Below are 115,343 nucleotides of genomic sequence, written 5' to 3' on the forward strand. Positions count from 1 at the left end.
GTCAGGTGTACAGTTCACCATACCCAATACTTTGATCACACGTTTTACTTTGTCCAGGCTACCCAGGTTAGCTACAATGGTAGACAACATCGTGAGGCCCACCTGTCTTGCAGCCAGCTTACCCTGATCCATATCGAAATCAACACCAATACGGCCAATGATCAGGCTCTTATCATCCTGTACAGGACCATGACCGGACAGATACAGGTATTTGCCATCTACGAGGCAAGGTTTGTATACGCCCAATGGCGCCGGTGCTGGTGGTAATGATAATCCTAATGCTTCAAAATTTTCTGTTGGTGTCATAGATCACTGTTTTGCTTATAAGTTAGATAAAGAGGTTTAAGATCAGACACCCGATCAGTCCTACAACAGAAACGATCGTTTCCATGATTGACCAGGTTTTGAAAGTATCTTTCACTGACAAATTAAAATATTCCTTGAACATCCAAAAACCACCGTCATTCACATGAGAGAACATGAGGCTTCCTGCTCCGGTGGCCAGTACCATCAGGCTTGGGTGTACTGTTGTGCCCACTACTAATGGCGCTACAATACCTGCCGCCGTTAATCCCGCTACAGTAGCTGATCCTACGCTTACACGGATCAGTGCGGCAATGGTCCACGCCAGTATCAGCGGATTCATATGCATGCTGCCTAATCCCTCTTTTATCACATCACTTACCTTACTGTCCAGCAGCATCTGCGTCAGTGCACCGGAACCTCCAATGATAAGGATAATGACAGATACATCGCGGATAGCATCTTCCATAGTGCCCATCACCTTTTTGATTGGCCATCCCCTGCGGATACCGAGTACATATGCGCCATTGAGCACTGCCAGTAACATCACGATCACAGGGTCTCCCAACCAGCTGGCAATATTAAAGGCAACACTGTCAGGCGCGGCCTTCAGCTTCAGCAGTGAAGTAGCGGCCAGTAGCAATACGGGCAGCAATGCCGCCAGAATACTTGTAGCCATACCCGGTAACTGGTCATCCGGCAAGGCAGCTGTGGTGAACAGCTGCGCGGGTTCCTGTGTATATTTTTTGAGGAAACGGCTGAAGACAGGACCTGCCAGAACAATGGCCGGAACAGCCACCAGGAGGCCATATAACAGCGTTATTCCCATATTGGCATGGAAGGCTCCAACTAAAGCTGTAGGCGAAGGATGCGGTGGTAAATAGCCATGTGTGACCGACAATGAGGCCAGCATCGGAATACCCAGGTATACTGCTGGCAATTTAGTGCGCGCTGCCACTGTGAAGATCAGCGGCACCATCAGTACGAAACCGATATTATAAAACAAAGGGATGCCGACAATAAAACCCGTCAGCATCAGTGACCACTGTACATATTTACGTCCGAACACCTGCATCAATCCATTGGCAATCCTTTGTGCAGCACCGCTTTCAGCTACCAGTTTACCCAGCATACTGCCAAACACGATAATGATAACGAGTGAGCCCAGGGTTTTGCCGATCCCTGTCTGGATAGATTGGGTAATATCAGCAATAGACATTCTCTGTGCAGGTTCCCTGACGACGTTCAGCGCCAGGCCCATAAACAGGCATACGATCAGGAATGCAATGAATGTATTTAACCGGAAATAAGCTACCAGAAGTACCAGCAGCAGGATGGAAGCAAATACTACACCTAATAAAGCCATGAATTAGTTGGATGTTGGCAATAGCCTGTTAATTATTCGTAACGTAGTGCAACTATCGGATCCAGACGCGAAGCCTTAATGGCAGGATAAATACCTGATACAAGCCCCACAGCCGCACAGATCACTATCCCTGTCGTTATCCATAACCACGGAATGATAAAATCGGTTTTCAATAACAATGATACAATGTTTCCTACCAGCATTCCTAATATCACACCCAGCAAACCACCCAACAGACTGATGATAACAGCCTCGTACAGGAACTGCTGCCATATCACTTTCCTGGTGGCGCCCAGCGCCTTGATAACACCTATTTCACGGGTACGCTCTGCAACGGACACCAGCATGATGTTTGTCAGACCGATAGCAGAACCAAACAATGTGATCGCACCGATCAGAACGGCAGCAAATACTACCACACCTAACAGGTTAAACAGCATCTCTGCAACACTGTCACTTTTATTGATATAAAAATTCTCTTCTTCCTTGAGCGTGAGATGACGAATGACCCTGAAGAGGCCAGTAGCCTCGCCTATGGCAGCTTCCATTTTGGTGATATCTTTTACAGAAACACCCAGATTGTATGTCACATTCGGACGGTCAAATATTCTGCGTGTATTATTCACCGTTGTAATAACCACATTGTCGGCACTCATAAAACCGCTGTTACCTTTCGGCTGTAATACACCTACAACGCGGTAACGCACATTTCCTACACGGATGCTGCTGTTAACTACATTCCGCAGGTTATCGCCGAACAGCTTCTTCGCTACATCCATACCCAGCAAGGCCACATTCCTGCCAGACTCCACATCCAGCAGGTTCAGGTTACGGCCGTCACGCAGCGTATAATTGGACAAAAGCAGATAGTTCTCATCCCCTCCTATCACGCGTACGTTGGGGTTGGTCTTTTTGTCGTCTTTATACACAGTGGCATTCCCTGTAGCATTGGTTGACAAGCTTACCACAGCAGGGAAGGCATACTGTTGTTTAAAGTCCATAGCTTCCTTGTAAGTAATGGGAATATTACTATTGGACGTTTTTACTTTGGATTTTTTGTCGCCTTTTGTTGCTCCTCCGCCACCACCAATGCGTATCCTCAATGCCCTGCTCTGAATATTGAAGCTGTTGGCTCCCATATTGGCAAAGCTGCTATAGATACTGTTTTTCATACTGTCTATGGCGGTAAAAATGCCTACCAGGGCCATAATACCAAAACCAATGATGGCTACAGTGAGCCCTGCGCGCAAACGATTGCCACTAACAGAGCGAAAGGCGAGGGAAAATGTGTCACGGAACTGCATGATTTAAAGTTAATAAAAAGTTTTTTTCCGCTACTTTTATTATACAAATGGCCCGATGCCTAATCTTCCCACCATAAAAGAAATTGCCAAAAGGCTGAACCTGGCTGCTTCGACCGTTTCCAGAGCCCTGCACAATCATCCGCGTATCGGGTTGAGAACCAGGATGAAAGTACAGGAGCTGGCCCGGGAACTGCAATATGAGCCCAACCAGACCGCCATTTTCTTCCAGCAGAAAAAAACTTTTACGCTTGGTATTGTATTGCCCGAATTGTCGGAAGCCTTCTTCTCTGCCGCCATCAGCGGTATAGAAGATACGGCCAATAAGAGCAATTATATGGTGCTGCTGGGGCAATCCCATGATGATACAACGCGGGAGCAGAAGATCGTGGAAATAATGAAGAATCACCGGGTGGATGGCTTGCTGGTTTCCCTGGCCAAGAATACAGTGAATTACGCACATTTTGAGATGCTGCGGAAGTATAATATACCTGTCGTATTCTTCGACCGTATTCCCAATATGCCCAGCATTCACTATGTGGCCTCAAACATGGAATCGGGTACTATACAGGCCGTCTCACTTTTATTGCAACGGGGACACCGCGTCATTGGGATGATCAACGGTCCGGAAAAACTGACTGCCAGCCAGCAACGTACTACAGGCTATCAGAAAGCCATGCAGTTACAGCGGTTAAAATACGACGCCAGTCTCAATGTGAACGCTGATCTCACCAAAGAAAGCACCCGCAACGCAATGCAGCAACTGCTGGCACATAAAAGAAAGGTTACCGCTATCGTAGCCTTTAATGACTACGTATCACAGGATGCCGTGCAGTATGCACTTGAACAAGGCCTGGAGATCAATAAGGACCTTACCTTCGTCAGTTACGCCAATCTGCCCCTGAGTAGCTATATGGCTTTTCCACCGCTGGCTTCCGTAGAACAGTATCCCTACCTCCAGGGACAAAGAGCCACAGAGATCCTGCTGGATCTCCTGTCAGGAAAATTGCCCCTGGACCAATATCAACAGATTGTGATCGATTCCCGGCTGGTGATCGCCCCAGGCAGATAAATTTGCGCAACCGTTTGTCCAGCTATTCTCTCAATTCTTATCATTATGTTTGAAGCATCGCAATTTTATCAACCAGCAATGCAGGATATATTAACAGCTTATGGATTAGTGATGGAAGAATGCCGCATACAGGCATTCGGCAGTGGGCTTATCAATGCCACCTGGAAAGTATCTAATGGCGATAAAACCTACATCCTGCAACGCATCAATCACCAGGTGTTTAAAAAACCTGCGCTGATTGCACAGAACATCAGCGCGATAGGACATTACCTGGATAAACATCATCCTGATTATTTCTTTGTGCAGCCGGTATTGACTACAGACAAGCAGGATATGGTCATTACGCCGGAAGGAGAATATTTCCGCCTGCAGCCATTTGTGGCCAACTCACACAGTTATGATGTGGTGAACAATGAGCAGCTGGCATATGAAGCAGCCAGGCAGTTCGGACGTTTTACCAGGTTATTGTCAGGTATTGATACCAACGAGATACAGGTTACTCTGCCGGACTTTCATAACCTTACTTTACGTTATGCCCAGTTCGAGCAGGCTGTGAAACAAGGCAATCCTGCCCGTATTGCGGAAGCGGGGAACGACATCAATACTATCCGCAGATATAAATATCTGACAGAAATATTCACGTCTATTCAGCATAGCCCTTACTTTAAAATAAGAGTGATGCACCATGATACGAAGATCAGTAATGTGCTGTTCGATGCTGATAACAAAGGCATCTGTGTGATAGATCTGGATACCGTAATGCCGGGTTATTTTATCAGTGATTTCGGAGATATGATGCGTACCTACCTCTCTCCTGCCAGTGAAGAAGAAACGGATCTCAGTAAGGTGAAGGTGAGAAAGGAATATTATACAGCGATCGTGAATGGATACCTCAGTGAAATGAAAGATGAACTGAGTGTTACAGAACAGGCGCACCTTGTGTATGCAGGGCAGTTTATGGTCTATATGCAGGCTATCCGTTTTCTGACGGATTACTTCAACAATGATATCTACTATGGAGCAAAATATGAGCAACATAACCTGTTGCGGGCGAGGAACCAGCTTACTTTACTGGAAAGTATCACTCAACAGGAGCAAACTCTCTCTTCTGTGGCGGCACACTAACGCCACTTCGTTTGAAAAGCAGCACCAATAAAAAAACCGGCCAGGTGGCCGGTTTTTCCATTTTATCTTAATCTTAAATAAGCTGTAATAATAGTCCGGGGAAAATACCCAACAGTATCACGATGGCTGCTGTGATGATGAGCATCACCTTGAAGCCGCCGGTGATAGGCACTGTTGCCGGTTCACCCTGTTTGAAGTACATCGCAATGATGACACGGAAATAATAGTAAGCACTGATGGCAGCACAGATCACGGCTACAATGACCAGCCATAAGAGGTTACCCTGCTGTATAGCGGCTGTCAGCACAAAGTATTTAGCGAAGAAACCAGCTGTAAGCGGGATACCTGCCAGTGAGCATACAAAGATGGTGGTGGTAATAGCCAGCACAGGTTGTGTACGCGCAAGACCATTGAAACCATCGAAGGTGTAATCTTTCAGTTTGATCATCACAGCGAAGATACCGATGGTAGCAACGCTGTAAGCAGCTGCATACAACACGATACCCTGTGTAGCATATGTGTTCATGGACACTACCGCCAGCAGCATGAAACCTGCCTGAGCGATACTGGAGTAAGCCAACATACGCTTTACGCTCTGCTGGAATACTGCTGTGAAGTTACCGATGATCAGGGTAGCGGCTGTGATGATAGCCAGCAGCAACTGCCAGTCGGCAGTGATGCGCTCACCGATGAACGCGCCATGGAAGATCCTGATGAAAGCGATGAAACCACCTGCCTTTACCACGGTTGCCATGAAAGAGGTGAATACGGTTGGTGAACCGTCATATACGTCAGGCGTCCAGAAGTGGAACGGCGCTGCAGATACTTTGAATGATAATGCAAAAGCCACCAGAATGATACCGCACAGGGCCAGTGTATTCACTTTGCCGGCGCCCAGTCCCAGGTCAGCTACATTAAAAGTACCGGTAGCTCCATAGATGAGCGTGATACCCATCAGCAGGATGCCGGTAGAGAAAGAGCCCATCAGGAAATATTTCAGGGAAGCCTCACTGCTTTTTGGCGTCTTTTTATCGCTGCCTGCCAGTATATACTGTGGAATAGAAATGATCTCTATTGCCAGGAAAAGCATTAATAAACTGCTGAAAGTAGAAGCTAAAGTGATACCTGAAAGGATGAAAAAGATCAGCGCGAAATAATCCGCCACGTGCTCTCCTACATTCTCAAATGCGCTGCCCGAAAGCAGGAAGTAGATCAGTGTAGCGCCCAATGCAATGGCATTGAACAGAATGCTGAAACGGCTGATAGTGATCATGCCGTATAGTGTACGGTCACCTGCTTCAATGGTGGATAACTCAGCCAGGTTGGCTACCAGACAAGCCAGCAGAACAACAATGGCTATAAACTTAATGCGCTGCTTATTACTTACAAATAAACCCGCAAACATCATTACAACGCCCGATAAAGCAGTAGATATTAATGCATTCATATTCCTGTGTTACGAAAGAACAACTTTTTAATAAACCTTGTTAACCAATTCAGTAGTGCTGCTTACCAGTTCCAGCATAGGCTTTGGATATACACCCAGTACCAGAATGATCACTACGATGATGCTCAGTACCAGCAGCTCATTTGCTTTCAGGTCTGTAGTGGTCTCTGTCAAAGCATTGCTCTGACCAAAGATCGCTTTCTGCACCATATTCAGCGTGTAAACCGCTCCCAGGATAATACCCAGTCCGGCAACCGCCATAAACCATACATTATATTGGAACAGACCGCTGAGCATCAGGAACTCCCCGATAAATCCGTTGGTCAGTGGTAATGCGATATTGGCCAGGCTGATGGTCACGAGGAAGATAGCGATACCCGGAGCATACTGGGCAATACCACCCATCTCGTTCAGGTTCTTGATCTTCAGACGCTGCTGGATGATCTCCACGATGATCCAGAGACCGATGATGTTGATACCATGATTGAACAGCTGCACCATCATACCCTGTAAGCTCTGCTCATTGTTGGTGAAGATAGCAGCGCTCATCAGGCCGATGTGGGCGATAGAAGAATAAGCGATCAGGCGTTTGATGTCCGACTGTACGATAGCGATGCAGGATGCATAGATGATACCGATGATGGACAATACGATTGCCACATCAGACCACATGTAAGCACCTTTCGGCAGTACAGGCAGTAACCAGCGCACTACGCCAAATAACCCCATCTTCACCATGATACCGGAAAGCACCATTGTAACAGGTGTTGGAGACTGTTCGTAAGTATCCGGCTGCCAGGTATGGAAAGGGAAAACCGGCATCTTGATAGCAAAGGCTACGAAGAAAAGCCAGAACAACCATGACTGGTCCTGCGGTGCTATGCTGCCATTGGTAAAGCTGGCGTAGCTGAAGGAATGGTCAGGTGATTGCAGGTAAATGTAGATCAGGCCTATCAGCATGAGCAATGAACCTGCAAAGGTGTATACGAAGAATTTGAATGTAACAGGAATACGTTTTTCGCCACCCCAGAGTGAGCAGAGGAAGTACACCGGAATCAGCGCCAGCTCCCAGAAAACGTAGAACAACAGTGCGTCATAAGCAGTGAAAACACCTACCAGTCCCGCCTGTGAAAGCAGCATCAGACCGTAAAAGCTGTTCGCACGCTCGTACTCCCTGTTGAAAATAACAATAAAGATCAGCAGGAAAGAGATGGCTGTCAGTAAACAAAGCATCAGGCCCATTCCATCCAGCCCCACACTAAACTGAGCGCCCAGCTGAGGTATCCAGTTTGCACTGAACTGCAGACTGGCCGGAGTAGTCCGGAACTGGAACAAGGCACCAAGCGTTACTGCCAGCGAAGCCAGGGATGCTATCAAACCCAGCACTTTCGGTCCAGACCCCTTCAGACCAAACGTAATCAGGCCCGCAACTAAAGGAATCAATATGAGTAATACTGTCAACATAATTTATCTAAACTTGTCCTTTTTTAATGATGATGCAGGTTTCTACTATTTCAGCAGAAAGCCTATCACAAATAAAACTACCATTCCTATTACCATGGCAAAGATGTAGAAGCCTACCTGTCCGTTCTGCAGCAGTCTTGCCTGCTGGCTGCCCCAGTGTACGCCACGGCCTACGCCATTTACCAACCTGTCAATACCTGATTTCTCGATCGCTTCTTCAAAGAAACGGCTTAGCATCATCAGGGGTTTCACTATGATAGCATCGTATAACTCATCCACATACCATTTGTTTTCCAGTACTTTGGCAATACCGGTACGTGGTTCTCCATTGTCTTCATAATTGCGGTACCAGCTGCGTGCAAAGAAGATGGTGATGATCACCAGCACAGAACTTAATCCCATCAGCAGCCATTCGGTGTTATGCGCCAGATGCTCATGTTCATGTACGAATGGCACTGAACCTGCAAATACAGGCGCCAGGTATTCTTTCAGCATACTGTGGGTACCGAATACTTCCGGCAGGCCAACATAACCACCTATTACTGACAGGATAGCCAGTATGATCAGCGGGATGGTGATAGCCACCGGACTTTCGTGCAGGTGATGTTCCTGCTCGTGCGTACCGCGGAACCTGCCACAGAAAGTGATGTAGTATAAACGGAACATGTAGAAGGCAGTCATCATTGCTGTGATAAGGGCTACTCCATACATGATCTTATTGGATACGAAAGTTTCAGCGAGGATCTCATCTTTGGAGAAGAAACCTGACAGACCAGGTATACCAGCGATAGCCAGGCAGCCGATCAGGAAAGTAATATGCGTAACCGGCATATATTTTTTCAGTCCTCCCATCTTATTGATATTCTGCTCGCCGCCCATAGCGTGGATCACAGAACCGGAACCTAGGAACAAGAGGGCTTTGAAGAATGCGTGTGTCATTACGTGGAACACCGCAGTGGTATAAGCGCCTACACCCAGTGCGAGGAACATATATCCCAGCTGGCTCACGGTAGAGTAAGCCAGTACTTTCTTGATATCATCCTGTTTCAGGGCGATGGTAGCCGCCAGCACCGCTGTAGCCAGACCTATTATTGCAACAACGGTCTGAATGCATGGAGCCAGGGTGTATAACACATTGCTTCGTGCAATCATGTAGATACCTGCTGTCACCATCGTAGCGGCGTGGATCAGGGCAGATACCGGAGTAGGACCCGCCATCGCATCTGGCAGCCAGGTATATAAAGGCAGCTGGGCAGATTTACCTGCCGCACCTACGAAGAGCAGGATGGCAATAACAGGTATTACCTTGTCGCCATGACCAATTGCTGCTGCTTTTTCAAATACTTCAGGGAAAGTAACACTGCCAAATTTCACTATCATAGCAAAGATGCCCAGCAGAAAGCCGAGGTCACCGATACGGTTCATGATGAATGCTTTCTTGGCAGCATTGTTATACGCGGTGTTCTTGAACCAGAAGCCGATGAGCAGGTAAGAGCAGAGCCCTACGCCTTCCCATCCGATGAACATCATCACATAGTTGGCGCCCAGTACAAGTATCAGCATGGAGAAAACGAACAGGTTCAGGTAAGCGAAATAACGCGCAAACCCTTCACTGGTTTCTTCATGCATGTAAGAAGTGGAGTAAATATGGATCAGTGAACCAACACCAGTGATGATCAGCAAAAATAAAGCGCTCAGCTGGTCCACCTGGAATGCGAATGGAATATGCAGGCTGCCTGCAGAAATAAAGTCAAACAACGAAACTGTCTGTGCCTGAAATCCGGGGGCTTTCACTTCCAGGAAGATCAGTAAGCTAATTACAAAGCCTGCTAATACAGTTCCGCTTCCTACTATACCCGCCAGTGATTTGGAGAGGTATCTTCTTCCCAATCCATTCACCAGGAAACCTAATAATGGTAAAAATGGTACCAGCCAAACTAGATGTATCATCTATTCAAATACTAATTACGATTTACAATTACGATTCAAGCTGTTAGTTCTTCAGCCTGTTCATGATATTAATATCCACCGACTGTGAATTCCTGTATACCATTACGATAATGGCCAGGCCTACGGCAACTTCCGCCGCGGCTACCACCATGATAAAGAATACAAAGATCTGCGCCCCGCCGGCGTCTACACGGCCAGCGTCTGCCCACATTTTAGAGAAGGCCACCAGCAGCAGGTTTACGGCATTCAGCATCAGCTCCACGCACATGAAAATAATAATGGCATTTCTGCGCATCAGCACGCCCATCACCCCAATGCAAAAGAGTGCTATGCTTAAGAAAATGTAATATTGAACAGGCATCTTAAAAGAATTACAAATTGATCAATGACGATTTACAGATGTTGTGGTTATGCTTCCCTTTTCCCGATTACAACCGCACCTACCATAGCGCTCAGGAAGAGGATGCTGGAGACTTCAAAAGGAACTACGTATTGATTGAATAAAGTTTTACCAAGGTTGGAGATCAGACCTATATCTGTCGCTCCGGGTTGAATTGGAGTTACATCGGCTTCACGGAGTGCGCCCAGTAATACCAGGAACAGGGCGCCGCCACTGATGGCGCCGGCATATTTCAGCCAGCTACGCTTCTGTGGCTCTATTTCTGCATTCAGGTTCATTAACATGATCACAAAGAGGAACAATACCATGATAGCTCCTGCATATACTATAATATGCACCACAGCCAGGAACTGCGCGTTGAGCATAATGTAATGCCCTGCTATGGTGAAAAAGGTTACTATCAGGCAAAGGACACTGGTAACGGGGTTCTTGCTCAATATCACGCCCAGGGCGGATATAATAGAGATGATTGAAAGTACCCCGAAAACGATTTGTTGTAAACTCATTCCCATTGCTATAATGACTATTATGTTTTTTAGCTAAGACTGTCTTTTATTATGCTTTTTTCTTTTCACCAGGTGCTGGGATCAGCAGATCCTGTTTTCCATAAATGAAACCTTCGCGTTTGTAGTTAGCAGGTGCAAATGTTTCTGTCAGATAGATAGCATCTTTCGGACAAGCCTCTTCACAAAAACCACAGAAAATGCAACGCAGCATATTGATCTCATAACGGGCAGCATATTTCTCTTCACGGTACAGGTGCTCTTCACCTGGTTTCCTTTCTGCTGCTTCCATTGTGATCGCTTCTGCCGGACAGGCTACTGCACATAAACCACAGGCAGTACAGTTCTCACGTCCTTCAGCATCCCGGTTCAATATATGCAGACCACGGAATACAGGGCTAAACGGACGCTTCTGCTCCGGATAACGTACTGTTTCCTTCCTCTTCCAGATATGCTTAAAGGTGATGATCATCCCCTTTATAATATTCCACAAATAGATCTTCTCGATGAACGTCATCGGCCTGCGGTCTACCTGTCTTGCCCTACTTGTTAAAGCTTGCATATTATGCTATTAAAATAAGTCGTTAATTAATGTGTACTGCGATACAGTACGATCGCTCCTGTTATCAACATATTCGCCAGTGCCAGCGGGATCATAATATTCCATCCAAGACGCATCAGCTGATCGTAACGGAACCTCGGGATTGTCCAGCGTACCCACATAAAGAAGAACAGGAAGCAGATAATCTTGATGAACAAAGCTGCTGTTCCCAGGATTGTCACCAGGTTAGGCGCCAGTCCCAGGCTGTCCATATACGGGAAGGAATAACCACCGAAGTACAGGCTGGACATCAGCGCAGAGCTGATGAACATATTGATGTACTCTGCGAACAGGTAGAAGCCCAGTTTCATGGAAGAGTACTCCAGATGATAACCACCATTCAGCTCACTCTCAGCTTCTGACAGGTCAAACGGTGTACGGTTACACTCTGCAAAAGAACATACCAGGAATATCAGGAAGCCCAGTGGCTGGTACAATACATTCCAACCGCCATGACGCTGCTGTTCTACAATTTCCTTGATGCTTAAAGAACCTGTCATCATTAACAGTGCGATCAGGGACAGCCCCATTGCCAGCTCATAAGAGATGATCTGGGAAGCTGCACGCACGGATGCCAGCAGGGAGTATTTATTGTTGGAAGCCCATCCGCCCAGCATAATGCCATATACACCTAAACTCACTACTCCGAAAATGTATAAGATACCGATGTTAATATCTGCGATCTGCAGGGATACAGTATGACCTGCAATGGTCAGTGTATCGCCCCAGGGAATCACCGCGCTTGTCATACAAGCTACGATCATTGCCAGGGAAGGACCGAGAATGAAGAGGAAACGGTTGGAATTGCCGGGGATGATCTCTTCCTTGAAGAAGAGTTTACCACCATCAGCCAGCGGCTGCAGTAATCCCATAAAACCAGCCCTGTTAGGACCAATCCTGTCCTGGATAATACTTGCTACTTTTCTTTCACCCCATGTAGAATACATAGCGACTACCAGTGATATCACCAGTACGCCTGATATCAGCACGATCTTTTCGAGGATAAAGAACCAGTCTATGTTCATCAAATACGAATTATATCAATTACGAATAAAGAGTGAATTATTGCTTGTTAAAGTCATCTGAATGCGCCGGTCCGTCTATCTGAGACAGATCGATATCCGGTCTGTTCACCTGGCTGATTGAGTGAATATCCAGCAGCAGTTTAGGCTGACGGCCATCCAGTACCTCTACGAGCGTATCTTTCGGTTTGTGAACTCCCACATAGTGACCCTGAGAAATAACGCTATGACGATCTATATTGCGCGGACCTTCTATCACCCAGTCTTTCACATCTTTCTTATCAAAGCGGCAGGTATCGCAGATCCAGTCTTCCACTTCACCATATTTATCCTTACGGGCAGTTACGCGGAATACCTCATCACCACGCATCCAGAGAACCGTCTTGCCACAGCATTTCGGATCTTCACACTGGCGGTGCGCATCTACCGCTTTCAGGAACCATACACGGTTCTTAAAGCGGAAGGTTTTATCTGTCAGTGCACCTACAGGACAAACATCTATCACATTACCGATAAAGTTGTTGTCCAGGGACTGTTGAATATAAGTACCGATCTCCGCAGCTTCTCCACGTCCCAGTACGCCATGCTCACGCTTTTCAGTCAGCTGATCAGCGGTGAACACACAACGGTAGCAAAGGATGCAACGGGTCATGTGTAACTGTATCTTATCGCCGATATCGATCCTGTCGAAGGTACGGCGTTTGAATTCGTAGCGTGTGGTCTCTGCACCGTGCTCATAGCTAAGGTCCTGCAGATGACATTCACCAGCCTGGTCGCATACCGGGCAATCCAGCGGGTGGTTCAGCAACAGGAATTCCACTACCCCCTTACGTGCTTCCTGCACTTCAGGAGAGGTGATATTGGCCACTTCCATACCATCCATTACGTTGGTACGGCAGCTGGCCACCAGTTTAGGCATAGGGCGGGGATCAGCTTCTGATCCTTTGGTTACTTTCACCAGGCAGGTACGGCATTTACCACCGCTACCCTGCAGTTTGGAGTAGTAACACATTGCAGGCGGCACGATATCTCCACCAATTTTACGGGCAGCATTCAGGATAGAAGTACCCGGCTCCACTTCCACGGAGATATTATCGATCTTAACCTTAAAGAGTTTCTTTTCTTCAGCCATTTTGCATCGCTTAAATTGATTCTTATACAGCAGCAGGAGCAGCTATTTCCAGTGGATCTGCGTAATGTGCCAATCCGTAGTTACGTTTGGTAGCCTCGTCAGGATGCAGCACATGCCATTCAAACTCATCACGGAAGTGACGGATGGCAGCAGCTACCGGCCAGGCAGCAGCATCGCCCAGCGGGCAGATAGTGTTACCTTCTATTTTACGCTGGATATCCCACAGCAGATCTATATCACTCATTTTGCCTTTACCATTCTCGATATTCTGCAGTACACGCTTCATCCAGCCGGTACCTTCACGACATGGGCTGCACTGTCCGCAGCTCTCATGGTGATAGAAACGGGCGAATGTCAGGGTGTTCTTCACAATACACTGGTCTTCGTCCAATACGATGAAACCACCGGAACCCAGCATAGTACCTGTAGCGAAACCACCGTCTGCAAGACTTTCGTACGTCATCATACGCTGCTCACCTTTTGCTGTTTTCAGCAGCAGGTTAGCCGGCAGGATAGGTACGGAAGAACCACCGGGGATACATGCTTTCAGGCGTTTGCCATTGGCAATACCACCACAGTATTCGTCAGAGTAGATAAACTCTTCTACAGAGATATTCATCTCGATCTCATACACTCCGGGTTTGTTGATATTACCACAGGCAGAGATCAGTTTGGTACCGGTAGATTTACCAAGACCATATTTTGAATATTCATCACCACCGATGCGCAGGATAGGCACTACCGCAGCCAGTGTTTCCACGTTGTTTACCACGGTCGGGCAATCCCACAGACCTTTTACAGCCGGGAATGGCGGTTTGATACGTGGGTTACCACGTTTACCTTCCAGGGATTCTATCAGGGCAGTTTCCTCACCACAGATATAAGCTCCGGCGCCACGTTGTACATATATTTCGAGATCGAAGCCGGTACCCTGGATATTCTTACCCAGCCAGCCATTTTTCTTTGCTTCTGCAATAGCCTGTTCCAGGATGTCCGGGATCCAGGCATACTCACCACGGATATAGATATAGCAGCTGTTACAACCCAACGTATAGCTGGAGATGAGCAGGCCTTCTATGAGCAGGTGAGGAATAAATTCCATCAGGTAACGGTCTTTGAATGTACCTGGTTCAGATTCATCCGCATTGCACACCAGGTAGCGGGGTACACCCTCTGGTTTTGCGATGAAGCTCCATTTCATACCGGTAGGGAAACCGGCGCCACCACGACCTCTCAGACCGCTCTTCTTTACTTCGTCCAGCACCTGGTCAGGTGTCATGCTTTTAAGCGCTTTTTCTGCCGATCCATAACCTCCGTTGGCCCGGTATACATCGTAGTACCGGATGCCTTCTATGTGCGCTTTGTCAAAAAGTAGTTTGCGTCCCATCTTACTTTTTATGATTGTAGACCGTATTCCGGTCATTCAAAGTTTTAATTTGCTTTAACCCTGCATTCCTCAATGATAGCATCTACCTTTTCAGGGGTGAGGTGCTCACGGTAGTGTTTGCCCAGCTGCATCATCGGAGCGTATCCGCAGGCGCCGAGGCATTCTACTGTTTTGAGGGTGAACAGTCCATCTTTGGTGGTTTCACCCACACCGATGTCCAGTTTCTTTTTGATATAGTCAATGATGTTGTCTGAGCCAAGCAGCATGCAAGGGCCTGTCTGGCATACTTCAAATACGTATTTACCTACAGGCTTCAGGTTAAACATCGAGTAAAAGGTAGCCACCTCGTACACTTCGATCGGTTTGATCTGCAGCAGGGAAGCCACGTAATCCATGGTCTCCGCGCTCAGCCATCCGCCAAACTCTTCCTGTGCCAGATGTAGCACCGGAATCAGGGCGCTCTTCTGTTTCCCGGCCGGGTAACGGGCGATGATCTCTTTTACCTTATTCAGTTTCTCTTCAGAAAACATAACTATGAAAGAAAAAATTAATAATTAAGCATCCAGTTCACCTGCTATCAGATTCAGGCTACTCATACAGATAACGGCATCACTCAGCATTGCGCCTTTGATCAGTTCTGCATAAGCCTGGTAATATATGAAACATGGGCGGCGGAAGTGCAGCCTGTAAGGGCTACGGCCTCCATCGCTGATGAGATAGAATCCCAGTTCGCCATTGCCACCTTCTACAGGATTGTACAATTCGCCAGGCAGGATATCAGATTCCCCCATGATGATCTTGAAGTGGTAGATAAGTGCTTCCATTTTGGTGTATACCGCGCTCTTTTCAGGCAGGTAGTACGCCGGTATATCTGCGTGGTATACATCTGAAGGCAGGTCTTTCAGCTTATCCATCGCCTGACGGATAATGCTCAGGCTTTCCCACATTTCAGCATTACGCACCAGGAAACGGTCGTAACAGTCGCCGGTAGTACCTACTGGTATTGTAAAGTCGAAATCTTCGTAAGAGGAATATGGCTGGGCCACACGTACATCGTAATCCACACCTGCAGCACGCAGGTTAGGACCGGTAAAGCCGTAGTTCATGGCTCTTTCCGCGCTGATAGGGCCTACACCCTGCGTCCTTTCCATGAAGATACGGTTACGGTTCATCAGGGTTTCGAACTCCTTGAGGGCCGCCGGATATTCTTTCAGGAAACGTTCTATTTTCTCAAAAGCCGCCGGGGTAAAGTTTCTTTCAAAACCACCCACACGGCCAATATTGGTTGTCAGACGGGAACCGCATATTTCCTCATAGATTTCATATGCCAGCTCACGGTATTTCATGAGATAGAGGAAGCCGGAGAAGGCGCCGCTATCCACACCTACCACACCGTTACAGATCAGGTGATCGGTAATACGGGCCAGTTCCATAATGATCACACGGAGGTAGTCAACACGCTTGGGGGTTTGAATACCCAGCAGTTTCTCTACGGTCAAGTGCCATCCCATATTATTGATAGGAGATGAACAATAGTTCAGACGGTCTGTTAAAGGAGTGATCTGGTAGTAAGGACGTCTTTCTGCGATCTTCTCAAATGCACGGTGAATATACCCCACCGTAGATTCCGAACTCACGATACGCTCACCGTCTATTTCCAGGATATTCTGGAATACCCCGTGCGTAGCGGGGTGGGTAGGTCCCAGGTTAAGGGTTTGTGTTTGCCTTTCTATGGAGCCTTCCGGCAATGTGATATGTTGCTGCTCTGACATGTTCAAACGAATAATTTATTAAATGCCAATATGCCCGCCGCGGCCGAACATTTCATCATCTTTATCGGTACGGGTCTGATCTTCCAGCGGAAATTCCTTACGCATGGGGAAATAAGTCATTTCGTCCACGTTCAGGATACGTTTCAGGTTCGGGTGTCCTACGAAGTTCACGCCGAAGAAGTCGTATGTTTCCCTTTCCATCCAGTTGGCTGATTCAAACAGCCTGGTAGCTGTGAATACGCGTGTATCCTCAATGCTGGTGTATACTTTGAAGCGCAGTCTCACCCTTTCCTTGAAATTGTACAGGTGATATACTACTGCAAGCTCCTCCCCTGTTCTGTTGGGATAGTGTACGGCAGTGAGGTCCGTTAAAAAACGAAATTGCAGTTCCTCATCATCGTACAGGAACTGCATTACTTTCAGGTTCAGGTCTTTCGGGGCTGCAAATGATAACATCCCAAAGGATTCTTCCACCTGGCTGATTGATTCCCCAAACTTTTCTGCTAACCTTTGCTTTATATAGTCGCTTGTCAAAGACATTACGATTTCAATTTTCTATTTCAGATTGACTTTTCGGATATGATTCTTCTTTCCTCTGGTAGACTACTCTATACCGTAAGAGTTCAATAATTCCTTGTATTTATCACTGTTACGGCGGCGCAGACTTTCCTGTCCCACCAGGTCCTGTACACGCATAAAACCGTCTATGATCGCTTCAGGGCGTGGAGGGCAACCGGGAACATATACATCCACCGGAATAACCTGGTCTATACCCTGCAATACGGAGTAAGTATCAAATACACCACCGCTGCACGCACAGGCGCCTACAGCCACTACCCAGCGGGGTTCAGCCATTTGCAGGTATACCTGGCGTAATACCGGGCCCATTTTCTTGGAAATTGTACCCATTACCATCAATAGGTCACACTGGCGGGGAGTGAAGGCCATCCTTTCAGAACCGAAACGGGCCATATCATAGGTAGAGGCCATGGTTGCCATAAATTCGATACCACAACAGGAGGTAGCGAAAGGTAAAGGCCAGATGGAGTTCTTACGTGCCAGACCAATTACCTGGTCAAATGTTGTAGCAAAAAAACCTTCCCCTGCATACCCTTCGGGTACTTCCACACTCTTCACTTTTTCATTATACTGGACCGGACGTGCCATACCATGTCAGATTTAAAAATTTTCACAATCAGATTTGACCTAAACGCACACGGGATTGCCAGCCACCGGCAACCCTTCTGCTAATATTCTATATTTGTATCAGTCTTCCCATTTCAGCGCTCCCTTCTTCAGGATGTAGAAGAAGCCGCCCATAAAGAACGCCACAAACAGTAACATGGCCATAAAGCCATCCCAGCCTAATTCTCTGAAATTCACCGCATAAGGATAAAAGAAGATCACTTCTACGTCAAAAAGCACGAACAATATGGCGGTTAGGAAGTACTTAATGGCTACTGGCTGGCGTGCATTACCTTTTTGTTCAATACCACTTTCAAAGGTAGCAAGTTTGTCGCTGGTTTTACGTTTTGGCCCCAAAAAATGCGTGGCGAGCATGGTAATACCAACGAAGCCCAATGCCGCTACTAGCTGCAAAACAATGGGAAAATAGCTGAAAGGAGTAGTTGCTGACAATAATTCTGTGTCTGTAAACATAAGCTTCCCTGTATAAATCGTTCTCCGAATGAGCAAAAATAGGCTAACTAATGTAAAAATCAAATCTTATGAAGGATTAAAATATTATCTTTTTTCACCAACCGGCAATAAAAAAGCCTCCTGTCAGGCGACAGGAGGCTTTCCTATAATTTTAAACCGATTATCTTTTGTTACCCTGAGCTGGTTTAACAGCTGCCGCTTTGGTCTTGTTTTCCTGGTTTTCCTGGATCGCTTTTACCGTAGCGTTGTTTGGATCGATAGCCAGTACTTTATCCATCCAGATCTTCATATTTGCCTGATCGTCCTTATTATAGTAGTAGATCATCATATACTGATAAGGGAACATCAGCTGAGATGGTTTGTTCATCTTCTCGTCACCCTTGATCTCAAAGAATTTCTGGAAGTATGGAATTGCCGCACCCAGTTTGGCTTCTGGGTCTTTTGCCATGTTGGCACGGCCTCTCCAGTAGATACCTAAAGCTTCGTTGTTTGGATATTTAGCTGCGAAAGCGCCCCAGGTTGAATCTGCCGCATCATATTCACGTGCGTAGATTTCCATGGTACCTTTGAAGAACATATCCTGTACTTTACCGGTGTTCTGCTCATCGGTAAATTCACTCACCAGTTTACCATACCATTGTGCTGAACGTTTAAAGTCGTGCATTGCTTTAAAGTTGTCTGCTACGGCTCTGTATTTTTCAACATCTTTTGCGGTATCGGCCAGTGCATATTTCTCCAGGTACAGACCTGCCAGTGAATCGTTCACCGCTTCCTGTGCAGAATCCTTTACATGCTGCTGGTAGATAGCGCTCAGCAGTTTGTAGTCGTTAGCCTGCAGTTTAGCATCTCCAACGGATTTGGCGTACTCTTCGATCACTTGTTTACCGGTAGTGGTATCACCTTTCTGCAGATAAGCATCTGTCAGCAGGCGCACGAATTTACCTTTATTACCTTCAGTTGTCTGCGGTAATACAGCTTTAGCTTTATTGATAGCGGCATCATAGTCTTTCCTATAGAAAGAGATAGCTGCCAGGTTGTATTCGTTTTCCAGTTTACCGGCACCTGAACCGATTACTTCCATATATTTCTCCAGGTATTTAGCTGCATTTTCGAGTGACAGCTGAGCTTTGGTTGGAGTGATATAGAACTGGTACAGTTCATAGTAAGCCGGTGCGTAGTTAGGATCCAGATTGGTAGCTTTTGTCCAATCGTTCACGGCATCCTGCAACAGTTTAGCGTTGTAGTTTACCAGACCCTGTTTCATTACAGCTTCAGCGTTGTTAGGTTCCATTTCCAGCGCCTTGTCGTAAGAAGTGATGGCTTTACCACCATTCTCACCACCCAGGAGGCGGTAAGCGTCACCTAATTCTATATAATCTGCAGCTTTCGCAGTATATACTTCTTTCTTTTTACGGCCTTCATTGTTCAGCAATTTTTCCATTACTGACAGTGCATAACCGCGGTCACCACCTTTTATTTCAGTGTTGGCATCTGCAATAGCGCGTGCAACATCGCCATTACGTCCTTCAGCAGCAGTGCTGGCTGCTTCAAATTTCTGTTTTGCGGCAGCAGCGTCACCTTTCAGCAGATCGATACGGCCAAGGCCTGCCTGCAATAAAGGTGAAGTAGGTACAGCCTGTAATCCTTTCTGAAAAGTTGCAGCGGCACCGGCGTCATCGTGCAGGCCCAGCTGCGCGATACCCAGGTAGTAATAACCTCTGTCATCAGTTGGCTTGGCAGCTATTGCTTTTTCCAGGTTTCCTTTGGCTGTTTCATACTTGCCATAATACAGGTCTTTCAATCCATCTTCTACAGATTGGGCCATCGCGCCGTTCGCGACGCACAGCAATGCAACAATTAAACTTTTCCGTCTGTTCATGAGCAATCCGGTTTTTAATTTTAGTTGTGTTAGTTTTTCTACTTAATGTTCGCTTCCCTGAATACTACATTCAATCTCGCAGGGAACAGTCTGAATTTCGCAATAATCATCTGTCCTTCATAACTCCCCAGGAAAGTGGCGAACCCTGATCCCAATCCTGAATATGGTTCCTTCAAGCAATAGAACAAACCACGTTTAAGCTGGTAGGAACCAAGAGCGATGTATGCCTGATATGGTTTTACAAATTCCGAACCATAATCTGCCCTCACCTTGACCACTTGCACTTTATTTGTAAATTCTATAGAAGCTGAGTCGTTCGGATCTGAGATCCAGCTCACTCCTATTACGCCAATCGCATTCTTCATTTTAGCCACATAATCAACCACTTCGGGATTGGTTTTTGCAGCCATTACGTTCTGCGGCAACGGTTTCCCTTTGTTGATTGAATCGCGGACATATCTTACCGTACTTGAATTCTGATTATCAAAAACTATCTGGTGTTTCTGCGCGGAATCAGACCCGTCCATAATTTCCCGCACCTGGTCCATTGTGAGGATGCTGTCGGGATTACTACGGTTAGTAATCAGCGCTACCCCATCCCAGGCAAGGAGCAGGCTTTGCGGCTTTATTTTCAACTCCTTGAAGTATGCCTGTTCTTCTTTGCTGAAATCTCTTGTTACAAAGATCAGCCTTGAACTGTCAGCCAACAGATCTTTAAAACACTCTGCTTCAGGCTTGTAGTCAGCAATGATATGCGCGTTCTTATATAAGGATTCAAAAACCTTAATTTCGGCTTCCATCAGTGGGCGATAGGTTTCATCCACACTTATTCTGATGGTCCCTGCAGTTGGCGTATCTTGCTCTTCCGCGGACTTGTTGGCTCGTCCGCAGGATGCCAGTAGAGCTGCTACAGCTAACAAGATAACAGCGATCTGGCTTCGCCTGATTATTCTGGTCATCATATGTTCGTCTCTTATTTAATCCTTTTGATAAAACAGGTATCTCGTTCCTCTATATACACGGAAAAGGCCATACGCAATTAGTACGACGCCAAAAATATTTAGTACAGTCTGAGATACCTGAAACTGGCCCAGGTTATATTTCTGCGCAAAGATTGCATATAGGCCCAAGAGCAGAAAAAATACACCCCTTATTAATTCCCCGAGCGAACGATAATTTACCTTAGTCCGCGTGTTTCCAGATCTTTCTTGTTGCATTAGCATTGTTAGCGAATTACAAGTATACAAAAAAATATTTCCAAATAAATACCTGTTCTTTTAGAGGATTGTTAAAAAAAAGCGGTTCCGGCCCTATCCCCTTCACCCTAAACCAGCCACTACGGCAGGTTTTAATAATCGTCCGGCATACACACATTTTTTCATATTCAATCTACATCTAATTAAATAAGAACTTGTTAAAACCATGTTAAATACTGGTACTTTCAATGCTATGTCGTACATAATCACCAAAATACATACTCATTAAAAAGAAAGTATAGTATTAATCATTCTTACCATATAGATGCGGAGAAATCAGGATTCCATAACGACCGGTTGTCCCATTTTGCAGCCAGTACGGCTAATATGCACGAGCTGAGGATTTTAGCAGGAGCATAAAATAATGTTAAAATCTTGTAGGTTTGCGGAAATTATGAAAATACTGATGGTATGCCTCGGGAACATCTGCCGTTCCCCCCTGGCAGAAGGAATATTAAGGCATCTTGCACTGCAGCAGGGACTGGACTGGGAAGTAGATTCTGCCGGCACAGGCAACTGGCATGTAGGCGATCCTCCTGACCGCCGGTCAGTGAAAGTAGCCCAACGTTACGGCATTGACATTTCCGGCCTGCGGGGCAGGCAGTTCCAGGTTGCAGATTTTGACCGGTTTGACCGCATTTTTGCCATGGACCTGGATAACTACAGGGATATACTTCTTAAAGCGAGAACTGACGAAGATAAAGCTAAATTGCAACTGCTGCTGGATGATCAGCAACCAGTGCCCGATCCGTGGTATGATGACGCCTTATTTGAACCGGTGTATAAAATGATCTACGAGGCTTGTGAAAAGATCGTGGCAGGAAAAAAATAAATTACTTCATAAAGCATAACTGAACAATAATGATAAAACCCAGTATACCAAAAGGTACCCGGGATTTCGGACCGGTAGTGGTAAGAAAACGGCAATACATTTTCCAGACCATCCGTGAAACGTTTGAACTGTTTGGCTTCCAGCCATTGGAAACCCCTACAATGGAGAACCTGGACACACTTACTGGTAAATATGGTGAAGAAGGTGATAAGCTGATATTCAAGATCCTGGACAATGGTGATATCCTGGGACGCGCCCAACAGGCAAAGGATAGCCGGGAACTAAGCATTTTATTATGTGAAAAGGCCCTGCGTTATGACCTCACCATTCCTTTTGCAAGATATGTGGTAATGAACCAGAATGAACTGGCTCTTCCCTTCAAACGCTATCAGATGCAGCCGGTATGGCGTGCTGACAGACCCCAAAAAGGCCGTTATCGTGAATTTTATCAATGTGATGCGGATGTTGTAGGTAGTAACTCTCTGTTAAATGAAATTGAACTGCTCCTCATATATGATACTGTTTTTACCCGGCTGAAATTAGATGGGTATGAAGTTCGTATCAATAATCGTAAGATATTGAGTGCACTGGCTGAGATAATTGGTCAACCAGCCTTGCTGACAGATATTACTGTGGCTATTGACAAATTAGATAAGATCGGCATCGAGAAAGTTAAAGAGGAATTAGAGGAACGAGGACTTGCTCTAGGTGAAATTGCCATCATTGAAAACTTCCTGAATATCGAGGGCAACAATGAGGAAAAGTTGCAACAGTTAAGCACTCTCTTCAGGAACTCTCCTACCGGTCTGAAAGGCGTTGAGGAATTATCCTATGTACTGCACACCCAACCGGATGCCTTCAAAACCACTCCTATCCTGGACGTAACACTGGCCCGTGGCCTGAACTATTATACAGGTATGATCGTGGAAGTAAAAGCACCTGCTTCCGTAAAAATGGGTAGCATAGGTGGCGGTGGCCGTTATGATGACCTTACCGGCCTGTTTGGCCTGCCAGGTCTTTCCGGCGTAGGTATTTCTTTCGGAGTAGACCGTATCTATGATGTACTGGAAGAACTGCAGCTATTCCCTGCTGCAGCGCAACAGGGTACACAAGTACTCTTCTTCAACCTCGATGCGCAAACGACTGGCGTTGCCTTCAAACTGCTGATGCAATTGCGTAACAAGGGTATTTCTTCCGAATTATTCCACGAGGCATCCAAGATGGATAAGCAGATGAAATATGCGAATAAACGGAATATCCCCTATGTGATCATTATGGGTGAGAGTGAGGTACAGGAACAAGTGGTGAGTGTTAAGAATATGGTGACGGGCACACAGGAGAAAGTGGCAATGGCAGATTTAGTGAATTATAATTTCTGAGGAAATTGAAAATACAGTAAAGGCCCGCCTAATTGCGGGCCTTTGTTATTTAAGTCCTTCAAGGAATTTCTGAACTCTTCGCTCTTCCTTGTAGAAGAACTGATCTTCTACTCCCAGGCTATTGCAATAATCCTCTTCCATACGTTCCTCTAAAGTCTTGTGAATACCTTTTTTTTCTTCATCAAGTATCTTCTGCCAAATCTTCGCAATCCTATCCATCCTTTCCCTTCTCCACTTTTCTCTGAGTTGCTCTTCTTTCTTTTTCTCTTCTTCTTCATCTACAAAAATGATCATAATTATAAATTTTGACGTTAACTAATATGGCTTTAAAATATTGTGCCCGGTTATATACCTGAATCCCTGTTTATCTATCACTGCTATTTTTATCAACCCGCCTACAGTTGGAACTTTCTCCATATATGTCTGAAAAGTCATTTCCATTTTCAAAAAAAGATAAGCCATATTAACGGCCTGCTGCAGGCTTAGTTTTGATAAAGACTCCTGCATTATCGAATCTACTTTCTTATGTTTCAGTCTCAAATCAATTTTGTCAGCAAGTTGCTGAACATAATCCACAGGGATAGATTTCAGAGATAAATTGAAATCCTTTCCCATTTCCTTTATTATGTGAGGAACAACTTCCAGGGAAGAATAGCTCTTTTCTCCTAAAATTCTTCTACTTATAAGATTTTGTCCTTCGCTTACTACGTAACGGTCCTCGGGTATTTTTTCATAACTCACATATTTCCATTCATCTCCCTCCAGGCTTTCCCCCATTGACTCATCTATCACTATTCTATATATGATTGTCTTTTCAGTTATTAGCTCGTAGTGGGTAACCAGCAATATACTTTTACCTATATCCCCCTTTGCTGCAATACATGCCCTCACCTTTCCTTCAACAAACCTGCAAAAATCCTTCACCCTGGTTGCGATCGTTTTACTATAATAATTTTCGTCTTCCCCATTAATGGCGACAAATTCATGTATCAGGGATTCGATCGTCTTATCTCCTATCTGTGAAGCTCCCGCCAATGTTATTGCAGTATACTTGTCAAACGGGAAAAGCTTTTCTGCGTAGTCTCTAGTATGAGATGGTCTTTTCTTAAACAAATGCGTTATCTCATTCCTGCTAATCCTAATCTCATCTGCGTTCGCATTTCCCCTATCTTTTAAATAATCTATGAAGCGCTTATAAGTCACTACATTCTCACTAAACGTGGCCAAAGAATCGGCGATCACTGCTACGCCCTTCTTCGCAATTACAGATGCAATAAAAGTCATTGGTTTTTGATTGGGTGAAACAATGGTTTCTACAAGAGCACGAATCGCGAATTTATATACACCTCACAAACCATCCAAATTATTTTCCACACAACAAACTGATAGGCATATGGTTAACACGATATTGTAAATAGCATGTAACAAAAAACATCTACAGTTGTACACAATGGATTAAATGATAGTTCCCGCAAACAAAAACGGCTGTCCACCTATAGCGGACAGCCGTTCCTTTCAGTATTATATCTGTTACTTTCCCTTCTTAAATGCTTCCAGACCACACTTCAACCAGCTGGCATATTCACTCGCACGGGGAGTGTATCCAACAGGCTTCGTCAACAGCTTCTCATCAGGGCTGATCAGCACATAATAAGGCTGTGAGTTATTCACAAAATTCTCCGTCTGCATCGTAGCATATTTATCACCGATCGTTTTGATCTCCTTTTTACGACCTGTGTTGGTAGTAAAGAGGAACTGCTGATCTTCCGGTAATAATTTCCTGTCATCCACATACAGCGATACCAGGATATAATCTTCTTCTATCAATGCCTTCACTGTCTTATCCGGCCATACATTCTCTTCCATTTTACGACAGTTCACACAAGCCCATCCCGTGAAGTCTATCAGGATCGGTTTGTTCTGTTCTTTCGCCAGTTTCAGCGCTGCATCATAGTCATTCACCACATTCGCTTCAACTCCTTTAGCAGCCTCTTTATAAAGGCTATAGCTCAATGGTGGCGGGAAACCGCTGATCAATCTGCGGTTGGCATATTTGGTATTCGTTACTCCCGGTAGCAGGTACAAAGTCATTGCAAGGAAGATCAAGGCCAGCACCCAACGGGTAGGACTGATCTTCTTCAGCGGTGAATCGTGTGGGAAACGGATCTTGCCCAACAGATACAGTACAATGAGGAAACCACAGATAATCCACACAGCAAAGAAGACCTCACGTTTTACCAATCCCCAGTGTGTTACCAGGTCGGCATTGGAAAGGAACTTAATTGCCATAGCTACTTCAATGAAACCTAATACTACTTTCACAGAAGTCAGCCAGCCGCCAGATTTAGGCAGTGATTTCAGCAGGTTCGGGAACATGGCGAACAAAGCAAAAGGCAATGCCAGCGCAAATCCGAAACCAGCCATACCCACTGTCAGCTGCATAGCGCCACCATCGGTTGACAGTGAACCTGCCAGCAGCGAACCCAGAATTGGGCCAGTACAGGAGAATGATACCAGTGCCAGTGTTAATGCCATGAAGAAAATACCAATAATGCCACCTACGCTTGTTTTTGCATCCACTTTGCTGGCAAGCCCACTTGGCAGGGTAATTTCAAAATAACCAAAGAACGAAATGGCAAACACAATAAAGATCACAAAGAAGATCAGGTTTAACCATACGTTGGTAGAGATATTGTTCAGGATCTCAGGATCCAGTGAATCCAGGAAATGGAAAGGAAGACTTAACAATACATAGATCAGGAAAATGAAGAAGCCATAGAGGCTCGCATTCAACACACCTGTCTTTTTATCCTGCGACTTTTTAGTGAAGAAAGACACTGTCAGCGGGATCATTGGGAATACACAAGGCGTCAGCAAAGCAATAAAACCACCGATCACGCCCAGGATAAACAATCCCCAGAGACTTTTCCTGGCAGGTCCCTCTTCCCCACCGCAGTTATTCACAGGATGGTCTTTGTCGATGGTGGCTCGCTTCAAGGTTTGTCCGCCGGCGGCTGATTCCTGCAAGCCAGCAGCTACATTCACCAGGTTACCGTTTGCATCTACATTGAAGCGGAATTTCACTTCTTCCGGTCCTACCACTTCGTCACCTTTCAGCGCCATATAGTTGACAGCACCTTCCAGTTTCGTAACAGAACCATTCAGCTTTACGGCCACCAGGAGAGATACCTGGTTTTCGAAGTATTTGATCTCTGTATTATCGAACAGCGGCTCAGGTGCTTTTTTCAGTTCTCCTTCTTCCGTGATGCCGGTAACTGTAGCTACGCTGTCAACCACTATACGGGTATTAGGTTCATCATCTTTCATGGTAGTGGAAAACAGCTTCCAAGCTTTCTCTACAGTACCTTTCAGATGTAATATATATTCATGTTCACCCTTTTTCTCCGCTGTGTACTCCCATTTTGCAACCGCTGTGGGGGCAGGATTCTCCTGGGCCCTGACAGCAAATACTGCGGTGATAAGGATAATGAACGTAAGCAACTGCTTCATATAAATAATAGGCTTTAAAGACTTATTACCATTCTAAATAGTAAACGAGTTCCCGGGGAACTCGTTTACCAAATTTTATTTACCTGTTGGATGAACGCTCATCCGTAGTAATGATTTATTTTCCTCCTACGCTGATAGCGAATTCCACTTCTTTCGGCGGCAGGCACTGGTGATCATCGCACACCATAAATTCTACGCTACCTTTTACTTTGGTAGCAGCCTTTCCTTTAACGGTTACTTTCTGCACGAAATTCACCTGGTTTTCGTAGTATTTCAGTTCGGAATCAAAGTTCTTATCGAATGCTTTATGCAGTTTACCTACTTCACGGATCTTACCTACCGGTACCACCAACGGATTTTTGGTCAGTTTGAAGGTAGTAGGTACCGGACCTTCACCTGCTTCCTGTGCGTACAAGTGCCATTTGCTATCTATGGTAGCTGTCATGTGCAGTTCATAGGTAGAAGCGTCGATCTTCTTAGCGGTAAAATCCCATTTCACCGGGTTTTCTATCTGCGCACTTGCCAGTATCGGCAACGCAAATAGCAAAACTGCTGTAAATAATTTTTTCATACTAGATTTTTTAACTGGTTGGTTGGCTCGATTTTTAAATATTGGTGGTTTATGCCACCAGAGAATCAATTGTTGTTGATAAGGCTCTGAAAAATAAGCTGGCCATCAGTATTACCCAATACTGAGCTGGTAGCTCTCTCAGGGTGAGGCATCATACCGAATACATTACGCTCTTTATTACAGATGCCGGCGATGTTACGCAGTGCGCCATTTGGATTGGCGTTATCTACCACATTGCCGAACTCGTCGCAGTAACGGAAAAGTACCTGGTTGTTGGCAAACAGGCCTTCCAGTGTAGCATCATCTGCATAATAGCGGCCTTCACCATGTGCCACCGGAATCTTCAATGCGCGTCCGGTTACATCTTTGGTCAGGGATGCGGATGTATTTTCACTTTTCAGGTATACATTCTTACATACAAACTGCTGATGACTGTTCTGCAGCAAAGCGCCTGGTAACAGACCAGCTTCACACAGGATCTGGAAACCATTACATACCCCAATTACACGGCCACCTTTATTGGCAAACTCTATCACACTTTGCATCATGGGACTAAAGCGGGCAATAGCGCCGCAACGCAGGTAATCTCCATAAGAAAAGCCACCCGGCAGTACAATACAGTCTTCTTTAGTGAACTTGCTCAGGTCAGAGTCTTTATGCCATAGCTCTATTACCTCCTGTCCAAGATCGTTACGCAGTGAATCGATCATGTCATGATCGCAATTAGAGCCTGGAAAGGTGACAACGCCAAATTTCATGTTTAATTTGTTGAATGTTACGGTCTAAAATATTATTCAAGCTTTTATCCGGCAGATAACAGCCATTGGACCATTAATCGAAATTACCGGAAAAGGCACAAAATTACTACGCCGCCCGCACATTTCCATAGCCGTTCGTCCGGTTTTAACAATTACCCGCGAAACCGGCTAATTTTTGCTGAAATACTGCATTATAATGACATAGGCTAATGTCAGGATGTGGATAACATTCGCTACCGTATTGTTAACAATAGACCAATATGCATTGGCTACAAACAGGGAAAGCGGTAAAATAGCGAGAACCCAGTAGGCAGGGGAAAAATGTACATTGAAAAAAGGTACCATCATGGCTATAAACACGTATACTATCAATACGCTCCAGATTTTACGGCCCTGTATCAACATCTTTTTGAGGGTACGCTGCAGTAATAACCAGCCCAGTATAAAGAAGAACACGCTTATCGCCAGGGCTCCCCATACCTTGTAATGGCTAATAAAAGGCATTTCAAGCCCTATTCTGGGAATTTTTGCAAACAGTATCCACTGGTCTGTCAGGAAAAGATAGGTTCCCAGCAGGTATATCGGACAGATCAGGCCCAGCAAAGCAATAATCCACTCCGCCAGACGGAACGGACGCATAATAAGCAGGCTTAACCATAACAAAAGACAGAATATAGTAGCCGGGAAGTAAAATAATCCACATACCCCCAGGGCAAAACCAATATTAAATACAACATCCCTGGCAGAGGTACGGGTATACAGCAGCGTAATGCTGGAAAACACCCACAACATCACCAGGTTAACCAGCAAAGCGGGAGAAAATATGTTCCAGCCCTCGTACAGGGAGGTAAAGAGCATATAGCTCATGGCCGGGAGGTAAGTAGGCTTGGCGAACAAGCGTTGATGGTTCACGATCTTTGTTACCAGCAGCGCCTGCAATAATAACAGTAAAACCGCCAGCGAAGTAAACAGGAACGGGCTCTTGCCAAATGCCATTTCCATCCATTTCACAAACAGGCCGTATAACAAACCTTCGTTGCCGTCTACCAGGAAGGAAGACGGATGGATCAGGTAATAGAATTTTACCAGGAGCGTATATATCAACAGCAACAGTACCGTTAGCGGGTTGCCTGAGCGGAAAAACTTTACCACAATATGATTTCTCTTTTCAACTTTTGAAAGCGTTCCAAAGGTATTTTAAAGCGGGAGAAAATCAAAATATTATGAAAACCATGAATAATTAATGTGTTTTTGCGGCTTTTACCTGACCCCTACCTCCTCCGTCTGCCCCTCCGGCGTCACCACATCGATCTTATCTATCAGTAACCGGTCCCCCTGGATCACAAAATCGATCCGGAGCGTATAAACAATAGTCACATCTATAGACGCCCCATTCTCAGTTTCAGTATAATTCCCAAAGGTGGCCTGGCTGAAATTGGAGATATCCTCCTCATACTCCTGGCTCAGCAGGATGAGATCAGCATCAAACCCATAGGGCGTAGCCGTTCGTACACTATCCTGCCGGATCCTGGCTGCACAAAGCTGGAAATAGGCGTTCTTATCCTCTATATAGTCCCGGGTAAATATGCCTGCATTAGCTAAAATATGGAGATAAGCCGCCGTGCTGTCAAAATTAACTGCATAACGACCAGTGTCCTCCACTCCGGAATTATCCACCAACTGAATATCCACCAGGGAATCTACCCGGGTGGTATACCAGTCAAAGAACTCACGCACCTTTTCTTCCAGTACCGGCTGACTGAGCGCCGGACTGACCGTACCTTTAAAGTATGCTCTGGCTGAAGGGGTTTCCTGATCTCTGTGAAAACCGAAAAGACCACATGCGCTGATGGTCATGGTAATCCCAAGCAGGAAGAGGTTTCGTTCTCTTTTCATCATCAGATATGGTATAAATAGCTATTATTTCCCTCGTGTCCCTCCGGATGCAGCTTAACGATACCCTTTGAATAACTCCGGCGCCGTCATTTTGCTGCTTTCTTTACCACGTCTTGCAGGATAATCTGTGCTCGTACGAAGGCATTTGCTTCCGTGACCTTTATCCTGTTCTCCTTAAACCATTTCATAAAGCTGTCCCATTGCTGTTCGTGTTCGCTCCTCCACTCTCCAAACACCTTTTCATCTCCCTGTCCCAATATCCAGTAGTTATAAGCCTCCAGGTATCCAGCCTCCTTCACACTCCGTTGGAAATCGAAAAGCACTACAGGATAACTCGTATCACGTCTCTCCTTTGTATATATGTCCAGAAATTTTGTCCTTATACGGTTCAAAGATGCCAGGTTGATCATCTTCTCTCCTATTATTGATTTGACCAGGGTCATTTCGTATGCTCCGTTTGCAAAAGAATTGCCCATCGACGCCATCAGCTGCTCGGCCAGGGCATTAGCCAGAGAACTAGCCTGGGCTTTTTTACGCTGGTTGGCATCCAGCAGGATGGTATTATTCTGTTTTGCGAAACTTACTGATGCACTGGTATCAGACTCAAATTTAATCTCTCCTTTGTAAGTATAATATAAAAGTTTGCTGATCTCTTCCGTACGTTTAGATCCACGTTCTATGTTCATGAATATTTCCCCATAGATCATTCCCCATACTTCCTGGTCTGAATCCAGGAATATCTTTGCCGCGCGATAGTAGTTGGACGGATACATAGGCGCTGCCTGTATTCCTTTCTCAAAGAATCCCAGGGCCGCATTATGATCATTTCTCCTCAACTCCATCACGCCCCGCTCCAGATACAGATTACCTTCTTCCGGGAATTTTTTTATGCCTTCATCATAAGTGTCAATGGCTTTTTCCGGTTTTCCCATTTCGTCGAGCGCATTGCCCATCATAGCATACACTCTGCCGCTAGCCTGTTTCCTCTTCACCAGGTCTTTCAATAACTTCATGGCCTCATCAAAGTTCTTTTGCTGATATCTGGCCAGTGCCATTTCATAAACTATTTCGGGTTCGGCCGGATCCAGTTTACGGGCTTCTTCGAGTAATGTGATCGACTCTGCCAGTTTACCATCATCCATCAGTTCAATGGCTTCATTCTTTTTGGCGAGGGCCTTTTCCTTGTCAGTTGTCTGGGCATTTGCTGCAGATACAGAAAAGCAAATGATTACCATCAGGGGTAGTAGTATTCGCATAAAACAGGTATTGAGATTGTCCCTTATAATGTAATAAAGATAAATATTTATTATTTGAAGGTGCGTTGTCCTGAAAAAGGATTAGGAATACTTTAACGTGGGTTATTTTGTGATGGCTTTCCGCTTACATATTTATTGCCGCGTATAATAAAACGGTAAGGCAATAAAGCATCTGCCCCCGCATAGTCCACACCTATCCGGGGAGTAGCGACAATATCCTCTGCCAGAGGCGTAAATCCATCCGAAACAAGACAAAACTCATCTTCCAGCAGCGATTCACCTGTATGACCTATAGTGATCCCCAATGCCTTTGATACATTTCCCGGCCCCTTTGTCAACGTGAAATCTGCCACCTTCTTTCCTGTACGCTGCAGCATAACAGGCACACCTGTTACCGGCTCCGCTCCTCTGATGAGGATCGCATGCGGAATATCCACACCATCGGTCACAATATTGAATAACTGATGGATACCATAAATCAAATAAACATATGCTACCCCTCCCTCACGGTACATGATCTCCGTACGGGCAGTACGCCTGCCGCCATAGGCGTGGGAAGCCTTGTCTACAACACCGGCATAGGCCTCTGTTTCCACGATACGCGCAGATGTCAGCTCACCGTTGAATTTTGTCACGATGATCTTCCCCAGTAATTCACGGGCAATCTTTAAAACGTCAGGACGGTTGTAAAAACCGGATGATAATTTCTGATAAGCGATGGTCTCCAAAATATTAGTATAACGGCATCCGTTAGACAATCTTTAAACGGGGCTCCAGCAGTGTATAGATCTTATTCAGCACAGGAACAAGACTTTCAAAATCAAAATCTTCTCTGAAGGAATCCGTATCTGACGACCACAGGAAAAGATCGGCACAGATCTCTACATATTCGTTTACGATATCGCTGTTCAGGAGGGACAGTAATTCCGCTACATTTTCCTGCAGTGCATAGTCCTTCACAACACCCAGCGCACCATAAATCTCGTACAGTAAGGGATCATCATCCGCTTCCAGTAATTCCGCTTTCAGGGAAGAAAAATCAAAGCCTGTATAAGCGGTATCGGTTTCGTTGATCTCTTTTCCCCATGCCTGCAGATTGGGCGTGTCAAAGGTAATAACGCCTTCTTCGATGCCTTTCCTTAAAGAAGGAAGGTCAGCATATAAACAGATCTTACCGTCCTTATCTGTCAGCAATCTATCAGTATCATTATCTGACATGTCTACGCCAGAAACGGTATAATAAGTCTCGTCATTATAAACTACCTGCAATAAATACTTCTTGTATTTTTCGGAGGCAGCATCATAAAATTCTTCCATATTAACATTGGTTATTCTTCTAAGGTACTAAAATAAAAAAACCGCCCCATATAACATGAGGCGGTCTTTTTTTCGTGCCATTTATCCGCTACTTAATTCCATATAAACCATTGAACAATAGCTTAAAAGTGCCGTGCGACTGTGCCCTGAAAGTAATTTCGGGGCCAAAGGCATATAACTTACCCTTGCCCACCGGCGCCTCAAATGCCGCCACCCCATCCTTAAGATAGGATTGTCCCCAAGCCCAGCCACTGCGTAAAGGCTTGTCCGTGGCAAACCAGGCTACGGGACGTACACCTTTCGCTTCGGCATCGCTGTCCAGCTTAAAGACAGGGCTGTTATCGAAATTGACATCTCCAAAGGAGGGCATCCCCCAGGCTGCCGTCCGGGTACTGTCAAAAGCCACCCGCAGGATGCTTCCGGGCACGAAGTATTTGGTACCGGGCAGTGACTGCTCTTTGCCGTCTTTCCCCTTTTCCACCAGGGCGTTATGGACAGGAAGTCCCAGGTGATAAGCCAGATTAGTACTGGTACCAATGGTGATAACGGTACCGCCTGCTTCCAGGAATTCCTTCAATTTAGGAACGGAAGTATCTTTCGTGATCCTGCCCAATGTATTACGATACTGTTCGGGAATCTCATCCGGGTTAGGCGGTGTCTGCCTGAAACCATAACGGTTACTTTCCTCCCCTGCTACAGGAGGGATAGCCTTGGTCACAAACACGATTACATCATATTGTTTCTTCAGGTCGCCGGCATCAATATCTTTCGGATACACCAGTTTGAAAGGGAAATGATATTGTTCCATCATCCAGCGGATCCAGCCCGAAGGCATGGAACCGCCATAGGTATCCCACAGGGCAATGCGCAGAGGTGTTGTTTCGACCGCCCCTTTAGGACGCTTACCTACAGTTTTTGTTACCACGCCCAGTTGAGTGGCGGCTGTCTTTAATATGCTATTTGCCTGGGCTCCCGCAGGCACAAAGAAAGTGCCTGCCGCTTCACCGGCAACACCCTCCGGCAGCCGGTATACCTTCACCCCTGCTTTCATCAGGTCATTTACCGTAATGAACGCATTATTCACATAAGGGCTCAGCAGGTAACCTCCGCCCGCTGCAGGCGTAAATGGTTCAGCCATCGGAGACTGCAGTTCGCCATAAGGTATCTTCTGAAAAGGTCCGCTGAAATCGTCCAGAACACGGTCAAACTTTACACCCATCTGGAAAGCCAGTGTCCATCCTGCCGCATCATAAGGACGGACAGGAGGACCACCGGGATATTGGAAGTCATTAGGATGATCCTGTGGTTCAAACATGTCCAGCACATGCGGACGGAAAGCCTGGTTCGTGCGTACAATGTAAGAATTGGCCGGATACGGCTTCCCTCCTACCGTAAATGGCGCTGTCGCCTTCTGTACAGAAATACCTGCCTTGATCAGTGCATTGATAAATTTCACCGCCGTAGCAAAATCCGCCTGATCTGCCGGCAGGATATATCCACGGGGATCCCTTTCCGTTGGATTCTTATATATCGCATCATAATACTGCATGGAGATGTTACTACCCCTTCTCATCCATCCGTAAGGATCGCTGCCATCATCTTTGGTAGTATCATTCTTGTCTTTTTTATAGGCTGCCGTAATCGCTTCTGCACGTTTGGGTGATAAAGTCCAGGAATCCGCATTTCCCTTATCTATCGCATTCTTACCCATCTTATAAATGTTGTACAGGACTTCATCCCGCTGACGGGCTGCATAGTCGAGCACCGCATAGTTCAGTGACACAGAGTAATCAATAGATTTTCTGAAGCGCCAGTCTCCGGTAGGCTTTACTGGATTGGGCGTGGCGCCGTTCGGGATCAGGCGCTGCGGCACTACAGGTATCTTTTCAGGAGTAGGATTACCGATGATCTCTGTAAGTAATCCTATCATGTTATGATACTGTGTTGTAGTACGCAGGCCACCGTTATACCAGGTAGAAAAACTGGAGCCATTGAGACGCGTATAACCGGGTTTATCTTCCGCATTCAGCCTGTTGTACATGGCTGCACCCAGTGCATCAATACCGGTGATCATCAACGGGTCGAAGAAGTAGTTGAAGGGATCGCGGTACGGAGGTCCTGCCAATACAGAACCTTCCGGACCACGTTGGTGATGATTGTACATGATCTGCGGCATCCATTCCAGGAACAGTTGCTTTCCCATATTGGCGCTTTCCTTCATGTTCATGATATAGAAGTCACGATTATTGTCGTGTCCTATATATTTCTGGTACAGCACCGGCAATTGTTCTGTTGAACGTTTCAAAGTGTCTGCATTACGCATGTACCAGTTACTGGTGAGTTCCTGTCCATCGGGATTAGCATGTGTCATCAGTACGATCACATTATCCAGTATCCGCATCGTCTCCGCATCATTGCGACTGATGAGCTGCCAGGCGGTTTCTATCAGCTGATGTGCTCCCACTACTTCCGTGGCATGCAATCCACCGTCTATCCACACCACCGCTTTTCCTTTATCAGCCATGTCATGCGCCTGCTGTGGCGTAATACCTTCAGCCCTTGCCAGCTGCCGGGAGATCTGCTTGTAATAATCCAGTTGTTTGAGGTTGGCGGGTGAAGAGATGATCAGCATATACTGATGACGCCCTTCTTCTGTCAGGCCGATATCCACCAGTTTTGCCTTGTCGGAAGTGGCGGCCAGCTTTTCAAAATAGGCGGCGGTTTGTGTGTAGGTTGCCAGTTTATAATCATCTCCGATATTAAATCCGAAGTGTTCTTTAGGTGATGGCACAGTCTGGGCCCGTAACTGTGATGCGCAGCAAATACCTGCCATCAGCAGCCAGCCCGATAAGGTATGTCTCATAAGCATTTATTTTTTTCGGTAGTCCAGTGCCGGGGCACGGTTACCCAGCATGGCCTCATATTTGAAAGTGGGTCCCTGACGTTTTTTGAGTTCAGTTTTTGCAGTTTCTAAAGCAGCAGGATCATTGAACAGGTCATAGGCAGTGAGTGCAATCGTCTTCGCTGCTACCATCATTCCTTTAGCGCCAATACTGCTACCTGCAGCAGCTACGTTCTGCCAGCTATGGCCGGAAGAACCAGGTACAAAGGTAGCGGTAGAGATGCCAGCCGTTGGTGTTACCCAACTCACATCCGCTACATCAGAAGAACCAATGGCATCATGTTTATCTGATATGAAAGGCCGTATAGTAGCACTCGAAGTATCGAGGTCGGGCAGCTTTGATTTATCGATCAGTGTAGACTGGATCTTTTTTGCAAATTCTCTTTCTGCGGATGTATAGGTAAAACCACCTACCTGCCGCAGATTGCTATCCATTATCTTCGACAATGTCTCATTAGGCAACATATTATATACACCTCCTATCACTTCATAATCCATTCTTGTACCTGTTCCCATCGCAGCGCCTTCTGCTGCCTTTACCAGTCTTTCCCATACATCTTTTACCACCTGCATATCCGGATGGCGTACGTAATAATACACTTCCGCAAAGGCAGGCACTACATTGGGTGCATCGCCCCCTTTAGTGATGACATAATGAATACGTGTCTCCTGGGGAATATGCTCACGCATCATGTTCACCATATAGTCCATGGCTTCCACCCCGTCCAGTGCAGAACGTCCTTTTTCAGGCGCACCGGCAGCATGTGAGGCTGCGCCATAAAAGCGGAACTTTGCATTCTTGTTGGATAACCAGGGAAAGATCGTAGCAGAGTTGTCGTTGCCGGGATGCCAGTGCAACACCGCATTCACATCACCAAACAAACCTTCTCTTACCATATACACTTTACCTGAGCCACCTTCTTCTGCCGGACATCCATATACACGGATAGTGCCTTTACCGTTATGCTCTTTCAACCAGTTCTTCACACTAATAGCAGCAGCTACGGAGGCAGTGCCGAACAGATTATGACCACAGCCATGCCCTGCCCCTCCTTCCTGTATGGCCTTCTGCTGTGGTTCTGCTATCTGCGATAACCCCGGCAGTGCGTCATACTCCGCCAGAATACCGATAACCGGCTGCCCGCTGCCATAACTGGCAACGAAGGCCGTAGGAATACCCGCTATGCCAGCTTTCACGGTAAAGCCCTCCTGCTGCAATGTAGATTGTAACAGGGCAGAGCTTTTTTCTTCCTGGTAGCCTACTTCTGCATATCCCCATATCTTCTTTGCAATATCTGCATATGCCGGCGTCTGCTGATCGAGGTAAGCCACAATTGCCTTCTTATCCTTGTTTTGTGCAATAGCCAATGCTGGCAGGCAACAAAGGAATGATATAATCAGTTTTCTCATTTGTACAATTGGTTGAATAATAATTTAAAAGTGCTATGCGATTGACCACGGAAAGTGATCTCAGGTCCGAAAGCATATAACTTGCCTGCCCCAACCGGCGCTACAAATGCTGCTACGCCATCTTTCAGGTATTTCTGTCCCCAGGCCCAGCCACTATGCAATGGCGTTGCCGTGGAGAACCAGATCAGTTTCTTCAGACCCGCGCTCTCTGCGCCAGCGGTGAATTTAAATACAGGGCTTCTATCGAAATATACATCATTCCTTGCAGGCATTCCCCAGTTTTCTTGCGCTGTAGTATCCAGGTCTGCAGTCAGCAAACTACCAGGAATGTAATATTTTGTACCGGGTATTGGTTTCATTTCACCCTTTGCATTCTTTTCTACTAATGCATTTTCTACCGGTAAATTCAGATGATATGCCAGGTTGGTACTTGTGCCGATAGTAACAATTTTACCACCTGCTTCCAAAAACTTCTTCAGCTGTGGAACAGAAGTATCTTTAGTAATGCGTCCCAGCCAGGGTTTAAATTCATCAGGCAGTTCTTCCGGTTTAGGCGGTTTGTTGTAACTGTTCTCACCACTTCTTTTAGGTTTGCCAGTATCAGGGATAGCACCTGATACAAAGATGAGCATATCATACTTTTTACGCAGATCACCTGCATCCACTTCCTGTGAATAAAGCATCTTATAATCGTAATGATATTGTTCCATCAGCCAGCTTATCCACCCGGCAGGAATAGCGCCTCCATAAGTATTCCAGATACCTATACGTAATGGTGCGATCGCTTTCAACTGTGCAGGAGTATTATCCGCAGCTGTAACATGAACGCCCAGTTCAATTGTTGCCCTGGTGAGTATGCTCTGCGCTTTTGTTCCCGCAGGTACATAGAATGCACCATTAGCAGTACGGGATACTTTTACGCCCGCCTTCAGCAAATCATTCGCAGCAATGAACGCATTGTTGGATGCCTCATCTATCAGGTAGCCTTTTTTTGCAGTGGGTAACGTAGTTATTAAAGGTGATTCGATCTGACCATAAGGCAGCTGTGTGAATGGTCCGTCAAATACATCCATGATACGGTCAAACTGCACACCCATCTGGTAGGCCAGTGTCCATCCTGCCGCATCATAAGGACGGATAGGAGGTCCTCCGGCATATTGAAAATCATTCGGATGATCCTGTGGTTCAAACATATCAATCACATGCGGACGAAAGGCCTGCGCCGTCTTTACGATATAGGAACCTGCCGGATATTGTTTCCCTGCTACAGTGAAAGCAGCTGTTGCTTTATGAATGGTAACACCTGAACGGCTTAATGCATTGATGAATTTTACGGCCGTAGGAAAGTCTGCCTGATCCGCAGGAATGATATAACCGCGTGCATCTCTGTAGTCAGGATTCTTTAACACCCCTGCATAATATTTTGAAGCGATCGTATCTTCCCTGCCAAAAGCAAACTCACCACCTGTCTCACCTTCAGTGGTAGTATCTCTCTTCCTTTCTACTTTATAAGCTACACGGATAGAGTCTATATATCGCGGATAAAATGTCCAGTGATCGCTGCTACCACGGTCTATCGCATTCTTGCCCATCTTGTAAATATTAAACAGCAACTCACTTCTGTAGCGGGCAGCATAATCCAGTACCGCATAATTCAGCGAAACAGAGTAATCTATAGACTGGCGGAAATGCCATTCCTGTGGTGCTACCGGATTGGGAGTAGCTCCATTGGGAACCAGCCTGTCAGGCACCAGCGGTACAGTTTCAGGTGTCGGCCCGCCGATGATCTCCGTGAGCAATCCTACCATATTGTGGAAGTAAGGTGTAGTACGCAACCCACCATTCCACCAGGTAGAAAATGTGGAACCGTTACGCTGTGTATAACCAGGTTTGTTTTCAACATTCAGCCTGTTATTCATCGCTGCACCTACGGCATCAATGCTGGTCACAATTAACGGATCATAAATATGATTGAAAGGATCACGGTAAGGAGGACCAGCCAGTACAGAACCTGCAGGTCCGCGTTGATGGTGATTGTACATGATCTGAGGGATCCATTCTACAAACAGCTGACGACTGATGTTCTGGCTTTCCTTCATGTTCATCATATAGAAATCCCTGTTGTTGTCATGCCCTACATATTTCTCATACAAACGGGGAATATTTAATGCCCGTTTCTTCGGATCAGCCATGCGCATGTACCAGTCAGATACCAGCTCCTGCCCGTCAGGGTTGGCATGTGCCAGCAGGATGATATCATTCTGTAAGATGTTCATTGTTTCAGCGTCAGTACGTGTTACCAGCTGATACATCGTTTCTATGAGCTGATGCGCGCCCACAGTTTCAGTTGCGTGCAGTCCTCCATCTATCCATACTACGGCCTTGCCTTCTGCTGCCAGCTTACGCGCACTTTCATCTGTCAGTCCTGCTGCATGCCCTAACTGCTGCGATATTTCTTTATAGCGGCTCAATGCCTTCAGGTTTTCCGGAGAAGACACGATCAGCATATACTGATGCCTTCCTTCTTCCGTCATGCCGATGTCTACCAGCTCCGCACGATCAGAAGCCGCCAGCTTTTTAAAGTAGGCTGCTGTCTGGGTGTAGGTGGCCAGCTGATAATCATCACCGATATTAAAACCAAAATGTTCTTTTGGAGAGGGGATTGTCTGTCCCCATGCTGTCGCAGCATATAAAAGCAACGACAGCATACCGTAGAATTTTCTTGCCATAAGTAGGGTTTTATTTTGCTATGCCGGCTTCCGCCAATAAGATAAGTAACGCGTTCTGGATGCCCTGATATCCCTTATCGTTGAGCCACCATTCCTGCAGGGCATGGGCATTACCACCCTCTCCACCGGAGCCGATGGTAATGGCGGGTACCTGTTTGGAAATAGGAATATTCGAGTTAGTAGAACCAACACGCAATGAGGCGGTTGATCCAAAGGATTGCACCGTGGCCATGGCCCGCTGGATCAATGGCAATGTCGTATCCAATGCGCCGGATGGACGGTCGCCAATCAGTTTTACATCTACTGTCAGATCAGCACCCCGCTGTTTCATTTTATTCTCTTCTGCCAATGCCTGTTGTACCGCCTGTTGCAGCAACTGATCAATACCACTCACTCTTTCCGGACTCTCAGAGCGCATATCCACTTCCATCCATGACTCAAAAGGAATTGAGTTCACAGAGGTTCCCCCTCCTATTACGCCGACGTTGTAAGTCACACGTAAGCCGGGTGCACGGCTGAAAGAGTCTGCCGCTACCGCCCAATAATGAATGGCACGGCCTAAAGCATTATGCGGATTAGCTAATCCGAACGCACCGGAAGAATGACCACCGGGGCCCTTAAACGTGATCTTATAGCGATGTGAACCTAATGCACGGTGAGTGATCGACTCCCGGTTCCAGCCATCTATCGCGATATAACTGTCTATTTTTCCCGGACCTTTTTCTGTAAACAGGTTCTTTACACCACGCAGATCACCTTGTCCTTCTTCACCCACTGTACCAATAAACAGCACATCTGCATCGGTTTCAATACCTGTTTTCTCCAATGTCTTCACAATGGCCAGCACAACTGACAATGCTCTTGTATCATCGGCAATGCCAGGTGCATACAGCGTATCTCCTTTATGCACTACTTTCGTATCAGTACCTTCCGGGAATACTGTATCCATATGTCCTTCCAATACCACCGTTTTTTTACCGCCACCACGGCCTTTACGTTTTGATATCACGTTGCCTGCGTTATCTATCCACACGGTATCCACGCCGGCAGCTTTGAGCATCTCTGCATATTTCTTCGCCCTTTCCATTTCCTTATAAGGCGGTGCAGGGATCTCTGTAAGCAGAATATGATCGCTCAGGGTTTGTGGCTCCAACTCTATAATAGTCTGGAAAGCTTTCTTAACAACAGGCTTGTCAGTAATTGATCTGATCTCCGTCTGATACTTCTTATCCGCAGGTCCGGCTGACCTGTCCTGGGCCCGGAGGCCCAGGGTCGCAGTCAGCAGAGCGAATGATAGTGTTGTGTTTCTGATTGTGCTCATTTATAGCTTGTTTACGACAGTAACTACAGTTTTTTAAATCTCACGCCAACTCTGCAATCGCCGGGTTCACCGCGTGACTCATCACAAATATTATTGAAGAAGGTTACAATCCTGCGGCCATCGCCAAGGTTCAGAATAAACTTGAAGAGAAAATAGTCATTTACTGCTACAGATCCAAGCGATACATTATTCATGGCCGCTAATTCAGTAGCAGTGAACGAATATGCTTTAGGAAAAGTAGTCACTGTTTCATACAATTTGTCCCGTGAGCCGATAATACTGGGCAGCGGGAACTGTGCAATATTTGTGTACTGGTTTCCCGGAGAAGAGATCACCAATGGATAAGCCGGCACGCTGGATTCAGCTTTGTTATAACTCGCATAAACTTCTATGGAAGTCACAGTTACTTTATCAAAGCCTTCCCAGTCCAGGGTGAAGGCAAACTCCTGGTCAGCCAGGTTGGGATCATTCAGATTAAAGAATGCCACCTTACCCGCCTGCCTGGTAGGTAACGCTGTTTTTGTCGTATCGACGGTCACAATAGGTACAGCAGTGTATTCATATTGTTCCCATTCATAGTTTGCTTTTTTGCAGGAAAGGAATCCGGTGTAGATGATCAGTATCGCTATTATCAGATATCTCATGCGTTAATTTTTGTGTGATGATTATTTATCCCAGAATACCGGTGTGGTCTGCTGTGCTATCTGTAATGCGCTGGTATTCTCACCCAGGCTGGTGTTTGCAGATAGTTCCGTCTGGGAATAATAGAGCCTCAAAGGAAATGAGTTCAATGGCGACAAAGGTGCACGTAATACAGGCAATGCAGTTCTCCTGTAGTCATTGTACGCCTCCATACCATTACCATAACAGGCAATGTATTTCTGTGTCATCACCATATTCATCTTACCGGCAGCATCTGCAGCATCGTAGGCTGTCAGGAGTTTATTCACAAAACCACTGACAGTAGCAGGCGATAAAGCCACTCCGCCATTTGCAGCGCCATAAGTGCTCACACTGTTCAGGTGTGCAGTTACACCATCGGCAAAATTCTGTCTTGCATCATCTCCTGTGTTCAGTGCCAGCGCAGCTTCTGCGCGGATCAGCTTTACCATGGCGTTTGTCAGCAGAGGGATAACGCCTGCACCAGTACCATCAGAAGTAGCCACTACTTTCAGGCTTGAAGTAGCGCCTGCATTTGTCAGGTAGCTGTATGTATCAGGGATGTTGTTGATAGGTGCATTGTCATATAAACCTCCTGCAGGATATACACCAAAGGTGGAACGCCTGTTCAGGTCAGCCGGTGCTGCAGTACCATCACCGGGATTACGACCATAATAACCATTGCTGTTGGTAGAGTTGTTCAGACCCGCAGTCGCATTCTGACGATAGATGAAATACCGTAAACGGGGATCGTCATTATTAAACAGCAGATCTACAAATGACTGGCACATGTAAAAGTTCTTGCTGGACTGATATTCAGAACGATGCCATGGATGGCGGTTGTTCGGGTTTTGTGCAGATCCGAACCTGAACGTATAGTCCGTTGAATTGGTATTGGTCGTTCCGCCTATCAGTGTGGCAGGATTACTGATCAATGCCTGTATTGCTGTGGTGGACCGGGCAGGATCTACCAGCCGGAGCTGGTTATAAAGTTTTAGCTTCAGCGAATTGGCTAGTGCTATCCAGGAGTTCTTTGAACCACTGTAGATCATATCAGCGCTGGAGGGCACCAATCCCGAAGCACTCACTTTTCCCACATCCTGCTGTGCATCTTCAATCATGGCCAGTACACTTTCATAGATTTCCGCTCCCTTCTCCAGCTGAGGACTAACCGTTTGCTGTCCTTTCTCTGCCTCAGAATACGGAATGTCTCCCCACATATCTACCATCAGGCTTACCAGGTAAGCTTTCTCAATTTTCGCAATGGCTACATACCCCCATTCCTCTTGTGCGGTGCCGCTGCTGATGATGGATTCCAGATCATTCAATGTCTGACTGTAAAACCCATCCCAGGGTTCGTCAAAACTGGTTCCCTGCTGCTGATAACGACTCAGATCACCGGACGATACCATGTGTTGCATAAAAGTGGAGGTACCACTGTTCAGTTCATACATGTTAGCAGCCATAGATACTTCCGTAGAAGGCAGTAATAACGACAACTGTGCGGTGGTCGGATTATTGGGATCGGTATTAATATCGACAAACTTATTACAGGCGCCGGCCATGAAAGCCATACCGGTTACCATGAGTGTATATGTACTATATTTCAATTTCATAATTCATGACAGGTTGAGTGATCAATATCCCACATCAGAAGGAACACCTTAAGTTGACGCCAAATCTTTTGGTAGTAGGTACTGACAGGTTATCATATCCCTGTGAGTTACCCACGCCCAGTGAGCTCACTTCCGGATCGAAGTTGGTATACTTTGGGAAGTTAGGCGCATTGTACCAGAGGTTCCTTCCTGACAGTGAGATGGTGGCAGAGCCAAACGGTGAATTACCCAGTAAGCTCTTCGGAAAATCATATGCCAGGGAGATCTCACGCAATCTGAACACAGTTGCATCGAATATGGAACCTTCATTCACACCGCCAGGACCCATACCGCCGTTGAAGAAATGATCTTCATAAGACATCGCCACGTTATTCGGGATCTTCTGTCCACGTTCATCCAACAGTGCTTTCAGCGTATTTATGTCGCCCATTACACCGGGAGAAACAATTTGGAACTCACGTTTCTCCGTATCCCTGGTCACGCCGCGGGACATCATCTGCCCCACAGTATTGGAGTACATCTGTCCACCCTGTTTCCAATCAAAGAGTATATTTAGTGTCACGCTTCTGTACTTAAAGGTATTGGTGATGCCCAGTATGAAATCAGGATTAGGATTACCGATCGCCTTGAGTGAGCCGGATACCAATGGCTTACCGGAAGCAGGATCTATCAGGATATTACCTTCCTCATCACGTGCATAGGCAGTACCCTGGATCAATCCGTATGGCTGGCCAACGATATGCACACTGCTGGTTCCGTTGGTACCACCGTAGCTGAAACGTTCATAACCACCGAGGTCTTTGATCATGTTTCTGTTGCGGGTAAAGTTGGCGTTGATATCCCAGTTGAAACCATTGGCTGTACGGATAGGAGCAGCCGTAAAACCGATCTCTATTCCCTTGTTGGTGGCCTCTCCCAGGTTCAGGATCTGTGTGGTATAACCGGAAGAAGGTGCTGCTGTTACCTCAAAGATCTGTGAAGTACTGCGTTTATTGTAGTAAGTCAGATCAATACCGATACGGTTATCCAGGAACTGTAACTCTCCTCCCAATTCCAGTTCTGTAATGAACTCAGGTTTCAGGTTGGCATTTGTCAGCAGGTTGGATTGCGTAACGATATTATACACAGCACCATTCTGTGGCGTGAAGGGCAGGCCCACATTGGATGGGGTTGTACTACCACCAAGAATAGCATTGATCTGGTAAAAATTGGCTGTCTGATAAGGAGACGCCTCATTACCTACTCTCGTATAACCAGCTCTTACCTTACCGAAATTCAGTACTTCTTTTGGCAGATGGAAGGCTTCTGTAAATACCAGTGATCCATTCACACCACCATAAAAATAACTGCGGTTATTGGCAGGCAGCGTAGACGATACATCATTACGTCCTACGAAGTTCAGGGAAGCAAAGTTCTTATAGTCAAAGGTGATATCTGTAAAGAACGCATAATAACGCTGCTTCAGCAGGTTCCTGTTATTGGTGAGCTGTACACCGGTTACAGAACTGGTATTGTTCATATCATGCAGATCCGCCACGATGATGTTATCTCCGTAAAATGCCTTCCTGTCTGTAAATCGCTGGTTCACGTTATTTCCCAAGATAGCGCGGACAGATATGTTTGGTGTGATAGCATGTGTTGCGGTCAACAACAAGGTATTATCCAGTTCCTGGCGGTAGATATTATCGCTTGTGATACTACCGTTGGCATAAGAAGAAGATCCTTTCCCTCTTACACTTAATCGCCTGTCTGTGTATGCATTAAAGCCGATCGTATTCTGAACATTCAGCCATGAGAAAGGATCAAAACCTACAATGAGATTACCATAGTAACGGTCCACGTCACTTTTGTTCGGACTATGTTTTACTGCCCAATAGGGGTTATCCACACCAGTATAGTCATATACATTACTACCATCTATCGGATTCTCAAAAGGGTAATGCGTGAGATCGTAGCTGGTTGGCACATACATCAACGTCGACATGATAGACCCCGTCAATCCGCCTACAGGAGGCGTTTTCTGGCGGGTAGTTACGTAGTTGATAGAGCCGCTGGCATAAAACTTATTCTCCAGCCGGATATTGCCGCCTATATTCACAGAGGTACGCTTGATCTCATTACCGGGCACTACGCCCCTGTTATCTGTATTGGAAAAGCCTGCATTGAAATTCCCCTTCTCACTGCCGGAAGAGATGGTGATCGCATTTTCGTATACACTCCCCGTTCTGAAAAAGTTTTTGGCATTCTCTTGTGCATAGGATTTGTAGGGGACCTGTATGGGCGTCACACCATCGGCTTCATAAAATTCGGGAAATACAGCAGAACTAAACTGACGTGTTAACTGATGAGGAATTGTAGCGCGGGTAGGCAGCATACTGGACACTCCCTGAAAAGGTTGCCCCCAGGAAGCATATACACCTTGCCTGTAGTCATTGTTGGTACCTTGTCCGTAGCGTGTCTGGTATTCAGGCAGTCCGGCCACTTCTTCAATAGCATAAGAAGTATTGTAAGTGATCTCTGTGCCTTTGCGGCTTTTCTTCTTACCTGCTTTCGTGGTGATGATGATAGCGCCATTTGCCGCTCTTGAACCATACAATGCAGCTGCTGCTGCACCTTTGAGCACTGTCATACTCTGTATATTATTGGGATCAAGGTCGAATGCGCGGTTGGTCACTCCGACACCACCTACAGAAGAAGAGCCTACATTCGCAAAGCTGGAGTTATCAAAAGGTACCCCATCTACTACAAACAAAGGCTGGTTGTTACCATTCAGCGAAGAGTTACCACGAATGGTGATATTGGTACCACCACCAGCCACACCACCGGCAGACTGGATATTCACACCGGCCACTTTACCTGTCAGTGCGCGTACAGGATCGGGTTCTGACTTCTGGGCGAGTTTCTCTGAACCCACTGTGCTGACGGAATATCCCAGGCTGTTTTTCTGCCGTGCGATACCTGCTGCTGTCACAACAATATCGTGCAGTTGTTTTACGGCCGCCTGTAGTTTGATAGTACCTGCCTGCGCAGCACCGATCTCTGTTACATGATAACCGATAGCGGTAATGGCCAGCGTGGCGCCCTGTTTTACCTTTAGTGTAAAAGAACCATCTCCTCCTGAAGTAACACCATTACTGGTGCCTTTTTCTACGATTGTTGCGCCGGGAAAGGGATCGCCGCTTTCACCGAGTACCTTACCCCTGATCACCGTATCTGCTGCGGGAGCAGAGGGCTGCGGCTGAATATTATGTTGTTCACTTTTTTCCTTCAGGATAATGAAGCCATCATTTACTACGAAGTTAATGTCCAGTCTCCCTAATACTTTGTCCAGCACTTTGCCGAGTTCTTCTTCATTTGCACTGGCAGTAACCTTTTTATCCATGGCAATACGATCGGAGCTATATACAAACTTCACGTCTGCTTTTGACCTGATCTGGTTGAGCACCATCTTAAGACTCACATCATCTGCCTGCAGGGATATCTTTCTGTTCAGGATATTCTGTGCATACAAGGCTCCGGGACTGGCTGAGAATAACATCATCATACCTAATGATGTGATAATGACGGATTTGGTTATAAAAGCATTTGTCTTTACATTTATGGACATAGGCCTGTTTCTTTGTTAGATTTCTGGTTGAATAAGACAAAGGAATCCCCTTACTGCGCTGTCACGCAGTATTTCAGGGCTAAATCAATTTCAGCAGGGGGCTGTCACCTCCTGCTTTTATTTTTACTGTTTACTTTCCCCATAGGCTACTCTTTTAGTGTGATAGTGATACATTCTCATTTTGGTTGAATTACAGTTCATAGTTTATTTTTTTGGTCGTATTAATACCATCTTATCATTGATCGTTATATCCAGGTTGAGAGCCTGGCTGATCATCTCCATCGTATGTTCTAAAGATTGGTCTGTCATGTCCGCTGTAATAAGGTGCTTTCGAATGGCGGTATCTTCCAGGTTGATCTTTACTTCAAATTTCTTTTCTATTTTCTGTATTACGTTGTTCATACTGGCGTCATTGAACGCCATATCATATTCAGTCCCCCTGATAAATTCGTGTATGTCTGTACGCGATGGATGTCCGTTTACTACTGATGCATGCACTTCTGAATAAATGATACTTTCATTTGTTTTAACGATCTGCTCTTTTGTTGATTTCGATCCTACTACTACGGATCCTGTCAATACTGATATGGCTACTTCCCCCTTTTCATTCTTACGGATATTAAAGCTGGTACCTAATACGCCTGTGGTGAGTGAGCCGCAGTACACAACAAAAGGACGTTTCGCGTCTTTTGCTACTTCAAACAGGGCTTCTCCTTCCAGTGTCACAGGGCGTTCATTCTTATTGAAAACGGCCGGGAATGTCAGTTTGCTTTCCCCTTTCAACCATACAATGCTGCCGTCAGACAGGATGTGTTTACGGATATGCCCTTTGTCGCTGTAGGCATAAGTGGTTCTATGTGGAGCTACGATGTCCAGTACGCTCGTCCTCCAGATATAACCTGCTACAATGATCACGGCTATTGTCGCTGCCACTGCTACCTTTTGCGCCGGGCGAAACATGCGGACAGTTTTTACCTGCTGCTGACCGATACGCTGCTGCAAACGGCTGAACATCTCTTCTTTTGCAGATGACAGTTCTTCCGGGGGAAGCTTGTCAAATGCTGCATTATCCTCCATCGTGTCAAGCCACTTTTCCAGGTGTTCCATTTCCTGTTCATTGAGGAGACCTTTTGTATATCTGTCCAGTAAATGTTTAAATTCCTTATTGTGCATCAGTAACTGAGACTTGTTTTAGTATATGGCGTTGACACTTCTATATACTATGTAAACTGAAAAAGGGGATACACCTATCCGGAGGAGAAAAAATTTATAAAAACCAGAAATATTCTCTGAAAGCCAGGCGTAAATGCTTCAGGGCTTTGGTAAGATGGTTTTCCACGGTCTTATGGGAGATATTCAGGGCATTGGCAATATCATGGATGGAACGGTGTTCATTCCGGCTCATCCTGAACACCTGCTGGCATTTTTCGGGCAGGCGGGATACTTCTTTTTCAAGGGCATTGGCCAGATCGGCAAAGGCAACATGCTCCTCGCTGGAATTATCCTGCAAAGGCGTATTATAGCGGGCAAAAGAGCTGGCGTAGGTTTTCCGTACCTTATCTGCCTTGATATAGTTGAATATCTGGTATTTAACTGCCGTGTACAGGTAGGCAGAGAGGGTTTGCTGCAACCGGAGTTCGGCCCGCCTGTTCCAGAGGGAGAAGAAAACCTCCTGGATCAGTTCTTCCGTCACTTCCTTCGATTTCAAACGATTGTAGACGTAAGCATATAAAAGGGGCCAGTACTTGTTATAAATACATTCGTAGGCAGCCATATCACCTGTTTGCAATAGAGCGATAAGATCTGCATCATCATATGTATTTAAATTTCTAATAATGTAGGTTTTTAAGCGTGCTGAAGTTGGTTGATAGTATAAACTAACAAAAAAAAGTATAGAAATCATAACCAATTATCAAAAATTCAGCTTTTTTCTTTTAAAAACTACTTCTTTTAATCAGTCTGCAGAATTTTGGTAGTGAAAAATGAGGGCGTAGGTACAGTTATATCCTGGTTATTATGCCGGATGTAGCTGCTTATGATTAGCATATATCTATGTTTCTCCTATGTCTATCCTATGTTGATCTTACGTTCAAAGACGTAAGATCAACATAGGATAGACATAGGAGAAACATAGGTAAGACCTGATTATATCCTGGACAGCACTCAGGACAATAAAAAACCGCCTCATTTGGCATGAGACGGCTTTTTTTCTGTGAATATGCTATATATACAGGCAACAGGTAATTACGTGCTCTTTGCCCCTTAAAAATCAATTTTCGCGAAGCAGATATAGTTCCTGTAGATGCAGGGCACCAGCACAGACCGGCCGCTGATCTGCTTACCATAACGGGGCATCCAGGTGAAACCCTTGTCAAGGTTACGTAAGGTTGGCTTACGGCTGGCTTTACCATCGGGCTGTACACTGTTGTCTGTCAGGATATAACTGCGCCTGTCCAGCTCATTATACAGGAAACGCAGTTCACTGCCAATGTTGACCATCATGTAGGACAGATACAGGTCAGAACCGTCGTCATACTGGCTCTTGTGTACAAAATTGCTCCAAAGCAGGTTACCGTCGTTATCCATTGAGAGCACCGCTACGTTGTCGTAATGATAGCGGTCCTGGGAGTTATAATTATTGTACCAGGGATTGTAGTAAAACGGCGAATACGGCGAATAATAGTAGGGTGTATACATACCATAAGGGCCGTACATATAATTCCATCGGTTCCAGGGCTGTGAACGCGAAGTGGTGTAGTAAGATTCCGCAGTGACAATAAAACCGCCGTTGCTGGTATTGATGATCTTACGGATGAAATAGTCGTTGAAAGCTGCATTGGTGGAGGATTCCCCTTTAGCATTATTTTTCAGATCAGGAGTAAAGGCCACTTCCTTTTCGTATAACAGCTGCTTCTGTGCATAGTCATATTTGCTAACGTACAGGCCCTCCACGTTCCCTCTCTTCTGCTTATAGTAAAAGGCGGTGATCAGCACCTTTTTACTGTTATTGTCCACCTTCATTTTCACTTCGTCCAGCAACTGGGTTTTGAGCTGCATAGGCACATTCTCAAAGGAATCCACCACAGCCCGTTTAATGATCAGGTTACCACTGACGATATAATCCCTGTTGTTGGTACGTTCCAGTTTATTAAAGATCAGGTCACCTTCATTGGTGAGATTAAAGTTGCTGAGGAAGGATTTTTTAGTTTCCATCGGCAAAGATACCCGGCTGTTGTTGATCAGTTTAAAGGCGCTGTCATACAGGAAAGTGTAGAATACGTTGTCGTTTTCCTTATCCTGGTTGATCTTATAAACCAGGATCTTATTCTTGTCTTCCGAATATTCTACGGAGTACACTTTATTATCTTTGGAATAAAATCCGATCCTCGTAGAATCCACCATTACCGGCGCATCAGCAAAGCGGGCATTACCGTCCATGGTAGCACAGAAACTATAAACGGCATCCTTACGCTGGAACTGGTATAACATGAATACTTTATCAGCATAGGACACAAAATCGACGCTGATCAGTTTTTTGGGCAGAAAATCCAGTTTTACCCGGCTTTTAAGCGCCATTGTATTATCATAGATAGAAACGACATAATCACCTCTATCGCTCTTGTATACCAGTATATTTCCTGATACCCTGCCGATAATTTCAAATTCCGTGCTTTTGTAATCGTCCCTTTCCGGTTCTGTATAGGAGATCTTCTGGGCCATTACAGCCCCGCTCCATAAAACCAGTAAAGCATAGAGATATAGAATGCGCATTGCTTATATTTTAAAAGGTTGCAAGTTTAGGATATAGATCTAACGGTAAATCGCTATCATTCATTGTGAAACATGGGCAGGAAAACGTGGAGCATTCCGGCCATCTAACACTAAAATACGTAATTACGAATTACCAAAGCGAATTACAGTCATCTTCCTTTATCAGGCTGTTTTAGTCCTGTTATTCACAGAAAACGGGGCACTGCTGCTATTCATCACTTTCAATTCGTAATTTCTAATGCTGAATTATGTATTTTTACGATTATGGATACGGTGTTAATTACCGGCGGCACGGGTCTCGTGGGCCGGGCGCTTACTAAGTTGCTTACAGACAATGGTTATAAAGTCATTATTCTGAGCCGGCGTAATAGCGGCGACGATACGGATAATGAGCTTGTCAGCTATGCCCATTGGGATATTGCCCGTCATACAATTGATGAAGCAGCTATACAGCAGGCAGATTACATCGTCCATCTTGCAGGCGCCAATGTTGGGGACAAACGCTGGACTACAGCCCGTAAAAAGGAGATTGTGAACAGCCGTGTGCAGACTGCAGGCCTCCTATTCGATGCCCTCAGCAAGTACCCAAACAACGTAAAAAAAGTGATCAGCGCCTCTGGTATCGGCTATTACGGCGAGAATAAAGGCGGACCAGCCTTTACGGAAAATGATCCGCCAGCGGGCGATTTCCTGGGAAATACCTGTGTAGCCTGGGAAAACAGTATCCTGAGAATGCGGGAACTGCAGAAAAAAGTAGTCATCTTACGCACCGGCATCGCGCTCAACCTTGCCGGTGGTGCTATGAAGGAATTCTATAAACCTTTACAGTTCGGATTTGCAACCATTCTGGGTAACGGGGAACAATATGTCAGCTGGATCCATCTTCATGACCTGGCCCGTATTTATCTGAGCGCTATCGTCAATCATGACCTGGAAGGTATTTACAATGCAGCGGCCCCCCATCCGGTACAAAATAAAGAGCTGGTAATGACGATGGCACAAGAGGCCAAGGGAAGGAGCTTCCTGCCTGTATATGTGCCTGCATTTGCACTAAAACTGGCATTGGGCGAAATGAGTATTGAGGTATTGAAAAGTTGCCGGGCATCTTCTGTCAAAATACAGGAAACGGGATTTGTGTTTTCATACCCGGATATCCGTAGTGCGATGGAGAACATCTTCCAGGAAAAAGATAAATAACCTGTCCTTAACCCTCCAGGATATTTTTCATAGCTTCTGCCTTTAACAGGCATTCCTCCCATTCCTTTACAGGATCGGCATAATAGGTAATAGCAGAACCGGTCTGGAAAGAAAGGTATTTCCTGGCGGCATTATAGAGTATACTGCGTATAACCACGTTGAAATCAAAGTCGCCTTCCGGGGTAATATATCCCAGGGCGCCGGAGAACAGTCCTCTGCGGGATTGCTCATACTGTTCTATCAGCTGCATCACGCTCAGTTTAGGCGCGCCTGTCATGGAGCCCATCGGAAAAGCCTGACTGATCACATCTGTAAAAGATACCCCCTCTTCAAGGGTAGCCGTCACCGTAGAGATCATGTGATGCACCTGCGCAAACGAATAGATACCGAATAACTCCGCCACATGTACGCTGCCGCGTGTAGCGGTATGAGAAAGGTCATTACGCACAAGGTCAACGACCATTACATTCTCTGCCCTTTCCTTGCTGTTCTGCTGCAATTCCCTACGGCGCTCATCATCAGCAGCCGGTGTCTCTCCACGCCTGATCGTACCTTTTATAGGTTGTGAAATAACAACAGGACCTTTCTTCTGCATGAAACGTTCAGGACTGGAACAAGCCATGTACAGGTCATTCGTGCGATAATATGCTGCGAAGGGAGAAGGAGAAACCTTGTTCAGGCGTTTGAAAAGAGAAAGGGGATGTACGATGGCATCTTCAATGAAATTTTCCCTGCAGAAATTCACTTCATAACAGTCGCCCCGGTGTATATGTTCCTGTAAGCTGCTAACTGCGTTGATGTATTGTTGTTTATCGAGATGGGCCTGCACCTTACCGGCAGGCATTTGCTGTACTTTCTCTGCTTTTGCCGCGAGACATTCTCTATAAATGTTATGGGCGGCAGCTTCGTCCATCTCCCACCCTCCTATCTGTACCTCATTATTACGCAATAGCATGACGATACGGGGCCGGAAAAAGAAGAGGTCAGCCCAGCCTATTCCGTCTTTGTTATCGGAATATAAGCCCGGAAACACCTCATTTTTGAGATCGTATGCAAGATGACCAAACAGCCAGTCACGATGAGTATTGTGATATTGGAGCAATGAGGGGAATGCATTGCCGGCATTGCAGGAAAGCGTATCCAGCGCATCTGCGGCCAGTATAGCTTCGTTTTGGTGATAGATGGAAGCGTAGTTGTTATTATCCAAAAAACAGCAAATGTTGAACTGATTACTCCAATTCAACATTTGCTGTTTAAATAAGTTTGGATCATTAACCGGGAAACCGTAAAATATCCTGATAATGCGTGCTTTTAATGCTTAGAAATCGTCGTCATCATCATCAAAGCCACCCCTGTCGTTGAACAGGCCCATGTCCTTGAACTCGTCATCGATGCCCAGATCATCATCGTCGTCTGCGCTCTTCTTACCAGGGCGGCCACGTTTGCTCTTAGGTTTAGGCATGTCAAACTCTTCGAAATCAGGATCATAGTCCTCATCATCACCTTTACCCCAATTATCATCATCATCGTCCAGATCTACATCATCGTCATCATCCAGATCATCCTCGTCATCGTCGTTTTTCTTCTTTGACTTTGAAGCCGACTTATCTGATTTTTTAGAAGCAGCAGACTTACTGGGAGTTTCCTCCTCATCCAGATCTTCATCATCGTCCTCCTCTTCCTTCTTTGGCTTACTTGCAGCTTTAGGTGCGGCTTTCGTAGTCTTTGGAGAACTCGTCTTTTTGGTCTCTTTTTCGTTATCAGATTTTGATTTCATAATAGGTTCACTTAAGTCTTTAGCGTATTTCTTTTGCGTAAAGTTTTAACAGTTTTTTGTATTAGCCAAATTTTTTTTGCCGATTTTTTTTCGTAATTTTTTAGGCTTTTTCCTGCTCCAGGATCTGGTCCCTGCCTGGTCCATTGGACACAAATTTCACAGGTACATCCAGGTAACTTTCTACTGCTTTTACGAAGGATTTCATCTCGGCAGGCAGCTCATTAAAGTGCTTGCTCTTGGCTGCTGTTTCGTCACTCCAGCCTTTATGCTTCTCCCATATAGGTTTTACTTCTGCATCGTTCAGCTGGTAAGGCATGGCGCTTGTCTGCTGACCATCGATTTCATAGGCGGTACATGCGTACACCTCATCAAAAGCATCGAGTACATCACTTTTGGTCATTACCAACTGGGTAACACCACTCAGCATACAGGTATAATTCAGGGCTACCAGGTCTATCCAGCCACAACGGCGGGGACGGCCTGTAGTGGCGCCAAATTCATTACCTTCTGCACGAAGTTTTTCGCCGGTAGCGTCATGCAGCTCAGTAGGGAATGGTCCGCTACCTACACGGGTACAGTATGCTTTGGTTACACCGATCACTTCCTTTATCCACTTAGGCGCTACTCCCAGTCCGGAACATACGCCGGCAGAAATCGTACTTGAAGAAGTAACAAACGGATATGTACCAAAATCCACATCCAGCATGCTGCCCTGTGCGCCTTCCGCCAGCACCTTCTTGCCTGCTTTCAGTTTATCGTTGATGAAATATTCTCCATTTACAATATTCATCTGCTTCAGGTAGCTTACTGCATCGAAGAACTCAGCTTCCCAGTCTGCAATATCCTTTGCAATTTCAGCTTTCATTTCTGCTGTAAAATCATATCCTGCCAGCAGATGCTGGTGTTTCTCTTTCAGTTTGTTATAACGCTCATTAAAATCAGCGCGCAGCACATCCCCTACTCTCAGACCATTACGGCCGGTTTTATCCATGTAAGCCGGTCCTATACCCTTCAGGGTAGAACCAATCTTTTCACTGCCTTTGGCTAATTCTGAGGCCTTGTCAAGTGCACGATGAGAAGGTACGATAATATGCGTTCTTTCTGCAATAAAAAGATTCTTTTTCAGATCAACACCCAAAGAAGAAATCTTATCACATTCCTTTTTAAATGTCACAGGGTCCAGTACCACACCATTACCGATCAGGTTAGTGGTATTCTTGTGAAATACACCGGAAGGGATGGTATGTAACACTACCTTCTGGCCATCCACATATAATGTATGCCCTGCGTTGGGCCCACCCTGAAAGCGGGCTATGACATCGTATTTACCTGCAAAGTAATCCACAATCTTTCCTTTGCCTTCATCGCCCCACTGTAGGCCCAGCAAAACATCTACCATAAGAGTTGATATTGATTTTTAAAAACGAAGTGGCAAAATTAAGGAAAAATAGCACGAATCCGAATATAGGAATTAATAATCAGGAACCGGGTACCCTGTCCGCAAAAAAAGACGGGCCACAGGAATAAACGCCCTGTAACCCGTCTTATTATAATAAGATCTTAATTTTCGCTAAACTTATTCATCCTCCAGGCGGCTTACCGATTGAATACCATCCAGTTTTTTCAGCTTTTCGAACAGCTCATCCAGCTCCTCTTTATCATGTACGAACACCTTGATCAGCCCTTCGAACAGCCCTTCGCTGGATTCAATGGTCAGACCGGCAATATTCACCCTCAGCTCACCGGAAATCACGTTGGTGATCTTGTGAATAACCCCTACATCATCCATACCAACGATCCTCAGCCCCGTCAGGAAGGATATCTCCCTGTTCTTCACCCACTTGGTCTTCACAACACGGTGGCCATAGTTAGCCAACAGCTGAGCGGCATTGGGACAGTTTGTTCTGTGGATCTTCAGCCCTTCACTGGCGGTGATGAAACCGAATACGTCATCTCCCGGAATAGGACGGCAGCAGTTGGCCAGTTTGTAGGCTATTTTGTCTGAACTTTCCCCGAAAATGATCAGTTCCGCATCTTTCTTGGAAGGGAGCTGGTGTTTCACGTGATCTTCCGGGATATGATCCGGCTGTTTCACCGGTGGCGGTTTAGGCGCCTCCAGCTTATCCCCCAGTACGGTGAACTGCTTCAGTTCCTTCAGGTCAATATTCTTAACAGCGATCTGGTAATACAGGTCCAGCGGGGATGGCTGCTTATAGAACTGTACCAGTTCATTGATATTATGCTGGCTATTGGAAATCTTCAGGTGGTCCAGCTTACGTTCCAGCACGTCCTTCCCGTCCATGGCCACTTTCCTCTTTTCCTCCTTCAGGGCATCCTTGATCTTGGATTTGGCCTTGGCCGTTAAAGCATAGCTCAACCAGTCTTCGGTTGGTTTCTGCTTATTGGATGTAATGATCTCTACCTGGTCGCCACTGCGCAACTTATGGCTGATAGGCACCAGCTTATAGTTCACTTTGGCGCCGATACACTTGTTCCCTACCGCGCTATGGATAGCATAGGCAAAATCCAGGGCGGTGGAGTTTACAGGCAATATCTTCAGATCACCTTTCGGTGTATATACATAGATCTCCTCTGTGAAGAGGTTACTTTTAAAGTCTGCCAGGAAATCCAGCGTATTGGAATCCGGATTGTTCAGGATCTCCCTGATCTGGGTGAACCACTGATCAAATTTAGCCTCTGTGCTAACGCTCTGGTTACTGCCCTCTTTATAACGCCAGTGAGCGGCCAGCCCTTTTTCCGCATAGTCGTTCATCCTCTTGGTGCGGATCTGCACTTCCACCCATTTACCCTGTGGCCCCATTACCGTCACATGCAGTGCCTCATACCCGTTGGATTTCGGGTTACTGAGCCAGTCGCGGGTCCTTTCCGGGCTGGGGTGATAAAAGTCCGTAATAATAGAGTACACCTTCCAGCAGTCGGACTTTTCCTTCTCCAAAGAAGAATCCAGGATGATACGGATCGCAAAGAGGTCGTACACTTCTTCAAAGGTGACGCCTTTCTTCTTGATCTTATTCCAGATGGAGTGTATGGATTTAGGTCGTCCGTAAATCTCGAACATCAGGCCTTCCTCCTGTAACACCTCCTTAATAGGCTTTATGAATTCATTGATATAACGGGTACGCTCACGCTTGGTCTCCTTCAGGCGTTTGGCGATGTCCCGGTAAGTCTGCTGCTCGGTGTACTTCATTGACAGGTCCTCCATTTCGGACTTGATATTGTACAGACCGAGACGGTGGGCCAGCGGGGCATAGATAAATACGGTTTCCGAGGCTATTTTGAGCTGTTTTTCACGGCTCATACTATCCAGGGTACGCATATTATGCAACCTGTCTGCCAGTTTTATAAGTATCACCCTGGGGTCGTCCGCCAGTGTGAGCAGGATCTTTTTAAAGTTTTCCGCCTGGGCGGTGCTTGTATTTGAGTCGATCACGGTGGAGATCTTGGTCAGACCATCCACGATATGGGCGATCTCGGGCCCGAGAACCCGATCCACGTCTTCCAGGGTGACTTCGGTATCTTCCACGGTATCGTGAAGCAGGGCGCAAATAGCGGAACGTACGCCCAAGCCGATTTCGTCAACGCAGATCTGCGCTACAGCGAGGGGATGTAAGATATAAGGTTCACCGGATTTCCGGCGCATTTCCTTGTGTGCGTCTGCCGCCATTTCGAAGGCAGTACGTACCAGTTCACGGTCTCCTTTCTTCAAACGGGGTTTAAGCGACCTCAGTAAAGCGCGGTAATGACGAACGATCTCTTTCTTTTCCTGTTCCTCGTCGAGGTTATATTGTTTTACTACCACTGTATCCATCTGCTATAAAGTTACGATTTTATTGCATAGGAAGCATGGCAGAAAAGTGCTAGTTAACCTACTCCCAGCCTGCATTTATGGAGCACCTCCCAGGAGGTACCGTTATGCCGGAGCAGGTACAGGTTGCGCACCTGGAAGGCAGCATCGAATGGGCGACGCCGGTATTCTTCCATGGCCAGTTCAAATTCGAGGTCAGACAGGTCGCGGAATGCCAGGGAAACATGCGGGTTAAACCCATGGCGGGCTAGCATATGGCTGAATCCGAACTCCTTCCGTAGAAATTCCATCATTTGCTGGTGCAGGTATACGATCCCTGCATTCTTTTCCACATTGATATATAATACCTTTCGTTTGGTAAAAGAAAAGCCGCCGAAACCGCTCAGTTTTATTTCAAAAGGCTTCATTGAAGCCGCAAATGCCGTCAACCCCGGAATCAGGCACTTTTCCAGCGAGGGACTGGCAGTAAAAGGTACCTGCATGGTGATATGCGGCAATACCCTCAGTGCCCTGCGGGCGTCATATTTCTCTGCAAATTCCTGTTTAAGCCGGATGATCTCCTTACCAATTTCGGCATTAGGGAGCAGGGCTATAAAATAGATCTTGCTTTCTTCCTTAGGCGGTTTGATGCGGGGGGGAAAACGCGATCCGTTTTGGGGGCGGGATGTACGGAACTGGTTCCCGTTGTGTCTTTGTGTGCGGTGATTGCGCTCATCACTCTCCTGACGACTGCCATTGCTCTGCTGCCGGTAGCGTGGCTGGTCATTTCTGCCGTAAGTCATTGTTTTGGTTGTTATTGGGGTTTGGATATTTGCTTGTCGTCACCCTTGATTATCTGTATCTGCCGACGTAGACTCGTCTTTTTTATCTTTGCTGCTTTCCAGGATGTTGAGCCGGATACCCACATTATGTAAGGTTTCCAGGGCTATTCCCGGCTGTGTTTTAAAGTGCTTTCGTAAACGGGTAATGAACACATCCATACTTCTGCTGGAAAAGAAACTACTGTTTCCCCAGACTTTCAGCAGGATCTCATCCCGTTTTACCAGTTTGTTGGTGTTCTCGACCAGGTACCGCAATACCTTCGCTTCCTTCTTGGTCAGGGTAGCGAAAGCCTCGCCCCCCGTCTTTCTGAGTTCCTTTTCCTCATAGTTAAACCTTACATCATCGCCCAGTTTGTAGATGCCGTCCCCTGGTGCATCTTTAGGCAATGTCCTTCGGATGAACACCCTGATCCGCATGATCAGCTCGCGCATACTGAAGGGCTTCACCAGGAAATCGTCCCCGCCTATGCGGAACCCATGTAGCCGGTCTTCATCGGCCGATTTTGCAGAAACAAAGAGGATCGGTATCATACCGTTCTTTTTACGGATATCCTGCGCCAGCGTAAAGCCGTCCTTTTTGGGCATCATCACATCCAGTATACAAAGATCGAAATCGTCTCTTTGAAACTTCTTCCAGGCCACTTCACCATCGAAACAGTGCACCACCTGGTATCCTACGGCTTCCAGCTGTTTTTTAATGATATTACCGTATTGATAATCATCTTCTGCAAGGAGAATTGTTACAGTACCTACCATGCGTTAAGTTTTATACCCGGTTCAATTGTTGTTAACACACAATGTCATTCCATGACTCTGCTACAATATTGACGAATAAACTTCTCATTTTAGTTAATGATTAGTTATTGAATGAATTTTTCTTGATTTGCCATGCTTAGGATCAAATTGAAATTGAACGGATTGGGTTATTCATAGTTTTTTTTACACACATTTAATTAGACAACAAAAAAAAAGGCTGCCTGTTCAAAGGCAGCCTTTTTTTTTGTTCACAGCTTTTGCACGCTGTCGTTGTCTCATGTATTGAATCACTGCTCACGACTCTACAGCAGAGAGCTGTATAGCAACCGCATGTTGCCACGCTTTCTGCTGCAAAGCGGCAGGGATGGTGATCTGGGTACCTGTAGCAGTGGCCTTCCAGGAGATCTTTTCCTTTGCACCCAGTACGGTCACCTTTGCCCCTTTTGCCGGTTTCAGGCCTTCAAATGCTATCTGTGCAGGCAATTTCTCTCCTTCACCCAACAGGTAAATAGCATATACATTACCATTCTTCTTGCGGGTAAAACATACCTTCCCGTCTTTATAAGGGGCTATGGAGCGGGTACCATAGATGGCATCCCCGTTGATCTTCATCCACTCTCCAATGGCCGCCATAGTGGTATAAGCCTCGTCGTGCAGCTGGCCATCAGGGCCCGGACCTACGTTCAGCAGGTAGTTACCGCCTTTCGCCACGATGTCCACCAGGTTGTGGATGATCTTGTTTACAGGCTTATATTTATCATCCGGTACGTACGACCAGGAATTGGCCATCGTCATACAGGTTTCCCATGGGTAAGACAATGGTTTTTCCGGGATCTGCTGTTCCGGCGTACGATAGTTTTCAAACGGGCCATGTACAGAACGGTCCACCACGATCAGACCAGGCTGATGGCTGCGGGCCATTTTAGTAATCCCCGCCATGTCGATATCCTCATTTTGTTTTGTTGGCCTGGTGTCGATTTCTGCAGCAGTGATGTCGTTCTCTTTTTTAACCCCCTGGTTGCGGGCACGAACCCATCCACCATCCAGCCAGAGGATCTCGATCTTGCCCATAGTGGTCATCAGCTCCTCGATCTGTTTATAGGTATAATCCTTAAAGTTCTTCCAACGGTCAGGATACCTTGTCACGTCATAGTTCACATGCCTGTCTTTCGGAGGGAAATAAGGCCACCAGTAGAATTCACTGTGCCAGTCAGGCTTGGAGAAATAAGCGCCTGTATGCAGACCTTCCTGCTGGAAAGCGGTAAATACCTCTTTCGCCACGTTCTTTCTCGGGTCATTACGGAAAGGGCTCTTAGAACCAGCTATACCATAATCAGTCTGTCTGGTATCCCACATACAGAAACCATCATGATGTTTGGTTGTGAAAACAACATACTCCATACCAGCGCCCTTAGCCGCTTTCGCCCATTTGGAAGGATCAAATTTGGTTGGGTTGAACGTGGTGGCCAGTGCTTCATATTTCTTTACATAGTCATAGTATGGAATACCGTAGGGCTGACGCTGGGTCCATCCCTCATCTTCCGGACAGATACTCCAGGACTCTACAATCCCCCACTGGGAATAAGCACCCCAATGGATCAGCATACCAAATTTCCAATCCTGCCATTGATCCAATTTTTGCAATACAGCCTGATCGGTTTCCGGGATATAGGGCTGTTCCAGACCGTGGTCCTGCGCACTGGCTGTGGAAAATGCCAATAGCGCGCTACTAAATAAAAGAAATAGTTTTCGCATGATTAATTTTTAAATATATCTGAGAACTTAGAACTTCTTCTCTTTCTTTCGGTTGCAGTGACAACCATATGCCGTCTCCGGCAAAATTTTCATAATGCTGATACTGACAAAGTAATATACATTCCCGCTTAATAACTCATCCTCCTTTACCACTTTCCTATAGAATATTACCCTCCGCCGGTATTGCTAACCGCTGAGTGAACCATACATCCGGCGCTTCATGAGTCAGGCGTGAAGTAGGTGTATAAAAACTATCTTTGTATTATTATGAAAAGCATCTGGCAACAAATACTACGCTACCTCTACATAGGTAAAAAAGATCCCTCTGCGCCTAAGAACCGTTATGTATATATGATGCACGGTATGAACCGGATCTCTATTATCGTATTCCTGATCGCATTGATAATAATGCTCGTAAAACTATTTAGCCGTCATCATTAAGCAGGCTTTATCCGGATAAAATCTTCTTTCATAACGTCTTACCTGCTTGCTTCCGCATAGGCCACTTCTGCTGCCCGGCGACTGGCATCCTTTTCTCCCAGTTTCGACCAGAGGGCGGCATAATCAGCTTTTATACGGTTACGCACCGTGGAATCTTTCAGTAATAAGGTCAGTTCCTTCAGCAGGTTCTCTTCATTCAGCTCATGCTGGATCAGTTCCTTTACAACAGGTTTATCCATTACTAAGTTGACCAGTGCAATATATTTCACCTTGATCAACCTTTTGGCAAAGAAATAAGAGATGGCACTACCTTTATAGCAAACAACTTCCGGTACTCCAAACAAAGCAGTTTCCAGTGTGGCAGTTCCGGAGGTAACCAATGCTGCTTCTGCCTGACGTAACAAGTTATATGTTTGTCCTTTGACCGTGGAAACATTGGGATGCGCCCCCGTCAGTCCTGCTATAAAAGCATCATCCAGGCTGGGGGCCTGGGCAACAATAAACTGATGATCGGGAAAATGTCTGGCCATCGTGAGCATGATCGGCAATTTCACACTCACCTCCTGCTTACGGCTGCCAGGTAAAATGGCGATAATGGGTTTATCTGACAATGGCTTGTCAACAGGCTTATCCTTCGCCTCCTTTATAACCTGAATGAGTGGATGGCCGACATACTCCACTTCATAATCCCATTTCTTATAAAAGTCCTGCTCAAAGGGCAGGATACAAAGCATTCTGTCAACACTCTGTCTGATCTTCTTCACACGGTTCTCTTTCCAGGCCCATACCTGCGGAGAGATATAAAATACCACTTTATATCCCAGCGGCTTGGCCCATTCCGCGATACGCAGGTTGAAACCTGCATAGTCAATCAGCACCAGTACATCCGGTTGATACTGCTGGATATCCTTTTTACAGAATTCCATATTTTTCAGTACCGTACGGATGTTCATCACCACTTCAATGAATCCCATGAAGGCAAGGTCCTTATAATGCTTTACCAGCGTTCCTCCCGCCTGTTGCATCATATCCCCACCCCAGCAACGAATATCCGCTGCGGTGTCCTGTTGTTTCAATTGTTTGATCAGATTGCTGCCATGGAGATCACCGGAAGCTTCACCGGCGATGATGTAATACTTCATAGGACAAATATAACTTAGGAATCAGGAATTAACCATCAGGAATTGGTCAGACCAGGCATTATTCCCAACTCTTAATTCCCAATCCTTCATTGGTTTATCCGTGTAATAACTTTAGAAAGATGATGGTGATGGCGTAAAGCATAGTCACCAGGAAGATCCCTTTTGCCGTGATATCTTTCCGGCTCCTGGTATAGAAATAGAACACCAGGCCGTTCAGGAGAAGGCAGATGCTGATCAGTTTAGGTAGCATCTGGCGGTTGCCGACAATAAGGGTAATAAATTCATCTAAGGATACATGCTTGGGCATGAACATCAACAGGTAGTACAGGAAAAAGGCAAATACAGGGGTAAACATACCCAGCACAATGCCCAATGGGAGATTATCTCGTTTCAACATAGTAGGTTTTGAAATGTGCGTGAATACACATCAGAGTTTCCAGTCGTTCTCTATCTTCTTTTTCAGCTTATAATTCGTCAGGTCAAACTGTACAGGCACCAGTGAAGCGTGGTTGTTGGCCAATGCATATACGTCAGTATCCTCTCCGTTATCACGGTTAATGAACTCGCCTGTAAGCCAGTAGTATTTTTTACCACGCGGATCACGGCGTTCATCAAACGCTTCCACCCATTTTGCATCTGCCTGACGGCATATCTTAATTCCTTTGTAATCTTCCTTTTTTACAACGGGTATGTTCACATTGAACAAAGTCCCTTCCGGCAGTTCAGATTCCAGCATCTTTTTAGCTACCATATGGGCCACCTCTTTACATAAAGAGAAATCCGCATTGAAACTGTAATCCAGGTAAGAGAACCCTACAGATGGCACTCCTTCTATTGCAGCTTCCATCGCGGCAGACATTGTCCCGGAATAGATCACATTGATGGAATGGTTAGCGCCATGGTTGATCCCGCTTACGCAGATATCCGGCAAACGATGCAGGATCTTGTCACGGGCCAGTTTCACACAATCCACCGGTGTGCCGGAACATTGCCAGGCTTCAATGCCTTCAAAAAGGTACACCTGGTCCAGCCGCAGGGGCACTCCGATAGTGATTGCGTGCCCTTTACCCGATTGCGGGCTATCCGGGGCCACCACCACTACTTTACCCAGCGGGCTTACCGCTTCAATCAGGGCCCTGATTCCAGGAGCCGTTACACCATCATCATTCGTAACAAGTATGATCTTTTCCTGCTCTTTTCCCTTCACAAACGTTTCAATTTTACTTTTCGAAACAAATTTAACATTCTTAACTGATAGTCCATAACGCACGGTCGTGTGATAATGCGTAACAGACTAAGAACGCAAAAGATAGGAGAAACATTACGAGTCTGTCCCCTATCTTTTGCAAATAACATATAATTAACATACTATATCTACAGGTCGGTGCGAAGCATCCTCCTGAACACCACCCATATTATCAAAGCAATATAAATGATCAGTGTGGCCAGGTACACTTCGTTGTCATATGGCCCTCTGTAATTGGGATCGGCCAACTTCTCCACTTTTTCCAGAACGGGAAATGGCAACAATTCGTCCCCTGCCTGTAGCGGGAATAATCCACCAATATTGCCAAAGTTACGTTTTGCAATAAAAACCAGGAGCTGTTCCAGGAACATCACATATCCCACGAACAGTATAATCGCCAGGCCTGTACGTTTTACCAGCATTGCCAGCAACAGGGCCAGCAACAGCGATACTATTACTTGTAACAGGTAATAGAACAGGTAATGACTGTTTTCCAGACTAAAGGGGGCACTTCCATAAATACCACCGAAGATGAACACCGCGATCAGGGAGGTCAGGAACGCCACCAGGGCCAGGCTGACTACCCAAAAAAGCTTCGAGAGCACGAAATCCCTCCGATCCCAGCCATCAATGATATTCTGGCGGTGGGTCCTGTACGTAAATTCATTGGTCACCAGCGTAATCAGCAACAGGCCGAAAATACCCGAGGTATAAGACCCGACACTGGCCACTGTCTGCCAGACCAGTGGGAAATCGTATATGGGTTGTCCCAGCAGCTTTTGGGCATCCTTGGGAATTCTTCTGATGAAGACATCATGAATGATAAAGTTTGGCGCGAGAATGGACAGCAGGCCCAGGGCGATGAACACCCAGAAAGTACGGTAGTTCTTTACCTTCAGCCATTCTATTTTAATGATTTGCAGCATATGCTCGGTACAAAGAGGATTAGTTGTTGGTTAATTCCAGGAATGCAGTTTCCAGGCTCTTCCTGCTCATCTGCAAATGATTGAGCCAGACGCCCTGCTGAGCGCACCAGTTGTTGAGCGCCGCCGGGTCAACCGCATCTTTGAATGTCACCTGCAGCACTCCATCTCCTGCAGGCAGCAACTCCACAAAGGCGGGGTGTTGCTGTATCAACTGCGCCAGCGCGCGACTGTCTGCGCTGCCTATCTCGATAAAATTATCCCTGGCCAGGACAGCATTTACCGGCCCGGAGCCCAGCAATTGCCCTTTTCGCAGAATGGCCACATGTGTACACACTTTTTCCACTTCATCCAGCAGATGGCTGGCCATAATAATGGTCTTACCAGACAGCGCCAGCTGGCGGATCAGGTTTCTGACTTCTGCAATTCCCACAGGGTCCAGACCATTGGCCGGTTCATCGAGTATCAGGACCTGCGGATCTCCCAGCATGGCCGCCGCTATGGCGAGACGCTGTTTCATACCCAGGGAGTAAGTCTTAAAGGCCGAATGCTGGCGGGCCGTCAGTCCGGCTAGTTCCAGTACCCTGGGAATATCCGCTTCGCTTTGTTGTTTTATATTGGCCACTATCTGCAGATTCCGGTAGCCGGAGAGATAATGGTAAAAGTTAGGTGTCTCCAGCAGGGTACCAATCTTCCGCCGCTGCAGGGCAGAAGGTGGGGCGCCCATCAGGGTAAAGGAACCGGCATCCGCTTTCAGCACATCGGTAACAATACCCAGCAGGGTGGTTTTTCCACTCCCGTTAGGGCCTAATATGCCGAATACGCAATTGGTGGGAATATCAAATGATACTCCTGACAATGCCTGTACGGCACCATATCTTTTTGAAATGTTCTGAAGGGTAAGAGTAGTTGACATCAGGTGGTTTAGTTTCTAATTGGTTTCCCTGTTTTGATCACACTCTGCAGCCTTTCCAGTGTCTTACGCTCGCCTGCCAGGCTGAGGAAAGCTTCCCTTTCCAGGTCCAGCAGATATTGTTCGCTTACCAGAGACGCTTCCGACAGATCGCCCCCGCTCATTACATAAGCAAGCTTACCGGCAATCTTTGCATCATGATCCGAAATATAGTTGGAGAACCGCATGCTGTGGATGCCAGTCAGCATCATACCCAGGGCAGTGCGGCCCAGTACTTTTATGTCTTTTCTTTCTACCGGACGTGTATATCCTTCTTCCGCCATCTGCAATATACTGCGTTTAGCATCGGCGATCAGGCGGCTCTGGTTCAGGGTGATCTCATCATGTCCTTTCCGCAGGATGCCCAGGTCGAATGCCTCATGAGCAGAGGTACTTACTTTCGCCATGGCGATGGTCATAAACCTGTCTTTCAGGGGCTCCTCTTCTATACGGCCTTCTTTGAACTCATCGGCAGCACGTAATGCCATTTCCTTGGTACCGCCACCGCCAGGTATCAGGCCTACGCCCAGCTCTACCAATCCAATATAAGACTCTGCAGCAGCCTGCACTTTATCTGCATGCAGGCACATCTCACATCCACCGCCCAATGTAAGCGCGTGAGGTGCTACTATTACGGGAATGGAAGAATAACGGAGGCGCATGGTCGTCTTCTGGAACATCCGTACGGCCATATCCAGTTCATCATATTCCTGTTCTGCGGCATACATGAAGATCATTCCCACATTAGCGCCTGCAGAAAAGTTAGCGCCTTCATTAGCGAGGACCAGTCCGCGGAAATCTTTTTCTGCCCTGTCAATGGCTTTATTCACACCTTCCAGTACCTCACCGCCGATGGTATTCATCTTCGTTTTCCAGTCGAGCGCCACTACTCCATCACCTATGTCGTACAGGTTACAGGCGCTGTTCTTCCAGACAACATTGCCGGAAAGATTTTCCAGGATAACGAAGGTATCTGCACCAGGCAGCAGTTTATAAACATGTGTCTTAACGTCGTAGTAATACCGCTTCCCGTTCTCAACTTTGTAAAAGCTTTTAACACCTTTCTCCAGCATTTCCTTCACCCATGGCGCCACGCTCAGGCCCTTGGCTTCTATTGCCTTAATGCCTTTTTCAACACCTACTATATCCCACGATTCAAAAGGCCCTATTTCCCAGCCAAAACCCGCCTTCATCGCATCATCTACTTTGTAGATATCATCCGCTATTTCTGGGATACGGTGAGAAATATAAGAGAAAAGGTGCGCATGGAACTGCTGATAGAACTCTCCCGCTTTATCCGTAGCATTATACAGCGCCACGAGCCGCTGCTTCAGATCTTCTACCTGTTTGGCGGCTTCTATGCTGGCAAATTTAGATTTCTGCCGTGGACCATATTCCATAGTTTCCAGGTTCAGCGTCAGGATCTCCTTACCGCCTTCTCCTTTTGTTTTCTTATAGAAACCCTGGCCTGTTTTATCGCCCAGCCATTTATTTTCCACCACTTTCTGGAGGAATGGAGGGATCACAAATATATCTCTGGCTTCGTCCTGCGGACAATTGTCAGCCACTCCCTTTGCCACTTTTACAAGTGTGTCAATTCCCACGACATCGGCTGTACGGAAAGTAGCCGATTTAGGCCTTCCGATCACCGGTCCTGTCAGCGTGTCTATCTCATCGATATTCAGCTTCATTTCCTGCATGAGGTGGAAGATGGCCATGATGGAATACACCCCTACCCTGTTGGCAATAAATGCAGGGGTATCCTTACAAAGCACTGTTGTTTTACCCAGGTAGAGATCTCCATAGTTCATCAGGAAGTCTACTATTTCAGGGTCAGTATATGGTGTAGGAATTATTTCCAGTAAGCGCAGATAGCGGGGTGGGTTAAAGAAGTGTGTACCGCAGAAATGTTTCTTAAAATCATCACTACGGCCTTCCGCCATCAGTTGGATGGGAATACCCGAGGTATTGGAAGTGATCAGTGTACCGGGTTTACGGTATTTTTCCACTTCCGTGAATATTGACTTTTTGATATCCAGGTTTTCCACAACTACTTCAATGATCCAGTCATAGTTGGCTATTTCCTTCATATCATCCGTAAAGTTTCCTGTACGGATCAGCTTTACCACGTCCTTCTGGTATACGGGGGAAGGGTTTGCTTTCAGGGCAGACTGTAACGCTTCGTTTACGATGCGGTTTTTTACCGCTTTACTGTCCAGCGACAGCCCTTTAGCTTTTTCTGCATCAGTTAACTCTTTAGGGGCAATATCCAGTAACAACACCTGAACTCCGACTCCTGCAAAATGAGCTGCTATCCGTGAACCCATTACTCCTGAACCTAAAACGGCCACCTTATTGATGTGTCTTTTCATAGAACGCGTTTTATAAGCTACAAGCGCTGAGGCATTGTAGTGAGTCTTTACGTTAATATCGATAAATGAATATATGATTTTTTAGCAGACTTGTGGCAAAAGGAAGAAAAAAACGAACAGGCCGTCTCCGGTACCGGGACGGCCTGTAAAACAATATACTGGCGTACTTACTTAAACTGCCTGAAATGCCTTCGCTGTCTGTTGTTTTTTACCAACACCTTTTTTTCCTTTCTTTTTACGTCCCAGCCACACCAGGAAACCGGTAACAGGCAAACTTGCACCGGTCAGGGCGCCAAAGAAGGCCAGGATCTTGCCGGGCAAACCCAGTATTGAACCTACGTGAATATCGTAGTTCATTTTACGCAGTTTTGCACCAACACCAGCTTCCTGGAAACTGATCCCGAATACTTTATCGCCCGTTAGCTGCTGTACGGTATGCTGATCGAAGGCGTAACTCCTGTTATTATAGAACTTGCCGGCGGTAGGATAGATCGTGATATTAATGGCAGATTTCGGTTTCGAAGTATCTGCAAAAGTGTAGTAAAATCCTTCTGCTTCCGGATGTTTACTAAGTACTTTCCCCCATACAAGATCCATTGCCTGTTCAGGCGTATACAACTTACCTGCCTGCAATGAATCTGACTGCGGTCTCTTGAAATCAGGCAGGGTTTGTCCGCCGGAAGTGACCCAGTACAATCCCTTACTATACCATTTGATGCCGTATACCATTCCCGTCAGCGCCATGGCCAGCACTATCAGCAATGAGTAAAAGCCCAGCACATTATGCAGGTCATAATTCACTCTTTTGAAAGAAGCTTTCCATTTGATCTTAAAACTCTGGTCGCGGGTAGCTTTCGTCCATTTCTGCGGCCACCACAATACCATTCCTGTAATGAGGATGATCACAAAAGTGAGGGTGCTGTAGTTCACGATAGGACGGCCTATTTCTGAAGGCATCCACAGGAAACGGTGACCATTCAGGATAAAACGGAAAAAGTCTGTCTCGCCTGGTTTGTTTTCTTTTATACTGATCACCTGACCAGTGTAGGGATTCAGCCTCATCACCGTATTGCCTTTTCTTCCCTCACCCAGACTCAGATAAATAGCTGTTCCCTGCTGATAGGTAACATATCCCGGTTTTTTACCCGGATATTTCGCTGCAGCTATTTCTTTCACCTGGGATGGCGTAATCACCGGTTTATCCTGTCTGGCAATCACCGTTTCCGGTTCCACCAGTCTGGTAATCTCATCATGAAATACCCAAATGCAGGCGGTTACGCATACAATAAGCATCACGATACCGGTGATCAGGCCCAGCCAAAGATGTAGCCAGGCAGATATGCGGTAAAAAAGGCTGTGTTTCTTTTTAACAGCTGGTTTCCGGGAGAAGAAATTCATGTTTACGGTATTGAATAATGGGTCCAATGGACGAACCGGCGCGCTAATTGTTGATAGAATAGGGCAAAAATACCTTCTTGTCCTACAAAAGGTTTACGCAATCGGGAAATAATACAGGAGGAAAAAAGATCGGATTTGAGCAGGGGAAATGCAGATTTAAAGCACTATCTTATTAACTCCTAAAAGACACAACTATGCTTAAACTGGTATTACTCCGCCACGGACAAAGCGAATGGAATCTGGAGAACCGCTTTACAGGCTGGACAGATGTTGATCTCTCAGAAGAAGGCGTTGTACAGGCCAGACATGCCGGACGCATATTAAAAGAGAATGGTTATTCATTTGATATCGCCTTTACTTCCGTATTAAAAAGATCAATTAAGACCCTGCACTTTGCGCTGGAGGAGATGGACTTATTGTGGATTCCCGTGCAAAAATCCTGGCGACTGAACGAACGTTTTTATGGTGCTTTACAGGGGTTAAATAAGGCAGAAATAGCCGCTCAGTATGGCGAAGAACAGGTACATAAATGGCGTAGGGACCCGCATGAACACCCACCGGCGGTGGACAGGTCTGATCCGCGATATCCGGGGAATGATCCCACGTATAAAGATCTGACAGAGAGAGAATTGCCGGTAACAGAAAATCTCAGTGAAACGATGAACAGGGTGCTTCCCTATTGGTCGGAAACTATTATGAACGCAGTCAAAAAACATCAGAAAGTGATCATCTCCGCGCACGGTAATAGTCTGCGTGCATTGATACAATATGTAGATCATCTGACGGATGATGAAGTAACACAATTGGATATTCCTACCGGTGTGCCCTGGGTATATGAGCTGGATGAGGATTTTAACAGGGTGAGGCATTATTATCTGGAGTAAAATGTACTTCTTAATTTTTTATATCCGCATTAAAACCTGTAACTTAGAATACTGATTTTCTTTGCATTATCAGGCGACTACAAGCTGAATAAATAATGATTACACTAGACTTAAATTCAGTTTTACATTCTCAGTACAGGGAAAACAAAGGGTATAAAAAACTACTCTCCTGGTATTTCCTACTCCGGAGTTTTGTGCCAATAAACTGGCCTCTAAAAAAAGCCAATCGAAAACTGACAGCCCGCCTTGTAACTTTAAAAGAGATACATGCCTATTTACTGGAAAAGGTGCCGGAATTGAAAGACACAGACCTGCATGCTGAGATAAGTTCTACCGAAAAACTGATTGAGTATCTGTATAAACAAAGAGAGGTCCTGGAAGGACACATGCTCCAGTCGAAGTTTACGTCCTTACAACCGTCTCTTGATATCACGTCAGAATTTATAGAGGTACTTCATAGCATATTACGTCTATTAAAGAAAAATACGCTCAAACAACCATTAACAAATACAACCGAAGAAGCTGCTCTTGCTGTTAACCGTTCAAATAAAACTATGAATAAGCTGTGTGGCCGTTAACCAACGCGACGTTTATCTACTCCCTCATCCTTACGGAAATAATCACGGCGAACCACATCCACATATTGTTCTTTCAGTACTTGAAGCCAATCAGTACGAAAATACTTTTATTGCCGTGATGATTACCAGTTCGTCTGTTACCAGGGATGATTTTTCTTTTGCCTTGTATGACCAGATGTTTGAGAAACCTTTGGCCAAAAAAAATTGTCATGCCAGAATGCATCTCATGACTCTCTCATTTGGAGAAGATATTGACAGGCCGAAGATCAATACAATGAAAATTGCTCCTTTTAAAGAATTGATGCGAAGTATAGGTGATCTGATATTCGATTATGACTTCCTTCCTAAATAAGCGGTAAAAAAGGCTGCGTTTCTTTTTAACAGCTGGTTTCCGGGAGCAGAAATTCATGTTTACGGTATTGAACGATTGGCCCAATGGACGAACCAGCGCGCTAATTGTTGATAGAACAGGTCAAAAATACCTTCTTGTTATACAAAAGGTTTACGCAATCGGGAATTAATAAAGAAGGGAAAAAGATCGGATTGAGCGAGGGAATTGCAGGATGAGGCTTCGTTCATTTTCTGAATACAATTAGACGTTGTTCAGTATGTTCATTTAGGTTGTAATTTTTATTAGTAGATCAAATTCTAATAATTTCACTTAAAACATATTTTATGAATGCGTTATTGGAAAATGAAAAACAAATCATCCTAAATTTTTTCGAAGCATCTTCCAACGACTATTGGAAAACTATACGTGAAATATCTGCTGCCACAGGCGTCAGGTTTGATGATGTACTGGAAATTATTTTTACTTCAAAAGATTTTGCGGAATCTAATTCCAGGAGAAAAAAAGGAGAACTATTATACACAAGCCGCAAAGTGTATAGTGAGAGAGCTCCCTTTTGGGAACAATTATTAGCTGCTTTTATAAACAGAGCTGCTTATTAAACTATCCTTGAAACTATATGACCTTTTTTCAATCTCCTGTTTTTTGCTGCATGTTGGGGGCTATTGCGGTTCGACTACTTGAAATCGCAGAAACATCAAAGTTAGACGTGCCTCAAAAGTCAAACTATGTGTCAATTAAATTCTATATATCAGCAATTGCATCCATTGTCATTGCTGTAATTGTTGGATATATTTACTTTGATGACCAACATACTTACAATCGCATCGTGTACTTTCATACCGGAGCAACATCGCCGTTGCTAGTCAGAACGCTATCGAGCAAATTATCAGCTGCGGTAGATGCCAGACTGAAAGAGTGAGAGTACAACAGTATAACCTGATACCTAAATAAAAGGCCCTCCAACGCTCACGCGCTGAAGGGCCTTTCATATCTTTAAAAACTATTTATCTCACTTCACTTCCTGCATCCACTACAGCATCCGGATTCACGAACACTAGCTTTCCTGCAGCATTTTCCGCCATGAGGATCATTCCCTGGCTTTCAATACCCCGCATTTTCCTCGGTGCCAGGTTAGCGACCAGTGTCACCTGTTTACCAACCACTTCTTCCGGTGCAAAATGCGCTGCAATACCTGATACTACGGTACGTTTCTCAGAACCGATATCCACCAGCAGTTTTAACAGTTTATCCGCCTTAGGCACTTTCTCTGCTTCCAGGATGGTACCTACACGCAGGTCCAGTTTAGCGAAATCTTCAAACTGAATCTCCTCTTTCACTTCTTTCTCTGCAGGTGCTGCCGTTTCAGCCGGAGTGGCCGGTTTGACCAGACCCGCATGCAGTTTTTCGATCTGTTCCTGTATCTTGGCGTCTTCAATCTGGCCAAACAACTTTTCCGGCTCCCGCAGGGAGTAACCCACGCTCACCAGCTTCAGGCTGCCCGCATTTTCCCACTCCAGCATACGGTCTACCACTTTCAGCATATGACAGATCTTTTTAGCTGTAAACGGCAGGAATGGATTCGCCAGAATTGCCAGGTTTGCTGTTAACTGCAGACACAGGTGCAGGCAGTTGTCGATCAGCTTCTGATTTTCCGCAGCATTCTTAGCCAGTATCCATGGTTCTTTCTCCTGCAGATACCTGTTACCCTGGCGGGCTACTTCGATCACTTCAGCCAATGCCTCACGAAGACGGAAATTCTCAATAGAATCTTCTATTTTCTGTTTTGAAGCCAATAAGTTGGTTAGTACCGCATCATCCTTTTCATCCTTTACTTCAGAATGAAAAGCAGGCACTTTACCGCCACACAATTTGTGCATCAATACCATAGTACGGTGCACGAAATTGCTGAAGATGTCTGCCAACTCACTGTTGTTACGCTGCTGGAAGTCTTTCCAGGTAAAGTCGTTATCCTTGGTCTCAGGGGCTGTACTGGTCAGTACATAACGCAGTACATCCTGCTGGTCAGGAAAATCCTTTACGTAATCGTGTACCCATACCGCCCAGTTACGGGAAGTGGACACCTTATCTCCTTCAATGTTCAGGAACTCATTGGCCGGTACGTTGTCAGGCAGCACAAAGTTTCCATGTGCCTTGAGCATCGCCGGGAAGATAATGCAGTGGAACACGATATTATCTTTACCGATAAAGTGTACCAGCTTGGTATCTTCTTTACACCAGTAGTCCGCCCAGTTGTCGGTCAGCTCTTTGGTAGCGGAAATGTATCCGATAGGCGCATCGAACCAAACATACAATACTTTCCCTTCGGCGTCAGGCAGCGGCACTTTAATGCCCCAGTTGCTGTCGCGGGTCATTGCCCTGCTTTGCAGACCGCTATCCAGCCAGCTTTTACACTGACCATACACGTTATTTTTCCACTCTTTATGGCCTTCCAGGATCCATTCTTTCAGGAATGGCTCATAGTTCTGCAAAGGCATATACCAGTGCTTTGTCTGTCTTTTGACAGGTACAGCATTACTGAGGGTGGAGCGCGGGTTGATCAGCTCATCAGGGCTGAGGGAAGATCCGCATTTCTCACACTGGTCGCCATATGCGTTCGGATTGCCACATTTAGGGCAGGTGCCGGTGATATAACGGTCAGCCAGGAATACGCCGGCAGTTTCATCGAAAAACTGTTCAGTCACTTTTTCTTCAAACAGTCCTTTATCGTACATGGTTTTGAAGAAAGCCGCTGAGGTTTCATGATGTATCTGTTTAGTGGTACGGGAGAAAATATCGAAAGAGATACCCATGTCTGTAAAGCTGTCATAGATGATCTTATGATATTTATCCACAATATCCTGAGGAGTTACCCCTTCCTTCATCGCTTTGATGGTGATAGGCACTCCATGTTCGTCAGTTCCTCCTACGAACTTTACATCCGCCTTTTTAGCGCGCAGGTAGCGCACGTAAATGTCGGCGGGAATATAACAGCCTGCCAGGTGGCCGATGTGGACCGGTCCATTGGCATAAGGCAATGCCGCTGTTATTAGATATCTGTTAAATTTTCCCATGTTCGCTTAAAGAATGCTTAAATAATCGAAATTCTGTTTTTGCTTTTGGAAGAGCGAAAAGTATTTATCAACTTAGCCCTGTCAGGGTTGGGATATTCGCCCCCAAATAGTCAGCAAAGGTAATTAAAGCATAGAACAATGAGAATTCCGCCGTACCTCAAAAAAGGTGATCTTATAGGCATCACCTGCAGCAGTAGCAAAATGGACCAGCAGGCAGCAGAATATGCCGCTGGAGTGATCAGTTCCTGGGGTTACCAGGTACATCTGGGCATTACGGTAGGCACCAGTTTCCATAATTTTTCCGCTCCGGATGAGCTGCGGCTGGAAGAGCTGCAGGACATGCTGGACGATCCTGATATTAAGGCCATCGTCTTTGGCCGTGGTGGTTATGGCCTGGTGTGCATACTGGACGACCTGGATTTCAAGAAGTTCCGCAAACATCCGAAATGGATATGTGGTTACAGCGACATTACCGTACTCCATACGCATATTCATCAGCAATATGGTGTTCCGACCATTCACTCCATGATGTGCAGTGGTATCAGGCCTGATACGGTCGAAAATGAGTATGTGGACAGCCTCCGCATGGCGCTCAAGGGTACCCCTTACCGCTATGCCTGCGCACCGCATGACCTGAATCGCACTGGTAAAGCCAGCGGTCAGCTCATCGGCGGGAACCTGTCCATCCTGGCCAACCTCTCAGGTACTGATTCGCAGCCCGATACCAAAGGAAAGATCCTTTTCCTGGAAGATATCAGCGAGTACCGTTATAACATAGACAGGATGATGTACAACCTGAAAAGGGCCGGATGGCTGGAAGGCCTGGCCGGACTGGTGGTAGGTTCTTTTACGGACAGTAAAGAGACTGAAACGCCCTTTGGCCAGACCGAATATGAGATCATCAGGAATATAGTCCAGGATTATGATTATCCCGTTTGTTTTGGCTTCCCCGTGGGCCATACCAACGAGAACTATGCACTGAAAATAGGGTTACCACACGAACTGCAGGTTACTGCCAGACAGAGTAGACTACTGCAGCGCGATATCTAATGCTTTGCCATACTGCGGATAATTATCCAGGTTATTATGGTCAGCCCCGGGAACAGGAATGAACTTGTCTCCCGGCTTCAGTAACTTTTCCAGTTTTTTAGCAGATGCCAGCGGAATAGTGTGATCGTCTGTTCCATGCATGATTACAACAGGCGCTGTTACTTTGGGCAGATATTCGTCAGTAGGAAACTTGTATTCCAGCATATACTGGTATGGATAGATGGGCGCCATGCGTGTTGCCAGATCAACCATGTTATAGTAAGGTGCTTCCAGCACCAGCCGTTTACAATCCCTGACAGCGGCCAGTTGGGCAGCCACACCTGTTCCAAGTGATCTTCCATAGATGATGATACTATCCGGCGGGAAGAACTTCCTGGCCACTTCATACATATGTAATGCATTGGCATAGATAGCAGTCTCTGTTAATGGACCCGTAGACTTACCATAAGTAGGATAATCCATCATCAGCACATTGTAACCACGATTGACGCATTGTTGTGCTTTGCTGGCATATTTGGAGATATTCCGCGCATTGCCATGAAAATAGATCACCATGCCTTTGGGCGACGCTGCTTTAAACAATACGGCGCTCAGGGTTTCCTTCTCATTGATACGGATACGCATTTCCTCGAATGGTATATCGTATTTGAAAGCATAATCTGCCGTCAGCGGTTCCGGATGGAAGATCAGTTTCTTCTGCAGAAAATACAATACCACACCACCCAGCAGATAGATGGCCAGTATCCATGAAAGTATGGGACGTAGCTTTAATTTACGGAGCATGAACTATGTTTAATCTTCAATATCAGGAACGATTTCCAGGTCATAGTCCTCTGCAGTCAATACGCCTTTCGCCCTTGTATCCGCCAGTATAGTAGCGTTAGGAGTAAGCGTACTTACTTCATAGGTATTATGCAGGAAGTTCATACTATAGAACTTATTTGCCAGGCCGTCAGGCACACCGGCAATGAATTTCAGCACTTCATTCACTATCATCATACCGGTAGCGCCATGTGTTACGCCAATAGCGCCGGCATCGAAATTACGATGATCGTCTATCAGCGGCAGTGCGCAACGATAGGATGCTGCTGCATCTCCGCTGACAGGTGCGATATTAAAACCAGCCCACCAGGATACCCAGTTATGCACTTCACCGATCACAAAAGGTTTCCCCTCTGACATACATGCATCATTGATCACAAGATGTGTAGCAGCGTGCTGGGAACAATCAATAATAAGGTCCATGCCCTGCAGCAGTTGCTTTATATTATCCGGTTTTACCTGTAACAGTAAGGGATAATGTTTGGTAAAAGGATTACTGGCCCACAGACGGCTGGCAGCCATTTTCGCTTTATGTTTGCGTATATCCTGCATCAGGTAAAGCGGCTGCCTGTGCATATCTTCATCACTGATCACCCCGTAATCGGCTATACCGATCACACCAACTCCACTGGCGCTTAAATACTGAATCACCGGCGATCCCAATCCGCCAGCGCCAACTACCAATACACGTGTCTCCTTCAGCTTTTCCTGCATAGCTACTCCCATACCGGGAACAGCAATAGGATGCCTGAAATGCGCTAATTCTTTTTCAATTAATGCCATAGCTACATCAGTTATTTTATTCCTGTGGAAATTCCATTGTAAACTTGCTACCTTTTCCTATAGCACTTTCTACTTTGATCTTACCCTTATGGGCATCAACGATAGCTTTCACATAACTTAATCCCAATCCGAATCCCTTTACATTATGCACATTACCTGTATGTGCACGATAAAACTTTTCAAAGATACGGGAAATCGTATCACGGCTCATACCGATGCCATTATCAGCAATGGTAATAACGAGGCTTTTGCGTGTGTTATATGTAGAGATCACTACCTCCAGGTGCTCTTTAGAATACTTGATAGCATTATCAAGCAGGTTGAATATAACATTGGAGAAATGTACATCATCGGCCATGATAATAGGATTAATGGCATCGAGACGAAGCTCTACCTGTCCCTGTTTGGAGGCCAGCTGCAGTTGTAAATTTTCTACCGTATGAGAGATCACCTCGTGCACATCAGTCACCTGCAATTTTAAAGCGATCTCATTTTTCTCCAGCAATGCAGATTGCAGAATGCTCTCCACCTGCTTATTCATACGCTTGTTCTCTTCCTTGATGATACCGGAGAAGTAGCGGATTTTCTCTTTATTGTCCATGACCTTTTCATTGCCGATTGCATCGATAGCCAGGGAGATCGTTGCCAATGGCGTTTTCAGTTCATGTGTCATGTTATTGATGAAGTCAGATTTGATCTCAGAGATCTTCTTCTGATTCAGCATAGTACGGATCGTGAGAATGAATGCTGTGATGATAACCGCGGTGAATAAAAGGCCACCGGCCATCATCCTGCCGAGAGATAACAATAAGAGCAGGTTATTCTTAGGTTGCACTACCAGCAATGTCTCTGTTTCACCCGTAGCGTATTCAAAACTGTTCAGCAGCGGAATGTACTGGAATAAGTAATCCATGCTATCCCTTCCGGCGCTTTCCACCATTCCGGTAAAACCAGGAGATTGCATCTTAACGCCGTTGCTATTGCCAAAGTGGCCTTTGCCGAGAATGGCGAATTCAAAGGTAGTATCCAGGTGTTCATTACGAAGTCCGCTGGCTATCAGCTTCTGCACTTCATCGATGGTAAACCGGTCACTAACGTTGACATTCAGGTCGATAGTAGCAGTAGTAATTTCGTACTTATCAATGGCCAGACCTTTGTCGGCCGGCCTGATACTCGCTCCATCTACTTTAAATCGCATAGGAGGTCCTTTGCGGGCAAGCATTTGTTCGCGCACATTGTTCATTACACCTACAGCTTTCTGTTCCATCTGCTCCCGGCGTACAATAGATGCGTTATATATCCAATTCACCTGTATCCAGATGATTCCCAATAGTGACAGGGTAATTAACACCACAATAATGGGAAATACTTTCTTCAATGGTACCATGCTACTTCGATAGTAAGGCGCACAAGATACTCACAAACACTGAGGGTACCAGCACCGGAATTGTTAAAAATCATTAATTGCTATAGCAACGTTAATACAAAATTAATCCGTCTAAACCTTTAACAGTATTCACTTTAACAATAAAACATCACTTTAACGTAATTTTAACTGGGAAATAATACTTGTTATTCCCTAATCTTCTGTACATTTGCCTTATCAAACTGGTACTAAATTTGATGTACTGGTTATACAAACTAGCAATTTTAAATTTCTACATACATCGACATGGATTCGTTTCCATAAGCGATTTAGATTTTGGTTGATAAAATGGTAAGGAGGCTTTCTAGCCTCCTTTTACGTTTTATCCAGCGTTGCACCCCAGGCTACAAACACACAGCTCTTGGCGGAGTTGACCAACGCGATTTTCCCTCCAAAGTTTTCAATTTGATCTACTTTTCCCTGTCCCTGAAATAATACATGATTCTGGCAAGTAAATCTGGAATAAATACTATTATACTTGCTTTCAATTAGTTAAATTTGGTTAGTGATAAAATTGTTTGTGTTATGGTTTCTTTATCGCCTGGAATGCTGCTGATAGCCGACCCTTTCCTAAAAGATCAGAACTTTGCCCGCACTGTAGTGTTACTGTGCGAACATCAGGAAAATAAAGGAAGTTTTGGCTTTGTGATCAATAAAGTGTTCGACCAACATTTGAGTGACCTTGTACCTGAAGTACTTGTGAACGATATTAAGATCTACTACGGAGGTCCGGTACAGATAGATACCATCCATTTCATACACCAGCAACCGGAGCTGATCAGAGGTGGTTTTGAGATACAACAGGGTGTATACTGGGGCGGAGAGTTTGATCAGGTGGTATCATTGATCAATAGCGGCCATCTTGATCTCAACAAAATCAAATTCTTTATTGGTTATTCGGGTTGGAGTGGCGGACAGCTTGAAAATGAGCTCAATGAAAAGTCATGGATCCTGTCAGGGAGCAATGTGCCGCTTGTTTTTGAGGAAAAGGAACAGAATATATGGCCGCAGGCATTGAAGAACCTGGGCAGCAACTTTGCCATCATGGCCAACTTCCCGATAGATCCCCTGTTGAATTAATGACGTATATGCCCATCCGTATGCCGGCAGACCAGCCTTAATGCCACTTGTGGAAAAAAATTTAGAAAAATTATTATATGCCTACACTTTGAAGCCCAATGGTTAACGTCGTTGGGAACATTACCATTGCCCCCCAGCCCCGTTCCAAACGAGGATATTTAAAAAAAATCAAATATCTTGCTTAGGCAAAAAAGTAATGTAGTCAGAGCATTCTATTGTTTGTAAACCTGCTATAGGACACCGAAGGGAAGGGAACTAATATATACCGAAACGAATATAATACCTATGAAGGACAAACCAGATCACGTTTACACCTTCCTGGATTTATAATAAAAAAACTGAACAATCGACATAAGTAATTGAGACCCTTTTTTTAATGGGTTACAAGCTTTGTTTTAAACGGTTTAAGCAATAAAATCATTCAAGAGACATAAGATATTCATTTTCATAGGAACAGGCCCTAGTGCCGCTGCAGGACTCGTTTTCTGCGCAGCCTGGACCTGATTTGTGCAACGCCCTGGCCAGTAATCTTACTGCGCTCTTTTAACAGGGTTATTTATTAATTAGATTGGAATAGTTAGGACAAAAAGAAAGGCCGGGTAATCCTACCCGGCCTATTTCTTTCTGATCAGTGATCAGGAATTATCATCAATATTACTTGTGTTAATTCCTGATCTTTATGTTCTGACCATTCAATATTTACTTCACTTCTGCACCTTCTACAAGCACAGTAGCTTTATTTCTGTATACTTCTACAAAACCTCCTTCTATGTTATAGAATTCGCTCTGTGACTTATCTTTCAGCACCTTCATCCTGCCTTTGCCCAGGGCAGCGATCAATGGAGCGTGCTTGTCCAGCACTTCAAAGAGACCGTCAATGCCTGGCAGCTGTACACCATACACTTCGCCGGAATACAGTTTTCTTTCAGGTGTTAATACTTCTAATAACATATTAAAAGTTAAGGGTGAAAAATATTAGTTCTTAGCTGCTTCCAGCAGTTTCTTACCTTTCTCGATAGCTGCGTCGATGTTACCTACCAGGTTGAATGCTGCTTCAGGATACTCGTCTACTTCACCGTCCATGATCATGTTGAAACCACGGATTGTTTCTTCGATCGGTACCAGTACACCTTTCAGACCAGTGAACTGTTCTGCTACGTGGAAAGGCTGAGACAGGAAACGCTGTACACGACGTGCACGGGATACTGTCAGTTTATCCTCATCACTCAATTCATCCATACCGAGGATCGCGATGATGTCCTGCAGTTCTTTATAACGCTGAAGGATCATTTTCACTCTCTGTGCGCAGTTGTAGTGAGCTTCACCTACGATAGACGGAGAAAGGATACGGGAAGTTGAATCCAGCGGGCTCACAGCAGGATAGATACCTAAGTCGGAGATCTTACGATCCAGTACGGTAGTAGCATCCAGGTGGGCGAATGTTGTAGCCGGAGCAGGGTCAGTCAAGTCATCCGCAGGTACATAAACGGCCTGTACGGAAGTGATGGAACCATTCTTGGTAGAAGTGATACGCTCCTGCATCAGACCCATTTCTGTTGCCAGTGTAGGCTGATAACCCACCGCAGAAGGCATACGGCCTAACAGCGCGGATACTTCAGAACCTGCCTGGGTGAAACGGAAGATGTTGTCAACGAAGAACAGGATATCCTTACCACCACCTGCAGTACCATCTCCATCACGGAAATATTCTGCCAGTGTCAGACCGGATAATGCCACACGTGCACGGGCTCCTGGCGGTTCGTTCATCTGACCAAAGATGAAGGTGGCCTGTGATTTCTTCAGTTCTTCCTTGTCTACTGAGGCGAGATCCCATCCACCATGCTCCATGGACTCCAGGAATTTCTCGCCATATTTTACGATACCTGCTTCGATCATTTCACGCATCAGGTCATTACCTTCACGTGTACGCTCTCCCACACCTGCGAATACGGATAAACCTTCGTAACCTTTCGCGATGTTGTTGATCAGTTCCTGGATCAGTACGGTTTTACCCACACCAGCACCACCGAACAGACCAATTTTACCACCTTTTGCATAAGGCTCGATCAGGTCGATCACTTTAATACCTGTGAACAGTACTTCTGTATCTGTTGCCAGATCTTCGAATTTAGGCGGCTTACGGTGAATAGGATAACCGTTGCTGCTGTCAACAGGACCCAAGCCATCAATAGCCTCACCTACCACGTTGAACAAGCGACCTTTGATGCCATCGCCCACTGGCATTTTAATTGGAGTACCCTTGTCAGTAACAGCCATCCCCCTCACAAAACCGTCTGTAGAGTCCATTGCTACGCAACGAACGCTATCTTCACCAAGATGTTGCTGTACTTCCAGCACTACCTTCTGACCATTTTCGCGGGTAATTTCCAGTGCGTTGTAGATTTCGGGCAACTTTCCATCAAAGTGGACGTCAACCACGGGACCGATAATTTGCTTGATCTTACCTGTGTTAGGCATATTTTTAAGAGGTTTATAAATGCTTAAAATGAGCGGTTTATTAAATTTGGCGCAAAGGTAATTGTTAATAGGGGAAATTCAAAAAATAGTAAAGCATCCCATGGACGATTGCCCATCGAACTTAATTATCAATTGTAAGTCAATTAGTTCTTAATGTATCAGGCGAAGAATGCAGTATGCAAGATAGGGTTTTTAACGTATACAAGTACCTCCTTCCGAATAGATAATCTTTTTTTATTATAAGCAATTCCTGATATTAGAAATAGTCCTCAATCGTTAGTGGTCCCACCTTTCAGCCCTTCATCCGTCTAACACTTTTTTAACACTTTCTGTGAATATTTTGCTAAAAAGCGATGCTACCAAACTGAGCAAACCTGCCAGGACAGCGGATTTAAAGATTCAGGCACAGATATTGATTTGTTACAGTCAAGCTACGTAATCTGACACCGTTCCATCAACTTAAAGAGATGCTCAGGCCAGCTTTCAGCCTTAACAATTGATCAACTGTTAATACACCACGCATTCGTTCACAATTAAAATTTATAGCCTTCGTGTAGAACTAAATCGCTATACAATTCGTGTTTTGGGACAAATTATAAGTTGCCACACCCTTTTTAAAACAATCAGATATGAAAAACATAAAACATTATATCACTCTCTCTGTAATTGCTGCTTCGATGGCTGTGACAGGTGTTTCCTGCGCCACCACAATGCCTCCACAGCAGGTACAGGTTTCTATATCAGGCTTCTATGATGCGTTGAGTCCCTATGGCCGCTGGACTACCTATGGTAGTTACGGACAGGTCTGGATCCCTAATGCAGGGCCTGACTTTATGCCTTACTCTACCGGCGGTCACTGGGTATATACCGACTACGGCTGGACTTGGATGTCCGACTATGACTGGGGATGGGCTCCCTTCCACTACGGACGCTGGACCTTCGATGACGCCTATGGCTGGATGTGGATACCTGGTACCGAATGGGGACCGGCATGGGTAAGCTGGAGGAACAGTTCTGACTATTACGGATGGGCGCCTTTAGGTCCTGGTATGACAATAGGTGTAAACTTCAATATTCCTGTGGGATATTGGTCTTTCGTACCTTGTCAGTATATCACCAGCCCTTATGTAAACAGGTATTATGTGGATAGAGGCAGACGTGTAAATGTTTACAACAATACCACGATCATCAACAATACTACCATCATCAACAACCGGACTTACTACCGTGGTCCTGCCACCCGTGACGTTGAACATTACACCCGTAATGAGATTCGTCCCGTACGTGTGGTAAGCGACAACCGCCCGGGCCGTGCTACTATGGATCGTGGTGAAGTAAGGATGTACCGTCCGCAGCCGTCGCCGGGCCGTTCAGGCAGTTTTAGCAATAACGGTCGTGACAATAACGACAGGAACAATTTCGACAGGCCGGCTACTCCGGGCAGAACAGTGCGTGTAGATAGGAACAATGATGGCCGTCCTGATAACATTCCAGACAGGAACAATGGTCGTCCTGACTATAATCAGCCTGGCAGAACAATAGATCGGAACAATATCAATCGCCCGGATGTGCCTAATAACAATGCTCCTGGCAGAACAATTGAAAGTCGCCCGATGCGGCCGGAGTTCGACAGGAACAATCGTCCGTCTGCACCTGTAAACAGGCCTACACCTGCGCCTTCTCCTACACCTGATCCGGCAGCCAATCCGGCCAACAATTACAATAATCCAAGGCCTGAACGTTTCAACAGACCAGAGTCCCGTCCTATGACGCCGACTCCGGCTCCACAGCCTGCAGTAAGACCAGCTCAACCGCAGATGCCACGTCCTCAGCCACAGGAACAGCCGCGTCAACAGATGGAGCCGCGTCAACAGATGCCTCAGCCTCGTCAGCAAATGCAACCGCAGGCTCGCCCTCAGATGCAGCCACAACAAAGGCAGTCAGCTCCTGAACGTTCAGCAGCGCCATCGCCTTCACGTGGTGAAAGAGCTAACAGGGGCGGCAACTAATCATTGGCAGCCATAAACTTCAAGATAGATTTCACTATTGATTTTTGTAAAGGTATGTTCCTCCGGGGGCATACCTTTCTGCATTAACAGCATTGAGAGCGGTGTTCCTCCTGCCTGATACGGCGGTTGCAGATAAGGGTACGCATATGCTTTGAAGCCCAGTCCTTCATAAAACCGGATACGCCTGATGGCATCAGCAGCATGCGGCGGTTCTACTTCCAGCACTATACGAGGGTGCTCCTGCTCCATCAGGCGCATTACCTCACTGCCGATTCCATTACCGCGCTGTTCAGGTGATATCGCGAAATGTTCTATGAATACGAAGTCTGTTAATTCCCAATAGAAGACAAAACCCGCATAAATACCATCATTTTCCAGCAATGCCAGCCGTAAGGCGCCATTGTTCATTAACAACTGCTGTGCAGTCAAATTGCGTCTTTCTTCAGGCGGGAATGCCTGTTCGTATAATTCCGCAACATTAGCCGGGATGGCTACTGGTGATATCAGATTCCGAATCGTTAACATCAGGACAAAAGTAGTGTAAGTAATTCAGTACCGGGCTGACGCGGGTCAGGGTGATTGGCTGTTTTATGTCAGGCTTGTTGTGTTGGGTGTTCATTAATGAAAGCTTCCTGGCAGGAATAGAAAAGCCTCTTTATTGCTTTTTTAGACCGTTCTGTACGCCCTACTAAAAGGGTGTTATCTCGCTTCTTTTTTTTCTACAACTCATATATAACCCACATATAACCCATATATAACCCATACCTTTTAAATATGGGTTATATATGGGTCATATATGGCTTATATATGGGTTATATATGGGTTATCTCCGAGAACACGCTATGATAGAAGCTTTACAAAGATTGTATGAAACTATTACTTTGTAAGAATTTGACAGTTAGTAGTATTTAGTTTAAGTATGATTCATATAAGAAGCCTCAGAGGAAACAAATACGGTAATTCCCGGTAAAATATATTCCGGGCATCAGGTCGCTTGAACAGAGAAGCAACAAGGATTGATGAGAGATCAGTAATTGATGCAGGCAGTAATATAAGTAAGACAATAGAGCAGAAACGAATTAGAACAGGCAGCAGCCGGGAAGCAGCTGCGAGCCAAATGGAGACTGCGGGCACGTAGTCCTTGGAGAGGCTCAAAACGTTTGATGGGAGTTAAACAGACATTCTAAAGCCCAAACGCTCAATGATGCTCAATATATAGTGCTCGGAAAGGGGTACAGCCCGCAGGCCCATACTGGCATCGCAGCGGTATCAACAAGGCTATAAAAATGGAAACATATCAGAACAGGCGGTAGCCGTAGGCCAAATGGAAGATTGCAGGCATTAAAACCAGACAGGATGACAGAAAAACCACAAAAAGCATCTATAGCGCTTCTTCTCTACGTCTTCTCTGCTTCTTCTCTGCTTCTTCTCTCAGTATACACGCCATGCCATTATAACAGTCTATTGCTGTGGCGTACACAAATAAGGATCCGGATTTCCAGGAGGCGCCGGCTTGTTCGCAGACCAGCAGAAGTTCATCGGCTGACTGGTAATACTGAGCAGCCGCAATTCAACCTTCTGTCCCTTCCGGCTGGAAGATGCCTGTACGGATTTTGTGCCTTTCGCCGGCACATCATTGATGGTATATTCCTCTGTCTTGAAGACATCACCATTCCCCCTCATATATTCCACAGAAACTACTACATTATCCAGCGGATACTCCGACTGATTCCGCACGATAATCTGCAAATCTTTGATACCACCGAGGAAACCAGTACGGTAATCACTTGTAGTGACTGCAATAAACTGCTTCCAGTTACGACGATAGTAAGTCCGCCTTTCAACAAACTGCCCCTCGGAACGCACGCGAATTTCGCTCCTATCCGCAATCTGCCGCGCAGTCTGACTATTGACATCCAGTGAATGCCGCAGATCGCGGTTCTCATTAATCAACCGCTCATTTTCTGATAACACCTGCTTCACACGGCTCTGCTGTCGTGAATAACTCAGGACCAGGAAAATTATCAGGAAGATGATGACAACGGTAAAACCTGCATATCGCTTCATATCAAGCGAGTAGAAAAAATAATGCCAAGTCCGGCCTCATCTTTCTGCGAACTCATATTTTATTTTCTGCGATCTTTCAAAGTCATACAGCGTGAGCAGTCTTACCGTATAAAAAGACGTCCAGAAAGAACGCAGTGCATTTATGTAGTTCTGATTGGCCAGGTCTTTTTCCTGTTGAGCGAGGTTAAGGTCGGTGATAGATATTTTGCCGATATAGTACCGCTGCTTGGTGATCTCATAACGCTGCCTTGCAATTGTATCAGCTTTGGCGGCACTTTCAAACAGCTTCTGCTGAATATTGAATTGTTGTGTCTGCAGATAGATCTCTTGCTCAAAATTGCGTTCCTGCTGCTGGATGTCGACCTCTATCAGTTCCTGGTTCGCTTTGGCCTGCCTGATCCTGTTACGGGCTTTTCCCCAGTCGATAATCGGTATGGAGATGCCGACACTCAATAACTGGTTCTGCTGCAAATTACCGCCGCCGTATGCGTTTTTAATACTGGTACCCTGCCGCGCCTGTCCGAAGTTTGCGGAAAGGTTCAATTGGTAGCTGTTGTTACCTCTCGCCTCTGCTACTTCCTGCTCTGCCTGCAGACGCTGCCGGCGGAAGGCAAGCACCGCCTGCCGGTTGTCCTGTGCTTCCCGCTGTGCTATGTCGAGCGGGATCTGTAAGGAAGGGACAGTGTCGGGTAAGGCAACTTGTACGGTACTGCCTTTAGGCAGGGAAAGAAATTGCGTTAGCTGCCGGTAGGCTATCTCTTTGTTTAGCGTAGCCTGTTCCAGGTTGTTGCGGGCATTGAGTAAGTTCAGTTCTATCTGCAACAGTTCATTTTCTGCAATCTTCCCCAGTTCGAAACGTCCCTTGGAGATACGGTATAATGTATCTGTATTGGCCACATTCTGCCGCAGGATCAGCTCCTGCTGTTGCGCCATTAATGCATCAAAGAAATACCCGGAAGCTTCCAGTCCTGTTTTCTCCAGCGCCTCTATGTATTGCTTTTTAGACTCTTCATACAGCAATGGTTGTATACGGGCATCCCAGCGATAAGGATTATACAACAGCATAGGCTGTGAATAGTTGACGGAGAAAGGCGTAGACAAATAACTGATTCCTGAAGTAGGATCAAATACATCGTTACGCTGCAGGTTCGTGGCAACAGATAGTAGTCCGCCGGTAAAGGGTACTACCTGCTCCGCTATCAGGCTGGTGAAGGTAAATGAGTAGGAGCTGCGGCTGAAGGCATAGGTCCCATCCGGCTGACGGATACTCTCAATATTTCCCAGGAAGCTGCTACTGTTAGTCGCCTGTAACCTTAGCTGCGGACGACGGCCAGCTACATAGTATCTGAAGGCATAGAGACTGTTGAGCGCACTGCTGCGGGCTCTATAGTAAGAAGGGGATTGTTGCTGCGCCTGTAGTACAACGCCCTGTAAGGACAGTGTTTGTTGTGCGCAGGTAACAGTACAGGTGAATAGTCCACAAAAGGTAAACAGAATAGGTATTTTAGTCATGTCGCAAGCATTCAATCGGGTTCTTATGAGCAGCCTTACGGGCAGGTGAAATTCCAAAGATGAGTCCTACGGCAGACGCCAGCACGAAAGACAGGAAGATGGATATGCCTGAAACAATGGTGTGTATGTCGGCCAGTTTATCAACCAGGTAGGCGCCTGAAATACCAAGTATCACACCGATCACTCCTCCGGTAAGACTGATCAACACCGACTCAAACAGGAACTGCATAACAATGTCTTTCTTCTGTGCGCCCAATGCCAGACGGATGCCTATCTCGCGCGTACGTTCCAGTACAGAAGCCAGCATAATGTTCATGATGCCAATGCCTCCTACCAGGAGTGAAATGCCTGCAATGGCGCTTAGTACAATGTTGAATACGTCTTTGGTCTTCTGTTGTTGTTTGAGTAATTGCTCTGGAATAGTGATCTCAAAATCCAGTACATCATTGTGCCTGCGGCGCAACATGCGGCTGATGATAGTTGCCGATTCAGACAATGATTCTGCCGCATGTACCTGTATCACCAGTTCGTCCAGCTGGTGGAAGATCTTGTTTTGGGGAGGTTCATTATTTCTTCCGAAGAACATTCCGTTATCACCTGATCCCAGGTACAGGGAAGGATTCTTGTAACGGATCAGCGATGTCTGAATAGGTATATAGATATCCAGGTTATAATCCCTGATACCAAGGTTGTCTTTGGTAGCTTTGCTGATTGTCTTTTCTTCTGTTACACCAATGATCTTCAGCCATTGTGTTCCGCATTTAATAGTTTTTCCAAGCGGATCTTCTGAGATAAAGAATTTACGTTTTACATCACTGCCGATGATACATACGCCTTCACCAGCCACGCGTTGCCGCTCATTGAATACCGTGCCTGCACCGATCTTAATGTTGTTGATCTCAAAGAAGGCCGGCTCAACTCCAACTATTTTCAGTTTGCTGCTTTTACTACCGTAGATGATATCCTGCTCCAGGATCATCTCCGGGCTGATAGCGGCTACAGTGGGAATGATGCGGCGGATGCTCTGTGCATCTTCAAGGCTTAATCCTTTGGAAAAACGGTTCTTTGTGGCAGCAGTTTTAGGTCCTGATTTTTCGTCTGATCCCTTTTGTTGCTCTTCTTCTTTTTTCTCTTCTGCCTTAGGTTTGATCACAATGTTATTCACACCTACAAGCTTCATCTGCTCAAGGATCTCCGCTTGTGCGCCTCTGCCGATGGCCAGCATGGCGATGACCGCAGCTACACCGAAAATAATTCCAAGTGCAGTGAGGAAAGAACGTAGCCGGTTCGCACCGAGGGAATCCAGGGCGATATATAGGTTGTTGAAATTACGGTCCAGCATTACATTATTTTAATGTCGTTATTTTCATGTCTTTTGCTGATGCCGGTTCAGAGAGATAAACAACCTCTCCTTCCGTCAGTCCTTTTTCAACAATCACTTCTTCATCATTGGATTTACCCAGTACTACCTGTTGTTTGGAAATATTACCTGATTTGCTTTTATAAACATAACTGGTTTTACCGCTGGCGAAAACGGCTTCCAGCGGGATGATCAGTTTACCAGGCAATTCACTGATCAGGATATTATTGGAGGTGGTCATTCCGGGTTTCAGAATGGAGTCCACTTTATTGAGTTTGATATTTACTTCGAAAACCTTGGCAGTAGCGCCAGGACGGGTCTCACCGATATTGGCTACTGTCTTCACAATCCCTTCCATCTTCACTTCCGGGAATGCATCCAGTCCCATTGTCACCTTCTGTGCCTGGTGTATCTTACTGATGTCAACTTCATTGATATATACTTTGGACAACATGGTGGAGAGGTCCGGAAGCATGGCTACGCGCGGGTCCCAGGAGCGTACAACCGAGCCGGTTTTCTTTTTACCACCGCTGGCCCAGTCATTGATATATACCAGCAATCCATTCTTTGGCGCTTTAATCATAAAGCGGCTTTTCAGTTCTTCCAACCTTCCTATCTGCCGGCCGAATTCGTCTGCTTCACGACGTGCCTGTACCATCTTTGTGGCAGCCTGTTGCTGTTTGATCTTGTAATTGTCTTTCATCTGTACCAGGTCGCGCTGCGCCTTTTCCAGGTCTATCTCTGCCTGTCGGATGGTAGCGGGAGGCTCGTACTTACTCAGTTCCAGGGCCAGTTTTTTCTGTTCCATCTGGAATTGAAGATTGGTCATCTGATCACGAGCCTCCCTTAAAGTAAGTGCTGTATCCAGTGCCGTTTGGGTGACTGTTGAATTCGACTTCTCGAAAGATAGCTGCGCGTCGCTGATGCGTTTATTCACCAACGTTGGGTCCAGTGTGGCAATGTAATCGCCTTCTTTTACATGGGACCCCTCGGCCACCATATCCTGTATCTTGATCTCATCATAGATCTGGTTTGCCTGCAGATCTGCAGGTGCAGAGACGTAGACAGTATTTTCCGCTTCCAGTTCTCCTGAACTGTTTACAACATCACGGAAACTACCTTTACGTACTTTGGCAGTAATGCTGCTGTCGGCAGCTTTACCAGAAAACAGAAAATAACAGATCGCAAGGACAGGAATAACAATGGTAGGCAGCAGCCACCTTTTCTTTTTAAGCATAAGTGGGTAAATGGATTATGAAAGGCCGGGACACTATCTAGCTACAGACACGTTATAAAAGTAATTGTCCATTTGAAAAATAAATGTTAAAAGTACCTGCATTAGCAACCATTATCGACAAATGGCGTACTTATAGGTCCCATTTCCTCCACTCTATCGACTATCGACTTTAAACACTATTTTTGCACCTCAAATTAGCTCCCTATGGAACTGGTGATCGTAAATAATAAAGAGACAGCAAGGCAATTTCTTAACACACATGTGGTCCTGAACAAACATATTCCTGAGTGGATACGGCCGTTGGACAAAGATATCGAACAGGTATTCGATCCCCAGAAGAACAAAGCTTTCAGACAGGGGGAATGTATACGCTGGATCCTGAAGGATAAAAACGGTAAACTGATCGGGCGTATTGCCGCCTTTGTAAATAAAAAATACAAGACAAAAGGAGATACCCAACCGACAGGTGGTATTGGATTCTTTGATTGCATCAATGACCAGGCAGCCGCCAACCTGCTGTTTGATACTGCCCGCGACTGGCTGAAAGAGAGGGGTATGGGAGCAATGGACGGCCCTATTAATTTCGGGGAGCGTGACCGCTGGTGGGGATTGCTGGTAGAAGGATTTTATGAGCCGCTTTACGGTATGAACTTCAATCCGCCTTATTATAAAGAGCTGATGGAGACATATGGCTTCAAGCCGTTTTTCGAGCAGATCTGTTATTCCATGGGTGTAGATACACAGTTGCAGGATAAATTCTTCGCACGGCATGCAGCCATTGCAAAGGATCCTGCCTTTCATGCGGAATATATCAATAAGAAGAACCTGGAAAAATACGCAGAGGATTTCACCATTATATACAACAAGGCATGGGCCAGGCATGAAGGCGGTAAGGATATTACCAAACAACAGGCACTGAATATCTTCAAACAGATGGCTCCCGCTATGGACGAAAAGATCGTCTGGTTTGCGTATCACAACAATGAACCTGTTGCCTGCTGGCTGAACCTGCCGGAACTGAACCAGTTTTTCAAACATATGAACGGAAAGTTCGGCCTCTTCCAGAAACTACAGTTTGTGTACATGAAACTGATGAAGAAGTGTAAGAAATTCACGGGGATAGTATTTGGTGTGGTACCAGAGTTTCAGGGTAAGGGAGTGGATGCTTTTATGATCGTAGAAGGAGCCAAGGTGATACAGGGTACACTTTCCTACAGGCAGTATGAGCTGCAATGGATAGGTGACTTTAATCCTAAAATGCTGAATATTGCCGAAAGCCTGGGTACTCGGCCCAGCCGTAAGCTTATTACCTATCGCTATCTTTTTGACAGGACAAAAGAATTCCACCGTCATCCTATGCTTTAACGGTTGCACAAACATACTCCCCGGGGTGCAACATGGCGCTCCTTACAGAGTTGGAACGGCCATTTCTCTAACGGGGGACATTAATAACAGGAAGGGGCCGGAGATGCCGGATAATGACATTATAGATCTCTTTTTCCCGGAAAGGCTTCAGGAGGTAATCATCAAACCCCGCATCAATGAATTCCCGGTTACCGGGCATGGTAGTATCTGCCGTCAGGGCTAGCACGGGTACCCGTGCTTTGGCGGGCTCTTTATCTTCCCGTATCCTTTTTACCACTTCTACTCCGGTCATACGGGGCATCTGGAGGTCGAGCAGCACCATATCGTAATTATTACAGACAAATAATTCGTAGGCGGCAACCCCGTCTGGCGCTTTATCAAATCTGCACTGCCAGCGGGTCAGGATCTTTTCCATGAGGATCAGGTTCATTTCCTGATCATCTGCCACCAGTATATACCGATCTTTCATAAACTGACCGGTCATCTGGCTAACCTCCTGCTGGGTAACGACGATGGTTTGCGGCGGAGGTAAGCCCCGGTAGCTGAGGGAGCAGGAAAAACAGCTGCCTTTTCCCGGTGTGCTCTCTACGATTAACTGACCGTCGTGTAATTCCACCAGCGCCCGGACAAGCGCCAGTCCCAATCCGGCTCCGTGCAGGACGCCTGCAGCAGAGGTCCTGTTGTACATATATTGATCAAATATAAAGGGTAGTCTTTCCTGCGTAATACCGCTGCCAGTATCGCTTATCCGGATATTTACCTGTACGTCTCCTGATACCAGTTTTTCTACCTGCATATAGCAGTGTACGCTACCGGTATCGGTATATTTAATAGCATTTTCCACGAGACAGAAAAGGATCCGGCTGAGACGTTCACCATCTCCACTCACTTCCAGCTGCTGTTCTCCTTCGCAGGAAACTTCAAACATGAGATGTTTGTTGTGCGCCCGGGAAGACAGTTTAGCGGTAACAGTATCAAATATTTTATAAGGCGAAAAAGGATAAGTATCAAGATGCAACTTCCCCTTCTGTAACCAGCCCAGCTCCTGGATATTCTGTTGTATCTGCATCAGCATACCGGCTGCATTTTCAACAGTGCCCAGCAGTTCCCGCTGATTATAATCCAGCGCAGTATAAGACAGCTGTTCACTAAACCCGATAATAGCATTCAAAGGCGTCCGCATTTCCTGGCTGATATTATTGATGATATTCAAACGGGTATCCATCTTTTCTTTCCCGGTACGATTTATGTGTATTATTTGTTTTCGGAGATGCCAGACATAATACAAGAGAACAAGCACAAACGCGAACAACAGCACAGGCAATAAAAATGATGAATCAATGACAGTAATAACTGCCGGAACAGTGATGTCGTTTACTGATGGGGTATTTACAATCACGAACAGGAAGAGTGTATATGGGATTAATCCAAAAGCAAGCGATAGATACATCGTATGCAATTAAAAGATGAATAAAGTTGGCGTGGCGTTAAACTAACAATCAATTAAGAGTTCCTGACTCTTCTAAACCCGGTCTTTTAACAGGCTACATTGATGTACCGAATTTAATTAAAAGCTGTGAGATGGAAAATTATTTCCCTTTCGTGTTATGTTCCGGCAGAGAAATTAGGAGTATATTTATCATGAGCTGATACACTCCACTATTACCTGTTAATACTATGTCCAACAGCCAATGCGGAGGCTCCCAAAACTATTGTGAATTATACGCAATATGACGTCAGGTATGTACTTTAAACAAGAGGTGCTACGAATGACAGGCGGTGTCCTGTTGTTTTATGTGACCTATATCATTTTATTATTATGCTCTTTACTGCTGACGGCAGCCTGTACCTGGAGCGGAAGTACGCTTATTGTCTACGCTTCTTACCATGGCATTTCCGGCATATTTGTATCCATGGCAGGTGCCGTGCTGGTACTAATAGGCATTTTGCAGGCAGTTTTCATTGTGCTGTTCCTCTTTAGCTGGCATAAGACCGCTGTGCCCTACCGTACCGTTGTTACAGAGAAAGAACAACCTGTGTTGTTTGATTTTATACACAAACTTGTAAAGCAGGCAAAGGCCCCCTTGCCGAAAAAAGTCTATCTCGTACCAGATGTCAATGCAGTGGTATTTCACTCTCCTGGTATTATGGGGCTTTTCGGTGGAGCAGACAAAAACCTGGTGATAGGACTCGGCATGGTGAACAGCCTTAATATCAGTGAGTTTAAAATGGTGCTGGCACACGAGTTCGGGCATTTCTCACAACGCAGTATGAAACTGGTCCTGCACGTATATACGATCAACAGGATCATTTACAATATTCTCTACGAAAATAAAAGCTGGCGGAATGCTATCATATGGCTTTCCAACAAAGGACTGTTAGCGGCATTGTTATCCCGCCTGTTTGTGATACTGGCGGCAGGCTTACATTATCTTTTCCGGAATATGCATGCGCTGATCAACCGGCAGTATATGCGCTTAAGCCGTGAAATGGAATTTAATGCCGATGAAGTAGCGCTTTCTATCTGCGGGACAGACACCGCCATTTCTGCCATGCGCCGGGCAGAAATGAGCAATGCCTGTTTTCAGCAGCTGCTGCAAAGCGTAACGACGTGGTCGCGGCAACAGCGGTTCATCCGGAATATTTATGAAGCGCATAGCATGCTCATAAAATATCATGCGAAACAGCACAGTACTCCCCTGGACCATCAACAACTGCCACAGTATAATGACGACCAATTCGGCACTACGGTGAAAAGCCAGGTGCAGTTCCGTGATCACTGGGCATCGCATCCTACACAGGAGGAACGCGAACAACGTTACCAGGCGGCCAACATTCCCGGAGTGACGATCATGCAAAGTGCATGGACGCTGTTTCATGATGCGGAAAGATTACAGGAGCAGATGTCCCGGCAGGTCTACCAGGTACTGACGCCGGAAGAAACGCCCGGACACTGGGAGCCTGCGGAAGATCTTATCAGGGAGATTGAAGCATTCCATGAGCAGTATACTTTTCCTGCTCCGTATAACAACTATTACGACGACAGGCCTTTCTCTGACATTCCTTCCGGCAGACTGGAACCTTTTTCTGAGGAAGAACAAACATTGTACACCCTTTCTACTCTATATGCAAAAGAACACCGCCAACAGATCCGTCATTACTTCCGGGATGTGCAGGACGCGGCTACCTTACAGGCGATTGTCTGCAGAGAGATCCAGGTAACGCAATTCACTTATGGGAATGTGCAGTACCGCAGTAATGAAGCATCGAGGATACTGGATAAATTGCAGCAGCAGATCAGCAGGGACGGGGAATGGCTGCAGGAACATGACCTGCTCGCCCTTCGTTATCATTATACCTTTGCGCTGCAAACGGCACTGGAAGCAGCTACTAACTTGCAGGAACAGTACAAACGTATTCTTTCACATCAGACCAGGGCGGGTGCGCTCAATGAAATAGCTGCCATCATTATCGAAAGTATTCCGGTCTTTTATAGCGGTAATGATACTCCCCCGTCAAAAACGGATCCCCGGCTCCAGATGCTGCGGCAGGAGGCGGAACAACTGCAACAGTTATTGCAGGATCTTTTGTTTCAGCATCATATCAGCGACCAGTGGGAACCGGACCTGCAGCAAAAGGTGACGCATTTTATTCAATACCAGTATCCTTACCTACGGGAACACCTGCCATTGCCGGAAGAACTGGAAGCTATGCACGAGATCAGCACTGCCGTATCTGACCATTACAATAACAGCATTGTACTGATGAAAAAAGCCTTTCTTTATCGTTGTCTTGACTTCAGCGAGCTGTCTGTTGCTCATTGACGGTTTACTTTTCTTAATATGTAAGTAGTTACCATCCCGGCAGGTACTATGAACTATGGGGCAGCGGCTAGGGACTATGGACAATTTTCTGTACTTTCGGCCCTCGCGAATGCGTTGTATATATGGAGAATTTTATCGTTTCAGCCCGTAAATACCGTCCACAGAATTTTTCAACCGTAGTCGGACAATCACATATTACGACCACCCTTAAAAATGCGATCCGTAACAATCAGCTGGCACATGCCTTCCTGTTCTGCGGTCCGAGAGGTGTGGGTAAAACAACCTGTGCCCGTATACTGGCCAAAACAATCAACTGTGAGAACCTGCAGCCTGACGGAGAAGCATGTAATCAATGTCATTCCTGTACTTCTTTCAACGAAGGAAGCTCCTTCAATATCCACGAGCTGGATGCTGCTTCCAACAACTCCGTAGATGATATCCGGACGCTGGTAGAGCAGGTACGTTTCGCACCTCAGGCGGGAAAATATAAGATATACATCATAGATGAGGTTCACATGCTCAGTTCTTCCGCATTCAATGCGTTCCTGAAAACGCTGGAAGAACCCCCTTCTTATGCCATCTTCATCCTGGCTACCACAGAAAAGCACAAGATCCTTCCGACTATCCTGAGCCGGTGTCAGATCTTTGATTTCAAACGTATCACTATCCAGGATACGGTAGACCATCTGCAGGAGATTTGTCAAAAGGAGCATATCCAGGCAGAATCTGATGCACTGCACCTGGTGGCGCAGAAAACGGATGGCTGTATGCGTGACTCACTCAGCACACTGGATAAGATCGTCAGCTTCACCGGCGGGCACCTGACTTACCAGAACACGCTGGAGCATCTGAACATCCTGGATTACGATTATTTCTTTAAAGTGATGGAGGCCGTGCTGCAACAGGATGTTGCCACTGCCCTGTTGATATTTGACGAGATCTTACAGAAAGGTTTTGAGGGAGATAACTTCCTGAACGGCTGGGCGGAGTTTCTCCGTAACCTGCTGATGAGCAAGGAAGAAAAGGTGCTGCACCTGGTGGAAGTATCCGGTAATCTCAAGGACAGGTACAAGCAGATGTCCGGCAAGGTAAGCCCGTCTTACCTGATCACGGCACTGCACCTGCTGAATGAGACGGAGATCAACTACAGGATGGCGCGCAACAAAAGGTTGCATGTGGAAATGGCGCTGATCAAGCTATGTTTCCTTCAGCAAGCCGTTACCTTAGTCAGCGATGACCAAACCGGAGAGGTAGTAAAAAAAAAACTGGTAGCTGATGGCGCCGTACCTCAGAAACTGAGGTCTTCCTTTATACAGGCGGCGCCGGGACCTAAGCCGATGGCAGGCCAGTCGGCTACTACCGGTTCCATAGCTGCCAATGAAGCAAGACTGACCATTGAGACACCCCCTCCGGCTGTCAACCAGCATATACAACAAACAGCTGCCCAGCCCGTACAGCCTGTACAACGGCAAGCACCTCCGGTGCAGCCCGCTACAGCGCCTGTAACGTCAACGACGGCCACTGCGCCCCGACCGGGCCAGGCTGCCGGTCCTCAACCGAAACTGACCGGTCTTGCCGCCATGAAGGAGGCGCTGGCAGCAAAACAAACAGTGCAATCGGTACGGGAGATCATCCCTATCACCCTGGGAGCGCTCCATGTATACTGGGAGGAATTCATAGATACTTTCAGACAGGCTAACAAAATGACAGTTGTGAGCAATCTTCAGCTGGCTGTTATTAATCTGGCAGGACCTGAGGAAATAGCCATTGTAAGCAGGAATATTGTGCAATTCCGCTTCATGGAAGAAGAAAAGCTTTCTATTTCGGCTTTCTTCAAAGAAAAGTTTCATAACCCGGCCATCGTGCTGACCTTACAGCTCGATGAGACCCAGCAGACGATGGATATTGGCCCCGCGCCACTTTCCAGCCGTGAACAGTTCCAGAAGATGACAGAAAAATATCCGCTGATAAAGGAACTGAAAGATAAGTTGAATATGGAACTGGATTTTTAAGGGGTTTACAGAAATATCTTCTGTAATCTAACTTTCACAATTCGCATTTCTTTTGTAGGTTTGGGCAAAATTTGGAAAAATACTATGGCAGAAGTTATCAGAATGCCCCTTTTGAGTGACACAATGACTGAAGGGGTGATCGCGGAATGGCATAAAAAGGTAGGAGATACCGTAAAAGCAGACGATGTAATTGCTGAGGTGGAAACAGATAAAGCCACCATGGAAGTGATGGGTTATGTGGAAGGTACTCTATTATATATTGGTGTCGAGAAAGGTAAGGCTGCTAAAGTAAACGAGATTATAGCAATTGTAGGAAAACCAGGAGAAGATTATAAATCTTTACTCGGTGGTGGTAATAATAATGGCCAGGCGGCACAGGAAGCCAAGCCTGCAGCGCAGGCAGCTCCAGCAGCTACTCCTGCCCCGGCAGCCAGCAGTGCTGATAGTGCAGCTGCTGCAGAAGCGCTGAAAAATGCAACCGTTATCCGTATGCCGCTGTTGAGCGATACCATGACGGAAGGTAAGATCGTAGCCTGGAATAAAAAAGTAGGCGATACCGTGAAGAGTGACGATGTGCTGGCTGAGGTAGAAACCGATAAGGCTACCATGGAAGTGATCGGTTACGCTGACGGGGAACTGTTATATGTAGGCGTAAAAGAAGGTGACGCTGCTAAAGTAAACGGCATCATCGCAATAGTAGGTAAAAAAGGCACCAATGTAGATGCGATCCTCGCAGCAGAAGGCGCCGGTGGTGCAAAACCAGCCGCACAGGCAGCATCAACAGCTACTCCGGCTGCATCTGCAGCTCCGGCAGCTACACCTGAAGCTTCAGAAAGCAAAGATGGACGTGTGAAAGCATCTCCGCTGGCTAAGAAACTGGCTGAAGAAAAAGGCATCGACATCAACAAAGTGACTGGCTCCGGCGACGGTGGCAGGATCGTGAAGAAAGATGTTGACAGTTATGTTCCATCCGCAGCTCCAGCTGCCGCTAAACCAGGTGCTGCTCCAGCCGCTAAAGCTGCTGCATTCACTCCGGCAGGTCAGGAAGGTTACACTGATGTTCAGTTAAGCCAGATGCGTAAAGTGATCGCTAAACGCCTGAGCGAAAGCAAATTCTCTGCACCTCACTTCTACCTGAAAGTAGATATCAATATGGACAAAGCCATTGAAGCACGTAAAGCTATCAATGAAGTGTCTCCGGTTAAAATCTCCTTCAACGATATGGTGATCAAGGCTTCCGCCCTGGCACTGCGTCAACATCCTGATGTGAACAGCAGCTGGATGGGAGACTTCATCCGCCAGAACCATCACATACATATCGGTTCCGCTGTGGCAATCGAAGATGGTCTGATCGTTCCGGTGATCCGCTTTGCTGATCAGAAAACCCTGAGCCAGATAGCTGGTGAAGCGAAAGAACTGTACGACAAAGCGAAGAACAAGAAACTGCAGCCACAGGATTTCTCCGGCAATACCTTCACTATCTCCAACCTGGGTATGATGGGTATCGATGAATTCACGGCTATCATCAACCCACCGGATTCCGCAATCCTGGCTGTTGGTGGTATCAAAGAAACAGTAGTTTCCGAGAAAGGACAGTTCAAAGTGGTGAACATCATGAAGCTGACCATGAGCTGTGACCACCGTAGCGTGGACGGCGCTGTAGGTGCACGTTTCCTGGCTACGCTGAAGAGCTACCTGGAAAATCCGGTAACTATGCTGGTATAATTACTACATTAACAACTAACTATAGAAGAGGCGTTCCGGTTACACGGGACGCCTCTTTTCGTTGATCCCTCCCCTATCATCTTAACACACTGTTATTCAGCATCAGAATTTGGGAATTGCTGTATAAATGATTAAATTTAAGTTGCTCCCCAACAACTAATTGATCAATGGAGATTCCTAAGAATGCGTTAAGCTGGTTCGAAATCCCTGTACATGATTTTGACAGGGCAAGGAAATTTTACAGCAAAATATTCAACTATGAAATGCCTGAAGAACAGTTGGGTCTGAAAAGGACAGCATTTTTTCTGTTCGACAAACAAAATAATGGTATTGGCGGAGCCATTGTTCAGGGCTCCGAATATTTTCCCAGCCAGCGTGGTACGCTGATCTACCTGCATGCCGGCGATGACCTCACAGATGTGCTGGAACGTGTGGAAGCCGCAGGCGGCAAGATAGAGCTGGATAAACGCCCGGTGTCTGAGCTACAGGACCTGGGATATTACGCCATCTTCTTTGATCCCGATGGTAACAGAGTTGCCCTGCATTCCAGCCGGTAAAACGGCTGAAAATCAACAAACACGATTATTTCTTACCTGGTTAGACCTCTTCTCTCTTTCACTTTCTTTTGAAAGTTCAATAACTTAACATTACATTTGAGTAACGAAAAGAAGGATTACATGAAATTGGCAGAAGCAAAAGCGCAGTTTATACAAACCTGGGGATCATTGGGAGCTCAATGGGGTATTAACCGTACCATGGCCCAGATCCATGCGTTGCTGATGGTCATGCCTGATCCGCTGAGCGCCGACGATATCATGGCGGAACTGAATATTTCCCGAGGCAATACAAACATGAATGTGCGGGAACTGATCAACTGGGGGCTGGTAGACCGTGTACTGATACCCGGGGAGAGAAAGGAATATTTTACCGCAGAGAAGGATATCTGGAAGGTTGCCACCGAGATTGCCAGGGAGAGAAAACGCCGCGAGCTGGATCCTATTCTCAAGACCCTGAACCAATTGCAGGATGTAGAAGGAGATGCGAAAGATAAACACGTAAAAGCCTTCAAAGACTCCATCCAGGGGATCAATAAGTTTGCCCACCAGACAGATAAGGTGATCAATTCCTTTGTAAAGTCTGAGGAAAGCTGGTTCTATGGAACGCTTATAAAATTATTCAAGTAATATTTTTTTACCTATATGTTTCACTTTTTATTGAAAGTTCAGAAACAGTATTAATCCACTTACCATGAAAAATAAAAAAATAGTCATTGCAGCAGGAACAGGGTTCATTGGTACAGGCATGATCGAATACTTTGGCAGCGATAATGACATTGTTATTCTCACCCGTCATCCTATAGCCGGACATGGCCGGGTAAGTTATGTCAAATGGGATGGCAAGACCCTGGGAAACTGGTCAAAGGAGCTGGAAAATACAGATCTGCTGGTCAACCTGGCGGGGAAGAGTGTGAATTGCCGTTATACGGAAGAAAACAAACAGGAGATATTTGACAGCAGGACGAATGCCACATCGGTGCTGGGAGCTGCTATACGGAGCTTGCAACATCCACCGGCATTATGGATCAATGCTGCTTCCGCCACTATTTACCGGCATGCGGAAGACCGGCCTATGGATGAATTTACGGGAGAGATGGAAAACGATTTTTCCGTGCAGGTATGCAAGCGCTGGGAAGCGGCCTTTAATGCCGAAGAGACGCCGGGCACCCGCAAAGGCATCCTCCGTATAGCCGTTACCCTTGGTCACCAGGGAGGCGTCATGGAGCCTTACCTCAACCTGACCAAATTCGGGCTGGGAGGCTACCAGGGAAGCGGCAGGCAGCGATTCAGCTGGGTACATATCGCCGATGTATGCCGGATGATGGAGTGGTTGTATGAACATCCTGCGCTGGATGGCGTATTTAACTGCGCCGCCCCTCATCCAGTCAGCAACCGGCAGTTTATGAAGACATTACGGAAAGCGGCAGGGCATATTTTCGGCCTGCCGGCCTACACCTGGATGTTGCGTATCGGGGCCAGACTTATTGGCACAGAAGCAGAGCTGCTGCTGAAAAGTCGCTGGGTACTGCCTACCCGCGCCACGCAGGCAGGTTTTGTTTTTGAATATCCTGAGCTTCAGTCTGCCATGGAAAATATTATCGGGCAACTGCCAAGGCGTCGGTATCATCTTATATAGATCATTATGGTTTAATGTTTGCTCTTACATAGAAAGTACCTGCCGGGGTTTATACCCTGGCGGGTACATTTAAAAGGATTGTTATGAACGATAAGAAATTCACGGTTGTATTAGGCGCTTCTCCCAACCCGGCGAGATATAGCTACCTGGCAGTATCCAGATTGGCAGCAAATGGCCATCCTATACTTGCTATCGGCAAAAAGGAGGCACAGATAGGCGATACCCCCGTTACGAAAGAGCATCCGGTACCGGCAAATGTGGACACCGTTACCCTGTATATGAACCCTGTGCTACAACGGGAGTATTACGACTATATCCTGCAGCTGCACCCGAAGCGCATTATTTTTAATCCGGGTACGGAGAATGAAGAACTGGCTGCAATAGCCGGCAGTAAAGGCATTGAGACAATGGAAGCCTGTACGCTGGTGTTGCTGAGTACCGGCCAATATTAAGACTAATGGCCGGTATTAATCCCTGTGAAATGCTATCCGTTCCGGAATAATATGCCATTATTTCTTGCTTTCTCTCATCTGATTCCTGATTAATTTTTGTATATTACTTGCAGTATTCCCCTACCAGCAAGGATTTATCACGATAGAACGGCATAAATGTAATCTTAACGACCACGCCTATTCACTCTAATCATATATATTATCATGAAATGGAGAAGATTCAACGGCGAACCGATTCATTTGCCCATTAAAGAAGAAGTACGCCAGGCAATTGTCCGGGAAACCGGAAAGGGCTTTCACTTAAAAGTGTGTATTGGCACGGACTCACAGGTAAAAGGTGCAGAAACAGAATTTGCAACAGTGATCGTTTTCCTGCGTGAAGGACATGGAGGTTTCATGTTCATCCACAATGACAAAACACGCGACTCTTATTCCATCAAGGAGCGTATGCTCATTGAAGTAGCGAAGAGTATTGAGATCGCCTATGAACTGTGTGACATGTTCACTGAGTACGATGTGGACATGGAAGTACATGCAGACATTAACACGAACCCCCAGTTCAAAAGTAACCTGGCCCTGCGTGAAGCAATGGGTTATATACTGGGAATGGGCTTTGCCTTCAAAGCAAAACCAGATGCCTTTGCCAGCAGCTGCTGTGCGGATAAGGTAGTGAACTAAGCCTGCAGGCTGATATTACTTTCCCCGCTGTCAGGATGCGCTCTTCCGCATCCGGGGGCTTTTTTCCCCCAGAAAAACCGATACAGATATACCCCCATGTTGGCAACCCACAACACGGACGGTCAACACATGTTAGAAATAGCTGCTATAAATGGGCCGCAAACACGTTACAACAGGAGATAAGCAGTTGGAGGACGACCAGGAAGGCGTCCTTCCCCGGCCAGGTAACCCTCAGACAGGTGACAACGGAATTTCCGGTGAAATATTGTAATGTTAACTCTTTGTAAAGGTAACCGTCTAAAACGCAGGCCAGGTCTCACTATGTGATGTTGTCCTTTCAATTGCCATTTTCTTCTTCCAGGCCAAACTCTTTAAATTGAAAAAAATTCCTTAATTTATACTTGTTATACTGATATACTGTTATACTGATTTTACTGAATAGCTGTCCAACATGCGTGCCTACATAACTGTCATACTACTGTTAGTATTTGCCAACTCCTCGTGCAAAAAAGAGACTATCTCAGACACTTCTTCCCAAAAGCTGCAGGGCAGCTGGAAATTGCTGTATTCCAAACAGACGGGGGGTAATGACCTGGTCAAACATGACACTACGTTTTCAGAGATCCTGAAATTCGATGGTAACAATATGCTCACCTACAACCGTGGCTCACTGATCTCCAGGGAAACCTTCCTGATGGCCCTGAAAAGCGATCATCAGCCCTACCTGGTGGCAGACAGCGATCCATGGAATCCACGGATATTCAGCTGCAACATCACCGGGAATGATACATTATCCCTGTTGTCAGTGCATTCCAATGTTCATATTGGCCGTGTGTATGTAAGGGTGAAACCTTAAACAATTACTGCCGGGCTAGGCAATGGCCCGGAACTCTGTATTCATTTCGTCTATACTTGACAGGATCGCATCTCTGCCTGTCTTTTTCACTGTACTGGTTACAAAATGGGCCGGGAGGAATTCCCAACTTTCCCTGAGCTTATTCAGGAATGCCTTTACATTCCGGCTGGTCTCCGCCTGAGTGCTCTTATCTGCTTTTGTAAATACCAGGGAGAAAGGGATCTGCCACTCTCCCAGCTGGTTAACGAACTCGATATCCAGTTTCTGAGGGGTATGACGGCTGTCAATCAGTACAAAGACATTCACCAGGTTCTGTCTTTTACGGAGATAATTCTCGATCATCTGCTCCCAGGATCTGCGTTGCGACTGGCTCACCTTAGCGAAGCCATATCCCGGCAGGTCCACCAGGTACCAGGCCTGATTAATCAGGAAGTGGTTGATAAGCTGCGTTTTACCGGGTGTTCCGGACGTTTTAGCCAACTTTTCATTGTTTGCCAACATATTGATCAGGGAAGATTTCCCCACGTTGGAACGGCCTATAAAGGCGTATTCCGGAAGGTTTGGTGTGGGGCATTTCTGCCAGTCAACATTACTGATGAGATATTCTGCGCTCTTGATGATCATATTATTACTCTTCGGGCACAAAGTTCATGAAAATTTACTTATTGCCGGCATTTCTCTATTTTCTCCTAACTTTGCGGGCTATGTCAGATAAGAAGATTGTACCGTTTGCCACATCAGAACTAAGCAAGAAGGAACAGATAGCGACCATGTTCAACGACATTGCGCCCCGCTATGATTTCCTTAACCATTTCATGTCATTAGGCATTGATATCCAATGGCGAAAGAAGGCTTTGAAACAATTAAAGGCCTTACAGCCAAAGAAAATGCTCGATGTGGCTACCGGTACAGGGGACTTTGCCATTATGGCAAATAAGATGCTGCAACCCAATACAATAACCGGGATTGACATATCCGAAGGCATGCTTGCTCACGGGCGTGAAAAGATCAATAAACTGGGACTATCCGACAAAATAACCCTTCAGCTGGGCGACAGTGAGACAATAAGTTTTCCAGACAAGACGTTTGATGCTATAACGGTAGCATACGGCGTACGTAACTTCGAGAATCTGGAAAAAGGACTGGCAGAAATGTTACGTGTACTCAAGCCGGGAGGAAAGCTGGTAATATTGGAATTTTCCAATCCAACTGTTTTTCCTATTAAACAATTATATAATTTATATTTTCGTTATATTACACCTTTGATCGGGAAATGGATAGCCAGGAGCGAAGCAGCATATACCTATCTGCCGGAGTCAGTGAAAGCGTTCCCACAAGGTCAGGAAATGTGTAATATTTTAATTAATACCGGTTTCCAAGCAGTAACATGCAAAAAGCTCACATTCGGCATCAGCTCTATTTATTGCGCATCCCGCTAGTACTTCTGGTAATCCTATGGAATACAGGTAGCGTGAAAGCGCAGTCTGTGATGAACATGGAAGAACATGACGCCAAGCCCTATTACTTTGGTATCACACTTGCAGGCAACAATTCCAATTTCAAGCTATACCATGATGAAATCTTCCTCAAACAGGACTCTATCATGGTGGCTGAACCTTTAAGGACCTTCGGCTTCAACCTGGGGTTACTGGGAAACGTACGCCTGAGCGAGAACTTTGATATCCGCTTCAATCCGCAATTATTATTTGCCTCCAAGAACCTTTATTATAAGGAGAACTATCCCGCAAGGGAAACGACCAAGAATATTGAGTCTATCCTGCTCAGCTTCCCGTTGCAACTGAAATTCAAATCAGACCGTATCGGTAACATGCGCGTGTATACGATCGGTGGTCTGAAGTATGACTACGACCTCGCTTCCAATGCGAGGGCCCGCCGTGCGGAAGACCTGGTGAAGATCAGAAAAAGCGATTATGGTTATGAGTTCGGAGCCGGATTCGAGTTCTATTTCCCCAGCTTTATCTTCTCTCCCGAGTTCAAGATCAGTAACGGTATTGGTAACGTACATGTGAAAGATGAACATCTGCGTTACTCCAATGTGATCGACAAGCTGAATTCCAGAATGATCGTTTTTTCCATCCACCTGGAAGGTTGAGTTTCCATCGCGTATAGTTAGTCTATTGACAAATCGTCTATTTACTATCTTTGCGCCATGAATTACATCATCCGCAATATATCAGTGGTCAATGAAGGCACCACTACTGTTCAGGACGTATATATACAAGATGGCCGTATCGCCAGAATTGCGCCACAATTAAATGTGAGCGGTCAATACACAGAAATTAACGGGGAAGGCAAACACCTGCTGCCCGGCGTTATTGATGACCAGGTCCATTTCCGTGAACCCGGTCTCACGCACAAAGCCACCATCTATACAGAAGCCCGCGCGGCAGTTGCCGGAGGCACCACCAGTTTCATGGAAATGCCTAATACACAGCCGGCGGCACTTACACAGGAATTACTGGAAGATAAATATAAAATTGCTGCACAGCATTCACTGGCAAACTATTCCTTTTTTATGGGAGTTGCCAATGACAATGTGGAAGAAGTACTGAAAACAAACGCCAAAAAAGATCAGATCTGTGGCGTTAAGATCTTCATGGGATCGTCTACAGGCAACATGCTGGTGGACAATTACATCACACTGGAACAGATCTTTTCAGGTAGTGAACTGCTGATCGCCACACACTGTGAGGATGAAAAGATCATCAAAGCCAACCTGGAAAAATACAAACAGGAAGTAGGTGCAGAAAATCTCACCGTAGACTATCACCCGATCATCCGCAATGAAGAAGCCTGTTTCGAGTCTTCCCTCGCGGCTATCCAGTTTGCCAAGAAATTCAATTCAAGGCTGCATATCCTGCATATCTCAACTGAAAAGGAATTACAGCTGTTCAGCAATATGCTGCCGCTGGAAGAAAAACGCATTACTGCAGAAGTATGTGTGCATCACCTGCATTTCTCTGCCGATGACTACGCGTCGCGGGGCAACCTGATCAAGTGTAATCCGGCCATCAAAGCAGCACACAATAAACATGCGCTATGGAAAGGATTGCTGGATGACAGGCTGGATATCATTGCTACAGACCATGCGCCGCATACCTGGGAAGAAAAACATCAACCCTATTTACAGGCCCCTTCCGGCGTTCCATTGGTGCAGCATAGCCTGCTGTTGATGCTGGAGCATGTGTCACTGGGCAATATTACCCTGGAAAAAGTGGTGGAAAAAATGTGCCATGCACCGGCAGTATGTTTCCAGATCAAAGACAGGGGCTACCTGCGGGAAGGTTACTTTGCCGACTGCGTGATCGTTGATCTGCAACAGGCTACTATGGTAGACAAGCAGAATGTGTATTACAAATGCGGCTGGTCTCCTTTTGAAGAACATACTTTCCCGGCTGCTGTTACACACACTTTTGTGAACGGTCACCTGGCTTATGAGAATGGCAGCTTCAATGAAGCAGAAAGAGGACAACGTTTGTTATTTAACCGTTGATCATCATATTCAACAGATAAAGGAAAATGCTCTTATCGCTCATTTGATAAGAGCATTTTCTTTTGTAACATTACCATCCTCTGCATTTATGGAAATGACGGCGCATTGCATCTATACATATTATCGGAAACAGCGCATCATCATGATACCAATGCTTTTTTCTATTATACGTATATTCACTAAAAATACCTGTGCATGGAACTGGACAAAACAACCTACTATGATCTCTCCATCTTTAACCGTGAAGAAGAATATTCGCTGTTTCATAAACTGGATTTTACCACTACCACAGGCGGCAAGGATTACTTACGGTACCTGTACAGCAATCCTTTAAAAGATATTGCTTCCATAGAAGAACGTCAGAAAGCGTTGCAGTACATCCTGCAGCAGGAAGACAGCTGGCCGGCAGATATTATCAGTAACGGCACTATCGTCGTGATGGAAAATTACCTGGAAGCGCAAATAGAACCTATCAGCAATCCGGAAGGTGTTCCTTTGCTTGTAAGCGCCCTGCTTACTAAAACCATTTTTTCACCGGACTATAGTTTTATCAAATTTTCTTTTACCCAGTTGCTCAACCTCCTGAAGGGATTCCGCCAGCTGGAAAAGAACTTTAATACAGATCAGACGCCGAAGATACTCAAGCAATTGCTGGACAGGGCACATCATCTGTTATATCAGAAAGAATTCAATGATATTATAGCTGCAAGTGATGGAGGTCCGGTATCCTTTGTACAGATCCTGCGGTATGACCATTACATCCGTAAAAGACAACGGAAAACTATTTCCGAATTACTGGATATCTATCGTCGTCTTGACGCATATTATGCTATGGCAAAGGCAGTGCGACATTTCAATCTGCAATTCCCTGTTTTTGAAGACACGCCTCATCCCTTTGTTGAACTGGATAGCCTGTATCATATCATCCTGTCAAAACCGGTGGCATATGATATCACGATGAAACCGCAGTCGCACTTCCTGTTCCTGACAGGGGCTAATATGGCGGGGAAAACAACCTTCATCAAGGCAGTAGGAGTAGCGGTATTCCTGGCGCATATAGGCATGGGCGTGCCTGCCAAAAGTATGAAGCTGAGTTTCTTTAACGGGATCTTCAGTAACATCCAGGTGCAGGATAACATCTTCAAAGGAGAAAGTTATTTCTACAGTGAAGTACAGCGTATTAAGAACACGATCATCAAAATAAATGATAACAGGAAATGGTTAGTGCTGATAGATGAAATGTTTAAAGGCACCAATGTGGAAGATGCCAAGAACTGTTCGCTGGCCGTGGTGAATGGATTACTGAAGAGTACCAACTGTCTCTTCATACTGTCCACACACTTGTATGAGATCGCGGAAGAATTACAAAATGCACAGAATATCCGTTTTAAATATTTTGAATCGCAGGTAATAGATGACAACCTATACTTCACATATCAACTGAAAGATGGTGTGGCAAAGGAAAAGATAGGATATCTCATTCTCAAGAGAGAGAAGGTACTGGACTTACTGAACGAGATAAAATAAAATGCACAGAATGAATAAATATTGGATGCCAGCCTTTCAATAAATTCGGCATCCATATTTATTCATTCTCAATTTTATCCTTATCTATGATTGTAAAAACCTACGGCAGTGCCGTACAAGGCGTAGAAGCCATTTCCATTGTTATTGAGGTAAACGTTGCCCAAAAAGGTACCCAGTTTTACATTGTCGGCTTGCCGGATAGCGCTGTCAAAGAAAGTGAACGGCGCATAGAATCTGCCATCATCAATATCGGTTTCCGTTTTCCCCGTTTCAGGACAGTCGTGAACATGGCCCCGGCAAATATCAGGAAGGCCGGTTCTGCCTACGATCTGCCTATTGCATTGGGACTGATCGCCGCTTCTGAACAGATCAATGCGGACCTTTTATCACAATTCACTATTATGGGAGAATTATCACTGGATGGTACTGTACAACCCATCCGGGGAGCGCTGCCTATTGCCATCCAGGCCCGGAAAGAAGGCTTCAAGGGACTGATCGTACCTGCACAGAATGCACGTGAAGCAGCGATGGTAAATAACCTGGAAGTCTATGGCGTTACCCATCTGCGGGAAGTGATCGATTTTCTGCAGGCGCCTGATACCCTGCAGCCGGTATTTGTAGATACGAGAGCGGAATTTGCCAACGGGCAGCAGCATTTTGATATCGACTTCAATGATGTAAAAGGCCAGTATACCATTAAACGCGCATTGGAAATAGCTGCAGCCGGCGGGCATAATGCGCTGTTGATCGGTCCTCCGGGAGCAGGTAAAACCATGCTGGCCCGCAGGCTTTGTACTATACTGCCGCCGCTCAGCCTGCAGGAAGCGCTGGAAACGACCAAGATCCATTCTGTAGCAGGTAAACTGCCAGCCGATGCTTCGCTTATTACACAAAGACCTTTTCGTTCCCCGCATCATACGATTAGTCATACGGCATTGATCGGCGGAGGCGCCATTCCACAACCCGGAGAAATATCGCTGGCCCACAATGGCGTACTATTCCTGGATGAACTGCCGGAGTTCAGCAGGCAGGCGCTGGAAGTAATGCGGCAGCCTATAGAAGAAAGAAGGGTATCCATTTCCCGGGCGAGAATGTCTGTAGAGTTCCCAGCCAGCTTCATGCTTGTTACCAGTATGAACCCATGTCCCTGCGGGTTCTTTAATCATCCTGAGAAGGCATGCACCTGTGCACCAGGTTCTGTACAGCGGTACCTGAACAGGGTATCCGGCCCTTTAATGGACAGGATAGATCTTCATATAGAAGTGACACCCGTGCCCGTACACGCACTGCTGGACCATTCCGATGGGGAGCCCAGCGCAATTATACGGGAACGGGTATTAATGGCAAGAGAGATACAAAGCGCCCGATTCAGGGCTTACAGGGGCATTTACTGCAATGCACAGATGACCAGCAATCTGCTAAGAAAAGTGTGCCGGCTGAATAAAGAAGGCGAAGACCTGCTAAAGAACGCCATGCAGAAGCTCAAGCTCTCCGCACGAGCCTATGACAGGATCCTCAAAGTAAGCCGTACCGCCGCAGATCTTGATGCCAATGAACAGATCAAGATCGAACACCTGGCAGAAGCTATTCATTGCAGAAGTCTGGACAGAGAAGACTGGTGGGACAAATAGGCCTCTATGCCACCAGTTCCGCACTTTTATAGTCCTCAGACAGTTTCTTCTGTAAGTCAGTTGGTACGGGGGCATACTCTGCAAACGCAGTTTTGATCTTAGCCTTACCCTGCGTAACATTTCGCAGGGCTGCATACAATTTGTCCAGCTCTGCCTGCGGGGTACGTGCTTTGATGACCTGATAGTTGTTCTGCGTATCCATACCTGTAATGATACTTCTGCGGCTCTGCAGCTCGCTCATCACATCTCCCGCCATCGCATCAGGCGCGGAGATCTCAATATCATATACCGGCTCCAGCAACTGCGGGGCAGCCTGGTGAAACGCGTCTCTGAACGCCATCATACCGGCTATCTTGAAGGAGATATCATTACTGTCCACAGGGTGCATTTTACCATCATAGACGCTTACCCGGATATCCCGCACATAAGAGCCGGTAAGCGGGCCTTCCTGCATTTTCTCCATCACGCCTTTGAGGATAGAGGGCAGGAAGCGGGCATCAATGGCGCCTCCTACTATGCAGTTATTGAACACCAGCTTTCCGCCCCAGTTAAGGTCGATCTCATCTGTGTCGCGCACGGGATGCTCCTTATAAGGCGGCATACCTTCATAGTAAGGTTCAATAGTGAGGAATACTTCCCCGAACTGGCCTGCGCCACCGGATTGTTTCTTGTGACGGTAAGTAGCTGTAGCATGTTTCCGGATGGTTTCCCTGTAAGGGATCTTCGCCGCAAAGTATTCCACATGCATCTTGTAGGTATTTTCCAGCCTCCACTTCGTCAGGGCCAGGTGCAGGTCTCCCTGTCCATGCAGGATCACCTGTTTCAATTCGCGGTTGTATTCTATTTCCAGGGTAGGATCTTCCATATGCAGTTCCGCCAGTACTTCTCCCAGTTTCTCGTCATCTGTTTTGTTGGTGGCCTCAATGGCTACTCTGACCTTGGGAGTTGGGAATTCAATAGGTTTCACCTGCTTACCTGATTGCTTATCGCAGAGAGTATGATTGGTGAGGGTATTTTTCAGTTTCAGGGTACAACCAATATCACCGGCGCGTAATACATCGGTTGGATTCCTGTTACGGCCATCAGTGATAAACAACTGGTTCAGCCGTTCTGCGGTATTGCCTTTTTCATTGTACAATTCGGCCCCCGCCCTTATTTCGCCGGCCAGTACCTTAAAAAACGAAAGGCGCCCTATATGGGGCTCCTGGAGGGTTTTAAACACAAATAAGACTGGTGATGCAGAAGGATCACAAGGAATAGCGCTGCCGTCTTCTGCCTGTTCAGGGGGCATGTCGACGGCCGCCGGAGCCACATTGTCGATGAAACCCATTAAACGGCCGCTTCCCATATTATTGATGGCGGAGAGACAGAAAACAGGGAAGACCTCATGTTTCAACATCCCGATCTTCAGCCCTTGTCTCATTTCATCCTCATCCAGGTTACCTTTTTCAAAATACTGTTCCATCAGGGTGTCGTCATTTTCGGCAGCTTTTTCCACCAGCTCATTATGCAGCCGCTCCGCCTGTTCCTTTTCGCTATCAGGTATAGGGAGCTTCTCAGGCTTTCCCCCTCCTTCAGGGAAACGGTACATGGTCATCTTCAGCAGATCGATCACACTGTTGAAGCCGGCGCCCTGATTTACAGGGTATTGCATAATTGTCACCGCCGGACCGAAAATGCGGCGCGCCTCATCCATTGTACGGGTAAAGTTGGCCTGTTCTGCATCTAACTGATTGACTGCCAGAATAGTTGGCTTGCGGTATTTGTCCACATAATCCCATATCTGCTCTGTACCCACTTCTACTCCATACTGTGCATTCAGGAGCATCAGTGCAGTATCGCAGACGCGGATCGAGGAAATAATCTCGCCAATAAAGTCCTCCAGTCCGGGCGTGTCAATAATATTGATCTTATAATCACGCCATTCGGTATGCAGGCAGGTGGCATAGACGGAGCTCCCCCGATCATGTTCTACGTCGTGGTAATCGGAAACGGTGTTCCCTTCTTCTACGGTACCACGTCGGGGAATAATACCAGCTTCAAAGAGCATGGTTTCACAAAGGGTTGTTTTTCCGCTCTTTGCGGCTCCCAATAATACAATGTTCCTGATGTGTTTCTCATCATAGGTCTTCATAAACGTTAGAATTAATAATTGCTCAGCCGGAGGGGGCTGATCGTAAAACAATAAGAAAGATGCAGACGAGGAATGCCGTTTTGGTGATTTTAGCTGGTGCTGGATAAGCTGTTACCGATTCTGAGTATTAAGTTACTCTATTTTTTTCTACCGTGACAGCTCAAACATGTTGCAACATCAATATTAATGTACCTTTGCCATCTAGACTGTCATTAGTATCATGAAATTGTTTTTATATTATCTGAAAAGTTACAAATGGTTGATTGGACTGGCCTTGTTATTAGCTTCCATTAACCAGGTATTCTCCTTGCTGGATCCCTATATATTCGGCAGGATCGTCGACCTTTTTGCGAATCATCCGCACTCCTCCGCCAACGGGCTACCACGTCCGCAATCCGATTATGTAAAAGGTGTTATTTTCTGGCTGCTGGCATCAATAGGAGTCGCCATGGTGTCCCGTATTGCGAAAGCATTCCAGGATTACTTTGTGAATGTGATTATCCAGAAATTCGGAGCCAGGATCTATACTGACGGCCTCCGCCATTCATTAAGGCTTCCTTATCAACAGTTTGAGGACCAGAGAAGTGGAGAAACGCTGGCTGTACTGCAGAAAGTGAGGACCGATAGTGAGAAATTCATCACCTCTTTTGTGAACGTATTGTTCGTGGCGCTCATTGGGGTCATATTTGTAATGGTGTATGCCTTCAGCGTACACTGGAGCCTGGTGTTCGTGTATTTTGGCGGCAGCCTGATCCTGGGCTGGCTGATCAATGTGCTGAGCAAGAAGATCAAGACCATCCAGAAAACCATCGTCAAAGAAACGACCATGCTGGCGGGCGCTACTACAGAATCCCTCCGCAACATCGAGCTGGTAAAAAGCCTTGGGCTGACACACCAGGAGATCGGCAGGTTGAACTCGACCACCATCCGTATCCTGATGCTGGAACTGAAGAAAGTACGCAGCGTACGCAGTATCAGCTTTATACAGGGTACTTTCGTGAACTTCCTGCGCCAGACCATCCTGTTCCTGCTCCTATTTATGATATACAGGGATACTGTCAGCGTAGGACAGATGTTTACGCTTCAGCTTTACTCCTTCTTCATTTTCGGGCCTTTACAGGAGTTAGGGAATATCATCCTGGCTTACCGTGAAGCACAGGTATCGCTGCTGAACTTCGAGCGGATCATGAACACACCAATAGAACCTACCCCGGTTGATCCGATCCGGATCAACCGTATTGACAAGCTGACGTTCAAACATGTAGGTTTCAAACACCAGACCGCCACTTCTAAGGCGCTGGATGGTATCAACTTCAACGTCAATGTGGGAGAAACGGTGGCTTTTGTGGGCCCCTCCGGTTCCGGTAAGACGACCCTGGTAAAACTGCTGGTAGGTCTTTATTCACCGCAGGAAGGCTCTATTGATTATAACGGGGTAGACAGCCGTAAGATAGATATCGAGGAGCTGAGGTACCAGATCGGTTTCGTAACACAGGATACCCAGCTGTTCTCCGGGTCTATTAAAGAGAACCTGTTGTTCGTGAATCCGCAGGCCACAGATGAAGAGATCCTGCAGGTGATGAAACAGGCCAGCTGTAATACCTTACTGGAACGGGCAGATAATGGCCTGAACTCCGTGATCGGGGAAGGCGGTATGAAGATATCCGGTGGAGAAAAACAGCGTTTATCAATTGCCCGTGCATTATTACGCCGTCCACGCCTGCTGGTATTTGACGAGGCAACATCTGCACTGGACTCTCTTACAGAAGAATCTATTTCCAATACAGTACGCGATATTACCTCCACGAGAGAACATATCACCGTTATGATCGCGCACCGTTTGTCCACTATCATGCATGCCGACAGGATCTATGTACTTGAAAAAGGCCGCATTATAGAAACAGGCACACACGATAGGTTACTTGAAGAAAAGGGATTGTACTATGCAATGTGGAGGCAACAGATTGGAGAGAGGCTACAGATTGCGGAGAGATAGTTTATCTTTGCACCCATGAGCAATAAGCGACCAAACTACTTCCTGAGCATGCTATCTATGAAATGCCCGCATTGCCGCAGAGGAGATATGTTTAAGACGAAAAATGCATATACCAACCTTAGAAAGACGTTCGATATGCATGAACGCTGTCCCGTTTGCGGGCAGAAATACGAACTGGAAACAGGTTTCTGGTTTGGTACCGGGTATGTCAGTTATGCTTTAGGCGTAGCTTTTTCAGTAGCAACACTAATTGCCTACTGGGTAATCTTTGGCTTATCATGGGCAGACAACAGCATCTTTATCTGGCTGGGCGTGAATGGCGTTCTACTGCTATTGCTGCAACCGTGGCTGATGCGCATCAGCAGGGTCATATATCTTTACTTTTTTGTGTATTATGATGAAGACACGGCAAAGTTGCCGGAAAGTAAATAAAAAGAAGGCTGGCCTCAGAAGGTCAGCCTTTTTCATTTATAGCCGGAATTCATTGCATGACAGCACTGTCCATAAACAGCAACAGGAAATAATGCAGCTTTTCCACATTATTTCCTGTTGTCTGATCATTAATAACTAATCACTTAAAATCAATCGGGATAGATACTTTCATGCTGAAAGTCCTGCCCATGTTAAATACGCCTACCCTGCCTGTTACCTCATTCTCAGCAGCATATTTCAAACGGCTGAGGTGATTCTGGTAAGCTACATCCGTCAGGTTATTAGCCGCCAGATGCAGGGAGAACAATACCTTATTCTTTTTATTCACGAAATCAGTACCGATACCTGCGTTTAACAAAGCGTATCCGGGAGTAGCGGTTTCTGTCTGGTATGCATAGAAGACATCATTCTGTGCAAATGTTTTGTCCAGCTGTACACCGATGTATGCATTCTGCATTGCACCCCCTACCTTTTTGAACTTCCCTTTCAGTTCAGAGAGCCAGCGTGCCGCCGGG

98 protein-coding genes (2 of these 98 only partly in view) are annotated in these 115,343 nt (G+C 46.0%); 30 read left to right on the plus strand and 68 right to left on the minus strand.

Translation table 11 applies throughout. The features are described from left to right. The 3 genes in view from F3I09_RS02840 to F3I09_RS02850 are tightly spaced (at most 32 nt apart) and all read right to left on the minus strand, a layout consistent with a single transcriptional unit that may run on beyond the window. Positions 1–306, minus strand: partial view of a RidA family protein gene (locus F3I09_RS02840; protein WP_149693518.1) — the 5' portion only. It extends 156 nt beyond the left edge of the window; only the first 306 of its 462 coding nucleotides appear in the window; its start codon is at positions 304–306; the stop codon falls past the left edge of the window. A 22-nt stretch (positions 307–328) separates the two neighbouring features. Then, positions 329–1,669 (minus strand): gluconate:H+ symporter, encoded by a 1,341-nt coding sequence (locus F3I09_RS02845; protein WP_149693519.1) that lies wholly within the window; start codon positions 1,667–1,669, stop codon positions 329–331. Between the two features lie 32 nt (positions 1,670–1,701). Beyond that, positions 1,702–2,973: an ABC transporter permease gene (locus tag F3I09_RS02850; protein WP_149693520.1), complete on the minus strand. Its 1,272-nt coding sequence runs from the start codon at positions 2,971–2,973 to the stop codon at positions 1,702–1,704. A 55-nt stretch (positions 2,974–3,028) separates the two neighbouring features. On the opposite strand from F3I09_RS02850, the gene F3I09_RS02855 reads away from it, so the two are divergent. After that, positions 3,029–4,042, plus strand: coding sequence for a LacI family DNA-binding transcriptional regulator (locus F3I09_RS02855; protein ID WP_149693521.1), 1,014 nt, complete (start codon positions 3,029–3,031; stop codon positions 4,040–4,042). Positions 4,043–4,087: 45 nt separating this feature from the next. Beyond that, positions 4,088–5,167, plus strand: a complete 1,080-nt coding sequence (locus F3I09_RS02860; protein ID WP_223233112.1) for a phosphotransferase enzyme family protein — start codon at positions 4,088–4,090, stop codon at positions 5,165–5,167. A gap of 73 nt (positions 5,168–5,240) precedes the next feature. Here F3I09_RS02860 and F3I09_RS02865 read toward each other — a convergent pair whose 3' ends face one another. From F3I09_RS02865 to F3I09_RS02940, 16 genes are all read right to left on the minus strand, one after another. Further along, entirely contained in the window at positions 5,241–6,614 is a 1,374-nt protein-coding gene (locus tag F3I09_RS02865) for an NADH-quinone oxidoreductase subunit N (RefSeq protein ID WP_149693523.1), read from the minus strand. 27 nt (positions 6,615–6,641) lie between these two features. After that, on the minus strand, positions 6,642–8,078 hold the full coding sequence (locus F3I09_RS02870; RefSeq protein ID WP_149693524.1) for a NuoM family protein: 1,437 nt from the start codon (positions 8,076–8,078) through the stop codon (positions 6,642–6,644). Between the two features lie 45 nt (positions 8,079–8,123). After that, positions 8,124–10,028, minus strand: coding sequence for an NADH-quinone oxidoreductase subunit L (gene nuoL / locus F3I09_RS02875; protein ID WP_149693525.1), 1,905 nt, complete (start codon positions 10,026–10,028; stop codon positions 8,124–8,126). 43 nt (positions 10,029–10,071) lie between these two features. Continuing rightward, positions 10,072–10,389, minus strand: coding sequence for an NADH-quinone oxidoreductase subunit NuoK (nuoK, locus tag F3I09_RS02880; RefSeq protein ID WP_149693526.1), 318 nt, complete (start codon positions 10,387–10,389; stop codon positions 10,072–10,074). A 47-nt stretch (positions 10,390–10,436) separates the two neighbouring features. Then, a complete protein-coding gene (locus F3I09_RS02885; RefSeq protein ID WP_149693527.1) occupies positions 10,437–10,934 on the minus strand; it encodes an NADH-quinone oxidoreductase subunit J in 498 nt (165 codons plus the stop codon). 49 nt (positions 10,935–10,983) lie between these two features. Then, the gene (gene nuoI / locus F3I09_RS02890) at positions 10,984–11,493 is read right to left on the minus strand and encodes an NADH-quinone oxidoreductase subunit NuoI (protein WP_149693528.1); all 510 of its coding nucleotides are present in this window, start codon (positions 11,491–11,493) and stop codon (positions 10,984–10,986) included. A 26-nt stretch (positions 11,494–11,519) separates the two neighbouring features. Next, a complete protein-coding gene (gene nuoH / locus F3I09_RS02895; RefSeq protein WP_188133659.1) occupies positions 11,520–12,557 on the minus strand; it encodes an NADH-quinone oxidoreductase subunit NuoH in 1,038 nt (345 codons plus the stop codon). A gap of 37 nt (positions 12,558–12,594) precedes the next feature. Then, positions 12,595–13,686, minus strand: a complete 1,092-nt coding sequence (locus tag F3I09_RS02900; RefSeq protein ID WP_149693529.1) for a 2Fe-2S iron-sulfur cluster-binding protein — start codon at positions 13,684–13,686, stop codon at positions 12,595–12,597. 22 nt (positions 13,687–13,708) lie between these two features. Next, positions 13,709–15,073 carry an NADH-quinone oxidoreductase subunit NuoF gene (gene nuoF, locus F3I09_RS02905; RefSeq protein WP_149693530.1) on the minus strand — a complete coding sequence of 455 codons (1,365 nt, stop codon included), beginning with the start codon at positions 15,071–15,073 and terminating at the stop codon, positions 13,709–13,711. 44 nt (positions 15,074–15,117) lie between these two features. After that, entirely contained in the window at positions 15,118–15,603 is a 486-nt protein-coding gene (gene nuoE, locus F3I09_RS02910) for an NADH-quinone oxidoreductase subunit NuoE (protein WP_149693531.1), read from the minus strand. 24 nt (positions 15,604–15,627) lie between these two features. After that, positions 15,628–16,845: an NADH-quinone oxidoreductase subunit D gene (locus F3I09_RS02915; protein ID WP_149693532.1), complete on the minus strand. Its 1,218-nt coding sequence runs from the start codon at positions 16,843–16,845 to the stop codon at positions 15,628–15,630. 18 nt (positions 16,846–16,863) lie between these two features. Further along, positions 16,864–17,385: an NADH-quinone oxidoreductase subunit C gene (locus F3I09_RS02920; protein WP_149693533.1), complete on the minus strand. Its 522-nt coding sequence runs from the start codon at positions 17,383–17,385 to the stop codon at positions 16,864–16,866. 63 nt (positions 17,386–17,448) lie between these two features. Continuing rightward, positions 17,449–18,012: an NADH-quinone oxidoreductase subunit B gene (locus tag F3I09_RS02925; RefSeq protein WP_106601512.1), complete on the minus strand. Its 564-nt coding sequence runs from the start codon at positions 18,010–18,012 to the stop codon at positions 17,449–17,451. Between the two features lie 99 nt (positions 18,013–18,111). Further along, positions 18,112–18,504 (minus strand): NADH-quinone oxidoreductase subunit A, encoded by a 393-nt coding sequence (locus F3I09_RS02930; protein ID WP_149693534.1) that lies wholly within the window; start codon positions 18,502–18,504, stop codon positions 18,112–18,114. 160 nt (positions 18,505–18,664) lie between these two features. Beyond that, complete coding sequence (locus F3I09_RS02935) at positions 18,665–20,383, minus strand: lipopolysaccharide assembly protein LapB (protein WP_149693535.1); 1,719 nt, start codon at positions 20,381–20,383, stop codon at positions 18,665–18,667. Positions 20,384–20,421: 38 nt separating this feature from the next. After that, positions 20,422–21,345: a substrate-binding domain-containing protein gene (locus F3I09_RS02940; RefSeq protein WP_149693536.1), complete on the minus strand. Its 924-nt coding sequence runs from the start codon at positions 21,343–21,345 to the stop codon at positions 20,422–20,424. A gap of 688 nt (positions 21,346–22,033) precedes the next feature. On the opposite strand from F3I09_RS02940, the gene F3I09_RS02945 reads away from it, so the two are divergent. Continuing rightward, positions 22,034–22,471 (plus strand): low molecular weight protein-tyrosine-phosphatase, encoded by a 438-nt coding sequence (locus F3I09_RS02945; protein WP_188133660.1) that lies wholly within the window; start codon positions 22,034–22,036, stop codon positions 22,469–22,471. Between the two features lie 29 nt (positions 22,472–22,500). Then, a complete protein-coding gene (gene hisS, locus F3I09_RS02950; RefSeq protein WP_149693537.1) occupies positions 22,501–23,850 on the plus strand; it encodes a histidine--tRNA ligase in 1,350 nt (449 codons plus the stop codon). Between the two features lie 45 nt (positions 23,851–23,895). On the opposite strand, the gene F3I09_RS02955 is transcribed toward hisS, so the two are convergent. From F3I09_RS02955 to F3I09_RS03050, 20 genes are all read right to left on the minus strand, one after another. Continuing rightward, positions 23,896–24,144: a hypothetical protein gene (locus F3I09_RS02955; protein WP_149693538.1), complete on the minus strand. Its 249-nt coding sequence runs from the start codon at positions 24,142–24,144 to the stop codon at positions 23,896–23,898. A gap of 21 nt (positions 24,145–24,165) precedes the next feature. Further along, entirely contained in the window at positions 24,166–25,134 is a 969-nt protein-coding gene (locus F3I09_RS02960) for a hypothetical protein (protein WP_149693539.1), read from the minus strand. Between the two features lie 246 nt (positions 25,135–25,380). Continuing rightward, positions 25,381–27,360, minus strand: coding sequence for a protein-disulfide reductase DsbD (locus F3I09_RS02965; protein ID WP_149693540.1), 1,980 nt, complete (start codon positions 27,358–27,360; stop codon positions 25,381–25,383). A 115-nt stretch (positions 27,361–27,475) separates the two neighbouring features. Continuing rightward, positions 27,476–27,931: a protein-disulfide reductase DsbD domain-containing protein gene (locus F3I09_RS02970; protein WP_149693541.1), complete on the minus strand. Its 456-nt coding sequence runs from the start codon at positions 27,929–27,931 to the stop codon at positions 27,476–27,478. A 65-nt stretch (positions 27,932–27,996) separates the two neighbouring features. Then, the gene (gene purQ, locus F3I09_RS02975; RefSeq protein WP_149693542.1) at positions 27,997–28,689 is read right to left on the minus strand and encodes a phosphoribosylformylglycinamidine synthase subunit PurQ; all 693 of its coding nucleotides are present in this window, start codon (positions 28,687–28,689) and stop codon (positions 27,997–27,999) included. Positions 28,690–28,857: 168 nt separating this feature from the next. Then, a complete protein-coding gene (locus F3I09_RS02980; RefSeq protein ID WP_149693543.1) occupies positions 28,858–29,841 on the minus strand; it encodes a hypothetical protein in 984 nt (327 codons plus the stop codon). Between the two features lie 108 nt (positions 29,842–29,949). Then, positions 29,950–30,588, minus strand: a complete 639-nt coding sequence (locus F3I09_RS02985) for a hypothetical protein (protein ID WP_149693544.1) — start codon at positions 30,586–30,588, stop codon at positions 29,950–29,952. An 83-nt stretch (positions 30,589–30,671) separates the two neighbouring features. Continuing rightward, on the minus strand, positions 30,672–31,841 hold the full coding sequence (locus F3I09_RS02990; RefSeq protein ID WP_149693545.1) for a lipopolysaccharide assembly protein LapB: 1,170 nt from the start codon (positions 31,839–31,841) through the stop codon (positions 30,672–30,674). A gap of 92 nt (positions 31,842–31,933) precedes the next feature. After that, positions 31,934–32,569, minus strand: coding sequence for a DNA-3-methyladenine glycosylase (locus tag F3I09_RS02995; RefSeq protein ID WP_149693546.1), 636 nt, complete (start codon positions 32,567–32,569; stop codon positions 31,934–31,936). Between the two features lie 22 nt (positions 32,570–32,591). Next, positions 32,592–33,158: a hypothetical protein gene (locus tag F3I09_RS03000; RefSeq protein ID WP_149693547.1), complete on the minus strand. Its 567-nt coding sequence runs from the start codon at positions 33,156–33,158 to the stop codon at positions 32,592–32,594. 88 nt (positions 33,159–33,246) lie between these two features. Further along, entirely contained in the window at positions 33,247–36,021 is a 2,775-nt protein-coding gene (locus tag F3I09_RS03005) for a M14 metallopeptidase family protein (protein WP_149693548.1), read from the minus strand. A gap of 6 nt (positions 36,022–36,027) precedes the next feature. Then, positions 36,028–37,470: an amidohydrolase gene (locus F3I09_RS03010; RefSeq protein WP_149693549.1), complete on the minus strand. Its 1,443-nt coding sequence runs from the start codon at positions 37,468–37,470 to the stop codon at positions 36,028–36,030. Next, entirely contained in the window at positions 37,467–40,199 is a 2,733-nt protein-coding gene (locus F3I09_RS03015; protein ID WP_149693550.1) for a M14 metallopeptidase family protein, read from the minus strand. Before F3I09_RS03015 ends, F3I09_RS03010 begins: the two co-directional genes overlap by 4 nt. A 10-nt stretch (positions 40,200–40,209) precedes the next feature. Then, positions 40,210–41,520 (minus strand): M20/M25/M40 family metallo-hydrolase, encoded by a 1,311-nt coding sequence (locus F3I09_RS03020; protein ID WP_149693551.1) that lies wholly within the window; start codon positions 41,518–41,520, stop codon positions 40,210–40,212. 23 nt (positions 41,521–41,543) lie between these two features. Next, positions 41,544–42,164, minus strand: coding sequence for a hypothetical protein (locus tag F3I09_RS03025; RefSeq protein ID WP_149693552.1), 621 nt, complete (start codon positions 42,162–42,164; stop codon positions 41,544–41,546). Positions 42,165–42,185: 21 nt separating this feature from the next. Beyond that, the gene (locus tag F3I09_RS03030; RefSeq protein ID WP_149693553.1) at positions 42,186–43,796 is read right to left on the minus strand and encodes a SusD/RagB family nutrient-binding outer membrane lipoprotein; all 1,611 of its coding nucleotides are present in this window, start codon (positions 43,794–43,796) and stop codon (positions 42,186–42,188) included. Between the two features lie 34 nt (positions 43,797–43,830). Continuing rightward, positions 43,831–47,340, minus strand: coding sequence for a SusC/RagA family TonB-linked outer membrane protein (locus tag F3I09_RS03035; RefSeq protein WP_223233113.1), 3,510 nt, complete (start codon positions 47,338–47,340; stop codon positions 43,831–43,833). Between the two features lie 267 nt (positions 47,341–47,607). Further along, positions 47,608–48,576 (minus strand): FecR family protein, encoded by a 969-nt coding sequence (locus tag F3I09_RS03040; RefSeq protein WP_149693555.1) that lies wholly within the window; start codon positions 48,574–48,576, stop codon positions 47,608–47,610. Between the two features lie 94 nt (positions 48,577–48,670). Next, positions 48,671–49,177, minus strand: a complete 507-nt coding sequence (locus F3I09_RS03045; RefSeq protein WP_188133661.1) for an RNA polymerase sigma-70 factor — start codon at positions 49,175–49,177, stop codon at positions 48,671–48,673. A gap of 488 nt (positions 49,178–49,665) precedes the next feature. Then, complete coding sequence (locus tag F3I09_RS03050; protein ID WP_149693557.1) at positions 49,666–51,174, minus strand: hypothetical protein; 1,509 nt, start codon at positions 51,172–51,174, stop codon at positions 49,666–49,668. A 264-nt stretch (positions 51,175–51,438) separates the two neighbouring features. Between F3I09_RS03050 and F3I09_RS03055 the strand changes: the two genes are divergently transcribed. Next, complete coding sequence (locus F3I09_RS03055) at positions 51,439–52,371, plus strand: TIGR01777 family oxidoreductase (RefSeq protein WP_149693558.1); 933 nt, start codon at positions 51,439–51,441, stop codon at positions 52,369–52,371. A gap of 7 nt (positions 52,372–52,378) precedes the next feature. On the opposite strand, the gene F3I09_RS03060 is transcribed toward F3I09_RS03055, so the two are convergent. The 7 genes from F3I09_RS03060 to F3I09_RS03090 all read right to left on the minus strand — a co-directional run bounded on the left by F3I09_RS03060 (position 52,379) and on the right by F3I09_RS03090 (position 61,306). Then, a complete protein-coding gene (locus F3I09_RS03060; RefSeq protein ID WP_223233114.1) occupies positions 52,379–53,578 on the minus strand; it encodes an anthranilate synthase component I family protein in 1,200 nt (399 codons plus the stop codon). 111 nt (positions 53,579–53,689) lie between these two features. Beyond that, the gene (locus F3I09_RS03065) at positions 53,690–54,148 is read right to left on the minus strand and encodes a hypothetical protein (RefSeq protein ID WP_149693560.1); all 459 of its coding nucleotides are present in this window, start codon (positions 54,146–54,148) and stop codon (positions 53,690–53,692) included. Between the two features lie 100 nt (positions 54,149–54,248). Next, on the minus strand, positions 54,249–55,547 hold the full coding sequence (locus F3I09_RS03070) for an adenylosuccinate synthase (RefSeq protein WP_149693561.1): 1,299 nt from the start codon (positions 55,545–55,547) through the stop codon (positions 54,249–54,251). 177 nt (positions 55,548–55,724) lie between these two features. After that, complete coding sequence (locus tag F3I09_RS03075) at positions 55,725–57,977, minus strand: bifunctional (p)ppGpp synthetase/guanosine-3',5'-bis(diphosphate) 3'-pyrophosphohydrolase (protein ID WP_149693562.1); 2,253 nt, start codon at positions 57,975–57,977, stop codon at positions 55,725–55,727. Between the two features lie 53 nt (positions 57,978–58,030). After that, positions 58,031–58,756, minus strand: coding sequence for a 2'-5' RNA ligase family protein (locus F3I09_RS03080; RefSeq protein WP_149693563.1), 726 nt, complete (start codon positions 58,754–58,756; stop codon positions 58,031–58,033). A gap of 39 nt (positions 58,757–58,795) precedes the next feature. After that, positions 58,796–59,551, minus strand: a complete 756-nt coding sequence (locus F3I09_RS03085) for a response regulator transcription factor (protein ID WP_149693564.1) — start codon at positions 59,549–59,551, stop codon at positions 58,796–58,798. Between the two features lie 294 nt (positions 59,552–59,845). After that, positions 59,846–61,306 carry an alpha-L-fucosidase gene (locus F3I09_RS03090; RefSeq protein ID WP_149693565.1) on the minus strand — a complete coding sequence of 487 codons (1,461 nt, stop codon included), beginning with the start codon at positions 61,304–61,306 and terminating at the stop codon, positions 59,846–59,848. Between the two features lie 267 nt (positions 61,307–61,573). On the opposite strand from F3I09_RS03090, the gene F3I09_RS33950 reads away from it, so the two are divergent. Then, a complete protein-coding gene (locus F3I09_RS33950; protein WP_188133662.1) occupies positions 61,574–61,747 on the plus strand; it encodes a DUF6728 family protein in 174 nt (57 codons plus the stop codon). A 38-nt stretch (positions 61,748–61,785) separates the two neighbouring features. Here the strand turns inward: F3I09_RS33950 and lpxB are convergent, their stop codons facing one another. From lpxB to F3I09_RS03125, 7 genes are all read right to left on the minus strand, one after another. Next, positions 61,786–62,889, minus strand: a complete 1,104-nt coding sequence (gene lpxB, locus F3I09_RS03095) for a lipid-A-disaccharide synthase (protein WP_149693566.1) — start codon at positions 62,887–62,889, stop codon at positions 61,786–61,788. A 94-nt stretch (positions 62,890–62,983) separates the two neighbouring features. Continuing rightward, positions 62,984–63,286: a hypothetical protein gene (locus F3I09_RS03100; protein WP_149693567.1), complete on the minus strand. Its 303-nt coding sequence runs from the start codon at positions 63,284–63,286 to the stop codon at positions 62,984–62,986. A 30-nt stretch (positions 63,287–63,316) separates the two neighbouring features. Further along, positions 63,317–64,096 (minus strand): 5'/3'-nucleotidase SurE, encoded by a 780-nt coding sequence (gene surE / locus F3I09_RS03105; protein WP_149693568.1) that lies wholly within the window; start codon positions 64,094–64,096, stop codon positions 63,317–63,319. A gap of 167 nt (positions 64,097–64,263) precedes the next feature. Continuing rightward, positions 64,264–65,061 (minus strand): ABC transporter permease, encoded by a 798-nt coding sequence (locus F3I09_RS03110; protein WP_149693569.1) that lies wholly within the window; start codon positions 65,059–65,061, stop codon positions 64,264–64,266. A gap of 19 nt (positions 65,062–65,080) precedes the next feature. Beyond that, a complete protein-coding gene (locus tag F3I09_RS03115; protein ID WP_149693570.1) occupies positions 65,081–65,974 on the minus strand; it encodes an ABC transporter ATP-binding protein in 894 nt (297 codons plus the stop codon). An 8-nt stretch (positions 65,975–65,982) separates the two neighbouring features. Beyond that, complete coding sequence (locus F3I09_RS03120) at positions 65,983–68,382, minus strand: 3-hydroxyacyl-CoA dehydrogenase/enoyl-CoA hydratase family protein (protein WP_149693571.1); 2,400 nt, start codon at positions 68,380–68,382, stop codon at positions 65,983–65,985. A gap of 171 nt (positions 68,383–68,553) precedes the next feature. After that, positions 68,554–69,780, minus strand: a complete 1,227-nt coding sequence (locus F3I09_RS03125) for a PepSY domain-containing protein (protein WP_149693572.1) — start codon at positions 69,778–69,780, stop codon at positions 68,554–68,556. 194 nt (positions 69,781–69,974) lie between these two features. On the opposite strand from F3I09_RS03125, the gene gpmA reads away from it, so the two are divergent. The 4 genes from gpmA (at position 69,975) to F3I09_RS03145 (ending at position 72,193) form a co-directional block, all read left to right on the plus strand. Then, positions 69,975–70,664, plus strand: coding sequence for a 2,3-diphosphoglycerate-dependent phosphoglycerate mutase (gene gpmA, locus F3I09_RS03130; RefSeq protein WP_149693573.1), 690 nt, complete (start codon positions 69,975–69,977; stop codon positions 70,662–70,664). A gap of 194 nt (positions 70,665–70,858) precedes the next feature. Continuing rightward, on the plus strand, positions 70,859–71,242 hold the full coding sequence (locus F3I09_RS03135; protein WP_149693574.1) for a hypothetical protein: 384 nt from the start codon (positions 70,859–70,861) through the stop codon (positions 71,240–71,242). Next, positions 71,232–71,594, plus strand: a complete 363-nt coding sequence (locus tag F3I09_RS03140; RefSeq protein WP_149693575.1) for a type II toxin-antitoxin system PemK/MazF family toxin — start codon at positions 71,232–71,234, stop codon at positions 71,592–71,594. The genes F3I09_RS03135 and F3I09_RS03140 overlap by 11 nt, the downstream gene beginning before the upstream one ends. A gap of 323 nt (positions 71,595–71,917) precedes the next feature. After that, positions 71,918–72,193: a hypothetical protein gene (locus F3I09_RS03145; protein ID WP_149693576.1), complete on the plus strand. Its 276-nt coding sequence runs from the start codon at positions 71,918–71,920 to the stop codon at positions 72,191–72,193. Positions 72,194–72,598: 405 nt separating this feature from the next. Here F3I09_RS03145 and metG read toward each other — a convergent pair whose 3' ends face one another. Next, positions 72,599–74,665 carry a methionine--tRNA ligase gene (gene metG / locus F3I09_RS03150; protein WP_149693577.1) on the minus strand — a complete coding sequence of 689 codons (2,067 nt, stop codon included), beginning with the start codon at positions 74,663–74,665 and terminating at the stop codon, positions 72,599–72,601. Between the two features lie 138 nt (positions 74,666–74,803). Between metG and F3I09_RS03155 the strand changes: the two genes are divergently transcribed. After that, positions 74,804–75,715, plus strand: coding sequence for an LD-carboxypeptidase (locus tag F3I09_RS03155; protein WP_149693578.1), 912 nt, complete (start codon positions 74,804–74,806; stop codon positions 75,713–75,715). On the opposite strand, the gene F3I09_RS03160 is transcribed toward F3I09_RS03155, so the two are convergent. From F3I09_RS03160 to F3I09_RS03170, 3 genes are read right to left on the minus strand one after another with little or no spacing between them, the layout of a single operon-like run. Next, complete coding sequence (locus F3I09_RS03160) at positions 75,695–76,498, minus strand: alpha/beta hydrolase (protein WP_149693579.1); 804 nt, start codon at positions 76,496–76,498, stop codon at positions 75,695–75,697. The two genes, F3I09_RS03155 and F3I09_RS03160, sit on opposite strands and share 21 nt — an antisense overlap. Positions 76,499–76,507: 9 nt before the next feature. Then, positions 76,508–77,320, minus strand: a complete 813-nt coding sequence (locus F3I09_RS03165; protein WP_149693580.1) for a HesA/MoeB/ThiF family protein — start codon at positions 77,318–77,320, stop codon at positions 76,508–76,510. A 16-nt stretch (positions 77,321–77,336) separates the two neighbouring features. Continuing rightward, positions 77,337–78,707 (minus strand): sensor histidine kinase KdpD, encoded by a 1,371-nt coding sequence (locus F3I09_RS03170; RefSeq protein WP_149693581.1) that lies wholly within the window; start codon positions 78,705–78,707, stop codon positions 77,337–77,339. Between the two features lie 564 nt (positions 78,708–79,271). On the opposite strand from F3I09_RS03170, the gene F3I09_RS03175 reads away from it, so the two are divergent. After that, positions 79,272–79,826, plus strand: coding sequence for a YqgE/AlgH family protein (locus F3I09_RS03175; RefSeq protein ID WP_149693582.1), 555 nt, complete (start codon positions 79,272–79,274; stop codon positions 79,824–79,826). Between the two features lie 699 nt (positions 79,827–80,525). On the opposite strand, the gene atpC is transcribed toward F3I09_RS03175, so the two are convergent. After that, the gene (gene atpC / locus F3I09_RS03180) at positions 80,526–80,777 is read right to left on the minus strand and encodes an ATP synthase F1 subunit epsilon (RefSeq protein ID WP_106601560.1); all 252 of its coding nucleotides are present in this window, start codon (positions 80,775–80,777) and stop codon (positions 80,526–80,528) included. 24 nt (positions 80,778–80,801) lie between these two features. Continuing rightward, on the minus strand, positions 80,802–82,304 hold the full coding sequence (atpD, locus tag F3I09_RS03185; RefSeq protein ID WP_149693583.1) for a F0F1 ATP synthase subunit beta: 1,503 nt from the start codon (positions 82,302–82,304) through the stop codon (positions 80,802–80,804). 629 nt (positions 82,305–82,933) lie between these two features. Between atpD and F3I09_RS03190 the strand changes: the two genes are divergently transcribed. Then, complete coding sequence (locus F3I09_RS03190) at positions 82,934–84,313, plus strand: DUF6600 domain-containing protein (protein WP_149693584.1); 1,380 nt, start codon at positions 82,934–82,936, stop codon at positions 84,311–84,313. Here F3I09_RS03190 and F3I09_RS03195 read toward each other — a convergent pair whose 3' ends face one another. The 5 genes from F3I09_RS03195 to F3I09_RS03215 all read right to left on the minus strand — a co-directional run bounded on the left by F3I09_RS03195 (position 84,314) and on the right by F3I09_RS03215 (position 90,489). Continuing rightward, positions 84,314–84,838, minus strand: coding sequence for a GNAT family N-acetyltransferase (locus tag F3I09_RS03195; protein ID WP_149693585.1), 525 nt, complete (start codon positions 84,836–84,838; stop codon positions 84,314–84,316). It lies immediately after the preceding gene. A gap of 936 nt (positions 84,839–85,774) precedes the next feature. Beyond that, positions 85,775–86,380 (minus strand): hypothetical protein, encoded by a 606-nt coding sequence (locus F3I09_RS03200; RefSeq protein ID WP_149693586.1) that lies wholly within the window; start codon positions 86,378–86,380, stop codon positions 85,775–85,777. A gap of 36 nt (positions 86,381–86,416) precedes the next feature. Next, on the minus strand, positions 86,417–87,892 hold the full coding sequence (locus F3I09_RS03205; protein WP_149693587.1) for a TolC family protein: 1,476 nt from the start codon (positions 87,890–87,892) through the stop codon (positions 86,417–86,419). Next, positions 87,885–89,234 carry an ABC transporter permease gene (locus F3I09_RS03210; RefSeq protein WP_149693588.1) on the minus strand — a complete coding sequence of 450 codons (1,350 nt, stop codon included), beginning with the start codon at positions 89,232–89,234 and terminating at the stop codon, positions 87,885–87,887. Before F3I09_RS03210 ends, F3I09_RS03205 begins: the two co-directional genes overlap by 8 nt. 4 nt (positions 89,235–89,238) lie before the next feature. After that, positions 89,239–90,489: an efflux RND transporter periplasmic adaptor subunit gene (locus F3I09_RS03215; protein WP_149693589.1), complete on the minus strand. Its 1,251-nt coding sequence runs from the start codon at positions 90,487–90,489 to the stop codon at positions 89,239–89,241. 204 nt (positions 90,490–90,693) lie between these two features. On the opposite strand from F3I09_RS03215, the gene F3I09_RS03220 reads away from it, so the two are divergent. Then, positions 90,694–91,854 carry a hypothetical protein gene (locus tag F3I09_RS03220; protein ID WP_149693590.1) on the plus strand — a complete coding sequence of 387 codons (1,161 nt, stop codon included), beginning with the start codon at positions 90,694–90,696 and terminating at the stop codon, positions 91,852–91,854. Between the two features lie 67 nt (positions 91,855–91,921). Here the strand turns inward: F3I09_RS03220 and F3I09_RS03225 are convergent, their stop codons facing one another. After that, positions 91,922–93,304: a response regulator gene (locus F3I09_RS03225; protein ID WP_149693591.1), complete on the minus strand. Its 1,383-nt coding sequence runs from the start codon at positions 93,302–93,304 to the stop codon at positions 91,922–91,924. A gap of 292 nt (positions 93,305–93,596) precedes the next feature. Between F3I09_RS03225 and F3I09_RS03230 the strand changes: the two genes are divergently transcribed. The 9 genes from F3I09_RS03230 (at position 93,597) to F3I09_RS03270 (ending at position 103,594) form a co-directional block, all read left to right on the plus strand. Next, positions 93,597–95,678: a M48 family metallopeptidase gene (locus tag F3I09_RS03230; protein ID WP_188133663.1), complete on the plus strand. Its 2,082-nt coding sequence runs from the start codon at positions 93,597–93,599 to the stop codon at positions 95,676–95,678. 122 nt (positions 95,679–95,800) lie between these two features. Further along, a complete protein-coding gene (locus F3I09_RS03235) occupies positions 95,801–97,690 on the plus strand; it encodes a DNA polymerase III subunit gamma/tau (protein WP_149693593.1) in 1,890 nt (629 codons plus the stop codon). 84 nt (positions 97,691–97,774) lie between these two features. Continuing rightward, on the plus strand, positions 97,775–99,415 hold the full coding sequence (locus tag F3I09_RS03240; protein ID WP_149693594.1) for a pyruvate dehydrogenase complex dihydrolipoamide acetyltransferase: 1,641 nt from the start codon (positions 97,775–97,777) through the stop codon (positions 99,413–99,415). Between the two features lie 167 nt (positions 99,416–99,582). Next, positions 99,583–99,972 (plus strand): VOC family protein, encoded by a 390-nt coding sequence (locus F3I09_RS03245; protein ID WP_149693595.1) that lies wholly within the window; start codon positions 99,583–99,585, stop codon positions 99,970–99,972. 120 nt (positions 99,973–100,092) lie between these two features. Then, positions 100,093–100,599: a GbsR/MarR family transcriptional regulator gene (locus F3I09_RS03250; RefSeq protein WP_149693596.1), complete on the plus strand. Its 507-nt coding sequence runs from the start codon at positions 100,093–100,095 to the stop codon at positions 100,597–100,599. Between the two features lie 64 nt (positions 100,600–100,663). Then, positions 100,664–101,608, plus strand: a complete 945-nt coding sequence (locus tag F3I09_RS03255; protein ID WP_149693597.1) for a TIGR01777 family oxidoreductase — start codon at positions 100,664–100,666, stop codon at positions 101,606–101,608. A gap of 83 nt (positions 101,609–101,691) precedes the next feature. Continuing rightward, entirely contained in the window at positions 101,692–102,060 is a 369-nt protein-coding gene (locus F3I09_RS03260; protein ID WP_149693598.1) for a CoA-binding protein, read from the plus strand. Positions 102,061–102,264: 204 nt separating this feature from the next. Continuing rightward, positions 102,265–102,738 (plus strand): ribonuclease H-like YkuK family protein, encoded by a 474-nt coding sequence (locus F3I09_RS03265; RefSeq protein WP_149693599.1) that lies wholly within the window; start codon positions 102,265–102,267, stop codon positions 102,736–102,738. 451 nt (positions 102,739–103,189) lie between these two features. After that, a complete protein-coding gene (locus F3I09_RS03270; protein WP_149693600.1) occupies positions 103,190–103,594 on the plus strand; it encodes a hypothetical protein in 405 nt (134 codons plus the stop codon). Between the two features lie 15 nt (positions 103,595–103,609). Here the strand turns inward: F3I09_RS03270 and yihA are convergent, their stop codons facing one another. Beyond that, a complete protein-coding gene (gene yihA / locus F3I09_RS03275) occupies positions 103,610–104,218 on the minus strand; it encodes a ribosome biogenesis GTP-binding protein YihA/YsxC (RefSeq protein WP_149693601.1) in 609 nt (202 codons plus the stop codon). An 80-nt stretch (positions 104,219–104,298) separates the two neighbouring features. Between yihA and ubiE the strand changes: the two genes are divergently transcribed. The 5 genes from ubiE (at position 104,299) to F3I09_RS03300 (ending at position 110,266) form a co-directional block, all read left to right on the plus strand. Then, the gene (gene ubiE, locus F3I09_RS03280) at positions 104,299–105,033 is read left to right on the plus strand and encodes a bifunctional demethylmenaquinone methyltransferase/2-methoxy-6-polyprenyl-1,4-benzoquinol methylase UbiE (protein ID WP_149693602.1); all 735 of its coding nucleotides are present in this window, start codon (positions 104,299–104,301) and stop codon (positions 105,031–105,033) included. 32 nt (positions 105,034–105,065) lie between these two features. Further along, positions 105,066–105,707 (plus strand): outer membrane beta-barrel protein, encoded by a 642-nt coding sequence (locus F3I09_RS03285; RefSeq protein ID WP_223233115.1) that lies wholly within the window; start codon positions 105,066–105,068, stop codon positions 105,705–105,707. A gap of 57 nt (positions 105,708–105,764) precedes the next feature. Further along, entirely contained in the window at positions 105,765–107,108 is a 1,344-nt protein-coding gene (locus tag F3I09_RS03290) for a dihydroorotase (protein WP_149693603.1), read from the plus strand. Between the two features lie 195 nt (positions 107,109–107,303). After that, complete coding sequence (locus tag F3I09_RS03295; RefSeq protein WP_149693604.1) at positions 107,304–108,635, plus strand: DNA mismatch repair protein MutS; 1,332 nt, start codon at positions 107,304–107,306, stop codon at positions 108,633–108,635. Positions 108,636–108,721: 86 nt separating this feature from the next. Beyond that, the gene (locus F3I09_RS03300) at positions 108,722–110,266 is read left to right on the plus strand and encodes a YifB family Mg chelatase-like AAA ATPase (RefSeq protein WP_149693605.1); all 1,545 of its coding nucleotides are present in this window, start codon (positions 108,722–108,724) and stop codon (positions 110,264–110,266) included. Positions 110,267–110,270: 4 nt separating this feature from the next. On the opposite strand, the gene F3I09_RS03305 is transcribed toward F3I09_RS03300, so the two are convergent. Next, complete coding sequence (locus tag F3I09_RS03305) at positions 110,271–112,400, minus strand: translation factor GTPase family protein (RefSeq protein ID WP_149693606.1); 2,130 nt, start codon at positions 112,398–112,400, stop codon at positions 110,271–110,273. A 220-nt stretch (positions 112,401–112,620) separates the two neighbouring features. On the opposite strand from F3I09_RS03305, the gene F3I09_RS03310 reads away from it, so the two are divergent. Together F3I09_RS03310 and F3I09_RS03315 are read left to right on the plus strand one after the other, a co-directional pair. Continuing rightward, positions 112,621–114,396: an ABC transporter ATP-binding protein gene (locus tag F3I09_RS03310; RefSeq protein ID WP_149693607.1), complete on the plus strand. Its 1,776-nt coding sequence runs from the start codon at positions 112,621–112,623 to the stop codon at positions 114,394–114,396. Positions 114,397–114,411: 15 nt separating this feature from the next. Further along, positions 114,412–114,828 (plus strand): DUF983 domain-containing protein, encoded by a 417-nt coding sequence (locus tag F3I09_RS03315; protein WP_149693608.1) that lies wholly within the window; start codon positions 114,412–114,414, stop codon positions 114,826–114,828. A 139-nt stretch (positions 114,829–114,967) separates the two neighbouring features. On the opposite strand, the gene F3I09_RS03320 is transcribed toward F3I09_RS03315, so the two are convergent. Then, on the minus strand, positions 114,968–115,343 hold the end of the coding sequence (locus tag F3I09_RS03320) for a TonB-dependent receptor (protein ID WP_149693609.1). It continues 2,051 nt past the right edge of the window; 376 of the gene's 2,427 nt are visible here — the last part of the coding sequence; its start codon lies beyond the right edge, outside the window — the gene reads right to left on this strand; the stop codon is at positions 114,968–114,970.

Origin of the sequence: Chitinophaga sp. CF418 (assembly GCF_900142925.1) — a bacterium.
Classification (GTDB): domain Bacteria; phylum Bacteroidota; class Bacteroidia; order Chitinophagales; family Chitinophagaceae; genus Chitinophaga.

Bases quoted from the DNA above. Each gene is read 5' to 3' on its own strand.
- F3I09_RS02845 (WP_149693519.1), bottom strand. From the start codon at position 1,669: ATGGCTTTATTAGGTGTAGTATTTGCTTCCATCCTGCTGCTGGTACTT.
- F3I09_RS02850 (WP_149693520.1), bottom strand. From the start codon at position 2,973: ATGCAGTTCCGTGACACATTTTCCCTCGCCTTTCGCTCTGTTAGTGGC.
- F3I09_RS02855 (WP_149693521.1), top strand. From the start codon at position 3,029: ATGCCTAATCTTCCCACCATAAAAGAAATTGCCAAAAGGCTGAACCTG.
- F3I09_RS02860 (WP_223233112.1), top strand. From the start codon at position 4,088: ATGTTTGAAGCATCGCAATTTTATCAACCAGCAATGCAGGATATATTA.
- F3I09_RS02865 (WP_149693523.1), bottom strand. From the start codon at position 6,614: ATGAATGCATTAATATCTACTGCTTTATCGGGCGTTGTAATGATGTTT.
- F3I09_RS02870 (WP_149693524.1), bottom strand. From the start codon at position 8,078: ATGTTGACAGTATTACTCATATTGATTCCTTTAGTTGCGGGCCTGATT.
- nuoL (WP_149693525.1), bottom strand. From the start codon at position 10,028: ATGATACATCTAGTTTGGCTGGTACCATTTTTACCATTATTAGGTTTC.
- nuoK (WP_149693526.1), bottom strand. From the start codon at position 10,389: ATGCCTGTTCAATATTACATTTTCTTAAGCATAGCACTCTTTTGCATT.
- F3I09_RS02885 (WP_149693527.1), bottom strand. From the start codon at position 10,934: ATGAGTTTACAACAAATCGTTTTCGGGGTACTTTCAATCATCTCTATT.
- nuoI (WP_149693528.1), bottom strand. From the start codon at position 11,493: ATGCAAGCTTTAACAAGTAGGGCAAGACAGGTAGACCGCAGGCCGATG.
- nuoH (WP_188133659.1), bottom strand. From the start codon at position 12,557: ATGAACATAGACTGGTTCTTTATCCTCGAAAAGATCGTGCTGATATCA.
- F3I09_RS02900 (WP_149693529.1), bottom strand. From the start codon at position 13,686: ATGGCTGAAGAAAAGAAACTCTTTAAGGTTAAGATCGATAATATCTCC.
- nuoF (WP_149693530.1), bottom strand. From the start codon at position 15,073: ATGGGACGCAAACTACTTTTTGACAAAGCGCACATAGAAGGCATCCGG.
- nuoE (WP_149693531.1), bottom strand. From the start codon at position 15,603: ATGTTTTCTGAAGAGAAACTGAATAAGGTAAAAGAGATCATCGCCCGT.
- F3I09_RS02915 (WP_149693532.1), bottom strand. From the start codon at position 16,845: ATGTCAGAGCAGCAACATATCACATTGCCGGAAGGCTCCATAGAAAGG.
- F3I09_RS02920 (WP_149693533.1), bottom strand. From the start codon at position 17,385: ATGTCTTTGACAAGCGACTATATAAAGCAAAGGTTAGCAGAAAAGTTT.
- F3I09_RS02925 (WP_106601512.1), bottom strand. From the start codon at position 18,012: ATGGCACGTCCGGTCCAGTATAATGAAAAAGTGAAGAGTGTGGAAGTA.
- F3I09_RS02930 (WP_149693534.1), bottom strand. From the start codon at position 18,504: ATGTTTACAGACACAGAATTATTGTCAGCAACTACTCCTTTCAGCTAT.
- F3I09_RS02935 (WP_149693535.1), bottom strand. From the start codon at position 20,383: ATGAACAGACGGAAAAGTTTAATTGTTGCATTGCTGTGCGTCGCGAAC.
- F3I09_RS02940 (WP_149693536.1), bottom strand. From the start codon at position 21,345: ATGATGACCAGAATAATCAGGCGAAGCCAGATCGCTGTTATCTTGTTA.
- F3I09_RS02945 (WP_188133660.1), top strand. From the start codon at position 22,034: ATGAAAATACTGATGGTATGCCTCGGGAACATCTGCCGTTCCCCCCTG.
- hisS (WP_149693537.1), top strand. From the start codon at position 22,501: ATGATAAAACCCAGTATACCAAAAGGTACCCGGGATTTCGGACCGGTA.
- F3I09_RS02955 (WP_149693538.1), bottom strand. From the start codon at position 24,144: ATGATCATTTTTGTAGATGAAGAAGAAGAGAAAAAGAAAGAAGAGCAA.
- F3I09_RS02960 (WP_149693539.1), bottom strand. From the start codon at position 25,134: ATGACTTTTATTGCATCTGTAATTGCGAAGAAGGGCGTAGCAGTGATC.
- F3I09_RS02965 (WP_149693540.1), bottom strand. From the start codon at position 27,360: ATGAAGCAGTTGCTTACGTTCATTATCCTTATCACCGCAGTATTTGCT.
- F3I09_RS02970 (WP_149693541.1), bottom strand. From the start codon at position 27,931: ATGAAAAAATTATTTACAGCAGTTTTGCTATTTGCGTTGCCGATACTG.
- purQ (WP_149693542.1), bottom strand. From the start codon at position 28,689: ATGAAATTTGGCGTTGTCACCTTTCCAGGCTCTAATTGCGATCATGAC.
- F3I09_RS02985 (WP_149693544.1), bottom strand. From the start codon at position 30,588: ATGATGAAAAGAGAACGAAACCTCTTCCTGCTTGGGATTACCATGACC.
- F3I09_RS02990 (WP_149693545.1), bottom strand. From the start codon at position 31,841: ATGCGAATACTACTACCCCTGATGGTAATCATTTGCTTTTCTGTATCT.
- F3I09_RS03000 (WP_149693547.1), bottom strand. From the start codon at position 33,158: ATGGAAGAATTTTATGATGCTGCCTCCGAAAAATACAAGAAGTATTTA.
- F3I09_RS03005 (WP_149693548.1), bottom strand. From the start codon at position 36,021: ATGAGACATACCTTATCGGGCTGGCTGCTGATGGCAGGTATTTGCTGC.
- F3I09_RS03010 (WP_149693549.1), bottom strand. From the start codon at position 37,470: ATGAGAAAACTGATTATATCATTCCTTTGTTGCCTGCCAGCATTGGCT.
- F3I09_RS03015 (WP_149693550.1), bottom strand. From the start codon at position 40,199: ATGGCAAGAAAATTCTACGGTATGCTGTCGTTGCTTTTATATGCTGCG.
- F3I09_RS03020 (WP_149693551.1), bottom strand. From the start codon at position 41,520: ATGAGCACAATCAGAAACACAACACTATCATTCGCTCTGCTGACTGCG.
- F3I09_RS03025 (WP_149693552.1), bottom strand. From the start codon at position 42,164: ATGAGATATCTGATAATAGCGATACTGATCATCTACACCGGATTCCTT.
- F3I09_RS03030 (WP_149693553.1), bottom strand. From the start codon at position 43,796: ATGAAATTGAAATATAGTACATATACACTCATGGTAACCGGTATGGCT.
- F3I09_RS03035 (WP_223233113.1), bottom strand. From the start codon at position 47,340: ATGATGATGTTATTCTCAGCCAGTCCCGGAGCCTTGTATGCACAGAAT.
- F3I09_RS03040 (WP_149693555.1), bottom strand. From the start codon at position 48,576: ATGCACAATAAGGAATTTAAACATTTACTGGACAGATATACAAAAGGT.
- F3I09_RS03045 (WP_188133661.1), bottom strand. From the start codon at position 49,177: ATGGCTGCCTACGAATGTATTTATAACAAGTACTGGCCCCTTTTATAT.
- F3I09_RS03050 (WP_149693557.1), bottom strand. From the start codon at position 51,174: ATGCGCATTCTATATCTCTATGCTTTACTGGTTTTATGGAGCGGGGCT.
- F3I09_RS03055 (WP_149693558.1), top strand. From the start codon at position 51,439: ATGGATACGGTGTTAATTACCGGCGGCACGGGTCTCGTGGGCCGGGCG.
- F3I09_RS03065 (WP_149693560.1), bottom strand. From the start codon at position 54,148: ATGAAATCAAAATCTGATAACGAAAAAGAGACCAAAAAGACGAGTTCT.
- F3I09_RS03070 (WP_149693561.1), bottom strand. From the start codon at position 55,547: ATGGTAGATGTTTTGCTGGGCCTACAGTGGGGCGATGAAGGCAAAGGA.
- F3I09_RS03075 (WP_149693562.1), bottom strand. From the start codon at position 57,977: ATGGATACAGTGGTAGTAAAACAATATAACCTCGACGAGGAACAGGAA.
- F3I09_RS03080 (WP_149693563.1), bottom strand. From the start codon at position 58,756: ATGACTTACGGCAGAAATGACCAGCCACGCTACCGGCAGCAGAGCAAT.
- F3I09_RS03085 (WP_149693564.1), bottom strand. From the start codon at position 59,551: ATGGTAGGTACTGTAACAATTCTCCTTGCAGAAGATGATTATCAATAC.
- F3I09_RS03090 (WP_149693565.1), bottom strand. From the start codon at position 61,306: ATGCGAAAACTATTTCTTTTATTTAGTAGCGCGCTATTGGCATTTTCC.
- F3I09_RS33950 (WP_188133662.1), top strand. From the start codon at position 61,574: ATGAAAAGCATCTGGCAACAAATACTACGCTACCTCTACATAGGTAAA.
- lpxB (WP_149693566.1), bottom strand. From the start codon at position 62,889: ATGAAGTATTACATCATCGCCGGTGAAGCTTCCGGTGATCTCCATGGC.
- F3I09_RS03100 (WP_149693567.1), bottom strand. From the start codon at position 63,286: ATGTTGAAACGAGATAATCTCCCATTGGGCATTGTGCTGGGTATGTTT.
- F3I09_RS03110 (WP_149693569.1), bottom strand. From the start codon at position 65,061: ATGCTGCAAATCATTAAAATAGAATGGCTGAAGGTAAAGAACTACCGT.
- F3I09_RS03115 (WP_149693570.1), bottom strand. From the start codon at position 65,974: ATGTCAACTACTCTTACCCTTCAGAACATTTCAAAAAGATATGGTGCC.
- F3I09_RS03120 (WP_149693571.1), bottom strand. From the start codon at position 68,382: ATGAAAAGACACATCAATAAGGTGGCCGTTTTAGGTTCAGGAGTAATG.
- F3I09_RS03125 (WP_149693572.1), bottom strand. From the start codon at position 69,780: ATGAATTTCTTCTCCCGGAAACCAGCTGTTAAAAAGAAACACAGCCTT.
- gpmA (WP_149693573.1), top strand. From the start codon at position 69,975: ATGCTTAAACTGGTATTACTCCGCCACGGACAAAGCGAATGGAATCTG.
- F3I09_RS03145 (WP_149693576.1), top strand. From the start codon at position 71,918: ATGAATGCGTTATTGGAAAATGAAAAACAAATCATCCTAAATTTTTTC.
- metG (WP_149693577.1), bottom strand. From the start codon at position 74,665: ATGGGAAAATTTAACAGATATCTAATAACAGCGGCATTGCCTTATGCC.
- F3I09_RS03155 (WP_149693578.1), top strand. From the start codon at position 74,804: ATGAGAATTCCGCCGTACCTCAAAAAAGGTGATCTTATAGGCATCACC.
- F3I09_RS03160 (WP_149693579.1), bottom strand. From the start codon at position 76,498: ATGCTCCGTAAATTAAAGCTACGTCCCATACTTTCATGGATACTGGCC.
- F3I09_RS03165 (WP_149693580.1), bottom strand. From the start codon at position 77,320: ATGGCATTAATTGAAAAAGAATTAGCGCATTTCAGGCATCCTATTGCT.
- F3I09_RS03170 (WP_149693581.1), bottom strand. From the start codon at position 78,707: ATGGTACCATTGAAGAAAGTATTTCCCATTATTGTGGTGTTAATTACC.
- F3I09_RS03175 (WP_149693582.1), top strand. From the start codon at position 79,272: ATGGTTTCTTTATCGCCTGGAATGCTGCTGATAGCCGACCCTTTCCTA.
- atpC (WP_106601560.1), bottom strand. From the start codon at position 80,777: ATGTTATTAGAAGTATTAACACCTGAAAGAAAACTGTATTCCGGCGAA.
- atpD (WP_149693583.1), bottom strand. From the start codon at position 82,304: ATGCCTAACACAGGTAAGATCAAGCAAATTATCGGTCCCGTGGTTGAC.
- F3I09_RS03190 (WP_149693584.1), top strand. From the start codon at position 82,934: ATGAAAAACATAAAACATTATATCACTCTCTCTGTAATTGCTGCTTCG.
- F3I09_RS03195 (WP_149693585.1), bottom strand. From the start codon at position 84,838: ATGTTAACGATTCGGAATCTGATATCACCAGTAGCCATCCCGGCTAAT.
- F3I09_RS03200 (WP_149693586.1), bottom strand. From the start codon at position 86,380: ATGAAGCGATATGCAGGTTTTACCGTTGTCATCATCTTCCTGATAATT.
- F3I09_RS03205 (WP_149693587.1), bottom strand. From the start codon at position 87,892: ATGACTAAAATACCTATTCTGTTTACCTTTTGTGGACTATTCACCTGT.
- F3I09_RS03210 (WP_149693588.1), bottom strand. From the start codon at position 89,234: ATGCTGGACCGTAATTTCAACAACCTATATATCGCCCTGGATTCCCTC.
- F3I09_RS03215 (WP_149693589.1), bottom strand. From the start codon at position 90,489: ATGCTTAAAAAGAAAAGGTGGCTGCTGCCTACCATTGTTATTCCTGTC.
- F3I09_RS03220 (WP_149693590.1), top strand. From the start codon at position 90,694: ATGGAACTGGTGATCGTAAATAATAAAGAGACAGCAAGGCAATTTCTT.
- F3I09_RS03225 (WP_149693591.1), bottom strand. From the start codon at position 93,304: ATGTATCTATCGCTTGCTTTTGGATTAATCCCATATACACTCTTCCTG.
- F3I09_RS03230 (WP_188133663.1), top strand. From the start codon at position 93,597: ATGTACTTTAAACAAGAGGTGCTACGAATGACAGGCGGTGTCCTGTTG.
- F3I09_RS03235 (WP_149693593.1), top strand. From the start codon at position 95,801: ATGGAGAATTTTATCGTTTCAGCCCGTAAATACCGTCCACAGAATTTT.
- F3I09_RS03240 (WP_149693594.1), top strand. From the start codon at position 97,775: ATGGCAGAAGTTATCAGAATGCCCCTTTTGAGTGACACAATGACTGAA.
- F3I09_RS03245 (WP_149693595.1), top strand. From the start codon at position 99,583: ATGGAGATTCCTAAGAATGCGTTAAGCTGGTTCGAAATCCCTGTACAT.
- F3I09_RS03250 (WP_149693596.1), top strand. From the start codon at position 100,093: ATGAAATTGGCAGAAGCAAAAGCGCAGTTTATACAAACCTGGGGATCA.
- F3I09_RS03255 (WP_149693597.1), top strand. From the start codon at position 100,664: ATGAAAAATAAAAAAATAGTCATTGCAGCAGGAACAGGGTTCATTGGT.
- F3I09_RS03260 (WP_149693598.1), top strand. From the start codon at position 101,692: ATGAACGATAAGAAATTCACGGTTGTATTAGGCGCTTCTCCCAACCCG.
- F3I09_RS03265 (WP_149693599.1), top strand. From the start codon at position 102,265: ATGAAATGGAGAAGATTCAACGGCGAACCGATTCATTTGCCCATTAAA.
- F3I09_RS03270 (WP_149693600.1), top strand. From the start codon at position 103,190: ATGCGTGCCTACATAACTGTCATACTACTGTTAGTATTTGCCAACTCC.
- yihA (WP_149693601.1), bottom strand. From the start codon at position 104,218: ATGATCATCAAGAGCGCAGAATATCTCATCAGTAATGTTGACTGGCAG.
- ubiE (WP_149693602.1), top strand. From the start codon at position 104,299: ATGTCAGATAAGAAGATTGTACCGTTTGCCACATCAGAACTAAGCAAG.
- F3I09_RS03290 (WP_149693603.1), top strand. From the start codon at position 105,765: ATGAATTACATCATCCGCAATATATCAGTGGTCAATGAAGGCACCACT.
- F3I09_RS03295 (WP_149693604.1), top strand. From the start codon at position 107,304: ATGGAACTGGACAAAACAACCTACTATGATCTCTCCATCTTTAACCGT.
- F3I09_RS03300 (WP_149693605.1), top strand. From the start codon at position 108,722: ATGATTGTAAAAACCTACGGCAGTGCCGTACAAGGCGTAGAAGCCATT.
- F3I09_RS03305 (WP_149693606.1), bottom strand. From the start codon at position 112,400: ATGAAGACCTATGATGAGAAACACATCAGGAACATTGTATTATTGGGA.
- F3I09_RS03310 (WP_149693607.1), top strand. From the start codon at position 112,621: ATGAAATTGTTTTTATATTATCTGAAAAGTTACAAATGGTTGATTGGA.
- F3I09_RS03315 (WP_149693608.1), top strand. From the start codon at position 114,412: ATGAGCAATAAGCGACCAAACTACTTCCTGAGCATGCTATCTATGAAA.